Raw genomic sequence first — 95,330 nt, 5'->3', positions numbered from 1 at the left:
ATCCCGTCCTCCGCAGCTGCCAGGCCGTCCTTGACGGCCGCGAGCACGGTGTCACGCTAGACCAGCACGGGCGATCACACGTTCTTATGGTTGCTACACTGCTACGCTCTCATTTCGCCTGAGCGGCCGTCTGGAGCGCCTTCCAGTCGAATTTTTCGGCGAGCGCCAATCCTTCCTCCTCGGTGAGGCCGTCAAAGGAGAGATTGAACAGTGCGTCCTTGCCCAGCGCCACGATGAGCGTGCCGGACTTCTGTGGGTTGTTGTAGTTCTTGAGCACCTGCATGCCATGCATGGTCGCAGTCATGACGTGGCCGTCCGGCGTCTGAATGTTCATTCCGCTCTGGATCGGCGCCAAGGCTCCGGTGGCGGTCTGCCCGACCATGACCGCAGCCTGCAAATGCGCCGAGCCGCGCGTGTATTCGCGCGTCGCCGTGGTCATGCTCGTATCGGACATCTGCATCGACATGCCGTCCGGCTTCTTGCCTTCCCATCCGGCAAGGTCGACCAAAAGCGGCAGCAGCCGCTGAAATGGCTGGTCGGCGCGTGACGGCGAAAGCGGCCACAGGATCGCCAGTGCAACGAAGAAACAAAAGACCTTGAATCGCGACTGAAACATTCTCTTCTCCCGGTTGGGCTACCGGGCGAGCATAGCAACCCTTCGTTGCGTCAGAAAGACCTCACGCAGGCAGCACGCCCTCGACAAATATCAGCCGCCGCTCCAGCGCGGTCCTCCGCAACTTCAGCGCCTCGGCATATTCGGCCGAGGCATACCATTCGCGCAGGCGCGCCATCGAGGGAAATTCGACGATGATGATGGTCTGCGGTGGCGGTCCGCCCTCCACGACCTCGGCGGGGCCGCCGCGCGCGAGGTAGCGGCCGCCATATTGCGCGATCGTCTTTGCGGCGAGCGTGCGATAGGCCTCCATCGCGCTCGTATCGCGGACGTCGACCTCTGAGATGACATAAGCCGGCATGCGCAGCCTCAAGCGATGGTATTGACGATGCCACCCTCCGCGCGCAGCGCCGCGCCGTTGGTGGCGGACGCCTCCTTCGAAGCGACGAAGACAACCATGTTGGCGATCTCATCGACGCTTGCAAAGCGCTGCAACAGCGAAGTCGGGCGATGCTGCTTGACGAAATTGGCCGCGGCTTCATCGACCGATTGGCCGTTCTGCTTGGCGAGATCCTTCACGAAGGTCTCGACGCCCTCCGACATCGTTGGGCCCGGCAGCACGGAATTGACGGTGACGCCGGTGCCGCGCGTCAATTGCGCGAGCCCGCGCGCGACCGAGAGCTGCGCGGTCTTGGTCATGCCGTAGTGAATCATCTCGACGGGGATGTTGAGCGCCGATTCCGAGGAGATGAAGACGATGCGGCCCCAATTGCGTTTGAGCATGCCCTTCAGATACGCGCGCGACAGCCGTACGCCGCTCATCACGTTGACCTCGAAGAAACGGCTCCAGTCCGCGTCCGGGATCTCGAAGAAGTCCTTCGGTTCGAAGATGCCGGCATTGTTGACGAGGATGTCGACCTCGGGCAGCACCGCCACGAGTGCATTGCAGCCCGCTGCGGTGGAGACATCGGCCGCGATGCCGCGCACCTTGCCGCCGGCCCCTCCCAGCTTGCGAACGACCGCATCGACCTTGTCCTGGCTGCGCCCGTTGACAACAACGCTCGCGCCGGTCGCAGCCAAGCCCTTGGCGATGGCGTGGCCTATGCCCGCGGTCGAGCCGGTCACCAGCGCGGTTTTTCCTGAAAGATCGATCTTCATGCGCCATCTCCACTTATGCTGAGGCAGATATCGGAGGCGGCGCAAGCGATCGCAATCGCCCCTCACCGACGCGTGAGTGCGCATGTCCCCGATCGTCGTCCTGGCGAAAGCCAAGACCCATTACCACCGGCCTCCATTGTTCAAACGTGCTGTGGCCCCGGCTTGCAGCAACAACAAACTTTTGGGGTAATGGATCCTGGCTTTCGCCAGGACGACAGCGAGATTGCGGGTCCAGCGACGGAGACGGCCAACAAAAAAGCGGCGCTGGATAGCGCCGCTTTTTGAAACTTGATGTCTTGAGACGCGCTTATGCCGCCTCGGCTTCCTTCGCCTGCGACGGACCGGAGTCCTGGCCCTTGGCGTCGACGTCGCGATCGACGAACTCGATCACGGCCATTGCGGCGTTGTCGCCGTAGCGGAAGCCGGCCTTGATGATGCGGGTGTAGCCGCCCTGGCGGTCCTTGTAGCGGGTCGCGAGCGTGTCGAAGAGCTTCTTGACCATGTCGACGTCGCGCAGCTCCGAGATCGCCTGGCGGCGCAGGGCGAGACCGCCCTTCTTGCCGAGGGTGACGAGCTTCTCGACGATCGGACGGAGCTCCTTGGCCTTGGGCAGCGTGGTGACGATCTGCTCGTGCTTGATCAGCGAAGCCGCCATGTTGGCGAACATCGCCTTGCGGTGCTCGGCCGTGCGGTTGAGCTTCCGATGAACCTTGCCGTGACGCATGTGTCTATTCCTTGACTTTGAACTGCCGCGACGGTTCGTCGGACATGTTTCTCAGGTGGGCTGCCTGCGTTCGCCCATTAAAAATCGTGGCCGGAACACTCCGGCCACGACGGTGAAAAACGGATCAGTAGTGATCCTCGAAGCGCTTGGCGAGCTCGTCGATGTTCTCCGGCGGCCAGCCCGGCACTTCCATTCCGAGGTGCAGACCCATCTGGGCCAGCACTTCCTTGATCTCGTTCAGCGACTTGCGGCCGAAGTTCGGGGTGCGGAGCATTTCCGCCTCGCTCTTCTGCACGAGGTCGCCGATGTAGACGATGTTGTCGTTCTTCAGGCAGTTGGCCGAACGCACCGACAGCTCGAGCTCGTCCACCTTCTTGAGGAAGGCCGGGTTGAAGGCGAGGTCCGGGATGATCTCCTGGGCGACTTCCTTGCGCGGCTCTTCGAAGTTGACGAACACGTTGAGCTGATCCTGGAGGATGCGCGCAGCGTAGGCCACCGAGTCATCCGGCGTGATCGCGCCGTTGGTCTCGATCGTCATGGTCAGCTTGTCGTAGTCGAGGATCTGGCCCTCGCGGGTGTTCTCGACCTTGTAGGAGACCTTGCGGACCGGCGAGTAGAGGCTGTCGACCGGGATCAGGCCGATCGGCGCGTCCTCGGGACGGTTGCGCTCGGCGGGCACGTAACCCTTGCCGGTCGAGACCGTGAACTCCATGCGGATCTCGGCGCCTTCGTCGAGCGTGCAGATCTGGAGGTCCGGGTTGAGCACGGTGACGTCGCCGACGGTCTGGATGTCGCCGGCGGTGACCACGCCCGGGCCCTGCTTCTTCACGACCATGCGCTTGGGGCCTTCGCCCTGCATCTTGATCGAGATGTCCTTGATGTTCAGCACGATGTCGGTGACGTCTTCACGGACGCCCGCGATCGAGGAGAACTCGTGCAGCACGCCGTCGATGTGCACCGACTGCACGGCGGCGCCCTGAAGCGAAGACAACAGGATACGGCGGAGCGCGTTGCCGAGCGTCTGGCCGAAGCCACGCTCGAGCGGCTCGGCGACGATGGTCGCAAAGCGGGCCGGATCGCTACCGGGGGTTACCTGGAGCTTGTTCGGCCGAATCAGTTCTTGCCAATTTTTCTGGATCGTCACTGTTTCACCCATACAGGCCAGTCAGTCTGCCATTGCGGACACTGGCGTTGGAGAAAGGCCGCAAGTCGCGCTTGCGGCTTCGCAAAGCAAAGTCATCGCGGACGACGACGGCGCCCGCGACCTCGTATCAAACGCGCCGACGCTTGCGCGGGCGGCAACCATTGTGCGGGATCGTGGTCACGTCGCGGATCGAGGTGACGGTGAAGCCCGCAGCCTGCAACGCGCGGAGCGCCGACTCGCGGCCCGAACCCGGACCGGCGACCTCGACTTCCAGCGTGCGCATGCCATGCTCCTGCGCCTTCTTGGAAACGTCCTCCGCAGCGACCTGCGCTGCATACGGGGTCGACTTGCGCGACCCCTTGAAACCCATGGTGCCCGCCGACGACCAGGCGATCGTGTTGCCCTGCGCGTCCGTGATGGTGATCGTCGTGTTGTTGAACGACGAGTTCACGTGCGCGACGCCGGAGGCGATGTTCTTGCGCTCACGACGGCGAACGCGGGTGGCTTCCTTGCCCATTGAGTACCTTTCCTGGAGATCTCAAACGCCGCCGTAATGCCAGCGGCTACACCTGTGGAACGAAAGGCGCGTGGCGAACCGAGGATCCCTCTCCGCCACACGCCATACTTGAATTGCAGAACTTACTTCTTCTTGCCGGCGATCGCCTTGGCCGGACCCTTGCGCGTGCGCGCATTGGTGTGGGTGCGCTGACCACGCACCGGCAGACCGCGACGATGACGCAGGCCGCGATAGCAGCCGAGGTCCATCAGACGCTTGATGTTGATGCCGACCTCACGACGCAGGTCGCCCTCGACGAGATAGTCGCGGTCGATCACTTCGCGGATCTGGAGCACTTCCTGGTCGCTGAGCTGATTGACGCGACGATCCTCGGGGATCTTCACCTTCTCCATGATGTCACCGGCGATCTTGGGGCCGATGCCATGGATGTACTGGAGCGCGATCAGCACGCGCTTGTTGGTGGGAATGTTTACGCCGGCAATACGGGCCACGGCCTTCTCTCCTGTTGCCGATCCCTCGTCAGGAATCGGGCTTTAAGTGCTTGCTTTCTCGGGCAGGTGTTCACAAACGCGAACACGACGCCCACCCCCGGTCTTCCTGGGGCCCGGCATCGTCTGAAACTATCCGACTTGGATGCGGGGCTTATTAAGGGATTCCAGGGGGTTTCGTCAACCGCTGCTAGCGCTTAGCTCGCTTTTTCGTGACCTTTTTTGGAGCCCTCTTCGGACCCTTTTTGGCGGGCTTTTTAGCGGTCTTCCTGGCCGGCGTTTTGACGGCCTTCTTGACGCCCTTCCTGGCCTTCTTGGCGGCCTTGCCAGCCTTTTTGGCCGCTTTCGCGGGCTTCTTGGCCGTTTTGGCTGCCTTTTTGGCTGGAGCCGCCTTGGCCGCGGTCTTGGCCGAAGTCTTGCCCGCGGCCTTGGCCTGGGCGGTCCTGGCGTGGGTTTTGGGCTCGACCGCGCCTAGCGCCAGGAGCAGGCGGTGGATGGCGCGCGTGACCTCGTCGATGGTCATCATACCGTCGACCGTCGAAAGCTTGCGGCGCTCCGAATAGTAGTGAATCAGCGGTTCCGTCAGGCTGCGGTAGCTGGCCAGCCTCCTTGTCAGGACTTCCGGGGTATCGTCGACCCGGACCTCCTCGCCACGTTCGCGCATCTGGGCGACGCGGGTCTCGACACGATCGAGCAGCGCGCTCTCGTTGACCCGGAGCTCGATCACGCCGTCGAGCTTGAGGTGCCTGTGCTTCAGCAGCTCGTCCAGCGCCTCGGCCTGTGGCACCGTGCGCGGGAAGCCGTCGAGGATGAAACCCTTCTTGGCATCGGGCTGCTCGACCCGGTCGGCGATGATTCCGACCACGACGTCGTCGGGCACGAGGCCCCCGCCCGCCATGATCTCTTTCGCCTTCAGCCCGACGGGCGTTCCCGCCGCAACCGCAGCGCGAAGCATCTCACCTGTGGAGAGCTGTACGATTCCATAGCGCTCGATCAGCCGTTGCGCCTGGGTCCCCTTGCCTGACCCCGGCGGTCCCAGAAGGATAATTCTCATTGGCGTTCGCCCCCCGGATCGGTGAGCGATAGGTCGCGCACCTGTGTTTGAAGATCGAGAACAGTGCAAATCACAATCAGCGCCGCACCACCACTCATATTATACGGCAGCGCATTGCCAGAGGCCACGAAGGCCTCAGGAATCGACTGCAGCACCGTCAGGTAGACGGCTCCGACCACCGTCGTCAACGACACCACACGATCGAGGTAATCCGCTGTGGGCTCGCCCGGGGCAACGCCGGGGATGACGGCGCCATGCTTGGCAAGCGAATCGGCCGCATGCTCGGGATCGACGACGAAGGCGGTGTAGAGGAAGGCGAGTACGAACACCGCGACGGAGATGAGGATCAGGTGGGCCGGACGCCCAACCCCAAGATGCAGATAAGCGGCCTCGATCCAAGGCGTGCGGGCGCCATAGATGAAGGCCGCAAAGCTCAGCGGGAGAAAGAAGACCCAAGGTGCCACGGTGGTCGGAATCAGAAACCCGGCGCTGTTGATCTTGATCGGCAGAACTGCCGCGCGGGCGGGCAGCATGCGCTCGCCGACCTTGCGTTCGGAAAACTCGATTCGCACATGACGTCGCGCGCTTTCGACGAAGACGATCAGCGCGACGGCGGCCACCCAGAAAATGACGTGCCCCAGCACGAGATTGCCGGACACCGCGCCGCGCTGCACCAGGTCGACGATGCCGGCCACGTCGCTCGGGAGATCGACGAGAATGCCGACGCTAAGGATCAACGCAAGACCATTGCCGACGCCATGCCGCGTGATTTGCTCGCTGAGCCAAATTAGAAAGAACACGCCGCCGACTATCGAGGCGGCAGCCGAAACCGAGAACCAGCCATCGGCATCAACGGCGATCTCCGGAATCCTCTGAATGGCGGAGGCAATGCCGTAAGCTTGGAATGCGGCGAACGCCAAGGTCAGGAGCAACGTATAGCGGGCGATCCTGCCCCGGCCGTGCTCGCCTGAACGTTCGAGCGCGCTGAGTCCTCGCCACACGACCGACAGCAGTCGAATGACGATCGCTGCGCTCAAATACGGAATGAGGCCGAGAGAGAAGACCGACAGGCGAGCCACCGCGCCTTGGGGCAGCGGGCCGTTCGACGTCCACATGCCCGTGACCGGGATGTGGGTGCCGAGAAGGAAAAGGAGCAGCGCGCCAATCGTGAAAGCGATCCGGCGCGCGAGCTCCTTGGTCATCTACGGCGGCCCCTCAGCTTCGACTTCCTGATCAGCCCTTCATACTGATGGGCGAGCAGATAACCCTGAACCTGCGCCACCGTGTCCATGGTGACACTGACCACGATCAACAGCGAGGTGCCACCAAAGTAGAAGGGCACCGAGGCGTAGGAAATCAGGATTTCCGGGATCAAGCAGACAATCGCGAGGTAAATCGCGCCGATCACGGTGATGCGCGACAGCACGTAGTCGATGTATTCGGCGGTGCGCTCGCCGGGACGGATGCCCGGGATGAAGCCGCCGTGCTTCTTCAGGTTGTCCGCGGTCTCGGTCGGGTTGAACACGATCGCGGTGTAGAAGAACGCGAAGAACACGATCAGCGCCAGATACATGATCAGGAACAGCGGCCGGCCGTGACCGAGCTGGGTCGTGAGCCACTGGAACCACTCCGGCCCCTTGCCCGCGTTGAAGTTCGCAACCGTGGTCGGCAGCAGAAGCAGCGAGGACGCGAAGATCGGCGGGATGACGCCCGAGGTGTTGAGCTTGAGCGGCAGATGCGAGGACTGGCCCTCGAACATCTTGTTGCCGACCTGACGCTTCGGATACTGGATCAGGAGGCGGCGCTGCGCGCGCTCCATGAACACGATGAAGGCGATCACGGCGACCGCCATGATGATGACGATCAGGATCAGGCCGGTCGACATCGCGCCCTGGCGGCCGAGCTCGAGCATGTTGGCGAGCGCCGAGGGCAGCTCGGCAACGATGCCGGAGAGAATGATCAGCGAGATACCGTTGCCGATGCCGCGCGAGGTCACCTGCTCGCCCAGCCACATCAGGAACATGGTGCCGCCGGTGAGCGTGATGGCGGTGGAGAGACGGAAGAACAGGCCCGGATCGCTGACGACGTTGCCGGCGCCTTCGAGGCCGACCGCGATGCCGTAGGACTGGAACGCGGCCAGGATCACGGTGAGATAGCGGGTGTACTGGTTCAGCGTCTTGCGGCCCGCCTCGCCTTCCTTCTTCAGCGCCTCAAGCTGCGGCGAGACGGTGGTGAGAAGCTGGATGATGATCGAGGCCGAGATGTACGGCATGATGTTCAGCGCGAAGATCGCCATGCGGTGGATGCCGCCGCCGGCGAACATGTTGAACATGCCGAGGATGCCGCCCGCCTGCGAGCGGAACACCTGCTCCCAGATGTTGGGATCGATACCGGGCAGCGGGATGTAGGTGCCGAGCCGATAAACGAGCAGCGCACCCAGGGTGAACCAGATGCGCTTCTTCAGTTCGTCGGCCTTGGCAAGCGCGCCGAAATTGAGATTGGCTGCCAGTTGTTCCGCTGCTGAGACCATGTTGGGCTTTCTCCCGCCGCCTACTGCGCCGTCATGCCCGCGGCCGGGCTACTTGGGCGGACGCCGGACATTATCTGGTGCACGGCTTCGATAAGTCCATCGTCCCACATGCGTAAAGGCCCGCGAGCCGCGGGCCAATGACGCAGATGTTACGCCGCCTCGCCTTCTTCCTTGGCAGGGGCGAGGATCTTCACCGAACCGCCGGCCTTCTCGACCGCCGCGATCGCGGTCTTGGTGGCGCCGTGCACTTCGATGTTGAGCTTGGACTTGAGCTCGCCGCGGCCGAGCAGCCGCAGGCCGGCCTTGGCGCGGCGCAGCACGCCGCCCTTCACCAGGGCCTCGACATTCACCACGCTGCCGGCGTCGATCTTCTTGGCATCGACCGCTTCCTGGAGCCGGTCGAGATTGATCTCGGCGAACTCGACGCGGAAGATGTTGTTGAAGCCGCGCTTGGGCAGACGGCGATGCATCGGCATCTGGCCGCCTTCAAAACCCTTGATGCGCACGCCCGAACGCGCGGTCTGGCCCTTGCCGCCGCGGCCGGACTGCTTGCCTTTGCCCGAACCGATGCCGCGGCCGACGCGCATGCGCTTCTTGCGCGAGCCGGGGTTGTCGGCGATATCGCTGAGCTTCATCGCCCTTCTCCTTGTTTCTTGCGCATGAACTTACCCGAAAACCGGTACCCGCTTTTCGGGATCATGCGCCCTTCTCTTACTTCCCGTCGACGATGCGGACGAGATGGTGAACCTTCTCGATCATGCCGCGAACCGCCGGAGTGTCCGGCAGTTCGGCGACGCGGCCGATCTTGTTGAGCTTGAGCCCGATCAGGGTCGAGCGCTGCGAGTGATGGCGGCGGATCGCGCTGCCGATCTGCTCGATCTTGATCGTCTTGGCGGCCTTGGCCATTTTTTAAACTCCGAAAAGCTTCCGTTAGTCGGCAGCCGCCTCGGCATCGCCGCCAATGCGACGGGCCTGCAGGGTGGACACCTTGATGTTGCGGCGTGCCGCGACCGAACGCGGCGAATCCTGGTGCTTCAGCGCGTCGAAGGTCGCTCGCACCATGTTGTACGGGTTCGACGAGCCGATCGACTTCGCCACCACGTCCTGGACGCCGAGCGTCTCGAACACGGCGCGCATCGGACCGCCGGCGATGATGCCGGTACCGGCCGGAGCGGCACGCAGGTAGACACGGCCCGCGCCATGACGGCCGGCGATGTCGTGGTGCAACGTGCGGCCTTCGCGCAGCGACACGCGGGTCAGGTTGCGCTTGGCGGATTCGGTTGCCTTCCGGATCGCCTCGGGCACTTCGCGCGCCTTGCCGTGACCGAAGCCGGCGCGCCCCTTCTGATCGCCGATCACGACCAGCGCTGCGAAACCGAAGCGCTTGCCGCCCTTGACGACCTTGGCCACGCGGTTGATGTGGACGAGCTTGTCGACGAACTCGCTGTCGCGCTCCTCGCGCTGCTGGCGGTCACGTCCGCCGCGTTGATCGCGTCCACCACGTTGTTCGCGTTCAGCTGCCATGGTTTTTCCAATCCTTCAGAGGCTTACGCCTCAATCCTCAAATTCTGTTAGAAGCTCAGCCCGCTCTCACGCGCCGCGTCGGCCAGTGCCTTGACGCGCCCGTGGTAGAGATAGCTGCCGCGATCGAACACGACTTCCTTGACGCCCTTCTCCGCGGCGCGCTCGGCCAACAGCTTGCCGACCGCCTTCGCCGCATCGATGTCGGCGCCGGTCTTGCCGCCGTCGCGCATCGACTTCTCGAGCGAGGAGGCAGAGGCCAGTGTCTCGCCCTTCAGGTCGTCGATGACCTGGGCGTAGATGTGCTTGGACGAGCGGAACACCGACAGGCGCGGACGGCCGCCACCGGAGCGGCGCAGCTTCAGCCGCACACTCCGCTTGCGCCGGGCATTCGTAACCTTGGCTTTCGACATGACCGGCTCCGTTACTTCTTCTTGCCTTCCTTGCGGAAGATGAATTCGCCAACATACTTCACGCCCTTGCCCTTGTAGGGCTCCGGCGGGCGATAGGCGCGGATTTCCGCCGCCACCTGGCCGACGCGCTGAATGTCGCTGCCGGTCACCGTGATCTCGGTCGGCTTCGGCACGGTGATCGTGATCCCTTCCGGGATCGCATAGACCACATCGTGGCTGTAGCCGAGCGCGAGCTGCAGGTTCTTGCCCTGCATCGCGGCGCGGTAACCGACACCGGTGATTTCGAGCTTCTTCTCGAAGCCCTTGGTGACGCCTTCGACCAGATTCGCGACCTGGGCGCGAGCCGTGCCATACAGCGCCCGCGCGCGATTGGTCTCGACCCGCGGCTTGACCTTGACCTGGCCGCTCTCGAGCTTCACCTCCACGTCGTCATGGACGACGAACTGAAGCTGGCCCTTCGGCCCCTTCATCTTGACGGTCTGCCCGTCGACGGTCGCGGTAACGCCCGACGGCACCGCCACAGGCCTTTTGCCAACACGTGACATGGATCAAAAATCCTTCTCAGAACACCGTGAAGAGGACTTCACCGCCCACGTTCGCGTCGCGCGCGCTGTGGTCGGCCATGATCCCCTTCGGCGTCGACAACACCGAAATGCCGAGTCCGTTATTGACCCGCGGCAGGTTCCTCACCGAGGCGTAAACGCGACGCCCGGGCTTGGAGACCCGCTCGATCTCGCGGATGACGGGCTCGCCGTCGAAATACTTCAGCTCGATCTCGATCTCGCTGCGGCCCGAGGAATGCTCGAGCGTGGCGTAGCCGCGGATGTAGCCCTCGGTCTTCAGCACCTCGAGCACGTTCTCGCGCATCTTGGAGCCCGGCGTGGAAACCTTGCTCTTGGAGCGCATCTGCGCGTTGCGGATGCGGGTGATCAGATCGCTGATTGGATCGTGCGTAGACATCTAAACGACCCTCCTTACCAGCTCGACTTCACGAGGCCCGGGACCATGCCCTTGGAGCCAAGTTCGCGCAGCGCGATACGGGACAGCTTGTTCTTGCGGTAGTTCGAGCGCGGACGGCCCGACAGCTCGCAACGCAGACGGATGCGGGTCGCCGACGAGTTCCGCGGCATTTCCGCCAGCTTCAACGTCGCAGCGAAGCGCTCCTCCATCGGGAGCTTCTTGTCGGCGATAATCGCCTTCAACCGCTCGCGCTTGGCGGCGGCGTTCTTCACCATCCGCTTGCGCCGGTTGTTCTTCTCGATTGAACTCTTCTTTGCCATGCTTGGCTCCTGGGTATCCGCGTTTGAGAGGCTTTAGGTCAGCGTCTCACTGCCGGAACGGGAAATTGAAAGCGGTCAACAAGGCCCTCGCCTCTTCGTCGGTCTTGGCCGTGGTGCAGACGGTGATGTCCATACCGCGGGCTTCCGTGACCTTGTCGAAGTCGATCTCGGGGAAAATGATGTGCTCCTTGATGCCGAGCGAGTAGTTGCCGCGGCCGTCGAAGCTCTTCGGGTTCAGGCCGCGGAAGTCGCGGACGCGCGGCAGCGCGACCGTCACCAGGCGATCGATGAACTCGTACATGCGGGCCTTGCGCAACGTGACCTTGCAGCCGATCGGCTGGTTCTCACGCAGCTTGAAGGTCGCGATCGCGATACGCGAATAGGTCACGATCGCCTTCTGGCCGGCGATCTGGGTCAATTCCGCAGCGGCGGTCTCGGCCTTCTTGCGGTCGTTGACGGAATCGCCAACGCCCATGTTCAGCACGACCTTGTCCAGCCGCGGAACCTGCATGACGTTCTCGTAACCGAACTTCTCGGTCATCGCCGTGCGGATCTTCGCGTCGTATTCCGCGCGCAGGCGCGGCGTGTAAGCGGTCTCAGCCATCGATCTCAGCTCCCGAGCTCTTGGCGATGCGAACTTTCTTGCCGTCCGCCAGAATCTTGAATCCGACGCGCGTCGGCTTTCCGTCCTTGCCGAGATACGCGATGTTGGACAGTTGGATCGGCGCCTCTTTCGAGATGATGCCGCCCTCCTGGGCCTGCGTCTGCTTCTGGTGACGCTTGACCATGTTGATGCCACGCACCAGAGCGGTGCCGGCGTCGGGGCGCACCTCGAACACCTCGCCGGTGCGACCCTTGTCGCGGCCTGTCAGCACGATGACCTTGTCGCCCTTGCGGATCTTCGCAGCCATCACAGCACCTCCGGCGCGAGCGAAATGATCTTCATGTGGTTCTTGGCGCGCAGCTCGCGCGGCACGGGCCCGAAGATACGGGTGCCGACCGGCTCGGCCTGGTTGTTGATCAGGACGGCGGCGTTGCGGTCGAAGCGGATGACCGACCCGTCGGGGCGGCGGATGTCCTTGCGGACCCGCACCACGACGGCCTTCATCACGTCGCCCTTCTTCACCTTGCCACGCGGAATCGCTTCCTTGATCGACACGACGATGATGTCGCCGATGGTGGCGTAGCGGCGCTTGGAGCCTCCGAGCACCTTGATACACATGACACGGCGTGCGCCAGAATTGTCGGCCACGTCGAGGTTGGTCTGCATCTGAATCATTGATGCACCTCGTCCTCTTTCTCTCTTGCGCCAGCCTGGCCAGCGCTCAACATTTCCCTGAAGTCAGTCGGCTAAGTGCCGGCAGCTCAGGCGCTTTTCTTGTGCTCGCCCCGGATCACGACCCAGCGCTTCAACTTCGAAATCGGCTTCGATTCCTCGATCCACACCACGTCGCCCGGTTTGAACTGGTTGCTCTCGTCGTGCGCGTGATAGTTCTTCGAACGACGGATCGTCTTCTTGTAGATCGGGTGCGTGAAGCGGCGATCGACGCGCACCACGATGGTCTTGGCTTGCTTGTCGCTGACGACCACGCCCTGCAAAGTACGTTTCGGCATCTTCGTAAGCCTCTTACTTCTTCTTCGCGCGCTGCTGCGCGGCGACGGTCTTGATCCGGGCGATGTCACGACGGGCCTCGCGCAGGCGCGAGGTGTTCTCGAGCTGCCCGGTGGCACGCTGGAAGCGCAGGTTGAAGCGCTCCTTCTTCAGGTTCAGGACGGCGTCATCCTGCTGGTCGGGGCTCATCGCGCGGATGTCTTCGATTTTCATCTGGGCCATGGCCATTACTCCGCAATGCGCTCGACGAAGCGCGTCTTGATCGGCAGCTTGGCGGCCGCCAGGGTCAGCGCCTCGCGCGCCGTCTGGGTATTGACGCCGTCGATCTCGAACAGCACCCGGCCCGGCTTGACGCGCGCGACCCACAATTCCGGCGAACCCTTGCCGGAGCCCATGCGGACTTCGGCCGGCTTCTTCGACACCGGAACGTCGGGGAATACGCGGATCCAGACGCGGCCGGCGCGCTTCATGTGACGGGTCAGCGCGCGGCGGGCGGCCTCGATCTGGCGCGCGGTGACGCGCTCAGGCTCGGTCGCTTTCAGGCCGAACTGGCCGAACGCCAACGTCGCGCCCGAAGACGCAACGCCGTGGATGCGGCCCTTATGCGCCTTCCGGAACTTCGTTTTCTTAGGTTGCATCATGGCTTTAAGCCCTCAAATTCCTGTGCTGGCTCAGGCCGCAGCGTCGCGACGCTGCCGGCCGCCACCGCTGCCACCACCCTCGCCTTCGGCCATTCTCTTGTCCTGGGCCATCGGATCGTGCTCGAGGATCTCGCCCTTGAAGATCCAGACCTTGACGCCGCAGGTGCCGAAGGTCGTGAACGCGGTCGCGACGCCGTAGTCGATGTCGGCGCGCAGCGTGTGCAGCGGCACGCGACCTTCGCGGTACCACTCCATACGCGCGATTTCCGCACCGCCCAGACGACCCGAGCAGTTGATGCGGATGCCTTCCGCGCCGAGACGCATCGCCGACTGCACGGCGCGCTTCATGGCGCGGCGGAACGCAACGCGGCGCTCGAGCTGCTGCGCGATCGATTCGGCGACCAGGGTCGCATCGAGCTCGGGCTTGCGGATCTCGACGATGTTGATCACGACGTCCGACGACGTGATGTCGGCCACCTTCTTGCGCAGCTTGTCGATGTCGGCGCCCTTCTTGCCGATCACCACGCCCGGACGGGCCGAGTGGATGGTGACGCGGCACTTCTTGTGCGGACGCTCGATCACGATGCGGGCGACGGCCGCCTGCTTGAGCTCCTTGTGCAGGATCTCGCGGATCTTGACGTCCTCGTGCAGCAGCTTGCCGTATTCCTGCTTGCCGGCGAACCAGCGGGAATCCCACGTCCGGTTGATGCCGAGACGCAGTCCGATCGGATTGATCTTTTGACCCATCGTTTTCTCCTGCGACCCTTAAGCCGCTGCTGCTTCGGCTTCGACCTGACGAACAATGATCGTCAGCTGCGAAAATGGTTTGTAGACACGGCCCGAGCGACCACGGCCGCGCGCGGCAAAGCGCTTCATCACGAGCCCGTTGCCGACGAAGGCCTGCGCCACGACGAGATCGTCGACGTCGAGGTCGTGATTGTTCTCGGCGTTGGCGATAGCCGATTCCAGGCATTTCTTCACGTCAACCGCGATCCGCTTGCGCGAAAATTGCAGGTCGGCGAGCGCAGCGGAAGCCTTCCGGCCGCGAATGAGCTGGGCCACCAGGTTGAGCTTCTGCGGGCTCACCCGCAACATCCGGGCGACCGCCTTGGCCTCGTTGTCGGCGAGGCTCCGTTCGCGCTTAGGTTTGCTCATGACTTAATCCTCAAGCCTTCTTGGCTTTCTTGTCTCCGGAGTGGCCGTGGAAGGTCCGGGTCGGCGAGAACTCGCCGAACTTGTGACCGACCATTTCCTCGTTGACCGCCACCGGCACGTGCTTCTGGCCGTTGTAGACGCCGAAGGTCAGGCCGACGAATTGCGGCAGGATGGTCGAGCGACGGCTCCAGATCTTGATGACGTCGCGACGGCCGGACGCGCGCGCGGCATCTGCCTTCTTGAGCAGAGAACCCTCGACGAACGGGCCTTTCCAGACTGAACGAACCATGTCCGGCGTTCCTTACTTCTTCCGCTTGTGGCGGCTTAGGAGAATGAATTTGTTGGTCGACTTGTTGGTGCGGGTCTTCTTGCCCTTGGTCGGCTTGCCCCACGGAGTGACCGGGTGGCGACCGCCCGAGGTACGACCTTCACCACCGCCGTGCGGATGGTCGATCGGGTTCATGGCAACGCCGCGGTTGTGCGGGCGACGGCCCATCCAACGCTTGCGGCCGGCCTTGCCGATCGAGGTGTTCATGTGATCGGGGTTCGACACCGCACCGATCGTGCCGCGGCAACGACCGTGCACCAGGCGCTGCTCGCCCGAGTTCAGGCGGATGATCACGTAGTCCTGGTCGCGACCGACGAGCTGGGCGTAGGTGCCGGCCGAACGCGCGAGCTGGCCGCCCTTGCCGATCTTGGTCTCGATGTTGTGGATGATCGTGCCGACCGGCATGTTGCCGAGCGGCATGACGTTGCCCGGCTTCACGTCGACGTAGTTGCCGGCGATGATAGTGTCACCCACGGCCAAGCGCTGCGGCGCCAGGATGTAGGCCTGCTCGCCGTCCTCATACTTGATCAGCGCGATGAAGCCGGTGCGATTCGGATCATACTCCAGCCGCTCCACGGTCGCGGGAACGTCGATCTTCTCGCGCTTGAAATCGACGGTGCGCAGCGTCTTCTTGTGACCACCGCCACGGAAGCGCACCGTAATGCGACCGGTGTTGTTGCGGCCACCCGAGGAGTGCTTGCCTTCGGTGAGCGCCTTGACCGGCTTGCCCTTGTAGAGGGCCGAACGATCAACCATGACCAGCTGGCGCTGGCCCGGCGTCGTGGGATTGAATTTCTTCAGTGCCATCGTCGTACGACCTTACAGACCGGTGGTGACGTCGATCCGGTGGCCCTCTTCGAGGGTCACGATCGCGCGCTTGGTGTTCGACTGCGAGCCGAGATTGCCGCGGAAGGCCTTGGTCTTGCCCTTGCGGACCAGCGTGTTGACGCTCTTGACCTTGACGTCGAACAGCTTCTCGATCGCTTCCTTGATCTGCGGCTTGGTCGCCTTGGCGGCCACCTTGAACAGAACCTTGTTGTGCTCCGAGGCAATCGTCGCCTTTTCGGTCACGACCGGCGACAGGATCACGTCGTAGTGGCGAGCCTCGATGTTCTTCGTCATTTGAAGCGCGCCTCCAGCGCATCGATGGCGGCCTTAGTCAGAACGAGCTTCTGACGGCGCAGGATGTCGTAGACGTTGATGCCCTGGATCGGCAGCACGTCCATATTCGGGATGTTGCGGGCCGCCGCGGCGAAGCCCTCGTTGAGCTCGGCGCCGTCGATGATCAGCGCGTTGGTCAGGCCGAGTCCTGAGAAGTGGCCGAGCAGCGCCTTGGTCTTGGCGGCCTCCAGCGCGGCCTTCTCGATCACGACGAGATCACCGTCCTTGGCCTTGGCCGACAGCGCATGCTTCAGCGCGAGCGCGCGGACCTTCTTCGGCAGGTCGGAGGCGTGCGAACGCACCACCGGACCGAAGGCACGGCCGCCGCCGCGGAACTGCGGCACGCGGGCCGAGCCGTGACGAGCACCGCCGGTGCCCTTCTGCTTGTACATCTTCTTGCCGGTGCGCCAGATCTCGGCGCGGCCCTTGGCCTTGTGGGTGCCGGCCTGACGCTTGTCGAGCTGCCACTTCACGCAACGCGCGATGATGTCCTCGCGCGGATCGAGGCCGAAAATGGCGTCGGAGAGCTGGACCGAGCCGGCTTCCTTGCCCTCAAGGGTCGTGACTTTCAATTCCATCTCACGCACCCTCCTGCTGGGCCGCAGCCTCGGCTTCGCCGCCGGCAACCTTGAACTTGCCGGGCTTCGGAGCTTCCTTCGGCAGCGGCTTCTTGACGGCGTCGCGCACGCGAATCCAGCCGCCCTTGGAGCCAGGAACGGCGCCTTCGACGAGGATCAGGCCGCGCTCGACATCGGTCTGGACGACGCGAAGGTTGAGCGTGGTGATGCGGTCGACACCCATGTGGCCGGGCATCTTCTTGTTCTTCCAGGTCTTGCCGGGATCCTGACGGCCGCCGGTCGAACCGATCGAGCGGTGCGAGACCGACACGCCGTGGGTGGCGCGCAGACCGCCGAAGTTCCAGCGCTTCATACCGCCGGCAAAGCCCTTACCGACCGAAGTGCCAGTGACGTCGACGAACTGGCCGACGACGAAGTGATCGGCAAGGATCTCGGCGCCGACGGGGATCATCGCGTCCTCGGAGACGCGGAATTCCTCGACCTGCCGCTTCGGCTCGACCTTGGCGACCGCGAACTGGCCGCGCTCTGCCTTGGGCATGTACACGGTCTTGCGGCTGCCAGCGCCAAGCTGGAGCGCGACATAACCGTTCTTCTCTTCGGTGCGGTGGCCTACGACCTGGCAATTGCCGAGCTTCAGCACGGTCACGGGGATATGTTCGCCGGTCTCCGTGAAGACCCGCGTCATCCCGACCTTTTGTGCGATCACTCCGGAGCGCATCGGCTTGCTTCCTGTTCTTTCTGTCCGCTTTCGCGAACGGGATCCAAAAATCTTAGAGCTTGATCTCGACGTCGACACCGGCGGCCAGGTCGAGCTTCATCAAAGCATCGACCGTCTGCGGGGTCGGATCGACGATGTCGAGCAGACGCTTGTGGGTGCGCATCTCGAACTGTTCGCGGCTCTTCTTGTCGACGTGCGGCGAACGGTTGACGGTGAACTTCTCGATGCGGGTCGGCAGCGGAATGGGTCCGCGAACCTGCGCGCCGGTGCGCTTCGCCGTATTCACGATCTCACGGGTCGACGTATCGAGGATACGATGGTCGAACGCCTTGAGACGGATGCGAATATTTTGGCCGTTCATTGCCGTGGTCTTTCTTCAAACAGAGTGGCGAATAGCGAATAGCGAATGCTGCCATCCGCTACTCGCCAATCTCTCGTCTCGTAATTACTCGATGATCGAGGCGACGACGCCGGCGCCGACGGTACGACCGCCTTCGCGGATCGCGAAGCGGAGCTTCTCTTCCATCGCGATCGGCACGATCAGGTGAACTTCCATCGCGATGTTGTCGCCCGGCATCACCATCTCGGTGCCTTCCGGCAGGTGCACGACACCGGTCACGTCGGTGGTGCGGAAGTAGAACTGCGGACGGTAGTTGGTGAAGAACGGGGTGTGGCGACCGCCCTCGTCCTTGGTGAGGATGTAGGCCTCAGCCTTGAACTTGGTGTGCGGCTTGACCGAACCGGGCTTGCAGAGCACCTGGCCGCGCTCGACGTCCTCGCGCTTGGTGCCGCGGAGCAGCGCACCGATGTTGTCGCCGGCCTGGCCCTGGTCGAGCAGCTTGCGGAACATTTCGACGCCGGTGACGGTGGTCTTCTGGGTCGCGCGCAGACCGACGATCTCGATTTCCTCGCCGACCTTGATCACGCCGCGCTCGACACGGCCGGTCACCACGGTGCCGCGACCCGAGATCGAGAACACGTCTTCGACCGGCATCAGGAACGGCTGGTCGATCGGACGTTCCGGCTGCGGGATGTACTCGTCGACGTTGCGCATCAGCTCGAGGATGGCGTCGTGGCCCAGCTTCTTGTCGGAGTCTTCGAGAGCGGCCAGCGCCGAGCCCTTGATGATCGGGATCTTGTCGCCGGGGAATTCGTACTTCGAGAGCAGCTCGCGGACCTCGAGCTCGACGAGCTCGAGCAGCTCCGGATCGTCGACCATGTCGCACTTGTTGAGGAACACGACGAGCGCGGGCACGCCGACCTGGCGGGCGAGCAGGATGTGCTCGCGGGTCTGCGGCATCGGGCCGTCAGCGGCCGACACGACCAGGATCGCGCCATCCATCTGGGCAGCGCCGGTGATCATGTTCTTCACGTAGTCGGCGTGGCCGGGGCAGTCGACGTGCGCGTAGTGGCGGTTCTTGGTCTCGTACTCGACGTGCGCGGTCGAGATGGTGATGCCGCGCGCCTTCTCTTCCGGCGCCTTGTCGATCTGGTCGTACGCCGTGAACGTCGCACCACCGGTTTCAGCGAGGATCTTGGTGATCGCCGCGGTCAGCGACGTCTTGCCATGGTCGACGTGACCGATGGTGCCGATGTTGCAGTGGGGCTTGTTACGTTCAAACTTTGCTTTGGCCATTTGACTCTCCGTTCAATCGTCAGCTCGAGACCGACGACAATCAGGCAAACTTCTTCTGGACTTCTGCCGACACGTTAGCCGGCGCTTCTGCGTAGTGGTCGAACTGCATGGTGAAGGTCGCGCGCCCCTGGCTCATCGAGCGCAGGTTGTTCACATAACCGAACATGTTCATGAGCGGCACCATCGCGTTGATGACGTTGGCGTTGCCGCGCATGTCTTGACCCTGGATCTGACCGCGCCGGGAATTCAAGTCGCCGATGACCGAGCCGGTGTAGTCTTCCGGCGTCACCACCTCGACCTTCATGATCGGCTCGAGCAGTACGGACTTGCCCTTCTGCAAGGCCTCGCGGAATGCAGCACGCGAAGCGATTTCGAAGGCGAGCGCCGACGAGTCGACGTCGTGATACTTGCCGTCGACGAGCTGCACCTTGACGTCGACCACGGGGAAGCCCGCGACCACACCAGAGCTCATCACGCTGTTGAGGCCCTTTTCGACGCCGGGGATGTATTCCTTCGGCACCGCGCCGCCGACGATCTTCGATTCGAACTCATAGCCCTTGCCGGGCTCGTTCGGCTCGACGACGATCGATACTTCGGCGAACTGACCGGTACCGCCGGTCTGCTTCTTGTGCGTGTACTTGACCTCGGCCTTCTTGGTGACGCGCTCGCGGAACGCCACCTGCGGCGCGCCGATGTTCGCATCGACCTTGTAGGTACGCTTGAGGATGTCGACCTTGATGTCGAGGTGGAGTTCGCCCATGCCCTTGAGGATGGTCTGGCCGGACTCCTGGTCGGTCGACACGCGGAAGGACGGATCCTCCGCAGCGAGCTTCGCCAGCGCCACACCCAGCTTTTCCTGGTCGGCCTTCGACTTCGGCTCGATCGCGATCTCGATGACCGGCTCGGGGAATTCCATCTTTTCGAGGATCACCTGCTTGTCGGGATCGCACAGCGTGTCACCGGTGCGCGCTTCCTTCAGGCCGGCCAGCGCGACGATGTCGCCGGCATAGGCTTCCTTGATGTCCTCGCGGTTGTTCGCGTGCATCAGCAGCATGCGCCCGATCCGTTCTTTCTTCTCGCGGGTCGAGTTCACGACGCCGGTGCCGCTCTGCAGGATGCCCGAATAGATGCGGCAGAAGGTGATGGTGCCGACGAAGGGATCATCCATGATCTTGAACGCGAGCAGCGCGAGCGGCTCCTTGTCGTCGGCCTTGCGCACGACCTCATTGCCGCGGTCGTCCGTGCCCTTGATCGCTGGCACGTCGATCGGCGACGGCAGATAGTCGACGACGGCGTCGAGCAGCGGCTGCACGCCCTTGTTTTTGAAGGCCGAGCCGCACAGCACGGGATAGAACGCGCCGGTCAGCACCGCCTTGCGGATCAACCGCTTCAGCGTGGCTTCGTCCGGCTCGTTGCCATCGAGGAAAGCGGCGAGCGCATCGTCGTCGAGCTCGACGGCGGCTTCCACCATCTTCTCGCGGTATTCCTTGGCCTGATCGACGAGATCTTCCGGAATGTCGACATAGTCGAACTTCGCGCCGAGCGATTCATCGTTCCAGACGATACCCTTCATCTTCACGAGGTCGACGAGACCCTTGAAGTTGTTCTCGGCGCCGATCGGAAGCTGGATCGCGATCGGCTTGGCGCCGAGGCGGTCGACGATGTCGGACAGGCACTTGAAGAAGTCGGCGCCGGTCTTGTCCATCTTGTTGGCGAAGACGATCCGCGGAACCTTGTACTTGTCGCCCTGGCGCCAGACGGTCTCGGTCTGGGGCTCGACGCCCTGGTTGCTATCGAGCACGCAGACGGCGCCGTCGAGCACGCGCAGCGAACGCTCGACTTCGATGGTGAAGTCGACGTGGCCGGGGGTGTCGATGATGTTCAGACGCTTGCCGGCCCAGAACGCGGTGGTCGCAGCCGAGGTGATCGTGATGCCACGCTCCTGCTCCTGCTCCATCCAGTCCATCGTCGCGGCACCTTCGTGCACTTCGCCGATCTTGTGGCTCTTGCCGGTGTAATAGAGGATGCGCTCGGTCGTCGTGGTCTTGCCGGCGTCGATATGCGCCATGATACCGAAGTTACGGTAGTCTTCGATGGCATGTTGGCGGGGCATGGGTCGTTCCTTGCGAGTCCGTTAGGTGTCGCCGTTACCAGCGATAATGCGAGAAGGCACGGTTGGCTTCGGCCATCCGGTGCACGTCTTCACGCTTCTTGACGGCGTTCCCCCGGTTATTCGATGCGTCCAGAAGCTCCGCCGAGAGCCGCTCGGTCATCGTCTTCTCGTTGCGCTCGCGCGCAGCCGAAATCAGCCAACGGATACCGAGCGCCTGCCGGCGAGTCGAGCGGACCTCGACCGGAACCTGGTAGGTCGCGCCGCCGACGCGGCGGGAGCGCACTTCGATCGTCGGCATGACGTTCTCGAGCGCCTGCTCGAACACGCCGAGCGGGTTCTGCTTGGTCTTGGTTTCGATGATGCCGAGCGCACCGTAGACGATACCTTCGGCGACCGACTTCTTGCCGGCGTACATCACCGAGTTCATGAACTTCGTGATCACGATGTTCCCGAACTTGGGATCCGGCAGAACTTCGCGCTTTTCCGCTGAGTGGCGACGAGACATGGAAGAGGTTCCCGCTTACTTCGGACGCTTTGCGCCGTACTTCGAACGACGCTGCTTACGGTTCTTGACGCCCTGGGTATCCAGCACGCCGCGGAGGATGTGGTAGCGCACGCCGGGCAAGTCCTTGACGCGACCGCCGCGGATCATGACCACCGAGTGCTCCTGGAGGTTATGGCCCTCACCGGGGATGTAGCCGATCACCTCGAAGCCGTTGGTCAGACGCACCTTGGCGACCTTACGAAGCGCCGAGTTCGGCTTCTTCGGCGTCGTGGTGTAGACGCGCGTGCACACGCCGCGCTTCTGCGGCGACTGCTGCAGCGCCGGCACCTTCTTGCGCGACTTCTGCACTTCACGCGGTTGTGCGATCAGCTGGTTGATCGTCGGCATCCTGGCCTTCACCCTTTTTCTGCCGCGGTCCCTTTCGGGGCCCGCAAATTCTTCTTCCGGACTACCCGCCCGATGGGGCCGCCCTGCCCGGAACGATCCGCGCAAAGCGAAATTGCGCCAACCGCTCCATCACCGAGCGGAAAGCGCTTCGACGCCACAGAGGACCGCAGTCTTGAGGTCGATCAGCGTAAAGCCGACGACCGCGTACCGAGGTCATGCATCCGAGTTTGATCTCAAGAGAACGAGCTCTAGAGAACTAAAATCGCACTGGCATTGCCTAGCTATGATCGACAGCGTTTGAGCGGCATTCGTCGAGGTTGGTGCCCACTTTACGATCCCAAAAGGATCAGGCGGGTGGCCCGTTCCGACGTTGGCGATGCTCACCGCCTGTCGTTAAGTGACGCGCTTTCTATAAGTGGGAATCACCTGAGTCAAGGCGAAACCACAGCAAGCGAAGGGCTTCTCGCGCTTAATGAATTAGCTCGCTCGGCGCCCTCGCCGCCTCGCTGATGTAGGTTCCGGACCGGCGGTCCGCCAGGGCAAAAAAGCTATTTACGCCCGGGTAAAATATACTTTTGTGCTGTGCGATAAGGTTTTCTTTCCTGTTCTTGCGTCAAGGTGCCGCGCCGGGCGGAGAAATACCCATGCGGTATACCGACATTGCTATCATCGGTGGGGGTATGGCCGGCTCCGCCGCAGCCGCAATGCTGGGTCGCGCCGGCGTCCAGGCCGTTCTCGTCGACCCCCACACCGCGTCTCCGCCGGACTTCCGGGTCGAGAAGATCAGCGGGGATGCCCAGCTCGAGCGCTTCTGGCGGACCGGAATCGCAGAATCAGTGCTGCGCCGTGCGACGTTTTGCGGCGAGAACTGGATCGCGCGATTCGGCCACCTGCTCGACAAGGCGCCGAGCCGGCAGTTCGGCTTCCGCTACGAGTCCTTCGTCAACGCGATCCGCGCGGAAATCCCCGACACGGTCGAGCGGGTCTGCACCAAGGCGCTGTCGATCGAGACGAGCCCCGACCGGCAGAAGATCACGCTCTCCAACGGCGAGGTCGTCTCCGCCCGCCTCGTCGTGCTCGCCAATGGATTGAACGTCGGCCTGCGCCACCAGCTCGGCATCGAACGCGAAATCGTCAGCGCCTGCCATTCGATCTCGGTCGGATTTGACGTCGTGCCGGTTGGGCGCACCGCGTTCGATTTTCCGGCGATGACGTATTTCTCCGAGCGGCCGAGCGACCGTATCCCCTACATCACGCTGTTTCCCGTCGGCACGCGGATGCGGGCAAACCTGTTCGTCTATCGCGCCTTCGACGATCCCTGGCTGCGCGACCTGCGGCAGGCGCCGGTCGCGACCCTGAACGCCGCCCTGCCGCGCCTGTCGCGCATTACCGGGGCCTTCGACGTCGCGAGCGACGTCAAGATTCGTCCGGTCGATCTCTATGTGCACCGGGCCTGCCACCAGGCCGGCATCGTGCTGGTGGGCGATGCCTTCGCGACCTCCTGCCCCGCCGCCGGCACCGGCACCGACAAGGTGTTCACCGACGTCGAACGGCTCTGCGGGGTACACATCCCGGCCTGGCTTGCGACCGAGGGCATGGACGAGGACAAGATCGCCGCCTTCTACGACGATCCGGTCAAGCGGGCCTGCGATGCCTGGTCGGCGGCCAAGGCGTTCGACTTCCGCGAAGTATCGCTCGCAACGAGCCCCTATTGGACGGCGCAGCGCTGGGCGCGCTTCATGGCCTGGGTTGCCCAAGGTGCGGTCCGGCGGGCGGCGCGACTGGCTCGCCTCGAGCCGAACTTCCTCGGTCACTCCTCGTCGCCATCGTCCTCGTCCTCATCATCGTCGTCGCTGTCGTCGTCATCGACCTGAGCCGCGCCGCCATGCGGCTGGTGGATCTGGTCGTCCCACAGCTTGCGATAGGTACCGTTCTTGGCGAGCAGCTCGGCATGCGAGCCACGCTCGATGGCGCGACCGCCTGAAATCACGATGATCTCGTCCATCTCGACGACAGAGGTCAGACGGTGGGTCGACCAGATCATGGTGCGGCCCTTGGCGACCTTCAGCAGCGTGCGGTTGATCGCAGCCTCGGTCGTCTGGTCGAGCGCCGAGGTCGCTTCGTCCAGGAGCAGCACCGATGGATTGCGGATGATCGCGCGCGCGATCGCGATGCGCTGGCGCTGGCCGCCCGACAGCGTATCGCCGCGCTCGCCGACCGGCGTGTCGTATTTCTGCGGCAGGCTCATGATGTAGCGGTGGATTTCGGCCTTCTTCGCAGCCTCCGCCACCTCCTCGTCGGTGGCGCCCTCCTTGCCGAGCCGGATGTTCTCGCGGATCGACATGTTGAACAGCATGTTCTCCTGGAACACCACAGCCATGCTCCGGCGCAGCGAATCCAGCGTCACTTTCCGTACATCGACGCCGTCGATGGTGACGCGGCCTTCGTCGGGCACGTAGAGGCGCAGGATCAGATTGAGCAGCGTGCTCTTGCCGGAGCCGCTGGGCCCGACGATTGCGATGCTCTTGCCGACGTTGAGCTTGAGGCTGAGATTGTCCAGCACCGGCGTCTGGCTGCCTTCGTACTGGAAGGTGACATGGTCGAAGGTGATGTCGTTGGTGATGCGCGGCAGATCCGGCGCACCCGGACGATCGGCGCCCCGCGTCGGCTCGTCCAGCAGCTCCTGGATATGGCGCACGGCGGCGGCCGAGGAGATCGACACCGGGATGAAGTGCATCACATGGGCGATGTTGTAGGACACCTCCCAGAACGCGCTCTCGAAGGTGACGAAGGTGCCGATGGTGATCTGGCCCTTGGTCGCAAGATACGCGCCGATCGCCAGCACCACGAGGTGGAGGAGCAGGACCGAGATCGTGACCGTCCGCTCCACCATGGTCGACAGGAACGCGGCTGACGCGATCCTGTTGCGGGTCTCGTCGTTACGGAAGGCGAAGAAGCCGAACATCTTGCGCTGCAGGCTGAACGCCTTGATCACGGCCTGTGCCGCAACGTTCTCCTGCACCATGCCGAGCAGCGCGCTCTCGTTGACCTTCTGCTCGTAATTCGCATGCACCGCCTTCGGGGTGAGGATGCGCGGCCCGATCAGCGTGATCGGAAACACCAGCAGTGCGACCACCGCGAGCTGCCAGTTCAGGAACAGCATCAGGATGATACCGGCGATCAACTCGAAAAACGGAAGCGCCGCGCTGTTGGCGAAGGTCTTGACCGAGCCTTCGAAGGCCGAGAGATCGACGGAGAAGCGCGACAGGATCTCGCCCCGCTTGGTACGGCCGAAATAGGCCGCCGGCAGGTCCTGCACATGATCGAACAGCCGCTTGCGTACGTCGGAGATGATGCAGGCCGCGAGCCGCGCGTCCCAGCGCTCGTACCAGACCGCGACGATCGAGGTGAAGATGCCGGCGACCGCGAGCACGCCGAGGATCTTGTAAAGCGCCTGAAAATCCTCCTCGCCGAGCGCGTCGTCGATCAGGAACTTCAGGCTGAGCGGCATGATGACGTTGAACAGCGTCTCGATCATGACGCCGAACGACACGAAGGCCAGGATCCGCTTGTAGCTGGAGAGGTAGGGCTTGACGAAGCCCCAGATGGTTGCGAGCGCGCCGGCGGCCTCGCGCGCCGTGAAGACGACGAGGTCCTCGTCCTCATCGTCATCATCGAGCTCCAGAAGCTCGTCCTCGTCTTCCTCGTCGTCTTCGTCGTCATCCACCTCGAGTTCGGGCTTGCCGGCGGTCGCAAGCTTGTCCTTGAGCTCGCCCGTGTCATCCGCGGTCGCGAGCTTGGGTTTGTCCGACGAGAGAGGCCTTTGAGCCATGAAACCAACCGATGCTGACGGCCGGCATGACCGCAGAGAAATCAAGGGGAAATAGCGGGAGCCGCTATGCGACCGATTCTATGCGATCAGAGTGAATTCGGCAAAACAATTGGCGAATTCGTCTGTCCTAAAGCGCGATGACGCTCACGCGAAGCGTCATCGCGCTTTAGCTCGTTGTTTGCGCACGATCATTTCGGAAAACCGCTGCACGCTTTTCCGGATCGTGCCTTAATCGTCGTCCTCGACCTTGTCGAAGAAGGAATAGCGCAGGCTGTCGGCGTCGGCGTACCACTGTCCCGGCCCCTTGTTGGCGGCAAGCGTCGCCGCCCACAGCGCATCGGTGCAGTCGTTGCGGTGCATCGACAGGTCGAACCCGTTGCCGAAGAACAACTCCGACCATTCCCACCAGGTGCCGAGCTTCTTGACCCCGCGCAGGAGGTCGTAGCGGTCGATCAGGGCAGGCGCCATGTCGGAGGTGATCGAGCCGAACACGAGGCCCGTCTTGACCACGCGGTTCAATTCCTTGATCGCGCGGACGACCTGCTTCCCGGAGACATGGCAGAGGCTGGTCTCGAACACGAAATCGAATGCACCGTCCTTGAACGGCATGTCCGAGATCGATCCGAGCTTGTTGTACTTCCTCAGCGCCTTCGGCGTCCTGGCATGGATGGTGCGGTTGTTCTCGATGCCGTAGGCGTCGATCCCGCGCTCGCGCAGCGCGCCGACGAGTTCGCCGCTGGCAGAGCCCGCGACCAGCAGCTTGGCGCCCTTCGCCTTGCCCCAGACGATGCCGATGAGCTTCAACAAATAGTCGGGGTCGGTGAACTGGCGCCACGCTTCGCCATAGGGCCCCTGACCGCGATAATTGTCGAAATAGTCGCGATCGATCTTGTCGGACAGCGGTGTCTCACTCTGGCTGCGCGCACGGCGCAGGCGCATCATCTCGGTCAGGATGATGTCGGTCGCAGCGTCCGAGGAGTCGAGCAGACCGTTCAGCGTCGAATCGAACAGATAGTCGCCGACCACGACGATGCCGGGATGCTCCTTCGGCTCGGGCCGGTGATTGCTCATGACGTCGCGCACAGGCAAGCCGCCCGGCAACGCGTTCACAGAAGACAGCCAGCGGTGGATCTTGCCTTCCAGGAAGTGCGCACGCGCGTCGCCGAGCCCGGCCGGCAGCGATTTCAGCGCAGCGTCGATCAGCTCCTGATCTGAGAGATTGGCGAAGGCCAGCGCATCGGAGCCCGGAATGAGCCAGTTCAACACGCCGTGCTTGCCGACGTCGTGGCGGGCGCCCTCGTTGTAGACGCAGCAGCCGCCGAAGGCTTCCGACATGAACCAGGCGCCGGGAATCTTGTCGCCCCAGAACGGGGTGTCGAACAGGATCGAGACGCGCAGGTAGTGCGCGGGACGGTCGAAATAGGAGACGTGCTTGACCATCGACTTGCGGAGCTGCTCGCCTTCCCAGCCGAGCGTGGCGAGCCAGGAATGCGGCAGGCAGACCAGCACAAGGTCGAAGTCGCGCGTCTCCGGCCCCTTGCCGTTCATCATCTTGAGCTGGTAGCGCCCGGTCGGCGCCTTGCCGACGGCGAGCACACGGTGATTGAGCTGGATGTCGGCGTTGACCTCCGACTGGAGGCATTCGACGAGCTGCTCGTTGCCGTTCTGGATGGAGTAGAGGCCGATATAGCCGTCGATATCCATCAGGTAGTTCTTGAGCGCGTTGAGCCCGTTGGTGTTGTGGGTCTCGGTCGCGATGTCGGAGCGCGCCATCACCTTGAAGAAGCGCTTGGCGGTCGCGTCGTCGACCTCCTCGTCAAGCACCTGCTCGGCGGTCTTGAAGGCCCAGGGATGCTCGTTGTCGTGCGCGCCGACGCCTTCGTAATATTCGATCGGCGACATCAGATCGGAGCAACGCTTGCGGAAAGCTTCGATAGCGGCCGCGGTCTTGGTGCCGTACTTGCGGCGCATGCCGGGCACGTCGTTCAAAAGCTCGCCGCCGAACTGAACCTGCTCGGCGTCCATCGGAATGGTCTGAAGCCCGAAATGCTGGATCAATTCCCGCAGGGGATCCGGCCCCGTCATCGAGTAATCGTAGATCTCGGCGACGCCGGCCTCGTACATCGCGGGCGCCGAATCGAACTTGCGCGTGACGATCTTGCCCCCGAGCCGGTCGGATGCCTCGAAGATGGTGACGCGGCAGAGATCGCCGAGTTTGCGCTTCAGATACCAGGCGCTCATCAGCCCGCCGGGGCCGCCGCCTACGATTGCGAGGTCAAGCATGTCAGTTCCGTGGTCTCCGGCCGCCCCCCGTGTCGGGACCACCGGTCTAAGCTCTCTTAACAGAAGCGCTTTTTAGGCTGAAGGAAAGATGAACAAACGTCGTCCCTGCACCGCAGCAAGGAAACAAAGCAGCAAAAAGGCCGGCAAAAGCCGGCCTTTTCATTGTAGTCAGTAATCTTACGGATGAGCCATCATTCCGCAGGCGGCAGCGCCACCGGCTCCGCTTCCGGCGCCGGAGAGACGATCGAGGCCTGCTTCTCGCGCTCGTCGAGGATCAGCTTGTCGCGCTTCATGGCGACTTCGCGGATCTTGGCCATGGAGGCGCCGGTGCCCGCCGGGATCAGCCGGCCGACGATGACGTTCTCCTTGAGACCCTCGAGCGGGTCGATCTTGCCGTTGACCGCCGCCTCCGTGAGGACGCGGGTGGTCTCCTGGAACGAGGCCGCCGAGAAGAACGAGCGGGTCTGGAGGCTCGCCTTGGTGATGCCGAGCAGAACCGGTGTTCCCGTGGCGGGCTTCTTGCCCTCTTCCTTCGCCTTCTCGTTGAGCGCGTCGAACTCGATCTTGTCGACCTGCTCGCCGGAGATCATGTCGGTCTCGCCCTGGTCGGTGATTTCCACCTTCTGGAGCATCTGACGGACAATCACCTCGATGTGCTTGTCGTTGATGAGCACGCCCTGGAGCCGGTAGACCTCCTGGATCTCGTTGACCAGATAGGCCGCGAGTTCCTCGATGCCCTTGATCGCCAGGATGTCGTGCGGCGCCGGGTTGCCTTCCACGATGAAGTCGCCCTTTTCGACGACGTCGCCGTCCTGAAGGTGGATGTGCTTGCCCTTCGGGATCAGGTACTCGCGCGCCTCCTCGGTCTTGTCCATCGGCTCGATCGAGAGCCGACGCTTGTTCTTGTAGTCGCGGCCGAACCGGATGGTGCCCGCGATCTCGGCGATGATCGCAGCATCCTTCGGACGCCGTGCCTCGAACAGTTCCGCCACGCGCGGCAGACCGCCCGTGATGTCACGCGTCTTGGCGCTCTCGGTCGAGACACGGGCGAGGATGTCGCCCGACTGGACCTTGGAGCCGACGTCTACCGAAAGAATGGCGTCGACCGACAGCATGTAGCGGGCATCGCCGCCACGGGCGAGTTTGAGGACCTTGCCGTCCTTGCCCTTGATCACGATGGCCGGACGCAGGTCCGAGCCGCCGCGGGTCGAACGCCAGTCGATGACCACGCGCTTGGCGATGCCGGTGGATTCGTCGAGCGTTTCCGAGATCGACTGCCCCTCGACCAGATCCTCGAAGCCGATGGTGCCTTCCACCTCGGTGAGAACCGGACGGGTGTACGGATCCCACTCGGCGATGCGCTGGCCGCGCTTGACCATATCGCCCTCGTCGATGTGCAGACGCGAGCCGTACTGGATACGGTGCGTCGCACGCTCGGTGCCGTCGGCATCGACGATCGCCACCACCATGTTGCGCACCATCGCGACCAGGTGACCTTCGCTGTTACGGGCGATGGCCTTGTTCTTGATCACGATCTTGCCGTCGAAGTTGGATTCGACGAACGACTGCTCGTTGAGCTGCGCCGCACCGCCGATGTGGAAGGTGCGCATGGTGAGCTGGGTGCCCGGTTCGCCGATCGACTGCGCCGCGATGACGCCGACCGCTTCGCCGTGGTTGACCGGCGTGCCGCGGGCGAGGTCGCGCCCGTAGCACTTGCCGCAGATGCCGTTGACGAGCTCGCAGGTCAGCGCCGAGCGGATCTTCACCTCCTGGACGCCGCCCTGCTGGATGGCTTCCAAATGGCTCTCTTCCATCAGCGTGCCGCGCTTGATGATCACCTTGCCCGAGTTGTCGCGCACATCTTCGCAGGCCGTGCGTCCGAGGATGCGCGAGCCGAGCGAAGCCACCACGGTGCCGGCATCGACGATGGCGCGCATCTTGATGCCGAGCTTGGTGCCGCAGTCGTCCTGCGTGATGATGCAGTCCTGCGCGACGTCGACCAGACGGCGGGTCAGGTAGCCGGAGTTCGCGGTCTTCAACGCGGTGTCCGCGAGGCCCTTGCGGGCGCCGTGGGTCGAGTTGAAGTACTCGAGCACCGAGAGGCCTTCCTTGAAGTTCGAGATGATCGGCGTCTCGATGATCTCACCCGAGGGCTTGGCCATCAGGCCGCGCATGCCGGCGAGCTGGCGCATCTGGGCCGGCGAACCACGCGCGCCGGAGTGAGCCATCATGTAGATCGAGTTGATGTCGGCATCCGCTCCGCTCGCCGTCTTCTTGGTCGCGGAGATCTCCTTCATCATCGCCTTGGCGATTTCTTCCGTGGCCTTCGACCAGGCGTCGACGACCTTGTTGTACTTCTCGCCATGGGTGATCAGACCGTCATTGTACTGCTGCTCGAAATCCTTCGCCAGCGTACGGGTGGTGTCGACGATCTTCCACTTGCCGTGCGGCACGACCATGTCGTCCTTGCCGAACGAGATGCCGGCCTTGAACGCGTTGTAGAAGCCGAGCGCCATGATGCGGTCGCAGAAGATCACGGTCTCCTTCTGGCCGCAGTGGCGGTAGACCTGGTCGATGACGCCGGAGATCTCGCGCTTGGTCATCAGCTTGTTGATGATGTCGTACGAGATCTTCGCGCTCTTCGGCAGCACGTTGCCGAGCATGATGCGGCCGGGCGTGGTCTCGATCCAGCGGCGGGCCGGCTTGCCGTCCTCGCCGATGCCCTCCCACCGGTACTTGATCTTGGTGTGGAGGTGGATGACCTTCGAATGCAGCGCGTGCTCGAGCTCGGCCATCTCGCCGAACACCTTGCCCTCGCCGGGCATGCCTTCGCGCAGGATCGAGAGGTAGTAGAGACCGAGCACGATGTCCTGCGACGGCACGATGATCGGCTGGCCGTTCGCGGGATGCAGGATGTTGTTGGTCGACATCATCAGGACGCGCGCTTCGAGCTGCGCTTCCAGCGACAGCGGAACGTGCACGGCCATCTGGTCGCCGTCGAAATCGGCGTTGAACGCGGCGCAGACCAGCGGGTGGAGCTGGATCGCCTTGCCCTCGATCAGCACGGGCTCAAACGCCTGGATGCCCAGACGATGCAGCGTCGGCGCGCGGTTGAGCAGCACCGGATGCTCGCGGATCACCTCGTCCAGGATGTCCCAGACCTCGGGCCGCTCCTTCTCGACCAGCTTCTTGGCCTGCTTGACGGTGGTGGAGAGGCCCTTGGCGTCGAGCCGCGAATAGATGAACGGCTTGAACAGCTCGAGCGCCATCTTCTTCGGCAGGCCGCACTGATGCAGGCGCAGTTCGGGACCGACCACGATCACCGAACGGCCCGAATAGTCGACGCGCTTGCCGAGCAGGTTCTGGCGGAAGCGGCCCTGCTTGCCCTTGAGCATGTCGGCGAGCGACTTCAGCGGACGCTTGTTGGCACCCGTGATGACGCGGCCGCGGCGGCCGTTGTCGAACAGCGCGTCGACGGCCTCCTGAAGCATGCGCTTCTCGTTGCGGATGATGATGTCCGGCGCGCGCAGCTCCATCAGCCGCTTCAGGCGGTTGTTGCGGTTGATGACGCGGCGGTAGAGGTCGTTGAGATCCGAGGTCGCGAAGCGGCCGCCGTCGAGCGGCACCAGCGGACGCAGGTCCGGCGGGATCACCGGAACGACGGTGAGGATCATCCATTCCGGCTTGTTGCCGGAGTGGCGGAACGCCTCCACGATCTTCAGGCGCTTGGCGAGCTTCTTGTGCTTGATATCGGAGTCGGTCTCCTGCATCTCGGCACGCAGCGTCACCTCGAGCTTCTCGAGGTCCATGCCCTTGAGCAGCTCGCGGATCGCCTCGGCGCCGATCATGGCGGTGAAGGAATCCTGGCCGTATTCGTCCTGCGCCTTCAGATACTCGTCTTCCGACAGCAGCTGACGGTCCTTCAGCGCGGTGAGGCCCGGCTCCAGTACGACGTAATATTCGAAGTAGAGGATCCGCTCGAGATCCTTCAGCGTCATGTCGAGCAAGAGGCCGATGCGCGAGGGCAGCGACTTCAGGAACCAGATGTGGGCGACGGGCGCGGCGAGCTCGATGTGGCCCATGCGCTCGCGCCGGACGCGCGACAGCGTGACCTCGACCGAGCACTTCTCGCAGATGATGCCCTTGTACTTCATGCGCTTGTACTTGCCGCACAAGCACTCGTAATCCTTGATCGGCCCGAAGATGCGCGCGCAGAATAGGCCGTCGCGCTCGGGCTTGAAGGTCCGGTAGTTGATGGTCTCCGGCTTCTTGATCTCGCCGTAGGACCAGGACAGAATCTTCTCTGGAGACGCGATCGAGATCCGGATCTGGTCGAAGACCTGAGCCGGCGTCGTCGGGTTAAAAAGATTCATAATCTCTTGGTTCATCGTCTTCTCCTCGCGTGCCGGTCGAGGCCGGCAGCAAATTCGAAAATCTCACATCGCGGAGCGCCCTGCCCTCACCGCGCGGGACGAGGCGCCGATGCCCGGCCTTTCCGGCCGGGCATGAAGAGCAGCGTTACTCGGCCGCCTCGGAGGTCGGCGCCGGTCCCATCTTGGAATTGTGCAGGTCGACGTTGAGGCCGAGCGAGCGCATTTCCTTGACCAGGACGTTGAAGGATTCCGGAATACCGGCCTCGAACGTGTCGTCGCCGCGCACGATCGCCTCGTACACCTTGGTACGGCCGGCGACGTCGTCCGACTTCACGGTCAGCATTTCCTGGAGCGTGTAGGCCGCGCCGTAAGCCTCGAGCGCCCACACCTCCATTTCGCCGAAACGCTGGCCGCCGAACTGCGCCTTGCCGCCCAGCGGCTGCTGGGTGACGAGCGAGTACGGACCGATCGAACGCGCGTGGATCTTGTCGTCGACGAGGTGGTGCAGCTTGAGCATGTAGATGTAGCCCACCGTCACCTTGCGATCGAAGGGATCGCCGGTGCGGCCGTCATAGACGGTCGACTGACCCGAAGCGTCGAGACCGGCGAGCTTCAGCATCTCCTCGATGTCGGCTTCCTTGGCACCGTCGAACACCGGCGTCGCGATCGGCACGCCATGGCTCAAATTGCGGCCGAGCTCGATCAGTTCGCCGTCGTTCAGCGTCTTGATCGTCTCATCCTCGCCGTAGATCCGCTTCAAGGTTTCCTTCAGCGGCTTGATGTCCTGCTTCGACAGATAGGCATCGACCGTCTGGCCGATGCGCTTGCCGAGGCCGGCGCAAGCCCAGCCGAGATGCGTCTCGAGGATCTGCCCGACGTTCATGCGCGAAGGCACGCCGAGCGGATTGAGCACGATGTCGGCATGGGTACCGTCCTCGAGGAACGGCATGTCCTCGATCGGCACGATCTTCGACACCACGCCCTTGTTGCCGTGGCGGCCGGCCATCTTGTCGCCGGGCTGGATCTTGCGCTTCACCGCGACGAAGACCTTGACCATCTTCATCACGCCGGGCGGCAGTTCGTCGCCGCGCTGCAGCTTCTCGACCTTGTCGAGGAAGCGCTGTTCAAGCCCCTTCTTCGACTCGTCGTACTGCTTCCGCATGGCCTCGATCTCGGCCATCAGCTTGTCGTTGGGCGAGGCGAACAGCCACCACTGCGACTTCGGATACTCCTCGAGCACCGCACGGGTGATCTTGGTGTCCTTCTTGAAGCCCTTGGGGCCCGCGATGCCCTGCCGTCCTTCGAGAAGGTCGGCGAGACGGCTGTAGACGTTGCGGTCGAGGATCGCCTGCTCGTCGTCGCGGTCCTTGGCGAGACGCTCGATCTCTTCCCGCTCGATCGCCAGCGCACGCTCGTCCTTGTCGACGCCGTGGCGGTTGAACACGCGCACTTCCACGATCGTGCCCTGCACGCCCGGGGGCACGCGGAGCGAGGTATCGCGGACGTCCGAGGCCTTCTCGCCGAAGATGGCGCGCAGGAGCTTTTCTTCCGGCGTCATCGGGCTCTCGCCCTTCGGCGTGATCTTGCCGACCAGGATGTCGCCGGCGCGCACTTCCGCGCCGATGTAGACGATACCGGCTTCGTCGAGGTTCTTCAGCGCTTCTTCCGAGACGTTCGGAATGTCGCGGGTGATTTCCTCGGGACCGAGCTTGGTGTCGCGGGCCATCACCTCGAATTCTTCGATATGAATCGAGGTAAACACGTCGTCCTTCACGATCCGCTCGGAGAGCAGGATCGAGTCTTCGAAGTTGTAGCCGTTCCACGGCATGAACGCGACCAGCACGTTCCGGCCGAGCGCGAGCTCGCCGAGATCGGTCGACGGGCCGTCGGCGATGATGTCGCCCTTCTTGACGATATCGCCGACCTTCACCAGCGGACGCTGGTTGATGCAGGTCGACTGGTTGGAGCGCTGGTACTTCATCAGGCGGTAGATATCGACGCCCGACTTGGTCGGATCGAGATCTTCCGTCGCGCGGATGACGACGCGGGTCGCGTCGATCTGGTCGATCACGCCCGAGCGGCGCGCCGCGATGGCAGCACCCGAGTCACGCGCAACCACGCCTTCCATGCCGGTGCCGACGAACGGCGCCTCGGCGCGAACCAGCGGCACCGCCTGGCGCTGCATGTTCGAGCCCATCAGCGCGCGGTTGGCGTCGTCGTTCTCGAGGAACGGGATCAGGGCTGCGGCGACCGAAACGAGCTGCTTCGGCGACACGTCCATGTAGTCGACCTTGTCGGGCGTCACCGGCAAGACTTCGCCGGCGTGACGGCAGACCACGAGATCCTCGGTGAAGCGGCCCTTGGCGTCGAGCGGCACGTTGGCCTGCGCGACGGTGTAGCGGCCCTCCTCCATCGCCGAAAGGTACACGACCTCGTCGGTGACGCGGCCGTCCTTCACCTTGCGATAGGGCGTCTCGACGAAGCCATACTTGTTCACGCGCGCAAAGGTCGCGAGCGAGTTGATCAGGCCGATGTTCGGACCTTCCGGCGTCTCGATCGGGCAGATGCGGCCGTAATGCGTCGGATGCACGTCGCGCACCTCGAAGCCGGCGCGCTCGCGGGTCAGACCGCCCGGTCCGAGCGCCGAGAGACGGCGCTTGTGGGTGATCTCCGACAGCGGGTTGGTCTGGTCCATGAACTGCGAGAGCTGCGAGGAGCCGAAGAACTCGCGCACCGCGGCAGCCGCCGGCTTCGCGTTGATCAGGTCCTGCGGCATGACCGTGTCGATGTCGACCGAGGACATGCGCTCCTTGATCGCACGCTCCATGCGGAGCAGACCGATGCGGTACTGGTTCTCCATGAGCTCGCCGACCGAGCGCACACGGCGGTTGCCGAGGTGGTCGATGTCGTCGATCTCGCCCTTGCCGTCGCGCAGGTCCACCAGCGTCTTGATGACGGAGAGGATGTCTTCCTTGCGCAGCGTGCGCTGGGTGTCGGGCGCATCCAGGTCGAGACGCATGTTCATCTTGACGCGGCCGACCGCCGAGAGGTCGTAGCGCTCGGCGTCGAAGAACAGCGACTGGAACATGGCCTGCGCCGATTCCAGCGTCGGCGGCTCGCCCGGACGCATCACGCGGTAGATGTCGAACAGCGCGTCCTCGCGCGTCATGTTCTTGTCGGCCGAGAGCGTGTTGCGGATGTAGGCGCCGACATTGACATGGTCGATGTCGAGCAGCGGCAGCTCCTTGTAGCCGTGCTCGTTGAGGGCCTTCATCAGCTTGTCGGTGATTTCCTCACCGGCCTCCGCATGGATCTCGCCGGTCTTGGGATTGACGAGGTCCTCGGCGACGTAGTTGCCGACCAGCTCCTCATCGGCCATGCGCAGCGCCTTCAGCCCCTTCTCCTGGAGCTGGCGGGCGGCGCGCACGGTGAGCTTCTTGCCGGCCTCGAGCACGACCTTGCCGGTGTCGGCGTCGATCAGGTCGCTCGTCGTGGAATAGCCGCGGAAACGGTTGGCGTCGAACGGAACGCGCCAGCCTTCCTTGGTCCGCTTGTAGAGGATGCGCTTGTAGAAGGTGTTGAGGATCTCCTCGCCGTCGAGCCCGAGCGCGAACATCAGCGACGTCACCGGAATCTTGCGGCGACGATCGATACGCGCATAGACGATGTCCTTGGCGTCGAACTCGATGTCGAGCCAGGAGCCGCGATACGGGATCACGCGGGCGGCGAACAGCAGCTTGCCCGAGGAGTGGGTCTTACCCTTGTCGTGGTCGAAGAACACGCCGGGCGAACGGTGCATCTGGGAGACGATGACGCGCTCGGTGCCGTTGACGATGAAGGTGCCGTTCATCGTCATGAGCGGGATGTCGCCCATGTAGACGTCCTGCTCCTTGATGTCCTTGACCGACTTCGCGCCGGTTTCCTCGTCGATATCGAACACGATGAGGCGCAGCGTCACCTTGAGGGGCGCAGCGAAGGTCATGCCGCGCTGGCGGCACTCGTCGACGTCGTACTTCGGCGGCTCGAACTCGTAGCGGACGAACTCCAGCATCGAGGTACCGGAGAAGTCCGAGATCGGGAACACCGAGCGGAACACCGCCTGCAAGCCCTCATCCGGCCGCCCGCCCGTGGGTTCGTCGACCATCAGGAACTGGTCATAGGACGCCTTCTGAACCTCGATGAGGTTCGGCATCTCGGCGACTTCCTTGATGTGTCCGAAAAACTTGCGAACGCGTTTGCGACCGGTGAATGTCTGCTGCGCCATCGTGGCCTCTCATTTCGGCGCCCGCTCTGGGCGCGCCTTCCGGGACACGGCTGCCACCGCTCCCCGGGTTGAATTTTTCGAACCCGTTTTGAGGATCAGAAACCCAGTCTCGGACCGTCCAAGTCCTGAACTGTTCTTCAGACTTTCAAAACGCAAAACGACGCGCGGGGCGCAATGGCGCACCCGCCCGTCACAACGATAGTCTTCACGGACTGCAAAAGCCCGAAATAGCCTGCTCTCCCAACGGCTTGCGGGAAACTCCGCCTTCCACGCCCACCGTGCTTTCGTGCTGCCGACCCGATATGGGGCGACAATAGTAGAGATTCGAGGGGTAAGTCCTCAAATCCCCACACTTTTTCGTGTTCGGCCTGCGTCGGGATGTCCCGTCGCACGCCTCTTGCATTCAACCCGCCCGCCGCGACCGGGACCGGCCATCGACCTTCGGGCCAAGATCCCGGGTCTCAGCTTGCGCTTGCCCGGGATCCCGCTCCAGCAAGCTGCGCTTACTTGAGCTCGACCTTCGCGCCAGCCTTCTCGAGCTGGGCCTTGATCTTGTCGGCTTCTTCCTTGTTCACGCCTTCCTTGACGGGCTTCGGAGCGCCTTCGACGAGGTCCTTTGCTTCCTTCAGGCCCAGGCCGGTGATGGCGCGGACTTCCTTGATGACCTCGATCTTCTTGTCGCCAGAGGCAGCGAGAACGACCGTGAACTCGGTCTTCTCTTCGGCCGGAGCGGCGGCAGCGCCACCAGCAGCCGGGCCGGCCACTGCGACGGCGGCAGCGGCGGACACGCCCCACTTCTCTTCGAGGAGCTTGGCGAGTTCAGCGGCTTCGAGCACGGTGAGGCTCGAGAGGTCGTCAACGATCTTCTGCAAGTCAGCCATTGTTCTGTTTCCTTAAGTGTAAGTCTGGTTCGGGTTTGAGTTTTGCGAAGGGCGTCAGGCCGCTTCGCCCTTTGAGGCATGAGCCTGAATGACGCGTGCGAGCTTGCCCGCCGGCGCGTTCGCGAGCTGGGCGAGCTTGGTCGCCGGAGCCACGATGAGGCCGACGATCTTGCCGCGCAGTTCGTCAAGCGACGGCAGCGAGGCAAGCGCCTTCACGCCGTCGACATTCAGGACGGTCTTGCCCATCGAGCCGCCGATGATGACGAACTTCTCGTTCGCCTTGGCGAAATCGATGGCGACCTTCGGCGCCGCTACCGGATCGTTCGAAGTCGCGATCACGGTCGGTCCCTTCAGCATGGGGCCGATGGCAACGACGTCAGTGCCTTCAAGAGCAATTTTGGCGAGACGGTTCTTCGAGACCTTCACCGAGGCACCCGCCTGCTTCATCTGCTGGCGCAGCTTCTGCATTTGGGCAACGGTGAGGCCGGAATATTGAGCAACGACCGCGACGCTCGTGGTCTTGAAGACCTCATTGAGCTGTTCGACCGCTTCCTTTTTTGCCGCTCGTTCCACAGCAAGCTCTCTCCGGTTGGCGGTCGTCGCGCGAAAGGCGGGACCGCCGGGTTGCACCCATCGTCCCACCCAAACCTGAACCTCTGGGCCAAAACCCTTCGGACACGCCGGGCAAGACGACAATTCAAAGCCTGCCCTCCCGGAACCCTTGTGGGGCCCTCGGGGTGTCGAGGTCCGAACCAAACCCATTCCGAGCCGCCCCAGGGGTGGCTGCGAAGTGAAATCCGGTCTTCACCCGTCTATGCAGGCCATGCGATTAAGCCGTTGGGAAATCGAGATTTCCCGCGGGCGCCTGCAGTCTTGGACAGGACAAGGCCAGCCGGCATGCCGGTTGACCTCTGCCCGCATTCCACCAACTTGATGAGGTTTCCTTCCTTTTCGGGCAAATCCTTGCGGAGTCCTGAGAAGGAATGATCTCCTATCGTGTCGGGTTTTCGGAATGCGTGCACGGACACGCCAGCTAAGGCCAGCACGTCCGGAGGCGGTTCTTTAACCGCTCTTGACGGCCTTGCCAAGAGCAAAATTCACACCAGTTCCAAGCGATTGCCCGGCGCGCTTGACGCGGCCAGAAAGGACCGATTTAGGCTGTTTTGACCGCATATGGCAGCCTCTGGCCGGCGAAGAACGCGGTCAGGTTCGCCAGCACGCAATCCTGCATCGCGATGTGCGATTCCAGGGTGTGGCCGCCGATATGCGGGGCGAGCACCAGGTTTGGCAGCGCCGTCAGCGCATCCGGCGCGTGCGGCTCCTTCGCATAGACGTCGAGGCCGGCGCCGGCGATGGTCTTGTCGGTCAGCGCCGCCACGAGGGCCTTCTCGTCGATCACCGAGCCGCGGGCGATGTTGACGATGTAGCCATCCTCGCCCAGCCGCTCGAGGATGTCGGCGTTGACGACGTGATGCGTCTCGACGCCGGCGCGGACCGCGATCATGAGCACGCTGCACCAATCGGCGAGCGCCTCGAGCGAGGAGAAATATTGATAGGGCACGTCATGGCGGGTGCGGCTGAAATAGCCGACCTCGCTCTCGAAGGCCGCGCAGCGTGCGGCGATCTTGCGCCCGATCTCGCCCATGCCATAGACGCCGACGCGGCGGCTGGGGAGGCCTGCCTGCGGCCGCATCATCGGCGAGGGTTTTGACGCGGCCCAATCGCCGCTGCGGACGTATTGATCCGCAACCAGGATCCGGCGGGTGGCGGCGAGCATCAAGGTCATCGCGATATCGGCCACCGAGGCCGCATTGGCGCCGGGGCTGTGGCCGACCGCGATGTTGCGCGCGGCCGCCGCCTTCAGGTCGATGCCGTCATAGCCGGTGCCGTAGCAGACGATCGCACCCAGCTTCGGAAAGAGATCCATCGCACCTGCGCCGAGCGGCGTGCCGCCGGCGGTGAGCAGCGCGCGGATGCCACCTAATGCGCCGCTGGAAAACACCTCCTGCGCCGGCTTGCCGGCGGTGTCGAGCAATTCGAACCGCTCGGCGAAGCGCGCCATCATCGCCTTCGGGAAACGCGAGTAGATCAGGACCTTGTCAGCCATTGTTATTGTTTCCCGTGAACGACGCCCCACAAATGGAAGGGGCGGAATCGGTTGCCCAATTCCGCCCCTGTCCGCATCTCTTGATCTTTTGCCTTAGCCGAGGATCGTGCCCGGCTCGACCTTCACGCCCGGGCCCATGGTCGAGGACACCGCGACGCGCTGGATGTAGGTGCCCTTGGAGCCTGCCGGCTTCGCCTTGGCGACGGCATCGGCCAGCGCCTTGACGTTCTCGACCAGCTTCTCCTCGGAGAACGAGGCCTTGCCGACGCCGGCCTGCACGATGCCGGCCTTCTCGACACGGAACTCGACCGAGCCGCCCTTGGCGCCCTTCACGGCGCTGGTGACGTCCATGGTCACGGTGCCGATCTTCGGGTTCGGCATCAGGCCGCGCGGGCCGAGCACCTTACCGAGACGGCCGACCAGCGGCATCATGTCGGGGGTCGCAATACAACGGTCGAAGTCGATGGTGCCGTTCTGCACCTTCTCGACCAGGTCCTCGGCGCCGACTACGTCGGCACCGGCGGCCTTGGCTTCGTCCGCCTTCGCGCCGCGCGCGAACACGCCGACGCGCAGGGTGCGGCCGGTGCCGTTCGGCAGGTTCACGACGCCGCGGACCATCTGGTCGGCGTGACGGGGATCGACGCCGAGATTGATCGCGATCTCGATCGTCTCGTCGAACTTCGACTTGGCGCGCTCCTTGACCATCTTGATGGCGTCCGCGAGCGGATAGAGCTTCTCGCGATCAACGCCCTCGCGGGCCTTCTTCAAACGCTTTCCGATTGCCATGGCCGCTTACCCCGCAACTTCCAGACCCATCGAACGGGCGGAGCCCTCGACCATCTTCATGGCCGATTCAATGGTGTCGCAATTCAGGTCCTTCATCTTCTTCTCGGCGATCTCGCGCACCTGCGCCTTGGTCACCTTGCCGGCCTTGTCACGGCCCGGCGCCTTCGAGCCGGACTGGATCTTGGCGGCCTGCTTGAGGAAGTAGGACATCGGCGGCGTCTTCATCTCGAATGTGAAGGAACGGTCCGCATAGATGGTGATGATCACCGGGATCGGGGTGTTCTTCTCTTCCTTCTGAGTCTGGGCGTTGAACGCCTTGCAGAACTCCATGATGTTGAGACCGCGCTGACCAAGCGCGGGACCGATCGGGGGCGAAGGATTCGCCGCACCGGCCGGGACCTGAAGCTTCAGGTATCCGGTCACTTTCTTTGCCATGTATCACTCCTGTTGTGCCGGCCCGAGGGCCAGCGGTTTCAGGTTCGTGGTCTGGGTCGGGTGCGGCTGGCGACCGCCCTCTCCCTCCCACGGCCTATTTTCGCGCAAAGCCTGGGCCTCGCGCGTACTCGGTCAGACCTTCTCGACCTGACCGAATTCCAGCTCGACCGGCGTTGCGCGGCCGAAGATCGACACCGCGACCTTCACGCGCGAGCGCGCCTCGTCGATTTCCTCGACGACACCGGAGAACGATGCGAACGGGCCATCGGCCACGCGCACGTTCTCGCCGATCTCGAACGACACCGATGCCTTCGGCCGCTCCACGCCCTCCTGCACCTGGTGCAGGATGCGCATCGCCTCGGCTTCCGAGATCGGCATCGGCTTGTTTTCCGCGCCAAGGAAGCCCGTGACCTTCGGCGTGTTCTTGATCAGATGAAACGCCTCGTCGGTCAGCTTCATCTTCACCAGCACGTAGCCCGGGAAGAACTTGCGCTCGGCGTCGATCTTGCGGCCGCGGCGCACTTCCGTGACCTTCTCGGTCGGCACCAGCACCTGCTCGAAGAGCTCCTCGAGGCCGCGCTGCTTGGCCTGCTCGCGGATCGATTCTGCGACCTTCTTCTCGAAGTTCGAGTACGCGTGGACGATGTACCAGCGCTTGTCGGACGATTGAGTTGCTGCGGCTGTTGCCATCAGTGAATGCCCAAAAGAAGGGTGACGAGGTAGCGGATGATCTGGTCGGCGGCGAAGAAGAAGATCGACGCCAGGGCAACCATGACGAACACCATGATCGTGGTTATCGTCGTCTCGCGACGGGTCGGCCAGGTGACCTTCGCGGTCTCCGAGCGCACTTCCTGCAAGAACTTGAACGGGCTGACTGCCATCGTTGATGTCCAACGTCCGTCGTGAGACGAGAAAAGATTTAAAGGGATCCGAACAGCCGCCGTCTGCCCAACCCTCTTCGCTTGAAGGATGAGCCGGAAACCGGGCTCGATTGTTCGGGGATTTCAAGGCCGCGCCGGAGATCCGCGTCTAACGGGCCGGCTGCAGGTGGCGGGTATCTACTGCGGATGGGGGCAAAGGTCAAGGTGCGGGCAGCCCGTCCCGTCTGGCCCAATTCCCAGGCAGCCGTACGAGAGCCGATCAGGATCAAGGGCTTATCGGGCCGGGATGAAGCGCCATTGGAGCTTCGAACCGGCCATCGCAAGGGCGACGCCAAGGGGTGGGCATGCCCCCCCGAGGAGACGACCATGTTGAAGCCTCTCGCCGCTTTGACGGCCCTGATTGCCACCACCGCGCTGACCATTATCGGTGGATGACCGCCGTGACCGCCCTCTTGGTGCTGGCTGCGCCTGCCGCCCGCGCTGCCGGCCTGTCGCCGAATCTCAGCATCCACACCACCGCCGTGAACACCACGACGCTGGCGCCGGGGCGCACATATAATGGCTATCCGTCCTACAAGCCCCCGCCGGCCGCCTATGGCGGGCCGCGCCCACCCCGTGGCACGACCAGCTTCAGCTCGAACAGCCAGTTCGACGACTCCACCGGCAACCTCAATCCCGGCGGCGGCGGTTCAGGCACGCCGACGGTCAAGGAGCTCAATCTGCAATAATTGGACTGCCCCGCTTCACGTCTGATTCTATCGGATTTGGCTGGCAGACTTAGCTGGCCTGTCCGCCCGGTCACCGCCCCCGGTGACCACCCGGACACGGCGCCGACTTGACCGCCACCCGCGTACCCGTCACGCCATGGATTTTGTGTTTCTAATCGGCCACGACCGCGCGTTATGATGGCCGAGTAGCCAGTCACAGTTTACCTGGAGTGGCAGCCATGATGGAGAACGTTGTAGCCGGATGCGTCGTCGCGGTTTTGATTGTCATTGGCTTACTGGCCTACGCCCAAGAGCACCATGACTGCCAGCACGGGCGCCTGCTCAGATCCCTTGAGCACTGCGGAACGGCCAGCCCTTCAATATAGGCGTGGGACCGAAGCCCCGCTTGTCACCGCTCGGCCGGCGGGGGTGCGCTGCCAACCGATGCCGGTTGCGCTTCCTGTGCGATCGGCGCCCGCGCTTCATTGGGTCCAGCTCGGGTCCGAGTTCTCGAGTTGTTCGGGATAAGCTGCCGCCACATGATTGATCTAGCTGGCAGGAGTGGCAGGGCTCGAACCTGCGACCCCCGGTTTTGGAGACCGGTGCTCTACCAATTGAGCTACACTCCTACGGACCTGCGTCGCCACGGGTCAGGCCGCTTTCAAGCACAGGGGGCGGCCAGTTTGCAAGGGAGAAGCGCAAGCGAGACGCTTGTTCACACCGCGACTTCTGGGTCACAGTTCATCCTGAGCCAGAACAACAACCCGGGAGTGACCATGAGCGCTCAAGCCGCCTCGAAGCCGAAAATCGCGACGCCAACCCCGCCTTTGCCCGAGGCCAGGCCCGAAACGCTGGGTCTGTCGCGCCCCCGCCTCCAGGCGATGTCGGATGCTTTCAAGCGCGAGATCGACAAGGGAACCGTTCCCGGCGTGACCGTGCTGGTGGCGCGCCGCGGCCAGGTCGGCTGGTTCGAGGCACTGGGCCGGCAGAGCCCAGCGGCTCCGGCGCCGATGGCACATGATTCGATCTTCCGCACCTTCTCGATGACGAAGCCGATCGTGTCCGTCGGCATTATGATGCTGGTCGAGGACGGCCACATCCTGCTCGGCGACCCCGTCGCCAAGTACATCCCCGAATTCGCCAACCCGAAAGTCGGCGTCGTCAGCGGTGGCAAGCTCGAACTGGTTCCGGCCCACCGTCCGATCACGGTCCAGGACCTGCTCCGCCACACCTCCGGCATCACCTACGAGCATCAGGGCGATGGCCCCGTGCACAAGCTCTATCAGGTGTCCCGCGTTCGCAGCCGCAAGATCACCAACGCCGAGCACGCCGCCCTCGTCGCGAGCTTCCCGCTGGTCTGCCAGCCCGGCGCGGAGTTCAACTACAGCCGCTCGACCGACATTCTCGGTCGCATCATCGAGGTCGTCAGCGGCAAGCCGCTCGGCGCCTTCCTGAGCGAGCGCGTCCTCGGCCCCCTTCAGATGACCGAGACCGGTTTTTCGACCAGCGAAGCCAACGCCGGCCGCCTCGCCGAGCCTTTCCCCGCCGATCCCTGGACCGGCGACAAGATCGTCCTCTTCAACATGCTGGAGCGGCCCGTAATGGAATCCGGCGGCGGCGGTCTGGTCTCGACCACCATGGACTACGCCCGCTTCGCGCTGATGCTGCGCAACGGCGGCACGCTCGATGGCGCGCGCATCATCGGCCGCAAGACGCTGGAGCTGATGGCCTCCGATCACCTCGGTCCGAACGTGAAGACCAACGGCACGCTGCTCGCACCAGGCCACGGCTTCGGCCTCGGCTTTGCCGTGCGCACCGAGCCCGGCATCGCGCCGTTCCCGGGCAGCGTCGGACAGTTCTTCTGGAGCGGCATCGCCGGCACCTTCTTCTGGATCGACCCGAAGGAGGATTTGGTCGCGGTGTTCATGAGCCAGGGCCCGGGACAGCGCGACTACACGCGGACCTTGGTGCGGAATCTGGTGTACGCGGCGGTGGAGTGACACGACGCTGCCGCAACATCCTCGGTGTCATGCCCCGCGAAGCCGGGGCATTCAGTACTCCGCGGCGCCAGTTCGTTCACCCAACGACTTCCTCTGGGATACTGGATCGTCCGCCTTCGCGGACGATGACGCCAGTGTGTGGGTTAAGCCCTGCCCTTCCCAATCAACTAATCGTCGCGCCGCCGTCGATGACCATGGTCTGGCCGGTCATGAAGTCGCCGGCCTTCGAACCGAGGAACACGGCGGCGCCCGCGATCTCGTCGGGGATGCCGATGCGCAGCAGCGGCGAGCGCGAGGTCGAGGCCTTCAAATTCTCCGGATTGTCCCACAGCGCCTTAGCGAAATCGGTCTTGATCAGGCCAGGCGCGATGCAGTTCACGCGGATGTTGTGCTTGCCGTATTCGCAGGCCAGGTTCCGCGCGAGCTGCATGTCGGCGGCCTTGGAGATCGCGTAGGCGCCGAGGATGGTCGAGCCCTTGAGGCCGCCGATCGACGAGACGATGATGACCGAGCCGTCCTTGCGCTCGATCATCTGCGGCACCACCATCGAGATCAGCCAATTGTTGGCGACGATGTTGTTGTCGAGGATCTTGCGGAACTGATCGTCGGAGATGCCGGCGAGCGGGCCGTAATAGGGATTCGAAGCTGCGTTGCAAACCAGCACGTCAATCTTGCCGAAGGCGCGGTTGCTCTCGTCGACGAGGTTTTGCAGATTCTCTTTCGAGGAGATGTTGGCGGCGATTGCGACCGCCGTCCCCTTGCCGAACCTGTCGTTGATTCCCTTCGCCACCTCCTCGCAGACGTCGGCCTTGCGCGAGGAAATCACGACCTTGGCGCCGTGCTCGGCCATACGCTCGGCGATCGCAAGCCCGATGCCGCGCGTCGATCCCGTGATGACGGCGACTTTTCCCTTCATGTCGAACAAGGTCATGTTTCTCTCCTAGATTTGACGACGTTGATTTGATCGCAAGCGTGAGGCGCGGCCGCGCTCGGCGGCAATGGCTCACGCGAGCTTCTTGACTTCCGGCCCCGCGGGCTGATGCATCGCGTTGTGCCTGTCGTCCGCGATCCATGGCTGCTGGTTCACCATCGGCAAGCGCCAGACGGCGCGCTCTGGCGTCGTGAAAAGATCGAGCCGCGTCACCGAGCAATTGTCGATGTCGAAGGACAGCCCCTTCTCGGGCTCGCCGCCGAGCGCGAGCCCCAGCGCCGCCTTGATCGTGCCGCCATGGGTGACGGCGATCACGTCCTGTCCCGCCTGCTCGCGATTGATCCGCTCGATGGTGCGGCAGGTGCGGTTGTAGAGGTCCATGAAGCTTTCGCCACCGGGCGCGGGCTCGTTGATGTCGGCGAACCAGCTCGAGCCTGCGGGACGGCTCGCGATGAACGCGGCGCGGTTCATGCCCTGCCACTGGCCAAGATTCTGCTCGGCGAAATCCGCTTCCCAAATCATGGTCGCGGGCTTCGGAAAGCCGGCCGCCCAGATCGCTTCCGCCGTCTGATGCGTGCGCATCAGATTGCTCGAATACCAGACCGCACTGCGCGGCAGGATCTTTGCGACCGCTTCGAACACTTCACTATCGCTGGTGTCGCAGGCGAGATCCTTCTGACCGTAGATGTTGCCGCCATCATTGCGCACCGGCGCGTGACGGACCCACCACCACCGCGTTGTGACGACCGTCGGCTTGTCTGAGCTCACAATCGAAACCCTTCCATCCCGTGTGATGTCGCTGTACGTCAGGAGCGAACGCGTCTCAAGACTTCAGCGTGTTTGAAATCTTGTTTGAAATTCCGTCGCGCGGCAAGCACTGCGCGTAAAGATAAGGAGTGAAACGCATGGGCCGCCTGCAAGGCAAATCCGTCATCATCACCGGCGCGGGCAACGGCATCGGCCGCGCCGCCTCGCTGCTGTTCACGAAAGAAGGCGCAAGACTGATCGCGGTCGATCGCACCGAGGGCGTGAAGGAGACGGTCGAGGAGATCAAGCGCGCCGGCGGCACGGCGGAGGCCATGATGGCCGACGCGGGTTCCGAGAAGGACGTCATGGCCGTCATCGACAAGGCGGTGAAGACGCACGGCCGGCTCGACGTGATCTGGGCCAATGCCGGCGTCTCCGGCGGGCTCGTGCCAATCGCGGAGCAGACGGTCGAGCATTGGCAGGAGGTTCTGCGCGTCAACCTGATCGGCCCCTTCCTTGCGGTGAAATACGCGATGCCGCACATGGTGCAGCAGCAATCGGGCGCGATCGTGTTGACGGCGTCGGTCGCGGGCCTCAAGGCCGGCGCCAGCGGCCATCCCTACGCCGCGAGCAAGGCCGGCGTGATCAGCCTGGTGCAGACGACAGCCTATTCGCTCTCCGGCACCGGCGTGCGCATCAATGCGGTGTGCCCCGGGCTGATCGAAACCGGCATGACGAAGCCGATCTTCGACCGTGCGAAAGAGCGCGGCACCGCCGACAAGATCGGCCAGCTCAATCCGCTCAAGCGCCCCGGCCAGCCGCACGAGCTCGCGGCAATGGGCTTGTTCCTGGCGAGCGACGAGGCGTCGTATGTGAATGGCCAGGCGTTCCCCGTCGACGGCGGCCTCACCGCCTCGATGCCGTACACGGGCAAGCCTGTCTAGCTCTCTCGTGCCCCGGACGCAGCGCAGCGCCTGCCTGGCGATGCGAAGCATCGTCCAATGCGATGCGCTGCTGAGCCGGGCCCATGCTTCTAACGACAGAACTGAAGTAGATCCTGGCTCTGCGGCGCCCGACGGCACACGCGATTGCCTTTTTTCGCAAATCAACCCCATGCAAAGGAGAAACGCGCGGTGAACCGGGGCAGCGGATTGCGCTGCATTCCATCCGGGATACCGGCAGGTGAATTGCCCGACGGGCGCCGCTTTTGGTATGGTTCGTGCAGGCGGCAGAGCCGCCACCCTCCCCTCCCAAGAATCCGGTAATGCCAAGCCAAAGACCCGACCGCATTCGCAAGCTGCTCACCGACCTCGTTGCCTTCGATACCGTCAGCGATCGTTCCAACCTTGCCCTGATCGCCTACATCGAAAGTTATCTCGCGTCCCTCGGCATCAGTGGGCAGCGGATCGTCGACGAGACCGGGCAGAAGGCCTCGCTCTGGGTCACCATCGGCCCGAACGACCGTCCCGGCTTCGTGCTGTCGGGGCATACCGACGTCGTGCCGGTCGCGGGCCAGACATGGACCCACGATCCGTTCAAGCTGATCGAGCGCGACGGCCGCCTCTACGGACGCGGCGCCACCGACATGAAAGGTTTTGTGGCGGTCTGCCTCGCCATGGTTCCGGACATGATCGAGGCCCGGCTCAAGACCCCAATTCACCTTGCGATCTCCTATGACGAGGAAGTCGGCTGCGTCGGCGTGCGGCCGATGCTGCGCGAGGTCGCCAAGAGGCCGGTCAAGCCGCTCGGCTGCTTCGTCGGCGAGCCGACCGAGATGAAGGTCATCATCGGCCATAAGGGCAAGCACGGCGTGCGCGCGACCTTCAGAGGCCTCGCCCGCCACTCCTCGATCGCGCCCGACGGCGTCAACGCCATCGAATATGCGGCCGAGCTGATCACCGAGATCCGCCGCCGCGCGGTGCAGCTTGCGGCAAGGAGATCACAGGACGGCCTCTACGACGTCCCGCACTCCACCCTGCTGACCAGCATCGTGCATGGCGGCGCCGCACTCAACATCGTGCCCGATATCTGCACGGTCGAGTTCGAATGCCGCGGGATCGGGATCACCGAGTCCAGGGAGGTGACTGACGCGATCGTCGCCTGGGCGAAGGCCGAGATCGAGCCTGCGATGAAGAAGCGCCACTCCGATTGCGGCATCGACTTCGAGGAGATCCTCGACTATCCCGCGCTCGACACCCAAGCCGACCTCGCGATCGTCACGCTCGCCAAAAAGCTCGCCGGCCGCAACGACCACGCCAAGGTTGCCTTCGGCACCGAAGCGAGCCTGTTTGCCAGCATGGCCGATATCCCGTCGGTCGTGATCGGTCCGGGCGCGATCGCGCAGGCCCACACACCGGACGAGTTCGTGGAGATGTCGGAGCTGGAGAAGTGCGGGGATTTCGTCGCGAGGCTGATCGCGCATTGCGCGACGGCGTAACCAAACTCTCCGTCATTGCGAGGAGCGAAGCGACGAAGCAATCTAGGAGGAGATACTCTGGATTGCTTCGCTTCGCTCGCAATGACTGCATCCCATAGCCCGCATGAGCGAAGCGACATGCGGGACCGCTGTCCCGGGTATCGCTTCGCTCACCCGGGCTACGGCACATCACTTCTCCGCCGCCGCCGTCTGCTTCGCGAGGCCTTCGGCAAACAGCTTCTCGAGGTTGTCGGCATAGCTGTTGAACTCACCCGGCACGACAAAGGGATTGGGCGCGCCGTCGGCGATCTTTGCGCGCTTGCCGGGCAAGTCGTACATTTCGGGATGCGGGGCAAGCAGGATATCCGGATGCTGCGTCTTCGACCACGCGAACGTCTTTCTGTAATCGTCGACGATGCCGGGATAGGTGATCCCCTTCCCGGCCAGCCTATTGAGCGACACCGTGGCGCTGCAGAAGAAGAGCACGCTTCGCGCTGCGTCCCCGTCCCTCGCGGTCGTGGTCCAACTCGTGCAGCCCGGCGTGTGTCCGGGTGTCTCGTGCGCGGTCAGCGTGACGCCGCCGATCGACACCGTATCGCCTTCACGAACGGCACGATCGACCTTGACCGGCGGAAACTTCAGGAGGTCCTCCTCTTCCTGGCCGGGATAGGCGCCGCCCTCCAGGAGCGGCTTGTCCTTTTCGCCGGCGATCATCTGTGCGCCTGAGTCCTTCTTGATCTCAGCCAATCCTCCGGTGTGATCGATATGCGCGTGGGTATTGATGAGATATTTGATGTCGGAGATCTTGAAGCCGAGCTTTGCGATGCTGGCCTCGATCTGCCCGGTCGCCTCGGGCATCGCGGTATCGATGAGGACGTGGCCCTGCGGTGTCGTGATCAGATAGGAGGCGAGCCCGTTGGTGCCGACATAGTAGATGTTGTCGATGACCTTGAATGGCTCCGTCGGAGCATCCCACTTTTTGACCATGTCGGCCATCAAATCCTTGAGGGTCTGCGCCTCCGCTCCGGTGACGGCCAGCAGCAGCGTGCTCGCAAGGACGATCAGGATTCGCATGCAAGTCTCCCGCTTCTTTTTATGCCGAAACGATAGAAGGTGCGGGCGGGTCACCGCAAACGGAAATCGCGGATCAGTCGCAAAATCACGTCAACAAAAGCGTGTATGCGCAAAACGGAGATATCGTGTCCCGGACGCGGTGCGGCACGAAGTGACGCGCCGCAGAGCCGGGACCCAGAGAGCCTTGGCGGCAGCAAGCGGATATGCAATCTTAGATAGCTCCATCTCCGCCTAACCATCACCTGGACATGCCCTTCTTCGTTTACATCCTAGCGAGCAAACGAAACGGCACCCTGTATGTGGGAGTCACCAACGACCTCGCCCGCCGAATGACCGAGCACAAGAACAAACTGGTTTCCGGCTTCACGCGGCAGCACGACGTAACTCTGCTGGTCTATTTCGAGTCCTTTGACTCATTGCTCGAAGCGCGGGCGCGTGAGCACTCACTGAAGCGTTGGCGGCGCGCCTGGAAGCTCAAATTGATCGAGCAACTCAATCCGAACTGGCGCGACCTCACGGACGAGTTAAATACTCTGGCGACGTGACTGGGTCCCGGCTCTGCGGCGCATCACTTCGTGCTGCACCGCGTCCGGGACACGAGAGCGTCGCAACTGAAAGAAAAAAGCGCGGTCCAACCGACCGCGCCTTCATCTCATTTACACCGCTCCCGCCTTCTGCGCGTAGTCCCATGACGCCTTCGACAGCGGCACGGTTCGCTTGGCGGATTCGAGCGCCTTGGCGTTGGCGGCGGTGCCGTCGCGGATCCGGCCCGCGATTCCCTGCGTGATGCCGGCGAGACGAAAGAGATTGTAGGAGAAGTACCAGTTGAGATCGGGCACGCTCATCCCGGTCGCGTTGCAATAGATCTCCGCCGCCTCTTCGAGGCTCGGGATGTTCAGCGCCTTGAGGTCGGCGCCTTCCAGTCCCGGCATGATCCATTGCATCAACAGATAGGTGAAGTCGGCCATGGGATCGCCGAGCGTGGACAGCTCCCAATCCAGCACGGCCTGCACGCGCGGTTCCGTCGCGTGGAAAATCATGTTGTCGAGTCGGTAGTCGCCATGGACGATCGAGACGCGCGCCTGCTCCGGCACGGTGCGCGGCAGCCATTCGGCGACCTTCTCGAACTCCGGAATGTGCTGCGTCTCGGATGCCCGATACTGCTTGGTCCAGCGGTCGATCTGCCGCGCAAAGTAGTTGCCGGGCTTGCCGAAATCACCAAGGCCGATCGCGGCGGGATCGAACATGTGCAGTTTCGCAAGCGTCTCGATCTTGCTGATGAATATCTGTCGGCGCGCCTCGCCCGTCTGGCTCGGCAGCGTCGGATCCCAGAACACCCGGCCCTCCTCCATCGACATGATGTAGAAGGCAGCACCGATGATGCTGTCGTCCTGGCAGAGCGCATAGGCTTTCGCGACCGGAAAGCCCTGCTTTCCAAGCGCTGCGATCACGCGATATTCGCGATCGACCGCATGCGCCGACGGCAGCAATTTGCCGAACGGCTTTCGGCGCATCACGTAGGAACGGCCGGGCGTGTCGAGCCGGTACGTCGGGTTGGACTGGCCGCCCTTGAATTGCAGGACGACCAGCGGGCCCTGATAGCCTTCGAAGTTCTCGCGCATCCAGTTCTCGAGCCGCAGCTCATCGAAACGATGCCGCTCCTCGACGGGCTTGGTGCCCGAGAACTCCTCGTCTTTCCTGACGCCGTCAGCCACGATGACGCTCCCTCTCTTCTCTTTGTCCGTCGTTCCGGGATGGTGCGTCAGCACCAGACCCGGAACCTCGAGATTCCGGCTTCGATGCTCACGCATCGCCCCGGAATGACGGTGGAGAGAGCCTTCGCGACCCTCCCATTAATGCTTGGGAGAGTTTGCATACTTCCGGATTTCAAGTCTGGCAATGGCGCGATTGTGCACCTCGTCCGGACCATCGGCGAGACGGAGCGTGCGGATGCCCGCATAGTCCTTGGCAAGGCCAGCTTCGTCGGAGACGCCGGCGCCGCCAAAGGCCTGGATCGCCTGGTCGATGATCTTCAGCGCCATATTGGGGGCTGCGACCTTGATCATGGCGATCTCGAGCTGCGCGGTCTTGTTGCCGACCTTGTCCATCATGTCTGCGGCCTTCAGGCACAGCAGGCGATTCATCTCGATATCGGTGCGCGCCTCGCCGATGCGCTGCTCCCACACCGAATGCTCGATGATCTTCTTGCCGAACGCGGTGCGCGACATCAGCCGCTTCACCATCTTCTCCAGCGCCTCCTCGGCCTTGCCGATGGTGCGCATGCAGTGATGGATGCGGCCGGGGCCGAGGCGGCCCTGCGCGATCTCGAAGCCGCGGCCTTCGCCGAGCAGGAGATTCGATGCGGGAACGCGAACGTTCTCCAAGAGCACCTGGGCGTGGCCGTGCGGCGCATCGTCGAAACCGAACACCGGCAGCATCTTCTCGACCTTGATGCCGGGCGTGTCGAGCGGCACCAGGATCTGCGACTGCTGCTGGTGCTTGGCGGCGTTGAGATCGGTCTTGCCCATCAGGATGGCGATCTTGCAGCGGGGGTCGCCGACACCGGACGACCACCATTTGCGGCCGTTGATGACGTAATGATCACCGTCGCGCACGATGCGGGTCTCGATGTTGGTGGCATCAGACGAGGCAACCGCCGGCTCCGTCATCAGGAAGGCTGAGCGGATCTCGCCGTCCATCAGCGGACGCAGCCATTTGCGCTTCTGCTCCTTGGTGCCGTAGCGGAACAGCACTTCCATGTTGCCGGTGTCGGGCGCCGAGCAATTGAACACTTCCGAGGCCCAGGAGATGTGGCCCATCTGCTCCGAGAGCAGCGCGTATTCGAGATTGCTCAATCCCGCGCCGTGGAATTCGTCGTCGTCATGCTCCTTGGACGGCGGCAAGAACATGTTCCAGAGGCCCTCGGCCTTGGCCTTCTTCTTCAGATCCTCCAGCACCGGAATGACTTTCCAGCGCTCGCCGCTGTGATCCTGCTGATTGTAGATGGGAACAGCGGGGCGCACGTGCTTGGTCATGAAGGACTGCACGCGTTCGAGCCATTCCTTCTGCTTGGGGGACATGTCGAAGTCCATGGGACGCTCCTCGTCTCTCTCTCTTTGAACAATCTTTTGTGCCGGACTGTCCTCCCGCCGCGCGCGGCCTGCAAGCCGCGAAAGCGGGGCTTGCGGGCCCTAACGGAACCCGACGCGCAGTTGCGAACGGATCCCGATTGCGGATTGACTTTTCCCGGCCTTCAAACGATAGTTTCATACAACTGTTTGAATTGCAACCCTTGACGCCCACCCTCGTCATTCCGGGGCGACGCGCCAGCGTCGAACCCGGAATCTCGAAGTTGCGGCGCGAGATTCAGGGTTCGCGACTTCGTCGCGCCCCGGAATGACGGGATCAAAGCCATGGCCAGCGATCAGACCAGATCTGCCATTCTCGCCGCCGCCGAGCGGCTCTACGCCGATCGCGGTTTTGGCGACGTGACACTGCGCGACATCGTCGCCGAGGCCAACGTCAACCTGGCGGCCGTGAACTACCATTTCGGCTCGAAGGACGAATTGATCGCCGAATTGTTCGTGACGCGGAGCATCGCGCTCAACCGCGAGCGCCTGGCGGAGTTGAAGGCAGCCGAAGAACAAGGCGGCGGTCGCCCGCCGATCGACGTGATCCTGCGCGCCCTCGTCGGCCCGACCCTGCGCGGCTGCCTTGGCCCTGCGAACCAGCGTTCCACCGCGGCGCGCTTCATGATCCGCGCCTCCATCGAATCCGTGCCGCCGATCCGCCGCATCAAGAACCGTGAGATCGACCATTTGCGCAAGTTTGCGGCCGCGATGCGCCGCGCGCTGCCCAACCGCAGCGACGAGGAAATCTATTGGGGCCTGCACTTTGCGCTGGCGATGGCGCACCACACCATTCGCGAGAGCGAGCGGCTGACCAAGCTGTCCGAGGGCAAATGCGACCTCGACGACGTCGACGGCATCATCGAGCGCGTGGTGGGGATGGCGGTGATGGGGCTGACGGCCGGCAAGGCGGAGAGCAAGACGCCGGCAAAGGTCGCCGCACGCTAAGGCGCGATGGCTTCTAAAAGCCGCGTCACATCATTGCGATACAATCGATCTCGACATCGAACGGGGCGAACCATTCGGGCGTGCAGACGAAGATCCGCGCCGGCGGATCGTTGGGGAAGTAGCGCGCATAAACCGCGTTGAAGGCGGCGAAGTGCCTGGTCGAGGTGCAATAGACGTTGCACTTCATGACGTTGTCGAGGCTGGCGCCGGCGGTCTCCAGGCACAGCTTCATCTGCTCCATGATGATCTCGCTCTGCCGCTCGATCGGCGCGGATGCGATCTCGCCGGTGTCGGGATCGAACGGCGGCAGGCCGGCCACAAAGATCATGTTGCCGGCGCGCGTCACCGGCGAGGTCGGCGCCTTCCAGCGGTCGAGAAAGGTCGAGATGGGCTCGACACGGAGCGCTTCGCGTTTCATGGGCGGACACCTTCGTCTGCAAACGTAACGGCAGCAGCCTACATGATCCAAGGGCTGCGACGTTTCGCTTAAGATCGAAGTATGCCCGCGGGGTTCCCGCTGGCTACATCCGCTGCGGCATCTCCTCGGCCTCTTCCTTTGCCAGCAGCAGCAGCATCTCGATGCCCATCTCGCCTTCCTGCGGCGAGCGGATGAACTTGATTTCGTCGGCAGCCTTTTGCAGCGCCGCGACGATCGCCACCGCCTGGTTGGCGGTCGCCGCCTCGGTCGCCAGAACCGCTTTCTGGTTCCTCACTTGATAGCCGATCGTGTAGGACATTTTCGTTCCCTCCCTGCCGAACTCCAGTTCGTCAGATGATGAGATCGAATACGAGTCCGGATTGCGACGAAAGCCGGGGCAACTACGGATCATCTGTGGACAAGGGAACGCCGGCTCTCCCCCACCCGCTGTCTCTCACCAGGTCACCTCGAATGTTCCCGTGCCAGCATAGCTCCGGCTATCGTTGGCGAGTTCGCCGGTGAAGCGTTCCGAGCACTGGCATGACTTGTACAACGGGGAGGCCGGACCGGGCTGAGCCGACATCTGAGGCGGTTAAATCCCGGGACGTTTCGAACTTGCCGCTGGCATACAGCGTCAAAGATGCGGTACCGATGATTCCGGCGGGGGCACATGCAGGACACAGAGCCGTTTCGGCGCGCGCACATCTCGACCCGTGACTTCCCGGAAGCCAAGCGGCTGCAGATGTGGCGGGAGGCTTATGGGCGCGGCATCGCCAATGTCGACATCGAACCGATCGGGGACCAGCCGTTCCACGCGGACGTGACATTCAACCTATTGCCCAATGTCAGCATCGCCGCCGGCTCGCGCTCACCGGCGCATTACCGGGTCTCCAAGGAGCTCGCCACACGGGGCAAGGACCTCGTCGCCATCAGCATGCTGCGCTCGGGCCGCGCCAGTGCGACCCAGTTCGGCAAGGAGCTGATCTCCGGCGTCGGCAGCGCCAGCGTGATCGCGCCGCTCGATCCCTCGACCAGCACCATGCTGACCGAGGGCAGCTTCATCACCCTTCTGTTCTCGTTGCCGGCCATTGCGCGGCTCGCGCCGCATTTCTCACGGGCGTTCGGCCGGCCGATCCCGAACAACAACGAGGCGCTGCGTCTCCTGACGCGCTATGTCGACATTCTCGGCGACCTCGACTCCTCGTCCGACCCGGCGGTGGCACGCAGCGCATCCGCGCACCTGATCGATCTCGCCGCGCTCGCGCTCGGCGCCAATGGCGATTACGCCGAGCTTGCTCGGCAGCGCGGCGGCACCGCGGCACGGCTGACCGCGATCAAGTCGGATATTCTGGCAGCGCTTGGTGACAGCGAGCTGTCGACCGAAGCGATCGCCGCGCGCCACGGCATCTCGCCGCGCTATGTGCGAAAACTGTTCGAGCAGGACGGCTCGTCGTTCTCGGCCTTCGTGCTGACCGAGCGTCTGGCAAAAGCCCAGCGCATGCTGGTCGACCGCAGGTACCGCCATCTCAACATCGCGCAGATCGCCCATGAAAGCGGTTTTGGCGATGTCTCCTATTTCAACCGCGTCTTCCGCCGCCAGTTCGGCAGCCGCCCCTCGGATCTCCGCGAGGCGGCCAAGTGCGTGTGGCGGGAGCAGCGGGGCTGACGGCGGGCGTCAGGCGAGCTCGAGCATGGCGCGCGCATCGTCCGGGGTCGCGACTGTCGCACCGAGGCTCTTCAAGATGCCCGCCGCATGCGTGACCAGCTCGGCATTGCTCTTCGCCAGCACACCCTTGGACATAAAGAGATTGTCCTCCATGCCGACGCGGACATGGCCGCCGAGCAGATAAGCCTGCGCGACCATCGGGAATTCGGCGCGGCCGATGCCGAAGCCGGACCAGATCGCACCTGATGGCAGGAGGCTGCGGGCATAGAACATCGTTTCCGGCGTGGCGGAGAAACCATATTTCACGCCGAGCACGAGCGAGAACAGGCCCGGTCCTTTCAGCGTGCCGTCGGCCAGGAGATCGCGCGCGAGGTGGCAGTCGCCGGAATCGAACAGCTCGATCTCCGGCAGCACGCCCACCGCCTTCATCCGCTCGGCCATGATGCGGACGTTGCGCGGGGTGTTGATCACGACCTCGCCGCCGGAGTTCATGGTGTTGAGGTCGAGCGTGCAGATGTCGGGTTTGAGCAGCTCGATGTGCTCGACACGCTTCTCCGGCTGGAGCAGTGTCGTGCCGGGACCTGCGACGCGAGGATCGTCGTGCGAGGGAACAAAACGTCCGCCCGGCCCGGTGGTGAGGTTGATCACGAGGCTCTTGTTATGGGCGCGGATCTTCTCCATCACCTCGCGATACAGATCAATCGACATCGACGGACGCCCGCTCGCGGGATCGCGCACGTGGATGTGGGCGATGGCCGCACCGGCTTCCGCCGCTTCCAGCGCAGACGTCGCGATCTGCTCGGGCGTGATCGGCAGATAAGGCGATTGCTCGGGCTTGGTGAGATTGCCGGTAATAGCGCAGGTGATGATGGTCTTGCCGGTGGTCATCGGATGCCGCCCTAAATCACGCCCTGCTTCTTCAACGCCTCGATCTTCTCCGCATCATAGCCGAGCTGTGCGCCGAGCACCTCCTGCGTGTGCTCGCCGAGCAGCGGCGGCGCGCGATAGTCGGTCACGGGGGTTTCCGAGAACGTCAGCGCGTTGCGGATCAGGGACAATTCGGGCTCGAAGGGATGATTGACCTTCACCCGCATGCCGCGCTCCTGGACGTGCGGATCGGCGAACACCTGCTCGAAATTGTTGATCGGACCTGAGGGCACGCCGGCCTCCTCCAGCTTTTCCAGCCAGTAGGCCACCGGCTTCTTCAGGAACAGGCCGGCGAAGATCGCCATGATCTCCTTGCCGTGCACGACGCGGTCATTGTTCCTGATGAAGCGCTTGTCGCTCGCAAGCTCGGGCTCGCCGAGCACGGCGCAGGTACGCTGGAACTGGCCGTCATTGCCGACCACCAGCATCAGCTCGCCGTCGGTGCAGCGGAACACGCCGGCCGGCATGCCGCCATTGCCCCAGGTGCCGCGGCGCGGCGGTGTCTTGCCGTTGACGAGGTAGATCTGGAGCCAGTGCGATAACGATGCGATGACGGTATCGAACAGGCAGACGTCGATGTGCTGTCCTTCCCCGCCATTGGCGTCGCGATGGTAGAGCGCCGAGAGAATCCCGATCGAGGTGTTCATGCCGGTCATGTAGTCGACGATCGACGGGCCGACCTTCATCGGGCCCTCGCCCGGCTCGCCGTCGATATGGCCGGTGACGCTCATCAGGCCGCCCATCGCCTGGAGGATGGCGTCATAGCCGGCGCGCGGCGCGTACGGACCGGTCTGGCCAAAGCCGGTCACCGAGCAATAGATGATGCGGGGGTTGATCGCCTTGATCGTCTCATAGTCGAGGCCGTAGCGCTTGAGATCGCCGACCTTGTAGTTCTCCATGAAGACGTCGACGTCCTTGGCAAGCTGCCGGATGATCTCCTGCCCTTCCGGCTTGGCGATGTTGACGGTGACCGACTTCTTGTTGCGGTTGGCGCAGAGGTAGAAGGAATTGTTGTTGTTCGCCTTGCCGTCGGGGTCGGCGAGGTAAGGCGGACCGAAGGCGCGCGCGTCGTCGCCCGTGCCCGGCCGCTCGATCTTGATCACCTCCGCACCGAGATCCCCCAGCATCTGGGCCGACAAGGGTCCGGCGAGCACGCGCGTGAGATCAAGGATCTTGATGCCTGAGAGCGGCAAGGCCGACATAAGGTTTCCTCCGGGAACTGGTGTTGGCGCGGCGGCCAAGGCCGGGCCGCGCTCCCTGCGGATACACTATTTTGGACCTGCGAGCCTTGCACTGGCGGCATGCCGCCATCCGCTCGCAGATACGACGTCACTCCGCCGCTGCCATCGCGGCCCGTGGCCGCCGGCGGCCGAGCGCAACTAGGATCAACACCGTTGCGCATGAGCAGAGCATGGTCAGGCCGAGCAGGCCGCGGCTGCCGAAATGGACCAGCAAGGCGGCAAGGATCGGAGGAGACACCGCTGCAGCGAGATTGACCGGCAGGGCGATCATCGACATCGCCTTGGCGAATTCGCTCTGGTCGTAGAAGACGAGCGGGATCGTCGCCCGCGCCACTGCCATCGCGCCGCTGCCGAGGCCATAGAGCAGGATGAAGAGCGCAACGACCCAATATGCGCCGTTGCCCGCCAACAAGAGCAGCATGGCAAGCGGCAGCGCAATGCCCGCGACCAGTCCGGTCGTGATCCCGTCCCAGCAACCGCCGCCGAGGAAATCGATGCCGCGCGCGCTGACCTGGATCACGCCCAGCATGGAGCCGAAGCCGACCGCCTCTGCCGGCGACAGCCCCTCGGCCTTCAAGAGCTCGATGAAGACGGCACTCAGGCCGAAGTTCACGAAGGCGTTGAGCGCGACCGCTGACATCACGAGATGGAAAGTGCTCCTGGGAACTGGAGACGCCGGCACGTCCCGCACCTTCGCGGCGGCTTCCTCACTCGCCTTGCGCCGGCGCGGCGCACCGAAGGCCAGCAGCGGCAGGCAGACGACGATCATCATGGTCGCATAGATCAGACACGTTCCGCGCCAGCCGGCGAGGCTGCTCAAGAACGACGTCGTCGGCCAGAATATGCTGTTGGAAAGGCCGGTCACCAGCATGAGCGCGCCGATCGCGCTCTTTGCGCGCTGCCCGGCGGCCTCGTTCAGCATGATGTAGGCCCCGGTCGAGAGCGTGGCACTGCCGGCCACCCCGAGAACGATCCAGGACGTGAAGTAAAGAATCGGCTCCTGCGCGAAGGACAGGAGCACAAAGCCCGGCGCGGTCACGACCGTGCCCGCCATCATCACACGGCGCGCGCCATGCCGCGTAAAGGACTTTGCGAGCCAGGGCGCGCACAGCCCCATGGCGACGTATAGAACCGACGTTCCCGCGAATACCGCCGGAAGGCTCATGTTGAGATCGGCTGCGAGATCGCTACCGACGATGGCGGGAAGCCCGATCGTCCCCCATCCGACGAGTTGGGTGACGGCGAGCACCGCCATGACGCCAAGCAGTTTCGTATCGAATTTCAAGCGACGCATTCCGCCCCAGGGCCGGATCCGACCGATCCGGTCATTCCCGGATACACCATCTCCAACCCGCGCTGCACTGCGAACGCGGCATGACGCTCCCCGCCACAATGGCGTTGACATGGCGACGACGGCCATGGGCGCGCGATTTGACAGCCCCGCGCGCCGGGGGCAACTCTTGCTCGTTTCGAGAATCACTGATGTCTCAGGCCGAGTATGCTCCCAAACCGCTCCCAGTCCTCACCAGACTGGCGATAGCGCTGCGCCGGATCCCGGCGGTCGAATTCGCGTTCGCGAAATTCAAGTCGCTGCTGCGCGGTCGAGCGAATGACGAACCGGCTGACGTCAGCGAGTTTCAGGCACCGGCTGAGGACGTCACGAAGGATGACGTTGCGCGCCGCGCGGTCGAGGCGGAAACGGCCCAACCCGATACCGTGCAGGCAGCTCCCGATGGAACCGAGGCCGCCGCGGCCAGGCCCGTCGAGACTGACACTGTCGAGGCTGAGGAGATCAAGGCTCCTGCGACTGATGTCGCCGAGACCGCAACCACGGAGACTGGCGCTGCCGCGATCGGTGCAGATGAGCCGGTCACGACAAACGTGTGCGATGTTACCTCCCCTGCAATGGCGTCCGACGATCTCTCCGGGCGTGAGATCGAGACCGTTGCAAGCGGTGATCTCCCCGTTGAGGTTGAGATAGCTGAAATCGAGGCTGCTCAGACGCCTCTTGCCGCAATCGAAAGCGACGAGGCCGACTCGGTTGAGACCGAGGACGTCGAAACCGTCGCGCGCAACGCCGACGACGTTACGGCCCATGTCGCACCGCCCGAGGATTCATCCGAGGCCGTTGCTGCAGAGAGCGATGTCCTCCCGCTCGCTTCTGCCGAGACCGGCATGATCGAGGTCGACGCGATCGAGACGGTGCCTTCTGAAATCAAGACCGGAAGCGAGGCCGCTCAGCCTGATGCGGTTGGGCCCGATGCGATTGAGCCCGAGGCAGTCGGGACTGCCCCCGCTCTGATCGAAACTTTCGAGACTGGCGGGGTTGATCCCGATGTCGCGGAAACCTTGGCGGCCACCGCTGTCGAGACCGACGTGGAGCAGCTCGACCTCGTCGCAGCAGACACCGTCGAAACGGCACCCGTCGAGGTGATCTCGGCCAAGGTCGACATCGCCCCAGCCGCGATCACCAAACCTGACGACCTCTGCGACCGCGAGACGCTCATTCGCCGGCGCTGGAAAGAGACCGGAATCAGGATGTGGCATGGCGCCGGGCAATCCGTGCTGTGCATTCAGGGCCGTATCGCCCTGCTGCCGCCGAAGCCCGGCGAGAGCATGCCCGGCTATGACAGGCTCGAGTTCAGGCTGATCGACGGTCTCATCACCTGCGAAGGATTTGTCGTCGATCCGCCTGAACCGCCGCGATTTAGCCAGTTCGCGTAAGCTCGCTCACTCCGGCGGATTGAATGTGCGCACGAAATACACCGGCTCCTTGCCCTTCTTCAGGCGATAGAGCTGCGCCGGCCGGTTCGGGCCGCGCCGCATCTTGGCGATCGGCTCGATCATGTCGGCGGAGAGGATCCGGGTGCGGAAGGCGCTCTTTTCCAAAGGACGATCGAGCACGATCTCGTAGACCCGCTGAAGATCGGGCAGCGTGAATTCCGCCGGCATCAGATAGGCCGGCAGCGAGGTGTATTCGACCTTGTTGCGCAGGCGCTCGACTGCGGCGGTGAGGATCTCGCCGTGGTCGAAGGCGAGCTTCGGCTTGATCCTGCCGGCGGAGACCGGAAACCATTGCGCATCGGGGGCGAGTGCGGTCCGGCCCGCCTCCTCCGGCATCAACGCGAAATAGGCGTGCGTCGCCGACCAGCCGCGCGGGTCGCGCCCGGCGCTGCCCCAGCTTCCGAGCTGCTCGAGATAGGGGCTGGTCACGCCGGTCTTCTCCTTCAGCTTCCGCACCGCGCAGGCCTCGAGATCGCGGTCCTTGGCGACATCGACGAAGCCGCCCGGCAGAGCCCAGCTGAGCGGGAACGGCTCGCCCGCGCCGGCCGGCCGCTGCACCAGGAGGACGTGGAGGCCTTCGTTCCGGATCGCAAAGATCACCACGTCGACCGTGGCCAGCGGCCGCGGGAAATCCAATTGTCCTGAATTTTCAGTACCTTGGGCTTGATCTTTCGGTGCCATTGCGGCCCTCCCCGATTTGCCGCTTGACACTAACCTACTTAGTTGTACTGTGCAACTTACTTAGTTGCTTAGACCAACTTACTGGCAATCGATTGGAGAAAACCATGTTCGGCGTCAGGTTCATCAAGGCCCAGCCCACCACCTATCTCCTCAAGTACCGCGCCGGCGCTGTTGTCGCCGAGGGCGCGGGGCTGTCTGCCTTCTATTACGCACCTGCGACCACGCTCGTCGCCGTGCCCATCGGTAGCCGCGACGCCTCCTTCATCTTCCAGCAGATCGCGCGCGACTTTCAGACCCTCACCGTCCAGGGCCACATCACCTATCGCGTCAGCGAGCCGAAGAAAGCGGCCTCGATGCTCGACTTCACGCTGAAGTCCGACGGCAAGACCTATGAGACCGACGACCCGGAGAAACTGCCGCAGCGCATTCTCGGCACGGTCGAGGTGCTGGCCCAGCAGGCGGTGAAGGAGCTGACGCTGAAGGAAGCCCTGCGGGCCTCCGACCGCATCGCCGACATCATCGCAAGCGGCCTGCGGGCGCGCGCCGACATCGCCTCGCTCGGCCTCGAAATCCTCGGCGTCTCCATTCGCGGCATCAAGCCGACGCCGGACACCGCAAAGGCGCTGGAGGCGGAAGCGCGCGAAGCGATCCTGAAGAACGCGGACGAAGCGATCTTCGCCCGCCGCAATTTTGCGGTCGAGCAGGAGCGCGCCATCCGCGAGAGCGAGCTCGACACCGAGATCGCGGTCGAGCAGAAGAAGCGCTCGATCCGCGAGACGCAGATGGACGCGGAGGCCAGCGTCGCCGCCAAGCGCAACGAGCTGCGCCAGGCCGGCATGGTCGCGGACATTGCGCTCGAAGGCAAGCGCAAGGACTTTGTCGGCCTCAACGCCGAGAACACCCGCACGCTGGCCGACGCCGAGGCCTATCGCGTCGGCGCGCTGATGAAGATCTTCGAGGGCGTCGACACCCGCGTGATCCAGGCACTCGCCTCTGCCGGCATGCAGCCGGGCCAGCTCATCGCGCAGGCCTTCACCGGCATTGCCGAGAAGGCCGAAAAGATCGGCCAGCTCAACGTCTCGCCGGACCTGCTCAGCCAGTTGATGGAAAAGCCCAAGGCGATGGAGGCCGCCAATGCCCGCCGGCAATGACCGCAAGATCGTTCTGGTGACGCGCAAGACCAGGCTGGAGGACCTGGTCGCGCGTTACCTGACTGCGGCGCAGGCGCGCTTCTATGTCGAGCATCTCGGCGCCGACTTCTCCGACTATGAGCGCGAGCACGAGGCCTATCGCGCGCAGCAGCACCTGACTTTGCAGGTGCTGGAGCAATGGGGCCGCTACCAGGCGATCGAGCGCAGCTTCCTGCCGAACTTCATCTTCGCGCCCTCCGACATCGTGGTCGCGCTCGGCCAGGACGGCGTCGTCGCCAACACCATGAAATATCTCGACGGCCATCCGCTGATCGGACTCAACCCGGATCCGGCGCGCTATGACGGCATCCTCCTGCCCTTTGCGCCGCGCGACCTCGCAAAGCTCCTGCCGGAGGTCGCCGCTGAGAAGCGCGACAGCCAGGCGGTGACGATGGCAGAGGCGCGGCTCTCCGACGGCCAGGTGCTCCATGCCGTGAACGACCTCTTCATCGGCGCGCGCACGCATGTCTCCGCGATCTACGAGATCGCGGCCGGTGGGGCGACGGAACGGCAGTCCTCGAGCGGGCTGATCGTCTCGACGGGGCTCGGCTCGACCGCCTGGTTCAAGAGCATCGTCACCGGCTCGCTGGCGATCGCAGGGCAGTTCGGCCAGCCTTCTGAACCGGCGGCTTACGACGCCCTGCCCTGGGACGCGCCGGAGCTGCGCTTTGCCGTGCGAGAGCCCTTTCCCAGCCGCAACTCGCAAGTGGGCCTCGTCTGCGGCCGCCTCGCCTCCTCGGAGCAATTGCGCATCCGCTCGCTGATGCCGGAAAACGGCGTCATCTTCAGCGACGGCATCGAAGCCGACCGGCTCGAGTTCAACGCCGGCGCCGAAGTCGCGATCGGGATTGCGGCGCGGCGGGGACGGTTGATCGTGTGATCTATCCCGCAATCCTCAGCGCCGATCTTGCCTCCGCCGGCGTGGCGACGCGTCGGCCGTGGCGCGCGACGGCCTCGCAGGCGATGGTCACTAGCTCCGCATTGCTTGCAGCCAGACGATTCTTGTCGATCCTGATGTTGTCCTCGAGCCCGGTGCGAACCGCATCGGCGCCGCGCGACAGCGCCCAGCCCATGACCTCGGCTTGATGGCGCCCGATCCCTGCCGCAGTCCAGGTCGATTTCGGCATCAGCCGCTTGAGCTCGGCCAGAAGAATATCGAGCACATGCTCGTCAGCCGGCATTGCATTCTTGACGCCCATGACGAACTGCACGTGGGGATGCTCGTCGATCAGTCCCGCCTTGATCAGACGGCGGGCGCCATGCAGGTGCGACAGATCGAAGATCTCGATTTCGGGACGGATGCCGCCCGCCTTCATGCCGGTGGCGAGATGCTCGACCAGGGCGGCGCTGTTTTCATAGACGATGGTCGGAAAGTTCACCGATCCGGTCGAGAGCGACGCCATCTCGGGCTTCAGGTAGAGTGCGGACCCGCGCGCCGACGGATCGCGGCCGCGCCCTCCGGTCGAGAACTGAATGATCATCCCCGGACAATGCTTCCTGATGCCCTCCTGCACCTCTGCAAAACGCTGGGGATCGGAGGACGGCGTTTCGTCGTCGTTGCGAACGTGAATATGTGCAAGCGTCGCGCCGGCCTCGAAGGCCGCGTGCGTCGACTCGATCTGCTCGGACGGCACGATCGGCACCGCCGGATTGTCCTTCTTGCGCGGAACGGAACCGGTGATCGCGACAGCAACAACAACGGGATTCATCTCTCAACTCCTTGGTAACTGCCGCTGCCGGCCGGCTCGGCCGCAGCGTCAGTTTCTTCTCTCATTTGTGGGACGACGGCAACATCCGAGATCATGGCGCCGCCGTCAGATTGACCTCCGCCTTTCGCGACTGTCAGGTCAGAGCCGCGGCAGCCCCGCCCGTCGCCTCCGCACGCCTCCGCTCATAGTCTGCCCTTGGCATCGGAACGGCATCCGGATTGCCGAGATCGTCCATGCTGATCCGGTATGTTTCCCTGGCAGTCACCGCTGCGAGGGCGGCAATGACCGTGATGCCGAAGGCGATCGCGCCCACCGTGAGCGGGATGTTGGCCGATCCGGGAGGCGCCACGGTCGCAAACAAAGCGGGAAGCAACGCGGTGATGGTCGTTCCGATATTTTGCGAGATCGCCATCGCCGAAACCCGGGTGCGGGTCGGAAACAGCTCGGGATAGAAGCTCGGGAAGATCGCGTTGTAGCCCTGATAGACCACACCCCACATCAGCAGCGACAGCAGGATCGCGAGCGGCACATTCTTGATGCTGATCGCATAGAGGTAGCCGAAGGCGAGCAAGCCGGAGCAGAGCGCGCCCACGATGATCGGCGGCTTGCGACCGACCTTGTCGGACAGGTTGCCGACGAAGGGAATGACGAACACCGCCAGCATGTTTCCGAGGACCGGAATCCAGAGGTAGACGTCCTTCGCAAAACCGATTCCGTAGGCAGACTGGACGGCATAGGCTGCGCCGAAAATCGTCGCGACGACCGGAATGACATTCATCAGCGCCATGCAGATGACCCTGAGCATGTCCTTCCAATTCAGCTTGATGGCCTGAATAATCGGAGCCCGCGGGGTTTCTCCGCGCTCATCCTCCCTGGTAAAGGCAGGGGTCTCGTCAACCTCGCGGCGGATGATGTAGCCGGCGACGATGACGAAGAAGCTGAGCAGGAAGGGTATCCGCCACCCCCAGCTGTTGAAGGCTTCGGTGGGCATGTAGTGCGCCAGCGGCAGAAAGACGGCCGCCGCGAGAATCTGTCCGGCCTGCACGCCTTGAAGAGTAAAGCTGGCATAGAATCCGCGCCGCCCGAATGGCGCATGCTCCAAAATCATCGAGCTCGCGCCGGATATCTCGCCGGCAACGGCAAATCCCTGCACGAGACGCAGAGCGACGAGAAGGATCGGCGCCCAGATGCCGACCTGCTGGTAAGTCGGCAGGATGCCGACGGCCATGGTCGAGATGCCCATCAGGAACATGCAGACGATGAGAACCGTTTTCCGGCCATGGGTATCGCCCCAGTGCCCGAGAACGAAGGCGCCGATCGGCCGGGCTACATATCCGACACCGTACGTGGCCAGCGATGCGACGATTGCAACGGTTGGATTGTCCGACGGGAAGAAGATCTGCGGGAAGATCAGCGACGCTGCCGTCGCGTAGATAAAGAAGTCATAATATTCAAGCGCCGATCCAATCCAGCCGCTCGCAGCGGCCTTCTTGGACTGACCCATGTCGTGGATCGCTCGAGCCGTGGTCATGTGCAAGTTTCCTCCGACCTGTTTTGTTGGCGTCCCGTATGCGGGCTTCATGGATATGTTGGGCAGCAACGTCCGACCGCGCGGGCGGACTTTCCGCATGCGCGTGTCAACTGCCAAAACGTGTCTGGTTCGGAGCAACAATAGGCTTTCGGCGAACTAACACAATTACCCTGTTGTGCGATAAACCTAACATCATGTTATTCGCCGGGGAGGCGCGGTTCGAGCGGCGAACGCGTAGCCGACGCTCCTTCAAGCGCTTAATTCAAACGCCTGCTTCGGATGCTCAATGGAATCCGGGATGGAGGAGTCCTCAGGCCGGACTCATCTCATGGAGATCGTGATTGCGCTGAGATTAGCGGCGACTTCCAGGCCAGCCTTCGGCCCTTGCAGCACGATCGTCACGCCCTTCTCGTTGCGCAAATGGACGCCGTTGACGCCGCCGACCAGGGCGAAGCCGCCGCCGACCGAGCTATAGGTGCCGGTGAAATCACTGACCTCGCGGATCCCCGAGGCCCAGCCATCCAGGCGGCTAATCGTGGCGCCGGCCGTGATTCCAAGACTCAGACCGGAGAGCTTGAACGGATAGTTGCGGCCACGCCAGGTCAGCACGCCGCTGCCGGCGCCGCCGCCGACCAGCAGTGCTGCTTTCGCGATCTTGACGCGAACGTGGCCGGCGGCCTGCGCGAACGACGGCGTCACAGGGACAAGCAAGGCGAGCGATGTCATCATCGCCAGGCAGACTATGAAGGAGCGCCGCGCCACTCTCTCATTGTTTTGCGGCATCGACTTTCTTCCAGGTCTGATCCGGATTGAACAGAAGCATGCGGCTGGCAATGTTTTCGGTGCGCGGGCCGAGATCCTTCTGGTAGACGGTGCCGCCGTGATTGACCACGAAGGTCATGACGCCGGAATTGCCGTACTCGGCTGGATAAGCGACGAGCGCGTAGCCGCCGATCATCTTGCCTTTGACGACATAGTCGAGGGCGCCGCCGGGAGCGTTGGAACCCTGCCCCTTGAGGATCCTGAAGTAGTAGCCGTGATAGGGCGCGCCCTGCCCTTCCATCTTGTAACCCTCGCGTGATGCTTCCGCCACAAATTCGCCGAGCGGGCTTGGGTCACTATCGTCGCGCCAGAACAGCCCGTCCTTCTTGCCGGGCGTCGAGACGATGCGTTGCGCGTAGACACCGGCGCCTTCGCCACGGTCCTTGTCGGCATAGTCGTTCTGGGCATCGACATAGGCGAGCGCGGCCTGGATGGCATCTAGTTCGTTGCGGCCGATGCGGCGATAGAGCACCTCGATCCGCCCCTCATCCACGTCGAATTCCCAGCCCGTCTTGGAGTTGACCAAAGGAATCGGGAACGGAAAATCGTCCGGACCAAGCATCAGCGTGGCCTTCTTGTTGCCCTCCGCCTTGATCGCATGCTTGGCATCGTACATCGCCGTGAAGCGCTGACGAATGTCGGCGTCGGCGACCTCGTCTCCGGAGGAGACGATGTCGTCGGCGTTCCTGCCGAGCACCTTCAGGATATCGCGAGGTCCGCTCTTCACGGCCGCAGCGAGCGCTGCGGCTGCGTCCTCCGGAGTCGGATACGATTGCTGCGCCTGCGATGGCAAGCTGAACAGCGCGAGCGCCATAACGGCCGGCAAGGTTGCGCGTTGAAGCGACTTCAGGCCGATCATGGCGTCACCTCCGCAGGAATTTTTGCGCCGCCGGCGAGCCAGTCGCTGTACGTGCGGAACTTGAGACCGAGCTTTTCGTAATAGACCCGAAGGTACCCATCGCTGCCGCGGGTCACCGCGTCAGGCATCACGCTCTCGACCTCCTGCGCCATCACGCCGACATAGGCCTTGTGGCTGCCGAGATAGCTGAAGCGGTAGTAGCCGAGGCCATTGGCGAGATGACCGAGCAGGACGATGTCGTGCTTCAACGCGATGTCCGAACGCCGACCACCGCCGCCACCACCGCGTCCGCCTCCGCCAAAGCCTCCGCCTCCACCGCCGCGCATCGCCATTCCGCCGCCGCCGCCACGCCCGGCGAAGCTCGCGCCACCGCCGCCGCCACGGGGCATGCTGGCCATGCTGGAGCGGCCGCGTGCCGATGCCGCGGCAGCCGCCCGGCCAGACAAGACATTCATGGCACCTCCGCGATTGCCTCCGCCGCCACCACGGTTGACATTGGCGGCCCGATTGCCCGCACCGGCTCCGCCGCGGTTGGCGGCCTTAGCACGATCGCCCCCGCCCTTAGCGCGGTCACCTCCGCCCTTGGCGCGATCACCGGCACCTGCCCGATCGCCGCCGCGATCTCCGCGATCACCAGCGCGATCGCCTGCTCCCGCGCGATCTCCGGCCCGATCGCCTGCACGATCTCCCGCCCGGTCGCCCGCGCGATCGCCTGCACCCTGATTGGGACGCAGCACCTGCTGACCGTCGCGGCCGCGGAAATCCGCCCGGTCCGCCGCGCCGGCCTTGATGTTGTTGTTGCCGAAGCGCTGCTGCACATTGACGTTGTTGTAACGCACGCCCTGGCGATGTGCCGGATTGTGCTGCCAGCCGTTGGCAATGTTGGTCGTCCGGTGATTGACGTAGACGTTGCGGTTGCCCCAGTTGAAGCCGCCGCCCCAGTAATTGCCCCAGCGACCGATCGCCCAGGCCGTTCCGAACGCAAGGCCGGCCGCCACGACGCCTGCGCCGATATAAGACGGATAGCCGAAATAATACGGTGGATAGTCCGCATAGGGCCAGGCGCCGTAGACCGTCGCCGGCTCGTAGTAAGGCACATACATCGTTCCCGGCTCGGCCGGCTCGATGACCACCACCTGCTTGTTGTCCTGCGTCTGCACGCTGACCTTCTGCTGCTTGGTCGTCACGAGCTTCTTGTTGTCATAGGCCTTGTTGCGCAGCCGCTGGATCGCGTCCATCACGTCCGGCTGTTGCGCGAGAAAGGCGTCGCCGAGTTTCGTGGTCCATTCGAGCTTGTCGCTCATCATGGCCAGGACATCCGCCGTGCTGGCGAGCGCCTTGATGCTGTCGTCCCAGCCCTGCTTATCGACTTCCGTCTTCAGTGCATCACCCTTCAGGTTCTTGCGCTCCTTCAGCCAGCGGTCGGCCTGCACGACCTCGAGCGGATAAGTCGATGCCGCCAGCACGTTGGCCAGCAGCTCGTCCGGATAGAGCGCGATCGGTGCGACCAGTGCCTCGAGCTGCTCCGGCTTCAAGAGCTCCGCGGCCGGCTGAGCCTGGCTTGCCGGCTGCGCCGACGTGCTCGGGGCGGTCGGAGTCTGTGCCGATACGGCAACGGGCATCGCCATCACCAGCGCAAGCGCGATCAGGGGTTTGCCGCAGCGAAACATTGCATACCCTCCCATGGCATTTCGGCTGGAAGCATCGGGCCGAGGCGAATGCGTTCTTTGACAGAGATCAAAGAAAGCGGTTGCCGAGTTGCTGCGGCGCGACAATTGGTTGCGAAGGTTGTCCCGGCTAACGCGTGAGCGGCAGCCTGATCGTAAGCAGCGCACCGCCCGACAGCCTGTTCTCCGCGGCGATCTGTCCGCGGTGGGCCTCGATGATGGTTCGGGCGATGGCGAGTCCCATGCCCATGCCTTGCGGCTTGGTGGTGAAGAAGGGATTGAAGATGTTCTTGAGATCGCCGGCGGCTATGCCGGGTCCGCTGTCGCCGATCCGGATTTCTGCGAAGGAGCCGGACAGCGCCGTCGTGACGGTCACCTCCCGCACCTTCGCTTCCGTCTCGGAGATCGCGTCGATCGCATTGATGATCAGGTTGAGAATGACCTGCTGAAGCTGGACCGGATCGCCCCTGACGCGCAGCGCGCTTACGGCGGGCGTGAACTTCAGGACGATCTTGTGCCGGTCGGTCACGGCGGTCAAAAATCCGATCGCCTCGCCAACGGTCTCGTTCAGATCGATATCTGCGATCTCGAACGGAGTCTTCTTCAGCACACTGCGAAGCCTGCGGATCACCTCGCTGGCCCGCTGATCGTCTCGCCTGATGTCGGCGAGGATCTCCCTGATCTCGTCGAGATTGGGGGAAACCCCCTTCAGCATGAGCTCGGCCGTCTCGGTGTTGGTGAGGATCGAGCCGAGCGGCTGGTTCAATTCGTGCGCGATCGACGTCGTCAACTCGCCGGCTGCCGCGTAGCGGTTGACATGCGCAAGCTCGGCCAGCCGCTGGCGCGATTCAACCTCCGCGACGCGGCGACGCCAGCGCTCGTGAAGCAGGCCGCTGATCAGGCCCGCCTGCATCAGGATCACGACCGCAATCAGCACCATCTGCCAGCGGTAGATCTCCCATACGCTCGTCTGGCGAAACAGAACCTCGCTGCCGGGAGGCAGGTTCTCCTCCCTGATGCCCCAACGCTGCATCTCGCGCCAGTCATAGCGGGGCGACGCAAACGTCAGCGGCTCGATCTTGATATTGCCGGGCTTTTCGCCGCCGAGAATACGGAGAGCAGTGTCGACGGTCTTCCGGCTGGATGCCGCCGTTGAATGCATGGGGCCGCCGACCGTCTGGCCTTCAAAGAAGGCATCCTGATAGGAAAAAATCGGCGCATTGGTGACAGCTCGCAGCTGGCGCAAGGCGACGTCGCCTTCATGCGCGACACCTGCACCGTCGACCGACATCAGGCCCCAGAACAAGACCGTGTGCGACGGAAGCGACGAAGCGCGCTTGAGGATGTCCTGGAACGAAAGTCCCGAATACCAATCGAAAGTCACTCTGCCTTCAAATCGCTTTGCGTCCCTCTTGATCTCCTCGAGCCAGAACTTTTCGAGGGACGATGCCCCCAGCACGACCGCGATTGTCTGCGTGTCGGGCAAAACATGAAGGATGCTGTCGAAAGATATCTGAAAGTCGTTGTAAATCGAGATGACCGTGTCGTTGTCGGTCAGTCCGGTACGATCGACCAGACGCTGCTCGACCGCGGTCAGCACCATCGGTGTGGCCGGAAAAAGCTGCTTGCGATACTTCTGAGCGAATCGTGCCGCCGGCGCACCAACGCTCACGACGAGATCGGGCGGGCAGCTCTCGTAGAGCGAGCGCAGATAGTCGACGAAGGGCTCTTCCGGACCGGGATTGTTGAACCGTGCCGTCAGGAGCGTGTGCTCCTGAATGTCCAGTGGCCAGGGCGACTGCTGCTCGAGATCGGTCTTGATGGCCCGTGCGAATTCGCTCCATGGACGAAATTCCCGTCCAAAGGAGTGAAGCAGCAGCACCCGCTTGGGCTCGTTCTGATCGGCGGCGCGCACCAACCCCAGCCCCGCGAAGGCCAGGACCAGCACGCACAGACAGAGCCGCGCGGTCACAGCCGGCCAGCCCCGCCTGACCGCAGCAATGATCGGGATGTGCCCGCCCATCCTCTTCCTCAGCAGCTTCGATCGGCTGCACCTTGGCCTTATTCTACAGCAAAACGGGCGACGGCCAACGGCTTTGAGGAAGGCTTCCTCGACGTCAGTGGCCGCTCAGCACCAGAGTCTTTATCGGCAGCAGCAGCGCCTGGATCCGCAACAGCAGCGCATGAACGAGGCCGACGCCGTCGACGACATGCAGCGCGATGGCGCGGCCGGTGCTGGTATGTTCGGCAGAAATCTCCTCATGATTGCTGGTGTAAGCATTGACGATGCAGCTGCTCCCGGGCGTCACGCCTTCGAGCCCGCCCTTGTAGAGCGGCTCCAGGAACACGAGGATCGTGCCGGGCTTTACCGTGTTCTGTGCCTCCAGCAGTTGCTGTCCGCTCTGGAACTGTCCTGCGGCAATGTAGTCCTGCACCGTCGTGACCACCATCGGGATGATGACCCATGGCCTCGATATGCAGGTCGCTTCCGCCACCATGCCTTCCTTCATCACGCCCGCCTCGATCTGGCCGAAGCCGGCCTGAAGGACATTCCTCCCCGCGCCCGCCGGAATGAGCACGCCCGCGGGCCGCATCAACTGATTGACGACGTCGCCCACGCGAATCAGGAATTGCTCGACCCGGCCGTCGACGCCCGCGCGGACGATGGTTTTGTCGAGATCGACCTGCGCCTGGTCGAGAGCAGCCTGGGCGCTCGCCTTCTGTGCCGGCAGAAGCGTCGACACTTGCAACGCCGCCGACTCCTTCACGGCAGTTGCCGCATCGATCCCGGCCTGCCGTTGATCGACCAGCACCTGGAGCTTTTCGATGTCGCGTTGCGGTACGATGCCGGGGTTGCGGCGTTGCAATTCGGATTTGGTGTCGAGCTCGTCCTTGGCCTGCTGCCAATTGGCCTTGGCTTCCTGGATCTGGGCTTCGGCCTTGACGACATCCGACTGCGCCGAGGTCATCGCGGCATCGACCTCGGCGACCTTCCGCCTGGCGGTCTCGTGCGCGGCCTGTTGCCTGGAGCTGTCGAGCGTGAACAGCACGTCACCCTTCTTCACCTCCTGGCTGAAGCCGACCTTGACCTCCGCAACACGTCCCGATCCTTCGGGCAGGATCGGCACGGTGCGGAAATAGAGCGTCGCCGAGTCGGTCGACGGATGGAAATAGAAGATCATGGTGATCAGCGATACCGTGAGCATCAGGCAACCCGTGATGCCCCATCTGAGCTCATACCAGACGGAGTAGAACGTGATCTCCTTGCCGAAGCGCTTGCCCTGGACGTACCGGCGGTAAAGATAGTCCGGCACGATGGTCAGGAGCGAGCAGAACATGAGCTCAAACATGGCTGTGCTCCTTCTCCTTCGCGACGCCAGACTTGTCTGCCGGTGTCGGGCTGATCGCATCGCCCGCTTGTGCGGTTGACGCTGCCTCGCCGACGCCTCCCGGCGTCGAATCGGCGATCTTCTCGACGGAATCGGCGATGCTGCGCAGCGGCGTGCCGAAATCGGGGAGATCGATCAGCGCAAGCAACAATCCCGCCACCCAGAAGATATGCATGTGGGTGAACAGCGAGATCAGGCCTAGCACGGCGACAAATTCGAATTGCAGCTTCTGCGACTTGTGCGCCATGCGCTCCGGCAGGCTGTGCAGCTTCCAATACAGCGTGCCGACCCAGAGCAAGGTGCCGACGAGGAAGATGCCCATCACCACCATCAGCGGGTCGACCCCGCTTCCCGGCGCGAGATAGAACGGCAGATGGTGCGGAGCCATCGGATGAAGCTGGTCGCTCAATGGTCTCTCCCCAATCCAGATCGGGCCATGCGCAACGTGTCACGACTACTCTGACTACCGCAGTAGGGAATTTGCTTGATTTGAATCAAGGGAACGCCCCCCGCCGGGCCTAGCCTTCCGGGAACGCCGAACCGCAACAGTGCAATCAGGAGACGTCCGCCATGCCCGGCCTCGATGATCTCATTCCCAATGCCACACAGATCAGGAAAGAAGCAGCCCTCAAGGAAGCCGAAAAGGCCGAGGAATATGCCCGCCTCGCCGCAGCAGCCGAGGCCGAGAAGCGCGCCCTGATCGAACGGTTGGGCAAGCCGTCCGGCAAGACCGAGGAGGAAAAGATCCAGCTCGCCTCCAGCATCATCCAGCGTGCGGTGCGAAACGGCCAGACCGAAGTGCAAGTCTATCGTTTCCCCAACACGCTGTGCACCGACAAGGGCCGCGCCATCAACCAGCAGGAAAAGGGCTGGGAGAACACGCTGACAGGCATCCCCAAGGAAATCTTCCAACTCTGGACCGACTATCTGAAGCCGCGCGGCTATCGCATCGCCTACCAGATCATCGATTTTCCGGGCGGCGTACCCGGCGACGTCGGCATCACAATCTCCTGGGGAGACAATTGACGGCCATCAGGCCGCGTCCCGTTGAAACAGCGAAAGGACAGGCATGGCCAAGGAAGAACCTGCGGAGCGGATGAAGCGCAAGGACTATGAGAAGGAACTGGAGAAGCTCCAGGTCGAGCTCTGTCATCTCCAGGACTACGTCAGGGCGAACAAGCTCCGGGTCATCGTCCTGTTCGAAGGCCGCGACGCGGCCGGCAAGGGCGGCACGATCAAGGCGATCACCGAAAAGGTCAGCCCGCGCGTGTTCCGCGTGGTGGCGCTGCCGGCGCCGTCCGACCGCGAGAAGACGCAGCTGTTCTTCCAGCGCTACATGGAGCAGTTTCCCGCCGGCGGCGAGATCGCGATCTTCGACCGGAGTTGGTACAACCGCGCCGGCGTCGAATATGTGATGGGCTTCTGTACCCCCGCCGAGCACAAGCGGTTTCTCACGCTGTGTCCCCAGATGGAGAAGTACGCCATCGACGGCGGAATCATATTGGTCAAGATCTGGCTCGAGGTCGGAATGGAGGAGCAGGAGCGCCGATTCCACGCCCGCATCGATGATCCCGTACGGCAATGGAAGCTGAGCCCGATGGACCTGCACTCCTACAGTCGCTGGTACGATTATTCGCGGGCGCGCGACCTCATGCTGAAGGCCACGAGCACGGAGCACGCTCCCTGGTACATCATCCGTTCCGACGACAAGCGACGGGCGCGGCTGAATTGCATCGCCCACCTCCTGAGCGCCATCCCCTACAAGCGGATCAAGAAGGACAAGGTCAAACTGCCAAGGCGCTCCAACAAGGGGCGCTACAACGACCAAGCCAGCCTGAAGGGCATGAACTTCGTCGACGAGCGATATTGAGGGTCAGGCCGCCGAATGGGCGGCCCGATGCCGTGATTGCAGGATGCAGGTCCTGGCCTCAATAGCCATAGGGATATTGCTGCGGGCAGACCCAATTCCCGTAGCCGTCCTGATAGCAGCCGTTGTTGTAGTTGTTGTTGTAATAGCCGTAAGCACCGTAAGCGCCCGCAGCTGCAGCTCCGACGGCGGCAGCACCCCAACCATAGCCGGGACGATATCCGGGATAGCCCGCGATCGGACGTCCCGGATAACCGGCAATTGGACGACCCGGACGACCTGCGATGGGACGACCGGCTATCGGATGACTTGGGCGGGGACCTCCGGCAACTCGATAGCCGCCACCACCATGGATGCGGCCGGCATGAACGGCGCCGCCGCGATAACCTCCGCCGTGAAAGCCGCCTGCACGCATCCCACCGCCATGGAAGCCGCCGCCGCCCCCGCGGAAGCCGCCCCCGCCTCCGCCGCGGCGAGCGAAAGCATCGTCGGGAATGAGACTGGCAGTGACAAGAACGAAGACGGCAAGAGCCGCAAGAAGATAACGAAGCATGGCATCTCCTCCCTTGTTCGGGGTGCCGTCATTCGCTCTTCGGTGATGCCGCGCGACTGCGATTGGCACCCGACGACAACGTCGAGCGCCCTTCTCATTCAGGCTTGACCCAAATCAACGGAACCGGAGCTTTTGAATTGCGCGAGTCATCGGTCGGATGCGAGCGATCCGGCCGCGCATCCGCGGCCGGATCCTCAACGTCTACTTCAACCGGATCGTGACGCCACCGACTGCAGCCGAAACCTCCGCGCCTACTTTCGGGCCGCTGAGTTGCAGGATCACGCCGTTGGCGTTCTGCAGCTGGACTGCTCCGGCGCCTGCGGCCACCGCGCCGCCTGCCCCGCCCGCCGCGTAGGAGCCTTCGATGGACTGCGGCCCCTTCAGGTTGAGAGCGCGGCCGACAAGCTTGGTCGTCGAGGCCCCGACCGTGAAGCCGACGCTCATGCCTGAGACCGTGAACGGATAGTGCTTGCCTCGCAAGGTCAGCACACCCTCGCCGCCGCCGACCCCGATGATCAGCCCGCCTTTGGTAAAGACGACGGCGACCTGGCCGGTCTCGGCACGCGACGGCGTGCTGAAACCGGCAACGCCTGCGAGCACGGCGACCAGAGCGGCGCGGATGGCAGATTTTCTCATGACTGTCGTTCCCCTTTGGTTTGACGTCGAACTATTGAGCCAGGATCATCGCGAAGTAGCCGAACACGGTGAGCAGGATGCCCGACACGGCATAGCCGACCGGCAGAAGTCTGGATCCGGGGCATCGTGTCTCGGATCGGCAGGCATGCCCTCATCGGATTGCCGTTACTTGCTTCGTTTTGCGGCCTCGTATGCGTCCCGATAACCGCGCGCAATGGTCCGAACGCCTCGTCCGATATCGTCGTAGACATCATCAGGGAGGTTCGCGAGCGACACGCGAAGCGACCATTCGGGTGCATCGAAGCCACCTCCGTTCAACAGCACAATCCCGTGGGCTTCAGCCAGCCTAAACGCGAGGTCCAGCGGGTGGACGTGTTTCTTCAGATGTTCGACGGCCTCGTCGCCGATGTTCTTTCGGGCCCAGAACTCGAAATCGACAAGCGCGTAGTAGGCGTCGTAGTTGGGATTCGGGTTTAGCTTGTCCGCAAGCCCGAGTCCGTCGAGCAGCGACCACAGGCGTTTGTTGACGATTTCCATGCAGGCGGCCTGATAGGCCTTTTTCACGTCCATCATCTCTGCGAGCGAGAACAGGCTCATCATCACCTGCTGCGGCAGCGACAATCCCGCGGTGTGGTTGAGGGCCACGTCGCGGCTGTCGGCGACAATGCGGTCGATGAGCTTGAGCTTGCGAGGTTCGAGCGTCAGCGGCCCGTAGCGCTTGTCGAGCGCCTTCACTGCGGCGTCGGGAAGCTTGGCGATCATCTTGTCGAAGATGTTGTCTTCGTGGATGGCGATGGCGCCGAGCCGCCACCCCGTGCAGCCGAAATATTTCGAGTAGGAATAGACGCCGATGGTGTTGTGCGGGAGCTCGCCCAGCAGCGAGCGGAAACCATGCACGAAGGTGCCATAGACGTCATCGGTCAGTAGCATGAGGTCGGGGCGCTTTGTCTTGACCAGCTTGGCCAGCTTGCCGATCGTTTCCGGGCTCACGCCCATCCCCGATGGATTGGCGGGATTGACGATGAAGAAGGCCTTGATCTTGGGGTCCTCCAGCTTCTTGATTTCCTCGTCGGTGAACTGGAAGCGGTTCTCCTGCGGCGCCCTGATCTGCACGACCTTGAGGTCGTAGTCCTCCAGATGCGTCATCTCGATGTAGGGTGTGAAGATCGGTGTTCCCAGCGCGATGGTGTCGCCGGGGAGCAGCAGCCGATTGGCCTTCAGCGACTTGAAGAGGTAGCACATCGCTGCCGTGCCACCCTCGACGGCGTAGATGTCGAATTTGCCGGCCGGCCGGGGCTCGCCACAAACGGCCCACATCAGATATTCGTGCACGATCTTTTCGTTGTGCACCAGCATGCGGTCCGGCACCGGATAATTGTCGCCGATGATCGAATCGACGAGCTCGTGGACGAAAGCGTCGGGATCGAAGCCGAATTTCTTCACCGCATACGGCAGCATTTCCGCCAAGAAGCTCGCGCCCGGCATATCCTTGTGCTGTGCGAGCCAAGCCTCGAACCGTCGCGCAATGCCCTTTGCCTGGGGCATGCCGCCGATGCCCGCCGGGTGGTCCATCACCCGCTTGCTCTCGGTGATGGCGAACTGGCCGAGCAAAAAGAAGCCTTCGCGCGGGGTCGTGGCTATCCAGTTCGGGTTGCCCCGCCCCGCGTTCAGAAAGGCCGTTTGCGTCGTTTTCGAGGTGCTCTTCGCCAGGTTGATCAACTCGTCCTTGATCTCGAAGGGGCTCAGCGCCTCGAATTTCTTCAGCGTCAGAAGATCGGCCATTTGACACTCCCGAGCGGTGTAATTGAGATGAAGCTGCGCAAGCTCGTTCGCCTGCGCGGTCGCGCTGAGGATCATCGGAAGCCGGTGATGGACTTTGATCTATCTCAAGGGTCAGGGGCCGCCTTGATCGCGTCGACATCGATGGCTGCATCCCGATGCAATGCAGCGAACGCATCGTGCCAGCAAGGACAATGAGGCAGCAACACTCTCGCAGTTGCGATTGACATAGATCAACACACCTGGCGAACCACAGCCTGATGTCAATCAGGTATGGCTAGAATCGCCTTGCCCGTCGTCAGCCCGATCTGGCGCCGGGCCGACACGGGATATGCCGAAGCTCGGGGACAGCATTGAACGGGTGACATCATGATCGATTGGCTCTTCCAGACGCTCCGTACCTATCCGGAAATCGCGGTCTTCCTCTCTCTGGCCCTGGGCTACTATTTCGGCTCCTTTACCTACAAGGGCCTTGGTCTCGGCGCCGTTACAGCAACGCTGATTGCCGCGGTCATTATTGGCCAGATCGGAATCACCATTTCAAGTCCGCTCAAGCCGTTCTTCTTTTTGATGTTCCTGTTCGCGATCGGCTATGGCGTCGGACCGCAATTCGTGCGTGGCATCGCGCAGGACGGTGTTCCCCAGGCCGTTTTCGCCGCCGTGGTCTGTGTCTTCTGTCTTCTCGCTGCGTATCTCGGCGGGAAGCTGGCCGGCTACGACGTTGGATCGACAGTCGGGCTCTATGCCGGCTCCCAGACGATCTCCGCATCGATGGGGCTTGCAACCGACGCCGTCAATCGTCTTGGTTTGCCTGCAGACGAGGCCAAGAAACTGCTCGACGCAATGCCGGTCGCCTATGCAGTAACCTATATTTTCGGCACGGTCGGGTCCGCGATCGTCCTGGCCCTGCTCGGGCCTGCGCTGCTCGGCATCGATCTCGAGACTGCGTGCAAGAAATACGAGGAGGAGCACGGCGGCAAGAAGCAGTTGGGTGGCCCCGGGACGGCTTGGCACCAGTTCGATTTGCGTGCCTACCGCGTTCGTGAGCGGGGCCCCGTCGTCGGCAAGACGGTTGAGCAGGCAGAAGCGCTGATCCCCGATCAGCGCGTTTTTGTTCTCCGGCTCCGTCAAGCCGGGAAGATCGTGGAGGCAACCTCCGACGCCGTGATTCATGCCGGCGATGTCGTGGCGGTAGCAGGCCGCCGCGACGTGCTTGTGCAGCTGATCGGCGAGCAGGCGGAGGAAGTTGACGATCGTGAGCTGCTGGCGGTGCCGATCGAAGGCGTCGATGTTTACGTGACCAGCAAAGAAGCCGATGGAAAGACGCTGGAGGAATTGGCGAAGGCGCCGGGTGCCCGCGGCGTTTTCCTGCGCAAGATCACCCGCGGCGCCATCGCGACCGAAATTCCCATCCTGCCGGACACGAAGATAAATCGGGGCGACATCGTCACCCTGGTAGGCCGCACGCCTGATGTCGCCGCCGCCACAAAAATGCTGGGCCGCCCGGATCGCGTGACTGACGTTGCCGACGTTGCCTTCATCGGGGCAGCCATCGCGATCGGTGCACTCGTTGGCGCCTTCGTTTACAAGATCGGAAGCGTGCCGCTGACGCTGTCCACTTCCGGCGGCGCGCTAATCTCCGGCCTGTTCTTCGGCTGGCTCCGATCCGTGCACCCGACCTTCGGCCGCATCCCGTCACCCACCGTGTGGTTCATGAACTCGGTTGGCCTGAACGTCTTCATTGCCGTGGTCGGCATCTCCTCGGGACCGGGATTTGTCGCCGGCCTGCAAAAGCTCGGCTTCAGCCTGTTCCTTTGGGGCGTCGTGGTAACCACCGTCCCGCTAATTCTGGCGATGTACGTCGGCAAATACCTATTCCGCTTCCATGACGCGATCGTGCTCGGATGCTGCTCGGGCGCGCGTACGACGACCGCCTCGCTCGGCATGATCAACGACCGCGCGAAAAGCCAGATTCCCGGCCTTGGCTATACCGTCACTTACGCGGTCGGAAACACGCTGCTAACGATCTGGGGCATGGTGCTGGTCATGTTGATGACATAGCCGCGGCCGAGGACGATGTTGATTTGGTTGGAGCAGTTTCTCGTCCGTTATCCGGAACTCGCGCTGTTCCTCGTAATCGCCGTGGGCTACTGGATCGGAAGCTTCAGGATCGGCGCGTTTAGCCTCGGCCCGGTGACGGGCGCGCTCTTCGCCGGACTAGCTGTCGGCGACTTCGCGCACGTGCCCGTTTCCAGTATGACCAAATCTTTTCTGTTCCTGCTATTCCTGTTCGGAGTGGGCTATTCGGTCGGTCCGCAATTCGTCCTGGCGATGAAGCGCGACGGGCTGAAGCCGATGCTAATGGCCGTTGTCGTGAGCTTCACTGGTCTTGCTGCGGCAATTGTCGTCGCACGTGTACTGCGGCTTGACCCCGGCTTCGCGGCTGGACTCATGTCGGGCGCCCTCAGCCAGAGCGCTGCAATGGGTACGGCCACCGACGCTGTCAACGGACTGTCGGTGTCCGAGGCACAGCGCGCGTTGTTTGTGTCGCACATCGCGGTAGCCGATGCGGTCTGCTACATCTTTGGCTATGCCGGCGTGATCACATTCTGCACAATGGTCGTTCCGGCACTGCTAAAGATCGATCTGAAGACGGAAGCGCTCAAACTGGAACAGGCCTTGGGTATCACTCGCGCCAAGCCCGGCCTGGCGTCCGCCTGGCGCAAATTCGAGATGCGCGCCTACCGGCTGGATGACCAGACGGCAATCGCCGGACTGGCGGTTGCGACCGCCGAAGCTCGTGTGCCCGGGCACCGCGTGTTCATCCACCGCATCCGCCGCGGAGAACGTATCCTCGAGGCGGAGCCTGGAACGATCCTCGCGGCAGGCGATGTTATCGCGCTGTCGGCACCGCGCCAGATCATCGTTGAGTTGATCGGACCACGCGGCGAGGAGGTGGAGGACTCAGAGCTCCTCGATATCCCCCTGATCTCGGCCGATGTGTTCCTGATGAACCCGAAGCTCGCGGGCACCAGTCTCCAGCAGGCGTCAGAAGAGAGCTGGACACGCGGCCTCTATTTGCGCTCGTTGAGCCGAGGCGGCGAAGCACTTCCCGTCGCCGCCGGCGTCGTTCTGGAGCGTGGCGATCTGCTTCGCATCGTTGGTCCTGAAGCAGTGGTGCAGAACGCCGCCAAGAGCATCGGCGTCATCGTAGCGCCAAGCACCAGCATCGATTTCGTGGTGCTGGGGCTAGCGATATTCTTCGGCGGCCTCGCTGGCGTTCTCGCGAGTTTTTCAATTGGTGGTATCACGATCTCCCTGAGCACCAGCGTCGGCACGCTGCTCGCCGGACTTCTGGTCGGCTATCTCCGCACGCGTCTGCCGCACTTCGGCCGGATCCCCGACGGTGCCATCAGCCTGATGACCTCACTCGGACTGGCGGCCTTTGTTGGCCTTACCGGGATTCATGCCGGGCCGATCTTCCTCTCCGCCATACGGGAGTCGGGCATCGGCCTGCTTCTGGGCGGCATGATCGTAACTCTATTGCCGCAGATGGTCGGTTTCTGCTTTGGCCATTTCATGTTGCGCATGAACCCGATCCTCCTGCTCGGCGCATTGACTGGAGCCCAGACGGTAACGGCAGCGATGGCTGCCATTCAGGAGCGCTCCGGTAGCTCCGTGGTGGTGCTTGGCTATACGCCCGCCTATCCAATCTCGAACATCCTGCTGACGACCTGGGGATCGGTCATGGTGGCCGTTTTCGCCGCCTGAACAAGGCTGGATTTCTACTACCTACCTCGCGAATGCAGGGGTAACCCGTGAGACACGGGCTACCCCTGCATGTTCGTCCCCTCTCTATCCTAAGAGGCGGCCTTCAGCTTCGGCTGAGCACCGGGCTTGGGCCGACCGATCTTCGCCAAGGCTTCCGTGCGCACGAGCTTCAGCCCTTCCTTGGCGTCGTAGCCGTGGATTTCCTTCACATCGAGCTTGCGCATGAAGTCGATGGTCTCCTGGGTGATGACCTGGCCCGGCACCATGATCGGGAAGCCCGGCGGGTACGGAATCACGAAGTTCGCCGAGACGAGCTCGGGCCCGGCCTTCAGGCGACGGTCGATCTCGGGATCGTTGAGACGGATGTGTTCGCACCCCGCCGCATCGTAAGCGGCATAGAAGCCGCTGCGGATATCGCCTTCGTTGGTCTTGGCGCCGGCATCGCCGCGGAAGCTCGGGTGGAAATGCGAGAAGTTCGGGAGGTCGGGCACATCCTTCATCAAGCTGTTGACCCGTGCCTCGAACGTCTTCTTCGCGTTGGCACCGCCCTGCGCGAGACCACGATCGACCTCGCCCGCGATCTCGGCCAGGACGCGTACGAGGTGCGCGACGTCGCTGCGGGTGTTGTTGATGTTGGACTGGAGCAAGACCGAGTTGCGCGAGGTCTTGTTGATCTGGATGTTGTACTCGCTTGCCAAAATGCCCTTGAACTGCGTGCCGTCGTAACCGGCCGTACCGCACACCAGCGTCATACGAGTCGGATCGAGGCAGAACTCGTCGTCGTCCAGGCTCTTCAGCGTGTTCGCCCAGTTTACGCCGGCAGCGAGGTAGTCGGTGAACCCGCTCTGGCGATATTGCGCGGGCACCATGGCGTCGGCACCCAGAACGCGGAAGTATTTCGATATGAGCGGATTGTTGTTGACCGCCTGGCGGATCGCGAGCGCGATCTCCATCGCGTTGGCGACAAGGCCGTAGCCTTCCAGCTCCATCTGGCGCCGCGAGACGTCGAGGCTCGCGATGAGCTGCTGGTTCGGGCTGGTGGATGCGTGGGTGAACACGGCCTCCTTGAATTGTTGCTCGACCCTGTGGAATTCGACGTCCTTGACCGCGAGCATGGAGCCCTGGCGGATCGCCGACATCGACTTGTGGGTCGAGTTGGTCTGGTATACGCGCAGGCGAATCTGGCGCGGATCGGGGATCAGCCGGGTCTTGAGCAGCACCTCGTCCGACGGGTTCTTGCCAAGTTCGGCCTGCTGCTTCTCGTAGGCTGCGACCGATTTCGGATCGTGCATCCAGGCCTCGATCTCGTTGGCCGCCCCCATTCCGGTGCGCCGCCGCAGGAACGGCGAGAACCGCGCAAAGCCGAACCAGGCCTCATCCCACAGGAAGATCAGGTCCGGCTTGATGGCGAGGCATTCCTCCATCACCCGGCGGGTGTTGTAGATGTGACCGTCAAAGGTGCAGTTGGTGAGGTCGAGCAGCTTGACGCGGTCGAGCCGGCCGTCAGCCTTGGCATTCAGCAGCGCCTGCTTGATCGTCTTCAGGGGGACTGCGCCATACATCGAATATTCCGTCATCGGGAAGGCTTCGACATAGAGCGGCTGGGCGCCGGCCAGCACCATTCCGTAGTGATGCGACTTGTGGCAGTTGCGATCGACGATCGCGATGTCGCCCGGCCCAAGCAGAGCCTGCACCGCCATCTTGTTCGAGGTCGAGGTGCCGTTGGTCACGAAGAAGACGCGATCGGCGCCAAGTGCGCGGGCCGCCTTGTCCTGCGCCTTCTTGATGTTGCCGGTCGGCTCCAGCAGGCTGTCCAGGCCGCCGGTGGTCGCGCTGCTTTCGGCCAGGAACAGGTTGAGGCCGTAGAATTCGCCCATGTCGCGGATCCAGTCCGACTTGAAGACCGATTTGCCGCGGGCGATCGGCAGCGCGTGGAAGGTGCCGATCGGACGCTGCGCATATTTCTTGAGATTGTCGAAGAACGGCGTGTCGTAGCGATCCTGCACGCCTTCGAGGATCGAGAGATGCAGTTCGAGCAAGTCTTCGATGGAATAGAAGATGCGGCGGGCGACATTGGCCTCGGGATTTCCGGCCATCGCCTCGACGTCGCGGTTGGACATGAGATAGATGTCCAGCTCAGGTCGAACGCGCTTGATAATATGGGCGAGGCGGAGCGCGGAGGCATCGGATTCGTCATTGAGGCCGGCGGTGGCGGTCATGGAGCGAAGCACCGGCGCGTCGTGCCGCGAGCGCAGCCCGAAGCCTTCGTTGATGACGACGGCTGCGAGGTTGGGGTTGAGGATCGTGGCGCAGAAGGCGTCTTCGAGGCTGCCGACGATGACAGGCTCATAGACGAAGGCATCGACCGGACGCCGCAGCTTGCGCCATTCGTTGGCGAGCGCAGGCCAATTGCTGGCCGAGAGGCCGGTGACGATCAGGGTTTCGAAATAGGGACGACGCGCGGTGTGCTGCCCGAACATCTGCGGCGCCAGATCGGGAGCCTCGCCATTGCCTTCGTCATTCACGCTCCAGTCGCCGGCGTGCTGGCGGAACGACCTTGTCGTCAGGGCCTGCGTCAGCCGTGTCGCGAGAGCGAGCGAAGTTGACGCATCGCCGGTCGCGGCCGCTTCCCGCAGCGCCCCCATCAGTTGCAGGCCCGGATAGCCGTGGAACTCCTCCGTCACGGAAAGATCGGCCAGCGCTGCATCGTATTTCGCGCGATCGCCGCCGCGAGCCCATGCCTTCGCAGCCTCCACCAGATCACGCCAGTCGTCCGCCCGCCCCCCCGGCCCGGAGAAGAACTGATCGATGCGCTTCTGCGCAGGCTTGGTGTCCTTGGACATGATTGTCTCCCGATCCCTGAGGCAAGGTGATGCGGGATCGTGGGTGCGGCGCGGGGCGCTCCATTGATCCAAGTCAACGGTCGCTCGCGATGTAATGACGCCATGGACCGCGCGGGCGATGTCCCTTCGCAATGCAACCAGCAAGCCTGATGGCACGGTCGAAAAAGTTATGGCCGCCGCCGGCGACGCCGAACAGGCTAGGCAACTGGCTCATGATGATGGTGAGCCCGGCACCGGCCTTGAAGCCGACCAAGATGCTGTCGCTGACCAGGCGGACGAGAACACTGAGCTTGAACAGCCACGCGATGAAGCACAACACCGCCACTGCAAAGGCTGCGAGACTTGCAATCTGCGCATACCGCACGGCGTCGCCGCCAGCCAGCGCGCCCACGGTGCTGGCGATCATCAGCGAGATGGCCGAGGTCGGGCCGACTGCGAGCTGGCGCGACGAGCCGAGCAGCGCATAGCCGATGCCGCCGAGCAGATAGCCGTAGACGCCGACCTGCGGCGCCAAGCCGGCCAATGCGGCACGCGGCTCGGAAGGTCCATTCATGCGCGCGCCTCCGATGGCCCGGCTTCGCAGCGCAGCAGTACGATCTCGACCGTTTCATCGCGGCGGATCGCTGAACCGGCAGCGATGTTCACTGAGCTCATGTCCGGGATGTCGGCTGTCGCAGGTCGCGCGTGGTCGCATAGGCAGCGCCTTACCATCGGCGGGGCTTGATCTGGATCAAGCAATCCCCGGATTTCGAGCATGAGATCGCGGCAGCAACGTCGTACTGGCCGTGCTCGGGCCGATCATCGTTGCCGCTACTTTTGCAGGCTGAGGGAGATCGCGATGCGGCTGCTCGCTGGCGCTACCATCAGGCATTTTGCGGCAATCCTGCTCGTCCTTGCAGCTTTCGTTCTGTCGGCGCGTGCCGAAGGTGACGCTCGCATCCAGGAAGAGATCTGGGCCCTCCCCTTGCCGCTTCCGATGTTCGCCTATGTGGTGCGCCCGGTTGGGGATGGCCCGTTCCCGCTCGTGATCATGAATCACGGCGTATCGCTCAATCCTACCGACCGAAGCTTCTTTCCGCTGGTCGAGTTTCGCGACGCTGCCAAATGGTTTGCCCGGCAGGGCCATCTCGTGGTGGCGCCGGTCGGCACCGGCTACGGCGCCGCCGCCATCGATGCCCCCGAACGCGGACTCTACGGCCCGTTCTTCTCCAAGGTCGGCAAATGCACCAATCCGAACTTCCGCGATCCCGGGCTCGCCGTTGCACAGGTAGATCTCTGGATCATCGACTACATGGCCGCCGAAAAACGCATCGTGCCGAAGGACGTCATTGTCGTCGGCCAATCCGCCGGTGGCTGGGCCGCAATCGCGTTATCAAGCCTGAACCCGTCGCAGGTGAAAGCCATGATCGTTTTTGCCGGCGGCCGGGGCGGCCGGGTCGGCGGCAAGCCGAACCACAATTGCGCGCCCGACAAGCTCGTCGCACAGACCGGCGAATTCGGCCGCACCTCGCGCGTGCCGATGTTGTGGATCTACATCGAGAACGACACCTATTTCGGCCCGGTTTTGACCAAGCGCATGCACGAGGCTTTCGTCGCCGCCGGCGGCAAGGCTGAGTACCATCTGATGCCTCCGTTCGGCAACGAAGGACATTTCTTCATCGGTTCGCCCAGCACGGTCCCGATCTGGTCACCGCTGGTAACGAAGTTTCTTGACGCACAGAAATGATCGGAACGATCCGAGGCTCGGAGGTCAAAACCATGGTCAAGGCTCGTCATTGTCTCGCGGGACTTCTGATCGTCACCATCGCCGGCGTCACGATCACTCCTGGCGCCGTCGCGCGGAAGAATGCGCAAACGGACAAACCCGCCGAAGCCGCAACGCGCGGCCAGCGCGAGGCCAAGGACATCACCTATGGAGATTGGCAAAAGCTCTGCTTCAAGCCAGGCGGCGCGCCGACGTTGTGCCGGACGTCGATCACCGGGAAGTTTCCGACCGGGCAAACGGCGGTGCGTGTCGACCTGATCGAGCGCGAAGGCGACCGGACGGCGCGGCTGCAATTATTCGTGCCTGTCGGCATGTACCTGCAACACCCCGCCAAGCTGACCGTCGACCAGGGCAGCCCCTACCAGGTGCCCTATAGCTGGTGCCTCACCAATGCCTGCATCGCGGGCGACGTCGCCGATCCCAGGATTATCAAGGAGATGGAAACCGGAAAGACGCTGGTCCTGGAGGTCGTCGATTCCAACCTTCTGGCGCTCACGACCTCGATGCCGCTGGCGCAATTCGCCGCCGTTCACAAGGGCGCGCCGGCAAAGACGATGGAGCAGGACATCGACGAGTAGGCAAAATATCGAAAACAACCCCATGCAAAGGAGTCGCATGGTCGGCGTGACGTTTTGCTGATTTTACGAAATCATTTGACACGTCGGGCAAATCACCTGCAGAATGCCATCATTGGGCCTAGCTAGCCCGCGCCGGCACGGGCACGTTCCACGGGGTCGACGAGCGACTGCGCCGAGAACGGTTTCGTCAGATAGGCAATGCATCCTGACTCGATCGCGTCCGAGCGATTGGCCGCACTGTCGTTGCCGGTGATGTAGACGACCGGTGTCGTGACACCCTCGGCGATGAGCCGTCGCCGCAGGTCAATGCCGGATTCGTTGTTCAGATCGATATCGATGATGATGCAGATGGCGGTCTGGAGATCGGAGTGATCGAACAGCGCTGCCCCCGACTCGAAGAGCAGAGCCATGAAGCCATGTTCGCGCAGCAGGCGTTTGATGCTGATGCGCATCGATAGATCGTCATCGACAACGAAAACAGGCGCGCGCGTCGGCAAGATGGTCGGCCCTCTGATGATCGCGAGGAAAAGAAAAGCCAAACAGAGCCCACTTACGCACGCCATAGAGCACGCCGTCATTCACATTTCATATTGTCCCTGAGTATAGGTGCGCTGCGGCAACCGTGCGCCCGCAACTAAAACGCGATGAGATTAGGATGATTCGTCATCGCGCTTTAGGTTGTTGTTTACGCATGATCTTTTCGGAAAACCGCTTCACACTTTTCCGGATCATGCTTTAGCCGCGGCGCTCGTCCTTCGGATGGAGCATGCCAAGCCGCTCCGCAATAGAGACCAGTTCCGCGAGTGAGCGGGCCTGCATCTTTTCCATGACCTGATGGCGGTGCGCCTTGACGGTGCGCTCGGTGGTTCCGAGCTCGTGCGCAACCTGCTTGTTGATCTTGCCGCGCACGATCAGGTCGAACACCTGCCGCTCGCGCGGCGTCAGCGCGGCGACGAGCGCCCTGAGTGACTCCAGCCTGCTGCGCTGGCTGCGCGCGGCTTCATGGCGAGCCATGGCGCGTTCGATGGCATCGATCAATTGCTCCGATGACACCGGCTTGGTCAGGAAATCCTCGGCGCCGGCCTTGATGGCCCGCACCGTCGTTGCGGTGTCGGCGTGTCCGGTGAGGAAGACGATCGGCAGCGTCGAGCCCAGCTCGATCAGGCGGGTTTGCAGCTCCGGACCGCTCAGTCCCGGGATCTGCACGTCGAGCAGAACGCATCCCAGCCTGTCAGGATCAGGCAAACGATCCAGCAGCTCCTGCGCTGATGCGTAGGTCGCAACATCATAGCCTGCAAGCTTCAGCCGGCGTTCGATCGCCGTCCGAAACGATGCATCATCATCCACCACGTGAACCAGCCCGGGCAATTTCACCTCTTAGGCGTAACGATCGCAATTGGGCCTTCTGCTGCGCTGAATCGCAAGGTCAGTCGGCGATAAAATCGTCCATATGAATGGTACCGGGCATAGCGAAGATTTCTTCAATTGAGCACGGAGCGTCAAAATGCATTCGATGATGGTCGACCCTTCTCAATCCGTGCAAGATATTGCAGCGCCTGTCCTTTGGTACAATGGCCCTTGAGACAATGGCTGGAAATGCCGCCTTCGTCGTAAGTCAACCCGAGCGGGAGTGGGATCGCGCGGCACATTCCTGGCCATGAATCGCCCAAGACCAATTCAGAGATGGATTGAGGAGTTGGCCCATGTTCGTACGCATCACGACTGATCCCGCGCCCCGCCCTCATTCACTCAACGACCTCGGAATGACAAGCGATTCAAATCCGATGGTCAGTTTAAACGAATTTACTTACAAGAAAGGTAATGAGATCTACGGCGAGAAAGAGCCGGCCGAGTACATCTATCAGGTCAAATCCGGCGCGGTGCGAAGCTACAAGCTGCTGTCGGACGGGCGCCGCCAGATCGGCGCGTTTCATCTCGCCGGCGATATCTTCGGACTGGAGAATGGCAGCTCCCATCGCTTCACCGCAGAAGCCGTCGTCGACACCACCGTCCGCCTGATCAAGCGGCAGAGCCTGGAGACCGTGGCCGAGAGCGATGCCGTGGTAGCCAGGAATCTGCTCCGCATGACCACGACCAATTTGCAGCACGCGGAAGATCACATGCTGCTGCTCGGTCGCAAGACCTCGCTGGAACGGGTCGCCGCTTTCCTGATCGAAATGGACAAGCGGCTCACGGCCGCAGGAGTCCTGGCGCTGCCGATGTCGCGGCGCGACATCGCCGACTATCTCGGCCTCACCCTCGAGACCGTTTCGCGGGCGATATCGCGCCTGCACGAGCTCGGCATCCTCGGCTTCGTCGGCAACACCCAGCGCCAGATCGTGCTGCTGGACCGGCAGCAGCTCGCTAACCTCGATCTCCAGAACTGAATCCTTCGGCCTTGATCGCCGCGAGGTGCTCCAGCGTCTTGCGCAGCACCTCGAACAGGACGGCGGTCGACCAGCCGAACAGCAGGATGCCGTTCATCGCGGTCATCGGACCGACCAACCGCCATTCCGGGACCGGTGTGATATCGCCGTAGCCGAGCGTGGTGTAGTTGACGAAGGCAAAATAGAGCAGCTCGCTACCGGCCGGCGCCGCGCCGACCATCCGGTAAGCGAGCGCCCAGACGAGAATTTCGAGCGTGTGGGCCACCATCAGGGCGGCCGCCGTTGCGGCCATCACGGCCATCATGTGCAATCGCGGCCGCGCCGTCTGACGCAGCCCCGCCGCCCGCGCGATCCCGATGGCACCGACGGTTACCAGCGCATGAATCATGATGTTGACGAGGCTGATGGCGATGCCGACCAGGAATTGAAGCGCCATCATCCTGTCTCGTTTCGCCGGGTGGCGGAGGGGCCGCCCTCCGCCGGAAGAGATTTCGACTATACCTTCGGCGTGAACATGCCGCTCGCCGACTTCATCGCGGACTCGCCCATGTTTCTCGCCTGGTCGGTCAGCGAGCGCATCTGGTCCTGGAAGAATTCGGACTGGATCTTGAGCGCATCCTGCACGTCCTTGGCCTGGACGAGCTTGTCGCCGAGATCGAACGTCGCGATGACGTTGCGCTGCATGTAATCGCAGAACTCCCTGGCCTGGCCCGCGATCGGCAGCGGCGAGGCGCTCAGGCCTTTCTCCAGCAGTTCAAAATATTCTGTGTTGGCCTTGCGCAGACGTCCCAGCGCTTCACTCAGCATCGTGCGGAATTTCTCGGCGGACGGATTGATCTCAGCCATGGCTCTGCTCCCGTACTCGTTTCCAATTATGCGGCAAGTCCCCCAAACCAGGCCCCGAAATAGCCGGCGTACAGAGCCGGCAGCTCGAGATTCATCGAATGCCCGACGCGGGGCACCACAACCAGCCGGCAATCCGGCATCGCCTCAGCCATGGCGCGCAGGTCGGCGGGCGGAATCCAGCCGTCCCATTCGCCCCACAGCACGAGATGCGGATGCCGGATCTCGGGCATGCGTCGCTCCAGCTCCCGGCTCTCCCTCTCCCGGGTGAGATTGACAGGCGTCCCGATCCAGATGCCTTCGGAGACGCCAAAGGTCTGCTCGACGATGCGGTCGAACAGCGCCTTGATTTCTCCCACGCCGTCACGGAATCGGGGAGTTTCGTTCGGCGCCATGCTCTCCGGCACGAACAGCGAGGAGGCCGCGGTCGCCATTACCGTCCGTGTCAGCTCCCTGCTCGCCATCATGGCACGGAAAAGCCCGATCTGATCGGCATTGAAGGCCATGCCGAGCGGCGTCACCGGATCGAGCGCGAACACGCGCCCGAAGCGCTGCGGCTGCATCAGTAGCATGCGAGCGGCAATGATGCCGCCGGTCGAATGCGTGGCGAGGTGGCAATAGCTGACGCCCAACGCATCGAGCGCCGCCAGCATGTCCTGCGCATGCTGCTGCATCGAGTAGTTCGAATAATCGGCCGCAGGTTTCGGCCGGTCGCTGTCGCCGCAGCCGCGCCAGTCGATGCCGATCACGCGGAGGCCGGAGGGAAACATCGGTGCGGCGAGCTCGATCCAGTCCTTGCTGGCGAGATTGCCGTGGACGAAGGCGACCGTGACGTCGCCTTGTCCCCACTCTCGCCAGCCCAGTTCGACCTTGCCCGCCCGCACTCTCGGCATGAAGCGGCCCTATTTGTTGAGACCGGCCGTCGGCGCCGCACCGGGCGGCGTCGGCGCCACCGGCAGAGCCGACACCACCGCGCCCTTGATCATGCGATCGGTGCCGAGCGGCGATGAGGCGTCGACGGTTCCCTTGATCACGAAGTCCACGACGTCGGCCGAAAATTCCACCGGGTTGTCCGTGTGGATGAAGTGCCCGGTCTCCGGATAGATCTTGAGCATCGGCCGGTTGCCGGCGTTGGTCATGCGCGTCATGAACGGCGTGATGACGTCGCGCCCGAGGTCAGTCAGCCCGTTGAAGGCGGGCGTCGGGATGAACGGCTCCTTGTCGCCGAACGCGAGGAAGATCGGCGCCTTGATCTGGGTGACCCGGTCGTAGAGGTTCTTCGGATCATCCTGCTGCAGCTCCGCGCCGATCGTATAAATGTCGAAGATGAAGACGTTGCACCACTGCTCGAGCTCCTTGGGATTGCCCTTGGTGAGCCCGACGCGTTGCTCGGTGTGGAAGCGGGCATATTCGCTGTCATTGAAAAAGTAACCGCTCTTGGCGGCCGACACCACGCCGGTGTCGGGGTCACGCTTCTTGAAGTAGAAGAAATCGCGGATGTTCTGCTCGTCGCGCGCCTTCTCCGCCGCCAGGATTCCGGTCTGGTCCCAGACCTGCTTCCACTTGTCGAAATCGCGCCCGAGGCCCGGTGCGAACAGCGGCGCCTTCTTGTCCTTCGCGATGGTGATGTCGCGCGGATATTCCTCGAGTCCGGATGGCGCTTCCAGCGCAAGGCCCTGCACCGCATCCGGCCAGGTCAGCGCGTAGCCCACAACGAACTGTCCGCCGAGGGAGTGGCCGAGATAATAAGCCTTCTTGACGCCGAGCTGGTTGACTACGAGGTCGTAGATGGTCTCGCGCATGTCCTGCATGGTGCGGGCCGGGCTCTTGTCGAGATTGCCGGGGCCGGACATGCCGTAGTGCGGAAGGTCGGGCACGATCACGCGCAGGCCGCTGCGCAGGGCGTATTGCATGACGTTGCCGTAGTGGCCTCCGAATGCGCCCTTGCCATGGATGATGACGAGCACCTTCGGATCCTTGTCGGTGCCGGCATATTCGTCCATGTAGCCAATCTGCCAGGACGTCCCGCTCTTGTCCTTGGCGTTGGCGTATTTGACCGGATAGGGATAGGTCACAAAGTCCTTCCAGAATGACTTCTTCGGATCAATGTCGCCGGCCACACCGGGCACGCGATAGTTCTTATCGACGAACTTCTGCGCACGATCGAGAGCCGCCACGTCGTCCATGAAGGCGACGAACTTCGGATCATTCTTGCGCTGGTTGATGATCGGGAACACCCCGTAATGGGCGACCGGGCTCTCCTGCGCGATGAGGTCTGCGCCCGGCACGCGATCGACGGCCTTCTGGGCCAGCTTGAAGTTCAGCCAGAGATCGTTGGTGATGTGCATCACCAGCGTGCGTGCCTGGATGCGGCCGAGATAGGGATTGATGTTGTGGATCTCGCCGACCCTGTTGCGCCAGACGAGATCGACGGCGTCATAGAGCTTGGCGCGGTTGGTGACGTTCAGCCCGGCCTTCTCGTTCGGCGGATCCCAGTAGAAGATCTCGGGCTGGACTGCGGTCCAGTTCTGGGTCGTGCGATAGGCAAAGTCGTAGCCCGTCATGCCCAGGATCGACCAGCCGAACGCGACACCCGGCACCGGATGCTTCTCTTTGGGCAGCTTATAATAGTCGCCGTTGGACGCCTGCCAGACCGGATCGGACTCGATTGCGGCCGTCATCATCTGGAAGGTCCAGTTGCCGACGGGATCTTCGGCATCCGACTGCGTGGTGCCGCCGATCGGCATCAGCGCACTGATGTACTCGGGATGCATGACGCCCCAGACATAAGTCTGGGTGCCGCCCATCGAAACGCCGGTGACCAGCGCCACGCGCGCGACCTTCAACTCGTCGCGCAGCAGGCGATAGTTCGCCTGCACCATGTCGTAGTAGCTGTACTGCGGAAACTTGATGCCGAGGCCGTCCGACGGCTTGCTCGCACCCCAGGTGCCGAGTGGATCGACCATGATGATGAAGTAACGATCGGTGTCGATCGGCCGGCCCGGGCCGATGATCGGCACGCCGCCGGACAGCGGGGCGCCCTTGACCCACTGCTCGAACATGTCGGTGGAGTCGCCGGAATAATAGGAGTTGATGACGACTGCGTTGGTGATCTCGCCGGCCGCGTTGCGCCGCGCGTTGCCAACGGTGATATAGGCGGTACGCAGCTTGCCAGCGCCCAGCGATTCCAGCGTGACGCCGCCCTCGCCGCCAAACTCCCATTTGGAGGGATCCGAGAGGTCGTATTTGCCGCCGATCTTGAAGTTGGCGATCTCGTAAGTCTTCTTCAGCCCGTCATGCTGCATCTGTGATGAGCGGCGGGTGAAGGGTTGCGCGACTGCGAGAGCCGTGCCGACCAGCAACACGATCAGGCTGACGAAGCAGCGTTTGAGGACGTCTCTCCCGATCATGGCGGATTCCTCCTGGCGGTGTTTTGCAAAAACGCTAGGGACGTCACTCCGGGGAGCTTTGATTTAGCTCAATGGAATCCCCGACCAGAGATTGAAGATCGCAGCGGTCAAACGGCAGCCGGTCGTCGCAATGCCCTTCCTCAATCACGGCTCATATCGGATACGCTATGAGCTCGAAGGACGGCCCGATGCTCCCGCCTATGTCCTGGTGAATGGCCTCACGCAATATGCCGAGCTCTGGGCCGCCTATCGCGAGGCTCTGGTCGCGCGGCATTTCCGCGTGGCGACCTTCGATCTGCTCGGCCAGGGCGGCTCGGACAAGCCGGCCCTGTTCATCAACCAGGACGACCAGATTACCGCGCTTCATCGCCTGATCGGCGAGCTTGGCGATGGACCGATCTTCCTCAGCGGTATCAGCTTCGGCGGACTCATTGCGCTGCGCTACGCGATCGAGCACGGCAAGCGGCTGTCCGGCCTGGTGCCGATGAGCTGCTTTGCGGAGCTTTCCCCACAACTGCTCCTGATCGGCAACGCCTTGCGCACCGGCCTGATCCTGGGCGGCACGGGCTATCTTCAGGATCTGCTGCTGCCGATGAACCTGTCCGACCAGTGGCTGAAGCCACTCCTGGACAAGCTTGACAGCGTCAAGCGGCAGGGCTGGCTCGTCAACGACCTCTACGCGCTCCAGAACCTGATGGAGTCCTTTCTCGACTTCCAGCCGCTGACGCCGCAGCTCTCGTCGATCACGGTCCCGACCATGATCCTGAACGGCGAGTTCGACTTCCTGACGCCGCGCGTGCTGCACGAAACCCTGCGGGTCGAAATCCCGAGCAGCTCGCTGGTGATCATCCCGAAGGCCTATCACGCCTTCACGCTCGAAAAGGGCGCCCTCACCGCCGATCTGCTGGCGCGCTTCGCCGAAGACGTGCTCGCCGGACGCTGGCGGGGCGACAAGGCGGTCTTCGTCGCGCCGGAAGAGCCCGGTGGCGAGCTCACGCCGTTTCCTCTAGGTTACGACCACCTGCGCGCGATCCCGGTGCAGAGGGCGTCGACATGAGCGGATTTTTCGGACCACTCGATGCCGAAGGCCGCGTGCCGCCGCACCAGCAGACGCGCGTTGCAGCCTTTCTCATGTCCGCCCACGGCGCCCTGGCGCGACAGTTCGCGTACACCTTGCCCACGACGCTCGATTCCGCCTGGCAGACCGAGCTGAACGCGCAGTTTTACCGCGAGACCGAACTCGTGACGCTGCTGCTGCGCGCGACCAGTTGGGTGCCGGATCCTGGTCTGGGCTACATGGCCGTGACCTGGGAAAGCGCGTGGTATCCGGTGCCGATCCATGAGATTTCGGACTGGCACCTGGCGGTAGCGGCCGGACTTGCAACGCTCGCCCATGCCGTGCACGCCGGCATACGGCCAGCGGCGCTGTTGCCGGTGGAAGCAAATCCCGACGACCCCTTTGTGGCGGCGCTGCGCCGCATCGAGTTCGAAAGCGGCCGTCTGCTTCAGGCGCAGATCCTGCTCTTGAAGGGCTCCAGCCTCGTTCCCCATCGCGATGTCGTCAACGCGGCCCTCGAACGGCGTCACAGCGAGGTGCGCAAGCTCTGGGGCAACATGCTGCAAAGCGTCGGCGTCGCCCTCGGCGATTCAAATGATGAAAAGCCTTGATGCAAATCAAGGCAACGCGGTGACAGCCGTCAAACATCCGCACGCTGCTGCCCTTGCGTTTCATCGGAGTTGCCGCCATGAAGGCCGTTTCCGTCGAAGAAGCCGTTGCGATGATCCCGGCAGGTGCGAGCGTCATGGTCGGCGGGTTCATGGGCGTCGGGACACCGGAGCGCCTGCTCGATGAAGTCGTCCGGCAGCGGAAGACCGGGCTTTCGCTGATCTGCAATGACGCAGCCACGCCCGGCAAAGGCGTCGGCAAGCTGTTCGATGCCGCGCT

The 95,330-nt window shown here is 63.2% G+C and carries 96 protein-coding genes, 1 tRNA gene and 1 pseudogene (1 of these 98 cut by a window edge); 21 read left to right on the top strand and 77 right to left on the bottom strand.

The features are described 5' to 3' along the window. Window positions 1-109 precede the first annotated feature (109 nt). From QQL28_RS06540 to rpsL, 35 genes are all read right to left on the bottom strand, one after another. Window positions 110-616: a hypothetical protein gene (locus tag QQL28_RS06540; protein ID WP_284262468.1), complete on the bottom strand. Its 507-nt coding sequence runs from the start codon at window positions 614-616 to the stop codon at window positions 110-112. Between the two features lie 61 nt (window positions 617-677). Continuing rightward, window positions 678-974 (bottom strand): DUF1330 domain-containing protein, encoded by a 297-nt coding sequence (locus QQL28_RS06535; protein WP_284262465.1) that lies wholly within the window; start codon window positions 972-974, stop codon window positions 678-680. Between the two features lie 8 nt (window positions 975-982). Continuing rightward, window positions 983-1,771 carry an SDR family NAD(P)-dependent oxidoreductase gene (locus QQL28_RS06530; RefSeq protein WP_284262464.1) on the bottom strand — a complete coding sequence of 263 codons (789 nt, stop codon included), beginning with the start codon at window positions 1,769-1,771 and terminating at the stop codon, window positions 983-985. Window positions 1,772-2,078: 307 nt separating this feature from the next. Further along, complete coding sequence (gene rplQ, locus QQL28_RS06525; RefSeq protein ID WP_284262462.1) at window positions 2,079-2,495, bottom strand: 50S ribosomal protein L17; 417 nt, start codon at window positions 2,493-2,495, stop codon at window positions 2,079-2,081. Window positions 2,496-2,619: 124 nt separating this feature from the next. Continuing rightward, window positions 2,620-3,651, bottom strand: coding sequence for a DNA-directed RNA polymerase subunit alpha (locus QQL28_RS06520; protein ID WP_035661033.1), 1,032 nt, complete (start codon window positions 3,649-3,651; stop codon window positions 2,620-2,622). A gap of 115 nt (window positions 3,652-3,766) precedes the next feature. Next, on the bottom strand, window positions 3,767-4,156 hold the full coding sequence (gene rpsK / locus QQL28_RS06515) for a 30S ribosomal protein S11 (protein ID WP_007603045.1): 390 nt from the start codon (window positions 4,154-4,156) through the stop codon (window positions 3,767-3,769). Between the two features lie 122 nt (window positions 4,157-4,278). Then, entirely contained in the window at window positions 4,279-4,647 is a 369-nt protein-coding gene (gene rpsM / locus QQL28_RS06510) for a 30S ribosomal protein S13 (RefSeq protein WP_283036034.1), read from the bottom strand. Window positions 4,648-4,834: 187 nt separating this feature from the next. Continuing rightward, window positions 4,835-5,698 (bottom strand): adenylate kinase, encoded by an 864-nt coding sequence (locus QQL28_RS06505; RefSeq protein WP_284262442.1) that lies wholly within the window; start codon window positions 5,696-5,698, stop codon window positions 4,835-4,837. Next, window positions 5,695-6,900 carry a preprotein translocase subunit SecY gene (locus QQL28_RS06500; RefSeq protein WP_284262440.1) on the bottom strand — a complete coding sequence of 402 codons (1,206 nt, stop codon included), beginning with the start codon at window positions 6,898-6,900 and terminating at the stop codon, window positions 5,695-5,697. Before QQL28_RS06500 ends, QQL28_RS06505 begins: the two co-directional genes overlap by 4 nt. Next, window positions 6,897-8,228 carry a preprotein translocase subunit SecY gene (gene secY, locus QQL28_RS06495; RefSeq protein WP_027520945.1) on the bottom strand — a complete coding sequence of 444 codons (1,332 nt, stop codon included), beginning with the start codon at window positions 8,226-8,228 and terminating at the stop codon, window positions 6,897-6,899. The genes QQL28_RS06500 and secY overlap by 4 nt, the downstream gene beginning before the upstream one ends. A 149-nt stretch (window positions 8,229-8,377) precedes the next feature. Continuing rightward, a complete protein-coding gene (gene rplO, locus QQL28_RS06490; RefSeq protein ID WP_284262433.1) occupies window positions 8,378-8,863 on the bottom strand; it encodes a 50S ribosomal protein L15 in 486 nt (161 codons plus the stop codon). Window positions 8,864-8,939: 76 nt separating this feature from the next. Next, the gene (gene rpmD, locus QQL28_RS06485) at window positions 8,940-9,134 is read right to left on the bottom strand and encodes a 50S ribosomal protein L30 (RefSeq protein WP_027520947.1); all 195 of its coding nucleotides are present in this window, start codon (window positions 9,132-9,134) and stop codon (window positions 8,940-8,942) included. 24 nt (window positions 9,135-9,158) lie between these two features. Next, window positions 9,159-9,752 (bottom strand): 30S ribosomal protein S5, encoded by a 594-nt coding sequence (gene rpsE / locus QQL28_RS06480; protein ID WP_148737840.1) that lies wholly within the window; start codon window positions 9,750-9,752, stop codon window positions 9,159-9,161. A gap of 47 nt (window positions 9,753-9,799) precedes the next feature. Next, complete coding sequence (gene rplR, locus QQL28_RS06475; protein ID WP_007603036.1) at window positions 9,800-10,162, bottom strand: 50S ribosomal protein L18; 363 nt, start codon at window positions 10,160-10,162, stop codon at window positions 9,800-9,802. 11 nt (window positions 10,163-10,173) lie between these two features. Continuing rightward, window positions 10,174-10,707, bottom strand: a complete 534-nt coding sequence (gene rplF, locus QQL28_RS06470; protein WP_284262414.1) for a 50S ribosomal protein L6 — start codon at window positions 10,705-10,707, stop codon at window positions 10,174-10,176. Window positions 10,708-10,723: 16 nt separating this feature from the next. Next, a complete protein-coding gene (gene rpsH / locus QQL28_RS06465; protein ID WP_284262412.1) occupies window positions 10,724-11,122 on the bottom strand; it encodes a 30S ribosomal protein S8 in 399 nt (132 codons plus the stop codon). Window positions 11,123-11,136: 14 nt separating this feature from the next. After that, complete coding sequence (gene rpsN / locus QQL28_RS06460) at window positions 11,137-11,442, bottom strand: 30S ribosomal protein S14 (RefSeq protein WP_027520952.1); 306 nt, start codon at window positions 11,440-11,442, stop codon at window positions 11,137-11,139. A gap of 46 nt (window positions 11,443-11,488) precedes the next feature. Next, window positions 11,489-12,046: a 50S ribosomal protein L5 gene (gene rplE, locus QQL28_RS06455; protein ID WP_128958540.1), complete on the bottom strand. Its 558-nt coding sequence runs from the start codon at window positions 12,044-12,046 to the stop codon at window positions 11,489-11,491. Continuing rightward, on the bottom strand, window positions 12,039-12,353 hold the full coding sequence (gene rplX / locus QQL28_RS06450) for a 50S ribosomal protein L24 (RefSeq protein ID WP_284262407.1): 315 nt from the start codon (window positions 12,351-12,353) through the stop codon (window positions 12,039-12,041). Before rplX ends, rplE begins: the two co-directional genes overlap by 8 nt. Further along, window positions 12,353-12,721 carry a 50S ribosomal protein L14 gene (gene rplN, locus QQL28_RS06445; RefSeq protein ID WP_027520955.1) on the bottom strand — a complete coding sequence of 123 codons (369 nt, stop codon included), beginning with the start codon at window positions 12,719-12,721 and terminating at the stop codon, window positions 12,353-12,355. Before rplN ends, rplX begins: the two co-directional genes overlap by 1 nt. 86 nt (window positions 12,722-12,807) lie before the next feature. Continuing rightward, on the bottom strand, window positions 12,808-13,056 hold the full coding sequence (rpsQ, locus tag QQL28_RS06440) for a 30S ribosomal protein S17 (RefSeq protein WP_008549247.1): 249 nt from the start codon (window positions 13,054-13,056) through the stop codon (window positions 12,808-12,810). Between the two features lie 13 nt (window positions 13,057-13,069). Next, a complete protein-coding gene (rpmC, locus tag QQL28_RS06435) occupies window positions 13,070-13,276 on the bottom strand; it encodes a 50S ribosomal protein L29 (RefSeq protein ID WP_027520957.1) in 207 nt (68 codons plus the stop codon). Window positions 13,277-13,281: 5 nt separating this feature from the next. Then, window positions 13,282-13,695 (bottom strand): 50S ribosomal protein L16, encoded by a 414-nt coding sequence (gene rplP / locus QQL28_RS06430; RefSeq protein ID WP_008136349.1) that lies wholly within the window; start codon window positions 13,693-13,695, stop codon window positions 13,282-13,284. A gap of 30 nt (window positions 13,696-13,725) precedes the next feature. Then, window positions 13,726-14,442, bottom strand: a complete 717-nt coding sequence (rpsC, locus tag QQL28_RS06425) for a 30S ribosomal protein S3 (protein ID WP_027520959.1) — start codon at window positions 14,440-14,442, stop codon at window positions 13,726-13,728. 18 nt (window positions 14,443-14,460) lie between these two features. Beyond that, the gene (gene rplV, locus QQL28_RS06420) at window positions 14,461-14,850 is read right to left on the bottom strand and encodes a 50S ribosomal protein L22 (protein WP_035729589.1); all 390 of its coding nucleotides are present in this window, start codon (window positions 14,848-14,850) and stop codon (window positions 14,461-14,463) included. 10 nt (window positions 14,851-14,860) lie between these two features. After that, window positions 14,861-15,139 (bottom strand): 30S ribosomal protein S19, encoded by a 279-nt coding sequence (gene rpsS, locus QQL28_RS06415; RefSeq protein ID WP_284262387.1) that lies wholly within the window; start codon window positions 15,137-15,139, stop codon window positions 14,861-14,863. Window positions 15,140-15,151: 12 nt separating this feature from the next. Then, window positions 15,152-15,985 (bottom strand): 50S ribosomal protein L2, encoded by an 834-nt coding sequence (gene rplB / locus QQL28_RS06410; protein ID WP_284262385.1) that lies wholly within the window; start codon window positions 15,983-15,985, stop codon window positions 15,152-15,154. A gap of 12 nt (window positions 15,986-15,997) precedes the next feature. After that, a complete protein-coding gene (locus QQL28_RS06405; RefSeq protein ID WP_254095938.1) occupies window positions 15,998-16,300 on the bottom strand; it encodes a 50S ribosomal protein L23 in 303 nt (100 codons plus the stop codon). After that, window positions 16,297-16,917 carry a 50S ribosomal protein L4 gene (gene rplD / locus QQL28_RS06400; RefSeq protein ID WP_284262381.1) on the bottom strand — a complete coding sequence of 207 codons (621 nt, stop codon included), beginning with the start codon at window positions 16,915-16,917 and terminating at the stop codon, window positions 16,297-16,299. The genes QQL28_RS06405 and rplD overlap by 4 nt, the downstream gene beginning before the upstream one ends. Window position 16,918: 1 nt before the next feature. After that, window positions 16,919-17,635, bottom strand: a complete 717-nt coding sequence (rplC, locus tag QQL28_RS06395) for a 50S ribosomal protein L3 (protein ID WP_284262379.1) — start codon at window positions 17,633-17,635, stop codon at window positions 16,919-16,921. 52 nt (window positions 17,636-17,687) lie between these two features. Beyond that, window positions 17,688-17,996 (bottom strand): 30S ribosomal protein S10, encoded by a 309-nt coding sequence (gene rpsJ, locus QQL28_RS06390; protein WP_002712302.1) that lies wholly within the window; start codon window positions 17,994-17,996, stop codon window positions 17,688-17,690. An 84-nt stretch (window positions 17,997-18,080) separates the two neighbouring features. Beyond that, window positions 18,081-19,271, bottom strand: a complete 1,191-nt coding sequence (tuf, locus tag QQL28_RS06385) for an elongation factor Tu (protein ID WP_284262376.1) — start codon at window positions 19,269-19,271, stop codon at window positions 18,081-18,083. A 40-nt stretch (window positions 19,272-19,311) separates the two neighbouring features. Next, entirely contained in the window at window positions 19,312-21,384 is a 2,073-nt protein-coding gene (fusA, locus tag QQL28_RS06380) for an elongation factor G (RefSeq protein WP_284262374.1), read from the bottom strand. 34 nt (window positions 21,385-21,418) lie between these two features. Then, window positions 21,419-21,889 carry a 30S ribosomal protein S7 gene (rpsG, locus tag QQL28_RS06375; protein ID WP_011088154.1) on the bottom strand — a complete coding sequence of 157 codons (471 nt, stop codon included), beginning with the start codon at window positions 21,887-21,889 and terminating at the stop codon, window positions 21,419-21,421. A 15-nt stretch (window positions 21,890-21,904) separates the two neighbouring features. Continuing rightward, window positions 21,905-22,276: a 30S ribosomal protein S12 gene (gene rpsL / locus QQL28_RS06370; RefSeq protein WP_007603006.1), complete on the bottom strand. Its 372-nt coding sequence runs from the start codon at window positions 22,274-22,276 to the stop codon at window positions 21,905-21,907. 644 nt (window positions 22,277-22,920) lie between these two features. Here rpsL and QQL28_RS06365 point away from each other — a divergent pair. Next, entirely contained in the window at window positions 22,921-24,150 is a 1,230-nt protein-coding gene (locus tag QQL28_RS06365) for an FAD-dependent monooxygenase (RefSeq protein WP_284262368.1), read from the top strand. On the opposite strand, the gene QQL28_RS06360 is transcribed toward QQL28_RS06365, so the two are convergent. The 11 genes from QQL28_RS06360 to secE form a co-directional block, all read right to left on the bottom strand. Beyond that, window positions 24,087-26,108, bottom strand: coding sequence for an ABC transporter ATP-binding protein (locus QQL28_RS06360; protein WP_284262366.1), 2,022 nt, complete (start codon window positions 26,106-26,108; stop codon window positions 24,087-24,089). The genes QQL28_RS06365 and QQL28_RS06360 overlap by 64 nt on opposite strands. Before the next feature lie 228 nt (window positions 26,109-26,336). Beyond that, entirely contained in the window at window positions 26,337-28,391 is a 2,055-nt protein-coding gene (locus QQL28_RS06355) for an FAD-dependent oxidoreductase (protein ID WP_284262364.1), read from the bottom strand. Between the two features lie 191 nt (window positions 28,392-28,582). Further along, entirely contained in the window at window positions 28,583-32,779 is a 4,197-nt protein-coding gene (gene rpoC / locus QQL28_RS06350) for a DNA-directed RNA polymerase subunit beta' (protein WP_284262351.1), read from the bottom strand. 130 nt (window positions 32,780-32,909) lie between these two features. Beyond that, window positions 32,910-37,028 carry a DNA-directed RNA polymerase subunit beta gene (rpoB, locus tag QQL28_RS06345; RefSeq protein ID WP_284262345.1) on the bottom strand — a complete coding sequence of 1,373 codons (4,119 nt, stop codon included), beginning with the start codon at window positions 37,026-37,028 and terminating at the stop codon, window positions 32,910-32,912. Window positions 37,029-37,531: 503 nt separating this feature from the next. Continuing rightward, entirely contained in the window at window positions 37,532-37,909 is a 378-nt protein-coding gene (gene rplL, locus QQL28_RS06340) for a 50S ribosomal protein L7/L12 (protein ID WP_027520973.1), read from the bottom strand. A gap of 54 nt (window positions 37,910-37,963) precedes the next feature. After that, window positions 37,964-38,482 carry a 50S ribosomal protein L10 gene (gene rplJ / locus QQL28_RS06335; RefSeq protein WP_283036052.1) on the bottom strand — a complete coding sequence of 173 codons (519 nt, stop codon included), beginning with the start codon at window positions 38,480-38,482 and terminating at the stop codon, window positions 37,964-37,966. A gap of 580 nt (window positions 38,483-39,062) precedes the next feature. After that, the gene (locus tag QQL28_RS06330) at window positions 39,063-40,016 is read right to left on the bottom strand and encodes a 2-hydroxyacid dehydrogenase (RefSeq protein WP_284262339.1); all 954 of its coding nucleotides are present in this window, start codon (window positions 40,014-40,016) and stop codon (window positions 39,063-39,065) included. Window positions 40,017-40,109: 93 nt separating this feature from the next. Next, the gene (rplA, locus tag QQL28_RS06325) at window positions 40,110-40,802 is read right to left on the bottom strand and encodes a 50S ribosomal protein L1 (protein ID WP_284262337.1); all 693 of its coding nucleotides are present in this window, start codon (window positions 40,800-40,802) and stop codon (window positions 40,110-40,112) included. Window positions 40,803-40,808: 6 nt separating this feature from the next. After that, complete coding sequence (gene rplK / locus QQL28_RS06320) at window positions 40,809-41,237, bottom strand: 50S ribosomal protein L11 (RefSeq protein ID WP_011088164.1); 429 nt, start codon at window positions 41,235-41,237, stop codon at window positions 40,809-40,811. Between the two features lie 132 nt (window positions 41,238-41,369). Beyond that, window positions 41,370-41,927, bottom strand: coding sequence for a transcription termination/antitermination protein NusG (nusG, locus tag QQL28_RS06315; RefSeq protein ID WP_284262328.1), 558 nt, complete (start codon window positions 41,925-41,927; stop codon window positions 41,370-41,372). Further along, the gene (secE, locus tag QQL28_RS06310; protein WP_027520978.1) at window positions 41,927-42,118 is read right to left on the bottom strand and encodes a preprotein translocase subunit SecE; all 192 of its coding nucleotides are present in this window, start codon (window positions 42,116-42,118) and stop codon (window positions 41,927-41,929) included. Before secE ends, nusG begins: the two co-directional genes overlap by 1 nt. Window positions 42,119-42,558: 440 nt before the next feature. On the opposite strand from secE, the gene QQL28_RS06305 reads away from it, so the two are divergent. Continuing rightward, a complete protein-coding gene (locus QQL28_RS06305) occupies window positions 42,559-42,846 on the top strand; it encodes a hypothetical protein (protein ID WP_284262325.1) in 288 nt (95 codons plus the stop codon). A 532-nt stretch (window positions 42,847-43,378) separates the two neighbouring features. Here QQL28_RS06305 and QQL28_RS06300 read toward each other — a convergent pair. Beyond that, window positions 43,379-43,454 (bottom strand) — tRNA-Trp (locus QQL28_RS06300). A 147-nt stretch (window positions 43,455-43,601) separates the two neighbouring features. On the opposite strand from QQL28_RS06300, the gene QQL28_RS06295 reads away from it, so the two are divergent. Then, on the top strand, window positions 43,602-44,825 hold the full coding sequence (locus QQL28_RS06295; RefSeq protein WP_284262323.1) for a serine hydrolase domain-containing protein: 1,224 nt from the start codon (window positions 43,602-43,604) through the stop codon (window positions 44,823-44,825). A 163-nt stretch (window positions 44,826-44,988) separates the two neighbouring features. On the opposite strand, the gene QQL28_RS06290 is transcribed toward QQL28_RS06295, so the two are convergent. Together QQL28_RS06290 and QQL28_RS06285 are read right to left on the bottom strand one after the other, a co-directional pair. Further along, window positions 44,989-45,756 (bottom strand): SDR family NAD(P)-dependent oxidoreductase, encoded by a 768-nt coding sequence (locus QQL28_RS06290; protein WP_284262321.1) that lies wholly within the window; start codon window positions 45,754-45,756, stop codon window positions 44,989-44,991. Between the two features lie 72 nt (window positions 45,757-45,828). Beyond that, window positions 45,829-46,527 (bottom strand): histidine phosphatase family protein, encoded by a 699-nt coding sequence (locus QQL28_RS06285; RefSeq protein ID WP_284262517.1) that lies wholly within the window; start codon window positions 46,525-46,527, stop codon window positions 45,829-45,831. A gap of 134 nt (window positions 46,528-46,661) precedes the next feature. On the opposite strand from QQL28_RS06285, the gene QQL28_RS06280 reads away from it, so the two are divergent. Together QQL28_RS06280 and argE are read left to right on the top strand one after the other, a co-directional pair. Then, window positions 46,662-47,447 carry an SDR family NAD(P)-dependent oxidoreductase gene (locus tag QQL28_RS06280; protein WP_284262319.1) on the top strand — a complete coding sequence of 262 codons (786 nt, stop codon included), beginning with the start codon at window positions 46,662-46,664 and terminating at the stop codon, window positions 47,445-47,447. Window positions 47,448-47,767: 320 nt separating this feature from the next. After that, on the top strand, window positions 47,768-48,940 hold the full coding sequence (gene argE / locus QQL28_RS06275; protein WP_284262317.1) for an acetylornithine deacetylase: 1,173 nt from the start codon (window positions 47,768-47,770) through the stop codon (window positions 48,938-48,940). A 168-nt stretch (window positions 48,941-49,108) separates the two neighbouring features. Here the strand turns inward: argE and bla are convergent, their stop codons facing one another. After that, complete coding sequence (gene bla, locus QQL28_RS06270) at window positions 49,109-49,993, bottom strand: subclass B3 metallo-beta-lactamase (protein ID WP_284262315.1); 885 nt, start codon at window positions 49,991-49,993, stop codon at window positions 49,109-49,111. Window positions 49,994-50,241: 248 nt separating this feature from the next. Between bla and QQL28_RS06265 the strand changes: the two genes are divergently transcribed. After that, window positions 50,242-50,538 (top strand): GIY-YIG nuclease family protein, encoded by a 297-nt coding sequence (locus tag QQL28_RS06265; RefSeq protein WP_284262313.1) that lies wholly within the window; start codon window positions 50,242-50,244, stop codon window positions 50,536-50,538. Between the two features lie 111 nt (window positions 50,539-50,649). On the opposite strand, the gene QQL28_RS06260 is transcribed toward QQL28_RS06265, so the two are convergent. Both QQL28_RS06260 and QQL28_RS06255 read right to left on the bottom strand, forming a co-directional pair. Then, the gene (locus tag QQL28_RS06260) at window positions 50,650-51,708 is read right to left on the bottom strand and encodes a phosphotransferase family protein (RefSeq protein WP_284262305.1); all 1,059 of its coding nucleotides are present in this window, start codon (window positions 51,706-51,708) and stop codon (window positions 50,650-50,652) included. A 138-nt stretch (window positions 51,709-51,846) separates the two neighbouring features. Beyond that, window positions 51,847-53,085, bottom strand: coding sequence for an acyl-CoA dehydrogenase family protein (locus QQL28_RS06255; RefSeq protein ID WP_284262303.1), 1,239 nt, complete (start codon window positions 53,083-53,085; stop codon window positions 51,847-51,849). A gap of 321 nt (window positions 53,086-53,406) precedes the next feature. Between QQL28_RS06255 and QQL28_RS06250 the strand changes: the two genes are divergently transcribed. Beyond that, window positions 53,407-54,069: a TetR/AcrR family transcriptional regulator gene (locus tag QQL28_RS06250; RefSeq protein ID WP_284262300.1), complete on the top strand. Its 663-nt coding sequence runs from the start codon at window positions 53,407-53,409 to the stop codon at window positions 54,067-54,069. Window positions 54,070-54,094: 25 nt separating this feature from the next. Here QQL28_RS06250 and QQL28_RS06245 read toward each other — a convergent pair whose 3' ends face one another. Then, on the bottom strand, window positions 54,095-54,487 hold the full coding sequence (locus QQL28_RS06245) for a RidA family protein (RefSeq protein ID WP_284262298.1): 393 nt from the start codon (window positions 54,485-54,487) through the stop codon (window positions 54,095-54,097). A 103-nt stretch (window positions 54,488-54,590) separates the two neighbouring features. Next, window positions 54,591-54,806 (bottom strand): hypothetical protein, encoded by a 216-nt coding sequence (locus QQL28_RS06240; RefSeq protein WP_284262296.1) that lies wholly within the window; start codon window positions 54,804-54,806, stop codon window positions 54,591-54,593. 351 nt (window positions 54,807-55,157) lie between these two features. Between QQL28_RS06240 and QQL28_RS06235 the strand changes: the two genes are divergently transcribed. Further along, a complete protein-coding gene (locus QQL28_RS06235) occupies window positions 55,158-56,153 on the top strand; it encodes an AraC family transcriptional regulator (RefSeq protein WP_284262294.1) in 996 nt (331 codons plus the stop codon). Window positions 56,154-56,162: 9 nt separating this feature from the next. On the opposite strand, the gene QQL28_RS06230 is transcribed toward QQL28_RS06235, so the two are convergent. From QQL28_RS06230 to QQL28_RS06220, 3 genes are all read right to left on the bottom strand, one after another. Then, window positions 56,163-57,041, bottom strand: coding sequence for a beta-keto acid cleavage family enzyme (locus QQL28_RS06230; RefSeq protein WP_284262292.1), 879 nt, complete (start codon window positions 57,039-57,041; stop codon window positions 56,163-56,165). A gap of 11 nt (window positions 57,042-57,052) precedes the next feature. Then, a complete protein-coding gene (locus QQL28_RS06225) occupies window positions 57,053-58,282 on the bottom strand; it encodes a CaiB/BaiF CoA transferase family protein (RefSeq protein WP_284262290.1) in 1,230 nt (409 codons plus the stop codon). Window positions 58,283-58,409: 127 nt separating this feature from the next. Continuing rightward, entirely contained in the window at window positions 58,410-59,615 is a 1,206-nt protein-coding gene (locus QQL28_RS06220; protein WP_284262288.1) for an MFS transporter, read from the bottom strand. A 188-nt stretch (window positions 59,616-59,803) separates the two neighbouring features. Here QQL28_RS06220 and QQL28_RS06215 point away from each other — a divergent pair, with 188 nt between their 5' ends. After that, on the top strand, window positions 59,804-61,045 hold the full coding sequence (locus QQL28_RS06215; RefSeq protein ID WP_284262286.1) for a hypothetical protein: 1,242 nt from the start codon (window positions 59,804-59,806) through the stop codon (window positions 61,043-61,045). Window positions 61,046-61,051: 6 nt separating this feature from the next. Here the strand turns inward: QQL28_RS06215 and QQL28_RS06210 are convergent, their stop codons facing one another. Then, window positions 61,052-61,786 carry an NUDIX hydrolase gene (locus tag QQL28_RS06210; protein WP_284262284.1) on the bottom strand — a complete coding sequence of 245 codons (735 nt, stop codon included), beginning with the start codon at window positions 61,784-61,786 and terminating at the stop codon, window positions 61,052-61,054. 104 nt (window positions 61,787-61,890) lie between these two features. Here QQL28_RS06210 and QQL28_RS06205 point away from each other — a divergent pair, with 104 nt between their 5' ends. Both QQL28_RS06205 and QQL28_RS06200 read left to right on the top strand, forming a co-directional pair. Then, a complete protein-coding gene (locus QQL28_RS06205; RefSeq protein ID WP_284262282.1) occupies window positions 61,891-62,937 on the top strand; it encodes an SPFH domain-containing protein in 1,047 nt (348 codons plus the stop codon). Beyond that, window positions 62,921-63,856: a diacylglycerol kinase catalytic domain-containing protein gene (locus tag QQL28_RS06200; protein ID WP_284262280.1), complete on the top strand. Its 936-nt coding sequence runs from the start codon at window positions 62,921-62,923 to the stop codon at window positions 63,854-63,856. The genes QQL28_RS06205 and QQL28_RS06200 overlap by 17 nt, the downstream gene beginning before the upstream one ends. 1 nt (window position 63,857) lies before the next feature. Here the strand turns inward: QQL28_RS06200 and QQL28_RS06195 are convergent, their stop codons facing one another. The 8 genes from QQL28_RS06195 to QQL28_RS06160 all read right to left on the bottom strand — a co-directional run bounded on the left by QQL28_RS06195 (window position 63,858) and on the right by QQL28_RS06160 (window position 73,341). Then, complete coding sequence (locus tag QQL28_RS06195) at window positions 63,858-64,685, bottom strand: 3-oxoadipate:acetyl-CoA acetyltransferase (protein WP_284262278.1); 828 nt, start codon at window positions 64,683-64,685, stop codon at window positions 63,858-63,860. Between the two features lie 133 nt (window positions 64,686-64,818). Then, the gene (locus tag QQL28_RS06190) at window positions 64,819-66,216 is read right to left on the bottom strand and encodes an MFS transporter (RefSeq protein ID WP_284262276.1); all 1,398 of its coding nucleotides are present in this window, start codon (window positions 66,214-66,216) and stop codon (window positions 64,819-64,821) included. 321 nt (window positions 66,217-66,537) lie between these two features. Further along, window positions 66,538-66,999: a hypothetical protein gene (locus QQL28_RS06185; RefSeq protein WP_284262274.1), complete on the bottom strand. Its 462-nt coding sequence runs from the start codon at window positions 66,997-66,999 to the stop codon at window positions 66,538-66,540. After that, on the bottom strand, window positions 66,983-67,897 hold the full coding sequence (locus QQL28_RS06180) for a DUF2950 domain-containing protein (protein ID WP_284262272.1): 915 nt from the start codon (window positions 67,895-67,897) through the stop codon (window positions 66,983-66,985). Before QQL28_RS06180 ends, QQL28_RS06185 begins: the two co-directional genes overlap by 17 nt. Next, window positions 67,894-69,567, bottom strand: a complete 1,674-nt coding sequence (locus QQL28_RS06175) for a DUF3300 domain-containing protein (protein WP_284262270.1) — start codon at window positions 69,565-69,567, stop codon at window positions 67,894-67,896. The genes QQL28_RS06180 and QQL28_RS06175 overlap by 4 nt, the downstream gene beginning before the upstream one ends. Window positions 69,568-69,694: 127 nt before the next feature. Beyond that, entirely contained in the window at window positions 69,695-71,587 is a 1,893-nt protein-coding gene (locus QQL28_RS06170; RefSeq protein ID WP_284262268.1) for a sensor histidine kinase, read from the bottom strand. Between the two features lie 94 nt (window positions 71,588-71,681). Then, window positions 71,682-72,914 (bottom strand): HlyD family secretion protein, encoded by a 1,233-nt coding sequence (locus QQL28_RS06165; RefSeq protein WP_284262266.1) that lies wholly within the window; start codon window positions 72,912-72,914, stop codon window positions 71,682-71,684. Next, on the bottom strand, window positions 72,907-73,341 hold the full coding sequence (locus QQL28_RS06160; protein ID WP_284262515.1) for a hypothetical protein: 435 nt from the start codon (window positions 73,339-73,341) through the stop codon (window positions 72,907-72,909). The genes QQL28_RS06165 and QQL28_RS06160 overlap by 8 nt, the downstream gene beginning before the upstream one ends. Before the next feature lie 182 nt (window positions 73,342-73,523). Between QQL28_RS06160 and QQL28_RS06155 the strand changes: the two genes are divergently transcribed. Further along, window positions 73,524-73,979 (top strand): hypothetical protein, encoded by a 456-nt coding sequence (locus tag QQL28_RS06155; RefSeq protein WP_284262264.1) that lies wholly within the window; start codon window positions 73,524-73,526, stop codon window positions 73,977-73,979. Window positions 73,980-74,022: 43 nt separating this feature from the next. Next, entirely contained in the window at window positions 74,023-74,823 is an 801-nt protein-coding gene (ppk2, locus tag QQL28_RS06150; RefSeq protein WP_284262261.1) for a polyphosphate kinase 2, read from the top strand. A 58-nt stretch (window positions 74,824-74,881) separates the two neighbouring features. On the opposite strand, the gene QQL28_RS06145 is transcribed toward ppk2, so the two are convergent. The 3 genes from QQL28_RS06145 to aspD form a co-directional block, all read right to left on the bottom strand. Then, entirely contained in the window at window positions 74,882-75,373 is a 492-nt protein-coding gene (locus QQL28_RS06145; protein WP_284262259.1) for a hypothetical protein, read from the bottom strand. 201 nt (window positions 75,374-75,574) lie between these two features. Beyond that, window positions 75,575-76,009 carry a hypothetical protein gene (locus QQL28_RS06140; protein ID WP_284262257.1) on the bottom strand — a complete coding sequence of 145 codons (435 nt, stop codon included), beginning with the start codon at window positions 76,007-76,009 and terminating at the stop codon, window positions 75,575-75,577. A gap of 165 nt (window positions 76,010-76,174) precedes the next feature. After that, complete coding sequence (aspD, locus tag QQL28_RS06135; protein ID WP_284262254.1) at window positions 76,175-77,791, bottom strand: aspartate 4-decarboxylase; 1,617 nt, start codon at window positions 77,789-77,791, stop codon at window positions 76,175-76,177. Between the two features lie 366 nt (window positions 77,792-78,157). On the opposite strand from aspD, the gene aspT reads away from it, so the two are divergent. Both aspT and QQL28_RS06125 read left to right on the top strand, forming a co-directional pair. Next, complete coding sequence (aspT, locus tag QQL28_RS06130; protein ID WP_284262251.1) at window positions 78,158-79,849, top strand: aspartate-alanine antiporter; 1,692 nt, start codon at window positions 78,158-78,160, stop codon at window positions 79,847-79,849. A 27-nt stretch (window positions 79,850-79,876) separates the two neighbouring features. Continuing rightward, the gene (locus tag QQL28_RS06125; protein WP_284262249.1) at window positions 79,877-81,559 is read left to right on the top strand and encodes an aspartate-alanine antiporter-like transporter; all 1,683 of its coding nucleotides are present in this window, start codon (window positions 79,877-79,879) and stop codon (window positions 81,557-81,559) included. Window positions 81,560-81,648: 89 nt separating this feature from the next. Here the strand turns inward: QQL28_RS06125 and QQL28_RS06120 are convergent, their stop codons facing one another. Next, entirely contained in the window at window positions 81,649-84,402 is a 2,754-nt protein-coding gene (locus QQL28_RS06120; RefSeq protein WP_284262247.1) for an aminotransferase class I/II-fold pyridoxal phosphate-dependent enzyme, read from the bottom strand. Between the two features lie 136 nt (window positions 84,403-84,538). Further along, a pseudogene (locus tag QQL28_RS06115) lies at window positions 84,539-84,934 on the bottom strand (SulP family inorganic anion transporter); the annotation flags it as partial. Between the two features lie 306 nt (window positions 84,935-85,240). Here QQL28_RS06115 and QQL28_RS06110 point away from each other — a divergent pair. Both QQL28_RS06110 and QQL28_RS06105 read left to right on the top strand, forming a co-directional pair. Then, complete coding sequence (locus tag QQL28_RS06110) at window positions 85,241-86,128, top strand: alpha/beta hydrolase family protein (RefSeq protein ID WP_284262245.1); 888 nt, start codon at window positions 85,241-85,243, stop codon at window positions 86,126-86,128. Window positions 86,129-86,160: 32 nt separating this feature from the next. Next, window positions 86,161-86,745, top strand: a complete 585-nt coding sequence (locus QQL28_RS06105) for an invasion associated locus B family protein (RefSeq protein WP_284262243.1) — start codon at window positions 86,161-86,163, stop codon at window positions 86,743-86,745. Between the two features lie 122 nt (window positions 86,746-86,867). Here the strand turns inward: QQL28_RS06105 and QQL28_RS06100 are convergent, their stop codons facing one another. Further along, a complete protein-coding gene (locus tag QQL28_RS06100) occupies window positions 86,868-87,242 on the bottom strand; it encodes a response regulator (protein WP_284262240.1) in 375 nt (124 codons plus the stop codon). Window positions 87,243-87,480: 238 nt separating this feature from the next. Then, on the bottom strand, window positions 87,481-88,113 hold the full coding sequence (locus QQL28_RS06095; RefSeq protein WP_284262236.1) for a response regulator transcription factor: 633 nt from the start codon (window positions 88,111-88,113) through the stop codon (window positions 87,481-87,483). Between the two features lie 335 nt (window positions 88,114-88,448). On the opposite strand from QQL28_RS06095, the gene QQL28_RS06090 reads away from it, so the two are divergent. Beyond that, a complete protein-coding gene (locus tag QQL28_RS06090; protein ID WP_284262235.1) occupies window positions 88,449-89,132 on the top strand; it encodes a helix-turn-helix domain-containing protein in 684 nt (227 codons plus the stop codon). Here the strand turns inward: QQL28_RS06090 and QQL28_RS06085 are convergent. Genes QQL28_RS06085 through QQL28_RS06070 form a run of 4 tightly spaced genes read right to left on the bottom strand, consistent with a single transcriptional unit; the run spans window position 89,110 to window position 93,385 of the window. Then, entirely contained in the window at window positions 89,110-89,568 is a 459-nt protein-coding gene (locus tag QQL28_RS06085; protein WP_284262514.1) for a potassium channel family protein, read from the bottom strand. The genes QQL28_RS06090 and QQL28_RS06085 overlap by 23 nt on opposite strands. Before the next feature lie 59 nt (window positions 89,569-89,627). Further along, a complete protein-coding gene (locus tag QQL28_RS06080; RefSeq protein WP_284262233.1) occupies window positions 89,628-89,978 on the bottom strand; it encodes a phasin in 351 nt (116 codons plus the stop codon). A gap of 26 nt (window positions 89,979-90,004) precedes the next feature. Beyond that, on the bottom strand, window positions 90,005-90,868 hold the full coding sequence (locus QQL28_RS06075; RefSeq protein ID WP_284262231.1) for an alpha/beta fold hydrolase: 864 nt from the start codon (window positions 90,866-90,868) through the stop codon (window positions 90,005-90,007). Window positions 90,869-90,877: 9 nt separating this feature from the next. Further along, the gene (locus tag QQL28_RS06070; RefSeq protein WP_284262229.1) at window positions 90,878-93,385 is read right to left on the bottom strand and encodes an alpha/beta hydrolase; all 2,508 of its coding nucleotides are present in this window, start codon (window positions 93,383-93,385) and stop codon (window positions 90,878-90,880) included. A 130-nt stretch (window positions 93,386-93,515) separates the two neighbouring features. On the opposite strand from QQL28_RS06070, the gene QQL28_RS06065 reads away from it, so the two are divergent. From QQL28_RS06065 to QQL28_RS06055, 3 genes are all read left to right on the top strand, one after another. Then, the gene (locus QQL28_RS06065) at window positions 93,516-94,442 is read left to right on the top strand and encodes an alpha/beta fold hydrolase (protein ID WP_348522479.1); all 927 of its coding nucleotides are present in this window, start codon (window positions 93,516-93,518) and stop codon (window positions 94,440-94,442) included. Then, window positions 94,439-95,053 (top strand): hypothetical protein, encoded by a 615-nt coding sequence (locus QQL28_RS06060; RefSeq protein WP_284262222.1) that lies wholly within the window; start codon window positions 94,439-94,441, stop codon window positions 95,051-95,053. The genes QQL28_RS06065 and QQL28_RS06060 overlap by 4 nt, the downstream gene beginning before the upstream one ends. A gap of 77 nt (window positions 95,054-95,130) precedes the next feature. Next, window positions 95,131-95,330, top strand: partial view of a CoA transferase subunit A gene (locus QQL28_RS06055; protein WP_284262220.1) — the 5' portion only. Its footprint extends 448 nt past the window's final position; only the first 200 of its 648 coding nucleotides appear in the window; the start codon lies at window positions 95,131-95,133; the stop codon falls past the right edge of the window.

The sequence above is a fragment of the Bradyrhizobium iriomotense genome (genome assembly GCF_030160715.1).
Taxonomy (GTDB): domain Bacteria; phylum Pseudomonadota; class Alphaproteobacteria; order Rhizobiales; family Xanthobacteraceae; genus Bradyrhizobium; species Bradyrhizobium iriomotense.
This window is presented reverse-complemented; position numbering and strand designations above follow the sequence as displayed.

Excerpts from the sequence above, each read along its gene's own strand:
- QQL28_RS06265 (WP_284262313.1), top strand. The coding sequence starts at position 50,242 with ATGCCCTTCTTCGTTTACATCCTAGCGAGCAAACGAAACGGCACCCTG.
- QQL28_RS06070 (WP_284262229.1), bottom strand. The coding sequence starts at position 93,385 with ATGATCGGGAGAGACGTCCTCAAACGCTGCTTCGTCAGCCTGATCGTG.
- QQL28_RS06290 (WP_284262321.1), bottom strand. The coding sequence starts at position 45,756 with ATGACCTTGTTCGACATGAAGGGAAAAGTCGCCGTCATCACGGGATCG.
- QQL28_RS06365 (WP_284262368.1), top strand. The coding sequence starts at position 22,921 with ATGCGGTATACCGACATTGCTATCATCGGTGGGGGTATGGCCGGCTCC.
- rplD (WP_284262381.1), bottom strand. The coding sequence starts at position 16,917 with ATGGAATTGAAAGTCACGACCCTTGAGGGCAAGGAAGCCGGCTCGGTC.
- aspT (WP_284262251.1), top strand. The coding sequence starts at position 78,158 with ATGATCGATTGGCTCTTCCAGACGCTCCGTACCTATCCGGAAATCGCG.
- QQL28_RS06520 (WP_035661033.1), bottom strand. The coding sequence starts at position 3,651 with ATGGGTGAAACAGTGACGATCCAGAAAAATTGGCAAGAACTGATTCGG.
- QQL28_RS06075 (WP_284262231.1), bottom strand. The coding sequence starts at position 90,868 with ATGCCGAGAGTGCGGGCGGGCAAGGTCGAACTGGGCTGGCGAGAGTGG.
- QQL28_RS06330 (WP_284262339.1), bottom strand. The coding sequence starts at position 40,016 with ATGGCTGACAAGGTCCTGATCTACTCGCGTTTCCCGAAGGCGATGATG.
- QQL28_RS06215 (WP_284262286.1), top strand. The coding sequence starts at position 59,804 with ATGTCTCAGGCCGAGTATGCTCCCAAACCGCTCCCAGTCCTCACCAGA.
- QQL28_RS06280 (WP_284262319.1), top strand. The coding sequence starts at position 46,662 with ATGGGCCGCCTGCAAGGCAAATCCGTCATCATCACCGGCGCGGGCAAC.
- bla (WP_284262315.1), bottom strand. The coding sequence starts at position 49,993 with ATGCGAATCCTGATCGTCCTTGCGAGCACGCTGCTGCTGGCCGTCACC.
- rplE (WP_128958540.1), bottom strand. The coding sequence starts at position 12,046 with ATGGCTGAGACCGCTTACACGCCGCGCCTGCGCGCGGAATACGACGCG.
- QQL28_RS06405 (WP_254095938.1), bottom strand. The coding sequence starts at position 16,300 with ATGACGAAGAACATCGAGGCTCGCCACTACGACGTGATCCTGTCGCCG.
- QQL28_RS06065 (WP_348522479.1), top strand. The coding sequence starts at position 93,516 with ATGCCCTTCCTCAATCACGGCTCATATCGGATACGCTATGAGCTCGAA.
- QQL28_RS06205 (WP_284262282.1), top strand. The coding sequence starts at position 61,891 with ATGTTCGGCGTCAGGTTCATCAAGGCCCAGCCCACCACCTATCTCCTC.
- aspD (WP_284262254.1), bottom strand. The coding sequence starts at position 77,791 with ATGGCCGATCTTCTGACGCTGAAGAAATTCGAGGCGCTGAGCCCCTTC.
- QQL28_RS06240 (WP_284262296.1), bottom strand. The coding sequence starts at position 54,806 with ATGTCCTACACGATCGGCTATCAAGTGAGGAACCAGAAAGCGGTTCTG.
- QQL28_RS06540 (WP_284262468.1), bottom strand. The coding sequence starts at position 616 with ATGTTTCAGTCGCGATTCAAGGTCTTTTGTTTCTTCGTTGCACTGGCG.
- QQL28_RS06530 (WP_284262464.1), bottom strand. The coding sequence starts at position 1,771 with ATGAAGATCGATCTTTCAGGAAAAACCGCGCTGGTGACCGGCTCGACC.
- rpsE (WP_148737840.1), bottom strand. The coding sequence starts at position 9,752 with ATGGCAGCTGAACGCGAACAACGTGGTGGACGCGATCAACGCGGCGGA.
- rplN (WP_027520955.1), bottom strand. The coding sequence starts at position 12,721 with ATGATTCAGATGCAGACCAACCTCGACGTGGCCGACAATTCTGGCGCA.
- rplP (WP_008136349.1), bottom strand. The coding sequence starts at position 13,695 with ATGATGCAACCTAAGAAAACGAAGTTCCGGAAGGCGCATAAGGGCCGC.
- rplB (WP_284262385.1), bottom strand. The coding sequence starts at position 15,985 with ATGGCACTGAAGAAATTCAATCCCACGACGCCGGGCCAGCGCCAGCTG.
- QQL28_RS06090 (WP_284262235.1), top strand. The coding sequence starts at position 88,449 with ATGTTCGTACGCATCACGACTGATCCCGCGCCCCGCCCTCATTCACTC.
- QQL28_RS06230 (WP_284262292.1), bottom strand. The coding sequence starts at position 57,041 with ATGACCACCGGCAAGACCATCATCACCTGCGCTATTACCGGCAATCTC.
- rpsS (WP_284262387.1), bottom strand. The coding sequence starts at position 15,139 with ATGGTTCGTTCAGTCTGGAAAGGCCCGTTCGTCGAGGGTTCTCTGCTC.
- rplK (WP_011088164.1), bottom strand. The coding sequence starts at position 41,237 with ATGGCAAAGAAAGTGACCGGATACCTGAAGCTTCAGGTCCCGGCCGGT.
- secE (WP_027520978.1), bottom strand. The coding sequence starts at position 42,118 with ATGGCAGTCAGCCCGTTCAAGTTCTTGCAGGAAGTGCGCTCGGAGACC.
- rplA (WP_284262337.1), bottom strand. The coding sequence starts at position 40,802 with ATGGCAATCGGAAAGCGTTTGAAGAAGGCCCGCGAGGGCGTTGATCGC.
- QQL28_RS06210 (WP_284262284.1), bottom strand. The coding sequence starts at position 61,786 with ATGGCACCGAAAGATCAAGCCCAAGGTACTGAAAATTCAGGACAATTG.
- rpsQ (WP_008549247.1), bottom strand. The coding sequence starts at position 13,056 with ATGCCGAAACGTACTTTGCAGGGCGTGGTCGTCAGCGACAAGCAAGCC.
- rpsG (WP_011088154.1), bottom strand. The coding sequence starts at position 21,889 with ATGTCTCGTCGCCACTCAGCGGAAAAGCGCGAAGTTCTGCCGGATCCC.
- QQL28_RS06185 (WP_284262274.1), bottom strand. The coding sequence starts at position 66,999 with ATGCCGCAAAACAATGAGAGAGTGGCGCGGCGCTCCTTCATAGTCTGC.
- rplX (WP_284262407.1), bottom strand. The coding sequence starts at position 12,353 with ATGGCTGCGAAGATCCGCAAGGGCGACAAGGTCATCGTGCTGACAGGC.
- QQL28_RS06250 (WP_284262300.1), top strand. The coding sequence starts at position 53,407 with ATGGCCAGCGATCAGACCAGATCTGCCATTCTCGCCGCCGCCGAGCGG.
- QQL28_RS06080 (WP_284262233.1), bottom strand. The coding sequence starts at position 89,978 with ATGGCTGAGATCAATCCGTCCGCCGAGAAATTCCGCACGATGCTGAGT.
- tuf (WP_284262376.1), bottom strand. The coding sequence starts at position 19,271 with ATGGCCAAAGCAAAGTTTGAACGTAACAAGCCCCACTGCAACATCGGC.
- rplO (WP_284262433.1), bottom strand. The coding sequence starts at position 8,863 with ATGAAGCTCAGCGATATCGCCGACAACCCCGGCTCGCGCAAGAAGCGC.
- QQL28_RS06180 (WP_284262272.1), bottom strand. The coding sequence starts at position 67,897 with ATGATCGGCCTGAAGTCGCTTCAACGCGCAACCTTGCCGGCCGTTATG.
- nusG (WP_284262328.1), bottom strand. The coding sequence starts at position 41,927 with ATGGCAACAGCCGCAGCAACTCAATCGTCCGACAAGCGCTGGTACATC.
- rpmC (WP_027520957.1), bottom strand. The coding sequence starts at position 13,276 with ATGGCCCAGATGAAAATCGAAGACATCCGCGCGATGAGCCCCGACCAG.
- QQL28_RS06160 (WP_284262515.1), bottom strand. The coding sequence starts at position 73,341 with ATGGCTCCGCACCATCTGCCGTTCTATCTCGCGCCGGGAAGCGGGGTC.
- QQL28_RS06085 (WP_284262514.1), bottom strand. The coding sequence starts at position 89,568 with ATGGCGCTTCAATTCCTGGTCGGCATCGCCATCAGCCTCGTCAACATC.
- rpsJ (WP_002712302.1), bottom strand. The coding sequence starts at position 17,996 with ATGAACGGCCAAAATATTCGCATCCGTCTCAAGGCGTTCGACCATCGT.
- QQL28_RS06105 (WP_284262243.1), top strand. The coding sequence starts at position 86,161 with ATGGTCAAGGCTCGTCATTGTCTCGCGGGACTTCTGATCGTCACCATC.
- QQL28_RS06145 (WP_284262259.1), bottom strand. The coding sequence starts at position 75,373 with ATGCTTCGTTATCTTCTTGCGGCTCTTGCCGTCTTCGTTCTTGTCACT.
- rplC (WP_284262379.1), bottom strand. The coding sequence starts at position 17,635 with ATGCGCTCCGGAGTGATCGCACAAAAGGTCGGGATGACGCGGGTCTTC.
- QQL28_RS06060 (WP_284262222.1), top strand. The coding sequence starts at position 94,439 with ATGAGCGGATTTTTCGGACCACTCGATGCCGAAGGCCGCGTGCCGCCG.
- rpoC (WP_284262351.1), bottom strand. The coding sequence starts at position 32,779 with ATGAACCAAGAGATTATGAATCTTTTTAACCCGACGACGCCGGCTCAG.
- QQL28_RS06120 (WP_284262247.1), bottom strand. The coding sequence starts at position 84,402 with ATGTCCAAGGACACCAAGCCTGCGCAGAAGCGCATCGATCAGTTCTTC.
- rpsL (WP_007603006.1), bottom strand. The coding sequence starts at position 22,276 with ATGCCGACGATCAACCAGCTGATCGCACAACCGCGTGAAGTGCAGAAG.
- rplF (WP_284262414.1), bottom strand. The coding sequence starts at position 10,707 with ATGTCACGTGTTGGCAAAAGGCCTGTGGCGGTGCCGTCGGGCGTTACC.
- secY (WP_027520945.1), bottom strand. The coding sequence starts at position 8,228 with ATGGTCTCAGCAGCGGAACAACTGGCAGCCAATCTCAATTTCGGCGCG.
- QQL28_RS06175 (WP_284262270.1), bottom strand. The coding sequence starts at position 69,567 with ATGTTTCGCTGCGGCAAACCCCTGATCGCGCTTGCGCTGGTGATGGCG.
- QQL28_RS06140 (WP_284262257.1), bottom strand. The coding sequence starts at position 76,009 with ATGAGAAAATCTGCCATCCGCGCCGCTCTGGTCGCCGTGCTCGCAGGC.
- QQL28_RS06225 (WP_284262290.1), bottom strand. The coding sequence starts at position 58,282 with ATGTCGGCCTTGCCGCTCTCAGGCATCAAGATCCTTGATCTCACGCGC.
- rpsN (WP_027520952.1), bottom strand. The coding sequence starts at position 11,442 with ATGGCAAAGAAGAGTTCAATCGAGAAGAACAACCGGCGCAAGCGGATG.
- QQL28_RS06110 (WP_284262245.1), top strand. The coding sequence starts at position 85,241 with ATGCGGCTGCTCGCTGGCGCTACCATCAGGCATTTTGCGGCAATCCTG.
- QQL28_RS06190 (WP_284262276.1), bottom strand. The coding sequence starts at position 66,216 with ATGACCACGGCTCGAGCGATCCACGACATGGGTCAGTCCAAGAAGGCC.
- QQL28_RS06165 (WP_284262266.1), bottom strand. The coding sequence starts at position 72,914 with ATGTTTGAGCTCATGTTCTGCTCGCTCCTGACCATCGTGCCGGACTAT.
- rplV (WP_035729589.1), bottom strand. The coding sequence starts at position 14,850 with ATGAGCAAACCTAAGCGCGAACGGAGCCTCGCCGACAACGAGGCCAAG.
- QQL28_RS06195 (WP_284262278.1), bottom strand. The coding sequence starts at position 64,685 with ATGAATCCCGTTGTTGTTGCTGTCGCGATCACCGGTTCCGTTCCGCGC.
- QQL28_RS06355 (WP_284262364.1), bottom strand. The coding sequence starts at position 28,391 with ATGCTTGACCTCGCAATCGTAGGCGGCGGCCCCGGCGGGCTGATGAGC.
- QQL28_RS06200 (WP_284262280.1), top strand. The coding sequence starts at position 62,921 with ATGCCCGCCGGCAATGACCGCAAGATCGTTCTGGTGACGCGCAAGACC.
- QQL28_RS06245 (WP_284262298.1), bottom strand. The coding sequence starts at position 54,487 with ATGAAACGCGAAGCGCTCCGTGTCGAGCCCATCTCGACCTTTCTCGAC.
- QQL28_RS06500 (WP_284262440.1), bottom strand. The coding sequence starts at position 6,900 with ATGACCAAGGAGCTCGCGCGCCGGATCGCTTTCACGATTGGCGCGCTG.
- fusA (WP_284262374.1), bottom strand. The coding sequence starts at position 21,384 with ATGCCCCGCCAACATGCCATCGAAGACTACCGTAACTTCGGTATCATG.
- argE (WP_284262317.1), top strand. The coding sequence starts at position 47,768 with ATGCCAAGCCAAAGACCCGACCGCATTCGCAAGCTGCTCACCGACCTC.
- rpmD (WP_027520947.1), bottom strand. The coding sequence starts at position 9,134 with ATGGCCAAGGCCGCCAAGACGATCAAGATCGAGCAGATCGGCAGCGCG.
- QQL28_RS06235 (WP_284262294.1), top strand. The coding sequence starts at position 55,158 with ATGCAGGACACAGAGCCGTTTCGGCGCGCGCACATCTCGACCCGTGAC.
- rplR (WP_007603036.1), bottom strand. The coding sequence starts at position 10,162 with ATGTCGAAAGCCAAGGTTACGAATGCCCGGCGCAAGCGGAGTGTGCGG.
- rpsC (WP_027520959.1), bottom strand. The coding sequence starts at position 14,442 with ATGGGTCAAAAGATCAATCCGATCGGACTGCGTCTCGGCATCAACCGG.
- QQL28_RS06505 (WP_284262442.1), bottom strand. The coding sequence starts at position 5,698 with ATGAGAATTATCCTTCTGGGACCGCCGGGGTCAGGCAAGGGGACCCAG.
- QQL28_RS06170 (WP_284262268.1), bottom strand. The coding sequence starts at position 71,587 with ATGGGCGGGCACATCCCGATCATTGCTGCGGTCAGGCGGGGCTGGCCG.
- QQL28_RS06535 (WP_284262465.1), bottom strand. The coding sequence starts at position 974 with ATGCCGGCTTATGTCATCTCAGAGGTCGACGTCCGCGATACGAGCGCG.
- QQL28_RS06255 (WP_284262303.1), bottom strand. The coding sequence starts at position 53,085 with ATGGACTTCGACATGTCCCCCAAGCAGAAGGAATGGCTCGAACGCGTG.
- rpsH (WP_284262412.1), bottom strand. The coding sequence starts at position 11,122 with ATGTCTACGCACGATCCAATCAGCGATCTGATCACCCGCATCCGCAAC.
- QQL28_RS06360 (WP_284262366.1), bottom strand. The coding sequence starts at position 26,108 with ATGGCTCAAAGGCCTCTCTCGTCGGACAAACCCAAGCTCGCGACCGCG.
- rpoB (WP_284262345.1), bottom strand. The coding sequence starts at position 37,028 with ATGGCGCAGCAGACATTCACCGGTCGCAAACGCGTTCGCAAGTTTTTC.
- QQL28_RS06220 (WP_284262288.1), bottom strand. The coding sequence starts at position 59,615 with ATGCGTCGCTTGAAATTCGATACGAAACTGCTTGGCGTCATGGCGGTG.
- rplQ (WP_284262462.1), bottom strand. The coding sequence starts at position 2,495 with ATGCGTCACGGCAAGGTTCATCGGAAGCTCAACCGCACGGCCGAGCAC.
- QQL28_RS06155 (WP_284262264.1), top strand. The coding sequence starts at position 73,524 with ATGCCCGGCCTCGATGATCTCATTCCCAATGCCACACAGATCAGGAAA.
- rplL (WP_027520973.1), bottom strand. The coding sequence starts at position 37,909 with ATGGCTGACTTGCAGAAGATCGTTGACGACCTCTCGAGCCTCACCGTG.
- QQL28_RS06295 (WP_284262323.1), top strand. The coding sequence starts at position 43,602 with ATGAGCGCTCAAGCCGCCTCGAAGCCGAAAATCGCGACGCCAACCCCG.
- ppk2 (WP_284262261.1), top strand. The coding sequence starts at position 74,023 with ATGGCCAAGGAAGAACCTGCGGAGCGGATGAAGCGCAAGGACTATGAG.
- rpsK (WP_007603045.1), bottom strand. The coding sequence starts at position 4,156 with ATGGGCAAGGAAGCCACCCGCGTTCGCCGTCGTGAGCGCAAGAACATC.